Here is a 115,343-nt window from a genome sequence, read left to right as displayed (position 1 = left end):
GGTCGTGCACGGCGGCCCGGCCGGTTTCTCCACCACCCGCAAGCCGGTGGTGATCAACCAGGACACGACCGGTGTGCCCGGCACGGCCGAGCACGCGGACGGCATGGGCTCCGGCCTGTCCGTCGGCGACACCAACGGCGACGGCTACCTCGACGTGGCGACCGGGCTCCCCGGCGAGGACCTGGACGGCGTCACCGACGCGGGCGCCGTGCTCGTGCTGCGCGGCAGCGCGAACGGCCTGACCGGAAGCGGCTCCAAGGTGTTCACCCAGAACACCAGCGGTGTTCCCGGCACGGCCGAGAAGGGCGACAAGTTCGGCGCGGAGACCACCCTCGTCGACGCCGACGGCGACAAGAAGGACGGTCTGGTCGTCGGCGCGCCCGCGGAGAACGCCGGCAACGGCTCCGTGTGGGTCTTCTCCGCCACCTCCAGCGGCATCACCGCGAGCGGCTCCTCCTCGTTCGGCCCGACCACGATGGGCCTGCCCGCGGCCGGGGCCCGGTTCGGCAGCGCGCTGGCGGACTGACGGTGACGACGTCCTCGTACCGGCCGATCACGCCCGCCACGTCCCGTACGGCCGTTCCCCCACGCAGACGACAGGAGACAGCACCCTTGAACAGGCGCACCGGAACCTGGCGCACGAGCCTCGCCGTCGTCCTGGCGGTGACCGCAGCGGCCGTCGTGCCCGCGACCCACGCGGCCGCTGACACCCCGTCGGCCACGGGGAAGCTCCAGGACGACTTCAACGGTGACGGGTACTCCGACCTCGCCGTCGCGGCGCCCGAGGCGACCGTGGACGGCAAGGCGCGGGCGGGTTACGTGGCCGTGGTGTACGGGTCGGCGAGCGGGCTGAGGACCGCCTCCCGGCAGGTGGTCAGCCAGAACACCCCCGGCGTCACCGACTCCGCCGAGACCGACGACCGGTTCGGCAGCGCGGTCAGCGCCGCCGACCTCGACCAGGACGGGTACGCGGACCTGATCGTCGGCGTCACCGGGGAGGACTCGGTCGAAGGGGGTGCCGAGACCGGCCTCGTACAGGTCCTGTGGGGCGGGGCGAACGGGCTGTCCGGCGGGGCGCCGCTCGCGTACGGGCGCGGCACCTACGACCGGCTCAGCTCCCGGGGGCAGTTGAGCGTCGGCGACGTGAACGGTGACGGGGCGCCGGACCTGGTCGTGGTGGAGAGCTACGTCAAGCTCCGGGTCGTCCGCGGCCCCTTCGGCCGGGACGGTTCCGCCAAGGGCGGCGAGCAGCTCGTCCTCGACGACTCCGACCCCCGCTTCCTGGACCTGGACACCGGTGACGTCAACGGTGACGGCGTCGACGACGTCGTCGCCACCATGAACGACGGCGACGAGTACGACTTCCGCCGCGTCACCTACTGGCGGGGCACGCCGGACGGGCTCGCGGAGAAGGTCGTGCTCCGGGACGGCCGGGGCTGGCGGATCGAGGGCGGCGAGTCCCTCGACCTGGGTGACGTGAACGGCGACGGCATCGCGGACGTCGTGGTCGGGCGCCCCGTGGACGGCTACGACAGCGACGTCGACACCCCGATCCCCATGGGCGGCCGTGTCGCCTTCGTTCCGGGTACCGCGGGCGGCCCCGACGGCACCAGGGCGATGTACGTCAACCAGGACAGCGCCGGCGTTCCGGGCATCGCCGAGCGCATGGACGGCTTCGGGGCGGACGTCTCGGTCGCCGATGTCAACGGTGACGGGTACGCCGATGTGTCGACGGGCGTCCCGGGCGAGGACTTCGACGGGGTGAGCGGTGCCGGTGGGGTCGTCGTGCTGCGCGGCGGCGCGGGCGGGCTGACCGGCGCCGGCGCCACCGGGGTCAACCAGAACACCGCCGGCGTTCCGGGCGTGGCGGAGACCGGCGACGACTTCGGCCGCGCCACCCACCTCGTGGACGCCGACCACGACGGCCGCGCGGAACTCGTCGTCGGCGCACCGGGGGAGAACGCCAACGCCGGGTCGGTGTGGGTGTTCAAGCCGACATCGTCCGGGATCACCCCGACCGGCTCGTTCACCTTCGGTGCCGGGACCCTCGGCACGGTCGCGGCCGGCGCGAAGCTGGGCCAGGGCTTCAATTACTGACCCGGCCGGGGTTCAATCACTGACCGACCGACAGACCCGTTGTGGCAAGGGCGCGTTCTCGTGCCGCAGCGGGTCTTCTGTTGTCTCCCTGTTTGTCATGCACGCGAAGTATGCCGTTCAGCGGGCGGTCCGCCCACAAGCATGAGCATCCGAAGTGCCCAAGAGGCCAGCGAAGCAAGGGAGTTCGACGATGACCGGAGAGACCGGGTCCATGTCCCCCGACCGACGCCGCTTTCTGACCGCCGGAGCAGCGCTGCTCGGCGCGGCGGCCTCGGCCCAGCTGTGGTTGCCGGCCACCGCGCGAGCCGCCGAAACGCCGCTGCCCGACGGGGTGTTCAGCCTCGGTGTGGCCTCCGGTGACCCCCTGCCCGACGGTGTCGTGCTGTGGACGCGCCTCGCGCCGGACCCGCTGAACGGCGGCGGCATGCCCGACGCCGTCGTTCCGGTCGAGTGGGAGATCTGCGAGGACGAGCGGTTCAGAAAACCGGCCCGCCGGGGCGTCGCCGAGGCCCGGCCCGAGCTGGGGCACAGCGTCCATGTGGACGTACGACGGCTGCGCCCGGGCCGCACCTACTGGTACCGATTCCGCGCCGGCGGCCAGATCTCGCCCGTCGGCCGCACCCGCACCGCACCCCACGCGTACAGCTCGGGCGGACGGCTGCGGATGGCGCTGGCCTCCTGCCAGAACTGGCAGCACGGCTACTTCACTCCGTACGCCGACATGCTGGCCCAGGATCCCGACTTCGTCCTGTTCGTCGGCGACTACATATACGAGTCCCGGCCGTCGGCGACGGCCCTGCGCCGGCACGAGGGCAACGACGAGCCCTACACGCTGGTCCAGTACCGCAACCGGTACGCCCAGTACCGCACCGACCCCGACCTCGCCGCCATGCACGCGAACGCGCCGTGGGTGGTCACCTTCGACGACCACGAGGTAGACAACGACTTCGCCGGCGACATCCCGCAGGACCCGGACAAGCAGCCGCACGACGCCTTCGTGGCCCGCCTCACCGCGGCCTACCAGGCGTTCTACGAGCACATGCCGGTCAGGGCGAGCGCCGTCCCGAACGGCCCGCACATCCAGATGTACCGCCGTCTGGAGTTCGGCCGCCTCGCCCGGCTCAGTGTGCTGGACACCCGGCAGTACCGCAGCGACCAGGCCACCAGCCAGGAAGGCGCCCAGGACCCCTCACTCACCATGCTGGGCGCCGAGCAGAAGCGGTGGCTGCTGAACGGGCTGCGGTACTCACCGGCCCGCTGGAACTTGATCGGCTCGCAGATCATGATGGGCGAGACCGACCTCAAGGTCGGCGAGGGCAAGCTCTGGTACTACGACGCCTGGGACGGCTACCAGGTCGAGCGCAACGCCTTGATGCGGGAGCTGAAGGACGTCCGCAACCCGGTCGTGCTCACCGGCGACCGCCACCTGACGATGATCAGCGACCTCAAGGAGGACTACGCGGACCCCGACTCCGACGTCGTGGGTGCCGAGTTCGTGGGCACGTCCGTCTCCAGCAACGGCGACCAGGACCAGGACGCCTTCCACCGGGAGTGGGACCCGCGCGTCCCGGACAACCCGCACTGGAAGCTGCTCGACGCCCACCGCGGCTACCACCTCTTCGACATCCGGCGCGACGGCATCGACGCGCAGGTCAGGATCGTGGACACGGTCCGGCAGCCGACGGCGACGCCGAGCACGCGGGCCCGGCTCCGGGTGGAGGCGGGGCGGCCGGGCGTCGAAGTCGTGTAACTCACGTCACACCTGACGAGGGGCCCGGGACTCATGTGCGTCCCGGGCCCCTCGCGATGGCACGAATCCCTCGGTCCCTCGCCGATACAGAAATGCTGCGGAATCTTGATAAGGAATTCCGCGCCGATGAACTGCCCCGCGGAGCGCTATTCACAGCTGTCCGGAGCGACGCTGTGACGGATATGAAGAACACGTGCATCCCCGGTCCCGGTGACGTGAAGATCGGCGCCCCGTGACGGGCCGGCGGGGCCGGCGCGGGGATCACGCGGAGACGGCGGGGCGAATACGCGGGACGTGGCGTGAATTGTGGGCCGACATGCACCTTTTGTCCTGCCTGTGCGGCGCGCCGCCGCCGTCAAGTCGCGTACGGTTCACCAGACGTCGAGGAAGGAACTCGTGCGGGTGCTCGGCCGTCGTCGTCCCGGGCGGCCACGGCTTCGGTGAACCTGTGCCGTTACTCACAGCAATTCGCCGAGACCTTCACAGGACCTCTCGACAATGACCATGCGTACAAGGTGAATGACGGGTTGCGCGCACATATGCAGCCGGGGTCGCTCACCTTGCACTGCGGTAACCACAAGTGGGACCATTTCCAAGTTCCCAGTCGCCACAAGGTAGGTCACCTGTGTCCCAGCACATAGCCAAGCCCCGTACCACCGCAGTGATCCTGGCCGGCGGTACCGGTCAGCGCGTGGGTCTGTCGATCCCCAAGCAGCTGCTGAAGATCGCCGGCAAGGCAGTCATCGAGCACACCCTGACCACCTTCGAGAAGGCCGACTCGATCGACGACATCATCGTGCTGATGGCCCCGGGTTACGTGCCGGACGTCGAGAAGATCGTCGCCAAGGCCGGGTTCACGAAGGTCAAGAAGATCATCGAGGGTGGCTCGACCCGGAACGAGACCACCGAGCGCGCCATCGAGGCGCTCGGCGAGGGCCTGGCCGAGGGCGAGGACCTGAACGTCCTGTTCCACGACGCCGTCCGCCCGCTGCTGTCGCAGCGCGTCATCGACGACTGCGTCGTGGCCCTGGAGCGCTACCAGGCCGTCGACGTCGCCATCCCGTCCGCGGACACCATCATCGTCACCCGCACCCACGGCGAGGACGGCGAGTTCATCACCGAGATCCCGGACCGCTCCCGCCTGCGCCGCGGCCAGACCCCGCAGGCCTTCAAGCTGTCCACGATCAAGCGGGCCTACGAGGTCGCCGCCGGTGACCCCAACTTCCAGGCCACCGACGACTGCTCCGTCGTGCTCAAGTACCTGCCGGACGTGCCGATCCACGTCGTCGCGGGTGACGAGTACAACATGAAGGTCACGCAGCCCGTCGACGTCTTCATCGCCGACAAGCTCTTCCAGCTCGCCTCCACGGCCGCCCCGGAGCAGAAGGGCGAGGAGGTCTACCGCGAGCTGCTGACCGGCAAGACCGTCGTCGTCTTCGGCGGCTCGTACGGCATCGGCAAGGACATCGCCGAACTCGCCGAGTCCTACGGCGCCAAGGTCTACGCCCTGGGCCGCTCCACCACCGGCACGCACGTGGAGAACCCGGAGGAGGTCGACGACGCCCTGTCCAAGGCGTACGCCGAGACCGGCCGTATCGACTACGTCGTGAACACCGCCGGCGTCCTGCGCATAGGCAAGCTCGCCGAGACCGACAACGCCACCATCGAGGAGGCGCTGAAGGTCAACTACCTCGCCCCGGTGCAGATCGCGCGCTCCTCGTACAAGTACCTGTCGGAGACCAAGGGCCAGCTGCTGCTGTACACCTCCAGCAGCTACACCCGCGGCCGCGCCGAGTACAGCCTGTACTCCTCCACCAAGGCCGCCATGGTGAACCTCACCCAGGCCCTGTCCGACGAGTGGGCCGGCGACGGCGTCCGCGTGAACTGCATCAACCCGGAGCGCACCGCCACCCCGATGCGCACCAAGGCCTTCGGTCAGGAGCCCGCGGGGAGCCTGCTCTCCTCCGAGGCCGTCGCCCGCACCTCCCTCGACGTGCTGCTGTCCGAGCTGACCGGCCATGTCATCGACGTCCGCCAGCAGGACCCGACTGCCGCCGCGGGCAAGGCGTCCGGCTTCGAGCAGGCGCTGGCCAGTGTTCTGGACCGCCAGGACGGCATGGCATAATCAGCAGTTAATAGCCTTATGGAATTCAGGCCTCTGCGATTCTTCGTACACGAAGAATTCACAGGGGCCTGAGTCCTTCCCCCTTCAGACCGGCCCCTCCCCTGAGCAGGTTCTTCGTGATATCCACTGCTATTCGCGTCGCCCGGGTGGGCAGCGCGGCCGAGCTGGCCGCGGCGGCCTTCATGGTGCTGGGTTTCCCGGCACTCATGCTGGCCGCGCTCGTCCCGAGCGTTCCCGCCTTCGCCGCCGCGGCCGCCGTGACGTACCTGGCGGACCACTATCTGCACCGCAAGGGCAGCTATCTGGTCAATCGCCTGAGCAAGGTCCGGGCCGGTCTGTCGATCCGCTTCCTGATCCGGCAGTTGCTGCTGATCCTGCTGCTGGCCCGGCTCGGTCTCGCGGACAATCTGATCTATTACGGCGCCATCGCCTGCTTCATCGCCTTCTACGGCCTTCAGGCCCCGCACGGCGCGCTGGTCACCCTGATCCGCAACCGCCGCCGTATGCCGGTCGCCACCCGCAATGTCGACCTCGCCTCGCGCATCCGCATCCCGGACGCCCCGCCGCGCAAGCTGCTGCACCGCTCCGCCGAGAAGATGCTGCACCTCGACCTGGCGGCCGTCGCCGGCATCCTGGTCTCGGCGGTCCTGGAGTCGGCCGTCGTCGGCTTCATCGGCATCGGTGTCACGGTGGGCCTGGGCTGCCTGTACGTGGTCGCGCTCGTCCCGTACGTCCGCGGCCGGAAGATCCCGCCGAACGCGGAGAAGGTCCTGGCCGCCGTCGACGACTGGCTGGCCGAGTACCGGCCCGAGACGGTGCTGTACTTCTCCGGCTCCAAGGACTCCGCGTACCAGGTCAACATGTGGCTGGAGACGATGGAGCAGCTGGACTCCAAGCCACTGATCATCCTGCGTGAGCGCGTCATCCTGAACAGCCTGGCGCCCACCACGGTCCCCGTCATCTGCGTGCCCGGAGGGGTGCACCTGATGAACCTGGACCTGTCCACCGTGCGCGTCGCGCTGTACGCGGCGAACGTCGGCAAGAACATCCACCTGCTGCGCGTCCCCACCATGAAGCACGTCTTCATCGGCCACGGCGACAGCGACAAGCTGGCCAGTGTCAATCCGTACAGCAAGGTCTACGACGAGGTGTGGACCGCCGGGCGCGCGGGCCGCGACCGCTACGCCATAGCCGACGTCGGCGTCCGCGACGACGACATCGTCGAGGTCGGCCGCCCGCAGCTGGCGCCCATCCGGACCTGGCAGGGCGTGCCCGAGGGCCGTGTCCCGACCGTGCTGTACGCGCCCACCTGGGAGGGCTGGGACGGCAACCCCGGCAACACCTCGATCGTGCTCGCCGGCGAGAACATCGTGAAGAAGCTGGTGCAGGCCGACCCGCCGGTCCGTGTCCTGTACAAGCCGCACCCCTTCACCGGCACCGTCAGCGCCGAGGCCAAGGCCGCCAACCAGCGGATCGCCGCCTTGGTCCAGCAGGCCGCCGCCGAGCGCGCCGACGACCCGCGCTTCACCGCCGACGCCGCCGCGCAGGCCGCCGCCAAGGCCGACCTGACCCGCATCGAGGCCCGCCTCGCCGAACTGTCCGGCAAGGGCAGGGGCGGCAAGGGCAGCGGTGGCGACGAGGCCGAGGCCACCCGCGACGGCCTGGTCGACGTCGCCAGGCACGAGGAGATCGCCCGGCTGCGCGCCGAGTGGAACGACGCGTACTGGCGTTCCTTCGGCAGCCACGAGCACCGCGTCATCACGGGCGCCGAACCGCGTCTGTACGACTGCTTCAACGTCTCCGACGCGATGGTCTCCGACATATCCAGCGTGGTCTCCGACTTCATCGCCAGCGGCAAGCCGTACGCCGTCACCGACTCCGCCGAGGTCGGCGTGGAGGAGTTCAAGCGGCAGAACACGGCCGTGCGCGCCGCGACGATCCTGTCCAACAGCGCGACCGAGCTGGGCGAACTGCTGGACGCCGTGCGCAATCCGGCGGCGGACCCGCTGGCCGAGGACCGCAAGGACCTCAAGCGGTACCTGCTCGGCCCGGACGAGCCCACCTCCATCGCCCAGTTCAACACCGCGGTGGCGAACCTCGCGATCAAGGCCGAGACGCGCAATGTCGGTCAGGAGTCACGAGCGGCGGCCGGAGCCGCCGAGGCGGTGCCGGCAAGCGTTCCCGGGCAGCGGGTGGCCGCTGCGGGCGACGATGTGACGGCCTGATTCCGCGCAGCCGGCCAAGCGGCCCCCGAGGAGTGATCCTCGGGGGCCGCTTCGTTTCGTGCCGGCCTTTGAGGGTTCCCGGACAGCAAGAGTCCATGTCGGGCCGATATGTGGCCTGAGTCACTAAATCGGGGGTGTGAGGCAACCGCTTGCGACGTCGAGTCGTCTAGCAGGTAGCGAATGAGGCGATACGGGGGGAATATCCCATTGACTAGGGGGAAAAGTGACCGTCACGCAGCCTGATGTGACTGTGATCATCGGTGCGTACGAAGCGATGCCCTACCTGATCGAGTGCCTGGCGTCAGTCGAGGCACAGACCATCGATCCGGAGCGCATCGAGGTCATCGCCGTCGACGACGGCTCCACGGACGGCACGGGCGAGTGCCTGGAGCAGTTCGCGGACCGCGCGCCGATGCCGGTGACCGTCATTCGACAGGAGAACTCCGGCGGCCCCAGCGGCCCGCGCAACGTCGGCCTGGGCAAGGCGGCCGGCCGCTATGTCTTCTTCCTCGACGCCGACGACCGGCTCGGCCCCGAGGCCCTGGAGCGCATGGTCGCGATGGCCGACAAGAACGGCACCGACGTCGTGCTGGGGCGGGTCGAGGGCGTCAACCGCACCGCGCCCAAGTCGATGTGGGGCAAGACGCTGGACCGTACCGACGTCTTCTCGTCCAACATCAAGTTCACCCTGAGCGCGCAGAAGCTGTTCCGTCGCGAGTTGCTGACGCGGCACCACATGCGCTTCGACGAGTCCCTGTGGACCGGCGAGGACGCGCTGTTCACGATGGAGGCGTATCTGCGGGCCGACGGCGTCTCCGTGATCGCCGACTACACCTGCTACTACCTGGTGGGCCGTGACGACGGCAAGCACGTGACGAAGAGCGGCGGTTACGCCCTGCGCTTCGACTCCGCGCGCGCCCTGATGAACCTGATAGCCGAGCACATACCCGCCGGTGACCGACGCGACCTGCTCATGATCCGCCCCTTCCTGGTCACCCTGCTCCCGCAGTTCGGACCCAAGTACGCCAAGGACAGCGAGAAGGTCAGGCGGCACAAGTTCGAACTGGCCAAGCCCCTCATGGACGCCTACTGGACGCCGGGCATCGCCCGCCGCCTCAAGGTGGAAGAACGCCTGCGGCTGCACCTGGTCGCCGAACAGCGTCCCGAACTCCTGTTGCCGGTCGTGGAGTTCGTCAAGTCCAAGAAGCAGCCGGCGGCCCTCCTGGAGAAGAAGGGCCGCCGTGTCTACCTCGCCTACCCGCACTTCAGGGATGCCTCCGCGGGCATACCGGACTCCGTGTACCTCGCCGAACCGCGCGAGGCCCGCGCCTTCCCCGGGTACCGGCAAGGCGGCGCCGACTCGTTCCTGCGGCGGGCGGTCCGCAAGGCCCGACGGATGCTGCGCCCGGGCGGTACTACGCCGGGCGGGCGGGCTGCTGCGGCGTGACGGAGCGGCGCTGGTCCGGGATCTCGGGCGGAAGCTCCGCGGCCAGCCGCTCCTCCATCCGCGTCCGGTGCTCCTGCGCCGCCGCACACAGCGCCTGAACGGCCTCGTTGAAGCGCACCTGTGACGTCGGCTCGTCCGGACCCAGCAGGTGCCGCTTCAGCTCCGCCCGGGCCTCGACGAGTTCGTCCTTCTCCGGGTGCCGCACCGCGTCGAGGAGCTCAGGCACCCCGGCCGCGTCGGGCGTCAGCACGGTCGCGGCGCGCACCGTCGGGAAAGCCTTGCGGAACACGTCCTCCGCGAGGCCGCTGGTGTTCGCCACCGCGTACGGCTTCCCGCTGGCCAGGAAGTCGCTGATGACGCTCGACACATCACTGACGAGCAGATCGGCGACGTTGAAGCAGGCGTACAGCGAGGGCCGGGCGGCCGTGACGACCTGGTGCTCCCACTGCGGCAGCGAGGTCCAGTACGCCTGTTCCCAGGCCTCGGTCGCGCGCGTGACCGCCTCGGCACGCCCCGGCTCCGGCGCACCCTGCAGCAGCATCCGCTCCACCTGGTCGGCGCCGGCCCGGACGTCGGTCGTGGTGAGCCGGTCCAACTCCTTGGTGTGGAGAGCGAGTTCGCCGGTGTCCTGCGGCCGCTCGCCGGTCCGCTCCCGGTTCGCCGCCCTGATCAGCTCACGGATGCGCAGATCCGCCGCCCCTGCCCGCGGATCCACCGACCCCGTCAGCGGATGCGGCTTGTACAGCAGCCGGACAGCGGGGTCCGCGAGCAGCGCCCGTACGAGGTTCTCGCCGGCCTCGATCACCGACGTGTTGCCCGGGTTGCCGTCCCAGCCCTCCCAGGTCGGCGCGTACAGGACCGTCGTGTACGTACCGCTCGGCGGGCCCTCGTAGGGCCGTACGGCATCCAGCTGCGGGCGGCCGATCTCCACCACGTCCTTGTCCTCGACACCCACCTCGGCCGTCGCGTACCGCTCCCGTGCCGCGGGACCGGCCACCCACACCTCGTCGTAGGCCTTGGCGTACGGGTTGCAGGACGACAGCTTGTCGCTCTCCCCGTGGTTGACGAACGTGTGCTTGAGCGTGGGGATGCGCAGCACCTGGGAGGTCTTGCCCGAGTTCGACGGGTGGATCAGGACCTGGAGCGAGGACTGCTCCAGGCGCATCAGCGTGGAGACCTTCGGCAGACACAGGATCGGGACGTCGGTCGGCGCGATCTTCGGCACCATGAACCGTTCGCGCAGCACGATCAGCGGACGGCCGTCCAGTTTGGCGAGCGGCTCCAGCCACATGTTCGCCTGGTACGCCGAGGAGGCGCCGCCGGAGAAGTACAGGCCGACCGTCGGCCGGTACTGAGCCAGCCAGGCGTCCAGCCAGTTCAGCGCCTCCTGCTCGCCCGCCGGACGCCGGCCCGGCAGCAGCCGTACGAGAAGGTCGTACAGCCCGACCAGAGCGATTCCGAGGGAGAGCGCGATACCGAGGGCCGCGCAGCGCGGGTCGTCGGTGGCCGCCGTGATCAGCAGGCCCGCCGTGGCCGGGAGGCCGAAGACCAGCAGCCGGTCGCCGGGGCGGCGCAGCAACTGGGGCGGGGCGGGGGAGAGGCGCAGCGCGGAGGCGTCGATGTTGCGGGTGACCACCGGTAGCGTGCGGGTGCGGCGGACCACGACGGAGAGCGCCTGGATCGCGCAGTGCAGGGCGTAGAAGGCGAGGAGGCCCGCGACCAGCGGGGCGTACAGCGTCTCGCGCTGCTGTTCGCCGAGCCGCAGCAGACCCACCACCAGCAGCAGGTCCCGCAGCACGTGCCGCACGGTGATGTCCGCGTGCGACTTGGCGAAGACCGACAGCATGCCGCGCTGCCAGCGGTACAGCACGCCCTCCATGGCCAGCGACACGAGCGTCGCGGCCAGCAGCAGCGGGACGTGGGGGCGCAGCGCCGCCACGGCCTGGGCGCCGAAGGCCGCGACCAGAAGAGCCGTGACGAGCGCTCTCGCCGGGATACGGGACAAGGGTGTGGGCAACGGGGTCACTCCAAGGTCGGCGCGGGACGTCGTGCGTCCGGGTTAACGCGCGCCCACCTACAGACGACACGCGCGTGTACGGCGGCCTTGGAGTGCCCCGGGTGGTGAGCAGGTTCCTAGCGTCCCGACTGCAACGCCCGCCGGATCGGGGCGCCCACCACGCGACGCGCCCTGCGGTAGACGGACGTGGTCGGGAGCGTCCCGCCCGGACCTGCGGCGCGGGCCAGTTCGCGTCTCAACCGGTCGTTGTCCGCTGCGAGTTCGCCGACCCGGCTCTGCAGCCAGCCGAACCGGCTGGCGAGCGAGGCGAGATCGGCGTCGTTCCAGGGGCGGATGCCCGCCGGGAAGGACAGCGACCGCATCCGCTCCTCGAAGGCGGCGCCGCCGTCGCCGTGCGTGAACGTGTTCTCCAGACCGTTGCGGTCCAGGAACGCCGTGAACCGCTCGAACCGCTCCTGGTGGCCGCTCATCAGGGCGCCGAAGTCGGCCTCCGCGTACAACTGCGCCGGGTCGAGGTCCGCGGGCAGCTTGTCGATCCGGCGGTGCGGGATGTCGAAGTAGCGGCACAGCTCCAGCGTGCGCGAGTCGCCGCACAGCACGGTCGCGGGTGTCCCGGCGAGCAGCGCGGCGATGTTGCCGTGGATGCGGGAGCCGAAGGAGAAGTCGAAGGCGCGCAGGTCGTCGATCCAGGTGACCGGGTCGATGTAGACGCGCACCTTGTCCTCGCGGTACATCGGGTGGTCGGGGTGCGTCGGCATGGCGGTGACCAGGCCGTTCGGGTCGGACAGGTCCCGCCAGTGCAACTGCCGTGCGTCGCTGATGTTCTGACCGATGAAGCGCAGGTTGGGGTAACGGGCGTGGGCGCGGGTGATGACCCGCTGCAGGCCCTGCGACCTGACCGCCTTGTGCGAGCCGTTGACGGCGATCCGGGCGTCGGGACCGAGGGCGGGCTCCCGTCGGGTGACGGTGAGGTCCTTGCCGTGCAGGAACAGTGACGGGCAGCCGATGACCTCGACGTCCCGGAAGCCCAGGTTCTTGAGGTACTGCTCGGTGAACTCGCCCCGGACGCCGATCGATGCGCTGCGGTCGAGGACCGCGGAGACGAACTCGCGCACCGCCGGCTCGATGCCCGCCAGCCGTGCCGCGTCGTAGCCGAGCCCGGCCTGGGCGCCGACACCCACCACGACCACGGGGATCCGCAGCCTGGTGATGAGTCGCGTCAGCCGCTTCAGCTGTGCCTCGAACGAGGGACGGAACGCGTTGGCGAGCGGGACGACGAAGGCGTCGTACTCCTCGTTGATCCGGGCGGCCGCGGAGACGTCGGTGCGTATGCCGTTCGAGACGACCTCGGTGCGCGGGGTCTGCAGGATCTTGTGGGTGGCGTCGCTGAAGATCAGGTTGCCGGAGTTGGTGGCGATGACGTCCCGGTGCAGGGCCTCCTCGACGGAAACCACGTCGTACGGACTCTTGCCCGAGCGGAGGAGGAGGCGCTTGCCGCGGTGAAGTTGGTGAGCATCGTGTGACACGGCGTTCAACGTAGGTTCGCCGTGCCGTTGTTTCCTATAGGCAACCGACGCAACCTTTTTGCCGTACGCAAACCGTGAGCAAAGCGTTACCGCTCGTCTGTCCGCGGGCTGGAATCCCCGCGCGCGCCGCGATCCGCTTCGCGTAGATTGCCGAGCAGGGAACCGGACGCATGCGAGGGGAAACAGCACAGGTGGCAGGGGTAAGGCAGGGTGTGCGCGAGGCCCGCAGGATCGTCGTCAAGGTGGGCTCCTCGTCGCTGACCACGGCGTCGGGCGGTCTGGACGCCGACCGCGTCGACGCGCTCGTCGACGTCCTCGCCAAGAGCCGCAGCGGCGGGGAGCGGGAGATCGTTTTGGTCTCCTCCGGCGCCATCGCCGCCGGACTCGCCCCGCTGGGGCTGCGCCGGCGCCCCAAGGACCTGGCCCGCCAGCAGGCCGCCGCCAGCGTCGGCCAGGGCCTCCTCGTCGCCCGCTACACCGCCTCCTTCGCCCGCTACGGCGTACGGGTCGGCCAGGTGCTGCTGACCAGCGACGACATGAGCCGCCGCGCCCACCACCGCAACGCCTCGCGGACCCTCGACAAGCTGCTCGCCATGGGCGCCTTCCCGATCGTCAACGAGAACGACACGGTGGCCACGGACGAGATCCGCTTCGGCGACAACGACCGCCTCGCCGCCCTGGTGGCCCACCTCGTCCGCGCCGACCTGCTGGTGCTGCTGTCCGACGTGGACGGCGTCTACGACGGCGACCCCAGCAAGCCCGGCACGTCGCGGATAGCCGAGGTACGCGGGCCGGAGGACCTCGCGCACGTCGAGATCGGCAGCGCGGGCAAGGCCGGGGTCGGCACCGGTGGCATGGTCACCAAGGTCGAGGCGGCCCGGATCGCGGCGGCGGCCGGTATCCCGGTGGTCCTGACCAGCGCGGTCCACGCGGCCGAGGGTCTGGCCGGCGGTGACACCGGCACCTACTTCCACGCCACCGGCAAGCGCTCCGCCGACCGGCTGCTGTGGCTCCAGCACGCGTCCACCCCGCAGGGCTCGCTGACCCTGGACGACGGCGCGGTCCGGGCGGTCGTGGAGCACCGCAAGTCGCTGCTGCCCGCCGGGATCGCCGCGGTGGAGGGCGAGTTCAGCGCGGGCGACCCGGTCGAGTTGCGCGACGGCGCCGGACGCGCGGTCGCCCGCGGCCTCGTGGCCTTCGACGCCAAGGAGATCCCGCAGCTGCTCGGGCGGTCGACACGGGAGCTCGCACGGGAGCTGGGAGCGGAGTACGAGCGGGAGGTCGTGCACCGCGACGACCTGGTGATCCTGGAGTCCTGAGCGTTCCGCGGGCCGGGCCCGGCCCGCGGAACCCGGCCGAAAACGGGGGGAACGCCCTGCTATGGAAGTCGCCCTGAGGTGGACGTTCCGCAAAATCGCCCCGCGACTGCTTGCGGCCTGCTCAACTTTTCTCTCAGGGACACATTCCGCACGACCACCGAGTCGGTCACTGCGTAAAGGAGGCCGTCGTGAGACGAGTGCGCCCTGGGACGGCGTCCCGCAGTGCCGGTGGGGCCTCGCCCCGTGCGGCGGGTGAGGAGCGCGCCTTGTCGAGCGTCACGGCCGGAGGCCGGTACGAGGAGCCCAAGGACCTGCCCCGCCTGTGGCACGTCACCCTCAGCGTCTCCGGCCGGGAGGCACCCCTGAAGGAGGTGCGGCGCGCCCTCGAACAACTCGCGCACGACCACCCCTTTCTGCTGACCAGCAGATACGCGGGCGACCACGCCGAGATCCGCTACTGGGAAGAGGCCCGCGACCTGCACGACGCGGCCGCCGTGGCCCTGCGCCTGTGGGGCGAGCACCGGCAGACCGCGGGGCTGCCGCCCTGGGAGATCGTCGGCCTGGAGGTCATCGACCGCGAGACCTACCACCAGCGGATCGCGGAAGGCTACGGTCCGCTGCCGGCGACCCCGGTGGGCGTCCACCCGTTTTGACGGCCTTGGGCGCCTTGAGCAGCCTGTGGAGCTTGTCTCGGGGTTCGGGACGAGCGAGGAGCGGGCTCAACAAGCGCACTACCCTTCTTTTCATGACCTCGCTTTCGCCGTACGACGCCATGACCCCGGTCACCCAGGCCGCCTACCGCGCCAAGGCCGCCGCCGCCGACCTCGCCCCGCTGCCGCGGGCCGAGAAGGACGACGCGCTGCTCGCCATCGCGGACGCCCTGGAGGTCCGTACGAGTGAGATCGTCGAGGCCAACGCCAAGGACATCGCCAAGGCCCGCGAGGCCGGTACCAGCGAGGCCATCATCGACCGGCTGACGCTGACGCCGGAGCGGGTGCGGGCCATCGCCTCCGACGTGCGGGACGTCGTCGCGCTGCCCGACCCGGTCGGCGAGGTCGTCCGTGGGTCCACCCTCCCCAACGGCATCGACCTGCGCCAGGTCCGCGTTCCGCTGGGCGTCGTCGGGATCATCTACGAGGCCCGTCCGAACGTCACCGTGGACGCCGCCGCCCTCTGCCTGAAGTCCGGCAACGCCGTGCTGCTGCGCGGCTCGGCCTCGGCGTACGAGTCGAACAGCGCCCTCGTCCGGGTGATCCGCGACGCCGTGGGCGGCGCCGGCCTGCCCGCCGACGCCGTGCAGCTGGTGCCCGGGGAGAGCCGCGAGAGCGTGCGGGAGCTGATGCGCGCCCGCGGCCTGGTCGACGTGCTGATCCCGCGCGGCGGTGCCTCGCTGATCCAGACGGTCGTCTCGGAGTCGATCGTCCCGGTGATCGAGACGGGCACCGGCAACTGCCATGTCTACGTCGACGCCCACGCCGATCTCGACACGGCGATCGAGATCCTGATCAACTCCAAGGCCCATCGCGTCAGCGTCTGCAACGCCGCCGAGACGCTGCTGGTCCACCAGGACATCGCCCCCGAGTTCCTGCCGCGCGCCCTGGACGCCCTCGCGGAGGCCGGGGTGACCGTGCACGCCGACGAGCGGGTGCTGGCGTACGCCAAGGACTCCAAGGCGACCGTCGTCGAGGCCACCGCGGAGGACTGGGAGACCGAGTACCTGTCGTACGACATCGCCGCCGCGATGGTGGACTCGCTGGACAAGGCCGTGGAGCACATCCGCCTGTGGACCTCCGGTCACACCGAGGCCATCGTGACGACCTCGCAGCAGGCCGCCCGCCGCTTCACCCAACTGGTCGACTCCACCACGGTCGCGGTGAACGCCTCCACGCGCTTCACGGACGGCGGCCAGTTCGGCTTCGGCGCGGAGATCGGCATCTCCACGCAGAAGCTGCACGCACGCGGTCCGATGGGGCTGCCGGAACTGACGAGCACGAAGTACATCGTCACGGGCGACGGTCACGTACGGCGCTGAGGCCCGGGCGGACCGAGGATGACCCCTCGGCGGCCGCGGTCCCGCCGTACGGGGGGCGCGTCGGCGGGCTCGGCGGTGCAGGGCGCACGCCCAGGGCATATGCGTCCGACACGCGCCCCCGGTCCGCGTCCGTGCCGCACCCGAGGTGTCTCACAAGGCGGATGAATTTCTCTACCGTCTGCCCAAATTGACCCCCCAGGTCTACTCTGGAGCCGTGCCGGAGGACGTGGGGGGCACGCCGTTTCCTGACGGCTGGGAGCCCGACGACGACCACGACCGCGGGGTGTCGGACGAAGAGTTCGCCTCCGTGGTCTTCGACGAGGCCTTCGTACGGGCGGCCGTGGTGCACGAGCCGACCGCCGTCGAGCGCCTCCTGGCCGCCGCCCAGGCGAGAGCCGAGGCCTCCGAGGCGGAGGCGCGCCGGGCCCACGGCCGCAGCGAGCGGTACGACGACGGGTACGGCTCCGAGGGCCGCACCGGTTTCGGCCATGATCCGGAACTCGACGACCTGGACGACACCGACATCCTCGACGACCACTACGGTGCCTCGGGGGCGTACGGCAAGCAGGTCCGCTGGCACCGTCCCGTCGCCTGGGTGCTCGCCCTGGTGATGGGGATCGGCATGGTCGCGCTGGCTTTCGCGGCGGTCTACCGCGGAGCCTCCTCCAGCAGCCGGGACCAGATCACGCCGCCCGCGTCCACCGGGCTGGAGCAGGGCAGCGGAGCGACCCCCTCGGCCTCCGCCGAATACTCCCAGTCGGCCGTCCCGGCGACCCCGCGCACGCCCTGACCGGGAGGTCGACGGAGGGTCCCGGCATGGCTGACAGCGGTTCGACCGACCTGGTGAGGACCTGTCAGAAGTTGTCGTGTACCAGGGCGTTTACCCGAGCTTCCGGCGACCTACCCTGAAGATATGGGAGGGCCCGCAGACCCACCTGAGGGGACACCCGAGGGCGGCCCGGCAGGTGGAGAGGACGAATACCGATCCGTCGTCTTCGACGAGTCGTTCGTCCGCGCTGCCCGCCTCCAGGAGTTCTCCGCGCAGGAGCGCCTGGCCGACCACGCGCCCGCCGTGCGCAGCCGTCCACCACTGCGCCGGGGCCTGTCCCGGCAGGCGCTGGTCCTCGTCCTGTTGATCGCCGTGGCCTTCGGTACGGCGATCTACATGGGTGTACGGCACCCCTACCAGGGCCCGGCGAACTCCGGGCCGCCCGCCGAGCCCCTGCGGATGACCGTCATCCCGCTCGCCCCGCAGGGCAAGGTCCCCGGGGCGAGCGACACCGGCCGGCTGTACGCGAACAGTCCCGCCGCGCAGTTCCGGATCGGCGCGGAGGGCATCCCGCTGCCGGCCGCACGGCGCACCGCGCACTTCTCGGACAGCCAGGTGACGAACGCGCTGAGCATCGCGAAGGACTACATCGTGCGGTCCGCGCTGTATCCCGAGGTGCTCATGGGGAAGCAGGTCCGTCCGGTGCGGGTGCTGCTCGTACCCGACCAGCTCGATCAGTTCGACCAGAGCTTCGGCCACCCGGCCGCGGACGGACGGCATGCCCCGACCGGGTGGCTGGTGCGCTTCGACCCCGCCCAGGCCGAGCTCGCCGACCGGAAGATCCGCGTCCAGGGAACGCTGGCGGCCGCCGAGAGCGACTCGTCCACGCTTGAGGTCACCGCCGACCACACCTTCGTCTACGCCTTGCGGGCGGCCGGCACGGAGAAGGCCGGCGAGGCGGCGAAGACCTCCGAGGCGTCGCTGTTCACCGTCCGGCGCGAACTGCACTTCCGCTTCGACCGTGACGACCTGCGATTGCACCAGGCGCAGCTGGTGGTGTCCTACGTACAGGCCGGCCCGCTGTCCTGCGCGGACGACCCGACCAACCGGCTGCGCCCGCTGCTCGCGGGGCAGACGGCCAGGACGGGCGGTCCGGCGGGGACGGACCCCTACGCGACGGGCGGAGCGACGGCGCTGTGCGGGACGCTGGCCGAGGGGGCCCAGCCGAAGGTGTGAGCCGGGCCGTGCCCCCGCACGCGCGCCACCGTCAGCTGTCGCCCCCGCGCTCGCCGGGAGCGCCGTCGTCGCGGCGAGGCTCGTCCCGCGGAGGCGCGCTCGTGAAACCCCCGAAGCCGCGCCGCACCCGGTCGCCCAGGTCGCCGGCGCCACCGGCGATGTCCGTGACCAGCTTCATCAGCGGGTCCTTGGACGACTTCACGTGAGTGGCGTAGTGCGAGGCCGACTCGCGGAAGGAGTCCGTCACCGAGGTGTCCTTGTCCTCCGAGCGGCGCGGGTAGTGGCCGTCCATGATCCGCTGGAAATCACGGGACTCCGACCACTTCTTCAGTTCGGCCGCACGGACCGTGGTGAAGGGGTGCGAGCGGGGCAGGACGTTGAGGATCTTCAGTACCGAGTCGCGCAGGTCGCCGCCCGCCTCGTACTCCTCCGCCTGCTTCAGGAACGCGTCCACGTTCATCTGGTGCAGGTGGTGGCCGCCCGCGAGCTTCATCAGACCGCGCATCGAGGACTGGAGGTCCTGGCCGACCAGCAGGCCGGCCCGGTCGGCCGACAGCTCCGACTTGCGGAACCACTCCCGCAGCGCCGTCACGATCGCCATGATCGCGATGTTGCCCAGCGGGATCCAGGCGACCCGGACCGCCAGGCTCGTCAGGAACAGCAGGATCGTGCGGTACACCGAGTGGCCGGACAGGGCGTGGCCCACCTCGTGGCCGACCACCGCCCGCATCTCCTCCTCGTCGAGCAGCTCCACCAGACCGGTCGTGACCACGATGATCGGCTCGTCCAGGCCGATGCACATCGCGTTCGGCACCGGGTCCTGGTTCACGTACATCGGCGGGACCTTCTCCAGGTCCAGGATGTAGCAGGCGTCCCGGAGCATGTCGTTGAGGTGCGCGAACTGCTGGTCCGACACCCGCACCGAGTCGGACAGGAACAGCAGCCTGAGGCTGCGCTCGGGCAGCAGGCCGCTCAGCGCCTTGAAGACCGTGTCGAAGCCGCTGAGCTTGCGCAGCGCCACCAGGGCCGAGCGGTCCGCCGGGTGTTCGTACGCCCGCGAGGAGATCCCCGGGAAACGCCTGCGCTGCCTGCTCGGAACGTGCTCGTGGCCTTCGGACATGTCTTCCCCCATGTGCGTGAGTGTGGCCCTTTGCGGACCCTTGTGCGGCCCTTTGCGCCCCCGAAGCAGAGCCCAGCCTAGGCGGAGTTACCGTGGACGGGCACTACAGCGAAGGAGTTCCGCGCCATGGAGCACAACCCCGCAGCCGCCTGGCTCACCGAGGCCGCGAGCGCGGCCGAGCAGCAGGGGGCCGGGATTCTGCTCCGGGTCGTGCTGATCGTGATGGTCGTGGGCTGTGTGCTGACCGCGTGGTTCCTGCTGCGGGGCTACAGGCGGAAGGACGAATGAGTCCGGGGGAAGGTTCCCCGCGGGCCGGTGGGGGTGCTCCGACGGTGGAGTCGGCGTGATCGCCCTCATGGCGCCCGCTTACCATGAGCCGACATCTTTATCCCGCCCACACCCGATAGGTCACGCCGAAGATGAGCTTCCACAGCGCAGCTGCCCAGTTGGTCACCCTCGCCGCCGAGGGCGAGGAGCACGGTGGCAACCACAACAGCATCAGCCCGTGGCTCACCGGGGGTGGCGCCTTCGTCATCCTCATGCTCCTGCTGTGGATCACCACCCGCTTCAACCGCGACCGCTGAGTCCCGACCAGCCCTTTCCCGGCCCGCCCCGACAGCGGCGGCCGGAGCCTTCGGACGGGGCCGGTAGGGTCTGCACGCATGGGAGAGCAGGACATGCCTACCGGCCCCGGAAACGGCCCGACGAACCCCGGCAAGCGCCGCCTCGGCGTCATGGGCGGAACGTTCGACCCGATCCACCACGGCCACCTCGTCGCGGCCAGTGAGGTCGCCGCGCAGTTCCACCTCGACGAGGTCGTGTTCGTGCCGACCGGCCAGCCGTGGCAGAAGAGCCACCGGCACGTCTCCCCGGCCGAGGACCGCTATCTGATGACGGTCATCGCCACCGCCGAGAACCCGCAGTTCTCCGTCAGCCGCATCGACATCGACCGCGGCGGCCCGACCTACACCGTGGACACGCTGCGCGACCTGCGCGCGCTCAATCCGGACACGGACCTCTTCTTCATCACCGGCGCCGACGCCCTCGGCCAGATCCTGACCTGGCGGGACTCGGAGGAGCTCTTCTCCCTCGCGCACTTCATCGGCGTCACCCGGCCCGGCCACCATCTCGACGACGCCGGGCTCCCGGAGGGCGGCGTCTCGCTGGTCGAGGTGCCCGCACTGGCCATCTCGTCCACCGATTGCCGCGCGAGAGTCGCAAAGGGAGACCCCATCTGGTATCTGGTGCCGGACGGAGTCGTGCGCTACATCGACAAGCGCGAGCTGTACCGCGGCGAATGAGGCGAGTGAGCCGAGAGGGGCGACGGTGAACGACCGATACGACGCGGGGTACGGGGCCGACCAGTACGAACTCGTCGGCTACGACGAGTACGGGCAGCCGGTGTACCGGCAGGTGCCGCAGCGGCAGACGCCCCAGCAGCAGTACGACCCCTACCCACAGCAGGGCTACGGCTACGACCCGTACGCGACCGGCGGGCAGCAGCAGCCGTACGACCCCTACGGATCCGGTGACACCGGTCCGCAGCCGCCCACACCCGCCTACGACGCGTACGGCACCACGCACCAGCAGCAGGGTGGCTCCCACTCGTCGCCGTACGACCCGTACGGCCGTACCGCGACCAGCGGACAGCAGCACCGCGTCGCCGAGCAGACCGCCTACATCCCGCAGCAGGCCGGACCGGTCGAGGAACCGCAGAGCCAGGACCGGGGCGGAGCGGAGTACCACACCGAGCAGTTCTCCTTCGTCGAGGAGCCCGACCAGGACTCCGAGGACGTCATCGACTGGCTGAAGTTCACCGAGAACCGCACCGAGCGCCGTGAGGAGGCCAGGCGGCGGGCACGCGCGCGTGTGATCGCCCTCGTGGTCGTCCTCTCGCTCGCCGCGGTCGGCGGCGTCGGCTACCTCTGGTACGCGGGGAAGCTGCCCGGCCTGTCCTCGTCGGACGACAGGACGGGCACCGGCACACCCGTGAGCGCCCAGAAGCGGGACGTGATCGTCGTCCACCTGCACAACACCGGCAAGGGCGGCACCTCCACCGCGCTGCTCGTCGACAACACCACCACCAAGCAGGGCACCACCGTGCTGCTGCCCAACTCGCTCGCCCTGACCGGCGACGACGGCAACACGACCACCCTCGCCAAGTCGGTCGACGACGACGGCTCCTCCGGGACCCGCGACGCCATCGACACCGTCCTCGGCACCGAGATCCAGGGCACCTGGCGCCTGGACACCCCCTACCTGCAGAACCTCGTCGACCTCGTCGGCAACATCGAGGTCGACACCGACACCGACGTGCCCGACCCGGACGCCAAGTCCAAGGGCGCCGCACCCCTCGTCCGCAAGGGCGAGGCCCAGACCCTCAGCGGCAAGACGGCCGTCGCCTACGCCACGTACCAGCGCCCGGGCGAGGCGCAGAACGCCCAGCTGAAGCGGTTCGGGCAGGTCATGCAGGCCGTGCTGCGCAAGATGACCTCGGACACCCAGGGCGCGACCGTCACCGTGCAGACGCTCGGCATGATCATCGAGCCGCCGCTGACCGACAAGGACCTCGGCGCCTTCCTCGCCAGGCTCGCCGACCTCGCCAAGGGCGGCGACTACAGGACGACCGTGCTGCCCGTCCAGACCGACGGCACGCTGAGCGCCCGGGCGAGCGCCGCAGTCGTCAAGGACGTGCTCGGCGGCACCGCCAAGAGCCCCGACAAGGACGCGGCCGTGCGCGTGTCCGTCCGCAACGCCAGCGGTGTGAGGGACAACACCGACAAGGCCCGGGTGGTGCTGCTCAACGGCGGCTTCACCTTCCTGGAGGGCGGCTCCGCCGCCACCGCGGCCACCTCCCGGGTCGTCTACACCGACGCCGCCGACAAGGAGAACGCCACCGAGGTCGCCAAGACCCTGGGCCTGTCCGCCGGCGCCGTCACCAAGGGCGAGGTGTCCGGGAACGCGGACGTCACGGTGGTCCTGGGCCGGGACTACACACCCTCGTCCTCGTAGGCGCGAGACCCGGGGCACCCCACGTGAGCCGATAATCACGTGGGGTGCTGTCGGCGGTCCGTGAGACCCTTGGGGTCTATCGAAGCCAAGTCTCCGCCGACCGAAAGCCTTGTAGTGACCGCAACCGACCGTTCCCTCCAGCTCGTCACCACCGCCGCCCAGGCGGCCGCCGACAAGCTCGCGCACGACATCATCGCCTACGACGTCAGCGACGTGCTGTCGATCACGGACGCCTTCCTGCTGGCCTCCGCACCCAACGACCGCCAGGTCAAGTCGATCGTCGACGAGATCGAGGAGCGGCTCCTGAAGGAGCTCGGCGCCAAGCCGGTGCGCCGCGAGGGTGACCGCGAGGCCCGCTGGGTGCTGCTCGACTACGTCGACATCGTCGTGCACGTCCAGCACAGTGAGGAGCGCGTCTTCTACGCCCTGGAGCGGCTGTGGAAGGACTGCCCCGAGCTGGAGCTGCCCGACGACGCCAAGGCCACCCGCGGCAAGGCAGAGGAGCACGCCAAGCTGCAGGCCGCCGAGGAGGAGGCCGAGCTGGGCGGTGAGTGGCGGTGACCTCCCTCAGCGAGACGGCCAAGCCCGGCCGGGGCCGCCGCGTCATCCTCTGGCGGCACGGCCAGACCTCCTGGAACGTCGAGCGCCGCTTCCAGGGCACGACCGACGTCGCCCTCACGGAGACGGGCCTCGCCCAGGCCCGCCGCGCGGCCCGGCTGCTCGCGGGCCTCAGGCCCGACGCGATCATCGCCTCCGACCTCCAGCGGGCCGCCCACACGGCCGCCGAGCTCGCCACCCTCACGGGCCTCGACGTGACCCACGACGAGAGCCTGCGCGAGACCTACGCGGGCGTCTGGCAGGGCCTGACGCACGAGGAGATCATCGCGCAGTACGGCGAGGAGTACGCCGCCTGGAAGCGCGGTGAGCCGGTGCGCCGCGGTGGCGGCGAGCTGGAGACCGAGGTCGCCGACCGCGCCGCGCCCGTCGTGCTCCGGCACGCCGAGAAGCTGCCCGACGACGGCACGCTCGTCGTCGTCAGCCACGGCGGCACCATCCGCACGACCATCGGCCGTCTCATCGGCCTGGAGGCCCGGTACTGGGAGAGCCTCGGCGGGCTGTCCAACTGCTGCTGGTCCGTCCTGGGCGAGGGAGCCCGCGGCTGGCGCCTGCTGGAGCACAACGCCGGCACCCTGCCGGAGCCGGTGCTCGGCGACGACGACTGACGCCGGGTCCCGGTCGGGGCGACCCGGGACCCGGATTTCACTTTCTGGCAGGTCGCAGGCTAAAGTTCTTCTTGTTCGCCCCGCCGGGGAGGGAACGCAAGGGGCTATAGCTCAGTTGGTAGAGCGCCTGCATGGCATGCAGGAGGTCAGGAGTTCAATTCTCCTTAGCTCCACAGCGAGACAACAAGATCCCGCCGATCACAGTGATCGGCGGGATCTTCTGGTATCCACGGCGGACGCCCGGATCAACGGCCGGGACCGTACCTCCGGTTCGCGCGCGGCACGGCTCCGCGGCGAACTGTTCCGGTTCGGCTTGAGTCACTTGGCCCCGCCAGGCGTATACCTCTCATGAGGCGCTTCGGGGTGCGAGTCGCGCGGTCCGTACGGTCGCGCAGGCCGCTGTGTCCGGACTGGTACTGAGGCGTCGCTGACCGTATTGGTCCGGCCGTGGCAGAATCAAACGGCCGGAAGGGGGCGCGACCCGACGGGAGGGAGTGGTGATGCCTGCGAGCATCCTCGGGGAGGTCGGTCACCTCTTCGACGCAGCGTTGACACGGGATACGATCACCCGGCTCAGCTGCCCTTCCTGCGGCTCCGTCCACATCGCCCAGCTCCTTGGCGACAACGGCGGGATTTCCTACGTGTGCACGGCCTGCGGCCACAGCTGGAGCTGATCGATGGGTGCACACAGGCGAAAGTGCGACTGGTGCGGCAGCGGAACGCCGATCGTCCGCGACATGGAACCGGTGAACCCCGACTACCAGTACTGGTGCGAGGAATGCGCGCGGGCGCTGATCATAAAAGGCGACCCGATCGAGACCTACCGTGAACTCGAGGGTGAACCGATCTACGGCCGCCTCCTCGAAGAGCACTGCACGCTCAAGCGCTTCTATTCCTTCGTCACGGCCTGAGCGCGGCACTGGAGGGCGGCAGGCGGCAACTGGACGCCGTTTCGACGCCGTTCACGCTGCCTCGGACCAGGCGTGCGAGCACCCGGGAACGCGGGCCGGCCGGCGGGACGGAGGCCGACGTCAGCGCCGCGGTGGGGCGGGTCGCAATGGATTTGGTGCTGGGGCCGTCGCCCGGTAATGTTGGCGTCGCCGCCGGGGAAACCGGGCGGACCAAAGCAAGGGGCTATAGCTCAGTTGGTAGAGCGCCTGCATGGCATGCAGGAGGTCAGGAGTTCAATTCTCCTTAGCTCCACAGCAAGATCCCGCCGGATCGGACAGATCCCGCGGGATCTTTCGTTTGCCGGGATCGCGGTCCTGAGGGGCCGTCTCCTCAAGGCGCCTGCCTCCAGGGACGTTGTCAGCAGGGGGCGTTGAAAAGGGGCCGCCCGATCCCGGACGGCCCCTTCACGCGCGCGTGCTCAGTTGCCGCGTCCCAGGGCGCGCCTGCCGCGGCCCTGCGAGAGGACCGGAAGGTTGTTGCGGGACGAGTCCTGTCCGCGCGTGTCCTCCTCGATGCGCAGTGCCAGAGCGGGGCAACGGCGCACCGCGCGCAGGGCCTTGGCCTCCGCGTAGCGCGGCACCTTCGCCTGGGCGACCGTCGGGAACCCGTCGGCGCCCAGCTGGAAGACCTCCGGGAGGATGTCGGCGCACAGGCCGTGGCCGCGGCACAGTGTCCAGTCGACGTAGATCTTCTGGCGGCTGGGGCCGTTCTCCTCCGACTCCCCGCCCGGGATGCCCGTAGGCGCCTTGCCGCCCTCGAAGAGCGGCAGAACGCCCTCCACGGGGCGTCCGCAGCCGTTGCCGAGGACGTGGGCCGCGAGGTCGTCGGTGAACGCCTTGATGGTCGACTCCAGGAACATCGCGGAGCCGTCCGGGTGCGAGCAGGCGCCGCGCCGCTTGACGTTCTTCGCGACCTGCTTGAGCGCCTCCAGAGCGGCGGGACCGCCGCCGTTGAGGATGTCCTCCATGCCGCGCGCGGCGGCCGGCAGACCGAGGTAGCAGGGGCCGCACTGGCCCGCGCTCTCCTCGGCCAGCCACTGCGCCACCCGCAGCGACTCGCCCAGCGGGCAGGTCTCCTGAGTGATCGGCAGGATCGCGCCGGCGCCCAGGGCGCCGCCCACGGCGTCCAGCGAGTTGCGCGAGACGATCGCCTCGTTGACCGTCGCTGCGTCGATCCACTTGCCGTGGTAGCCGCCGGTCAGCACGCCCTGCGGGACGGGTGGGGCCCCGGCCAGCTGGAGGACGTAGCGCAGCGGCACGCCGGTGGGGACCTCGATGACCATGGGGCGCGCGACCGCGCCGGACACCGTGAGCATGACGGTGCCCGGCTCGTCGTACAGGCCGGTGTTGCCGTAGCGCTCCGGGCCGATGCGGGCGGCGATGGCCAGCTGGGCGAAGGTCTCGGCGTTGGACAGCAGCGTGGGTGCGCCGCCGACGCCGTTCTGCGAGGCGCTGACCTTGCGGCCGGGCGGGATCGCCGGGCCGCCGTCGATGGAGCGGATCAGGGAGGCGGCGGCGCCGGTGACCATGCGGACGGGATTGCGCTGCACCCACGCGCGTAGAGCGGAGCGCCGGCTGTTGCTGAGCCCGCGTTCGGCGAGGGCGGCCTCCATCGAGCGCTGGGTCGATTCCCGGGTGACCCCCACCACGAGCGTGCGGGCACCCAGGGCCTCGGCGCACAGCAGGGCGCCGTCCAGGATGAGATGCGGGGCACGGTTGATCATCACCGTGTCCTTGCGGCAGGCCGGCTCGTCCTCGCTGCCGTTGACCACGACGACCGGCCGGACGCCGCGCTTGATCGCGGACTCGGCGACCGAGCGCAGCTTCTTGTGGAAGGGGAATCCCGCGCCGCCGCGGCCCTTCAGGTTGATGTTCTCGGCGAGCTTGGCCAACTGCTCGCCGCCCATCGGTTCGAGCGGCCCGTGCACCTTCAGATGCATGGGCAGGTCGAGTCGCTCCACAAGGTCGAAGCCCGACGTGAGCTGGGGAAGGCCGACCACGCGGACTTCGGGTACGTCGGGCAGGGCCTCGTTCACTTAAAGCCTCCGGAAGGCGTGTTCCAAGGTTCGCCCGAACCCGGTGCGTCGAAGTCGTAGGAGGCACCGGGCAGTGTTTCAGTGGCGGGACCGCTGTTGTTGTACGTGTCGTTCTGGTTGTACGTACCGAAGACGGCGTTCGTCTCAGCGGTGTCGTACACATCACTTGAGCCGTAGCCCGAGGCGCCCGGATTGCCATAGACCGGGATGCTGTATCCCGTGTCGTTGAGCGGGTCGTAGGACGACGGGGGTGCCTCGCCGACGGGCGGTGGCGACGGGATGGGCCAGTTGCCGGACGTGCTGCCGCCGCTGTCGACGCGCGGGATCGCCTCGGTCGGCTGCATGTCCAGGGGGAGGCTCGTGCCGGAGGTCTGGTCGGAGCCGTAGGACTGCCGGGCGCGGGAGGGGCCGGAGACCGCCCGGTAGGCGGCCGCGAAACCGGAAGCGGACTCCTGCGCGGGGGACGCGGGAGCCTGGTACAGGGGGTCCGTCGAGGGCCTCGCCGGGGGCTCGGAGTCCATCCGCTCGGCCCGCCTGGACCGCCTCCCCCCGCCCTCGTAGCCCGGCAGCCCGGACTCGGCGGACCGGGCCCTGCTCGCGTCCAGCTCCTCGCGGCCCGCGGGCTCTCCGTTGCCGATGAGCCGGGTGATCCGGTCGGCGACCTTGCGCTTGAACGGGCGCGGCGCCGCGCGCAGGGCGAGGGCGGCCGCGACGCCGACGACGCACAGCTCGTAGCAGACCATGAAGAACGTCTTCGCCGGCCGGCCGGCGAACAGCCCGTGGATCAGCGCCGCGCACCAGGCGGGGTAGGCCAGCATGTGCATCGCCCGCCAGCGGGCGGCCACCGGCGCGGGGGAGGCGAAGCGGTTGCGCAGCGCTCCGGTGATGCCGACGAAGATCATGAGCATTCCGGCCAGGGTGCCGAGGCCGATCAGGAACGCGGTGCCGGCGAACTGGTCGCCGCCCGAGACGAGGAGCCCGAAGGGGATGATCGCGGCGATCCAGCTGGTGTGCTCCAGCGCCAGCTTCGTGATGATGTGCACCAGGAGGAAGGCGATCGAGGCGACCGCGGTCACCCGGTGGATGGCCTGCGCGATGATCCGCTGCCGGGTGTTGAGGATCATCCGGTCCTGGGCGACGAGTCCCCAGATCACCGAGCAGGTGAGGCAGACGAGCGACAGGACGCCGGCGCCGAAGTTGAGGAACTCCAGGAACGCGTCGTCCATGGTGCCGTCATCCGGGTCGAACGGTTCCGTCGTCACGACGCGCCTCCCGTCGACACAGAGGCGGGTATGGACGGCAGCGCTGCGGCTACCGCCGTCCCTGAAATCGACAGGCAGGGCCTGGGCGGCGAGCTGCTGTGAGGACGAGGGTTCATGGGGGCAACTCCGAACGGTTCGGGAAAGCGGTCCCGCTGCCGCACTCTAAGTGGCTCCATACCGACGGGTACGGCGTTTGAGTCATTGCGTTGTCGTCTACGGGTCGAGCGGGTCACTCGATGTCCCTTAGTGGCTGTTACGCCAGGTAATAGTTGAACTTAGTTCAGCTTTTCGGTCTCTTCACAACTCTCAGGTACGGAAAAGGGGGCGCCGTTGTTCACGTGCTCCCTCCTCAAGCGCCCTCGCGCCCCGGCCGGACGATCGTCGCGGCCCGCTCCGGCGCTGCGGTACCCTGACGCCATGCGTGCCGTACGCCTTCTGCTTAGCGAGCCGCGCTGATCAGTCCCGACCACCGGGCGAATCGGATGGTCGGAATCGGCGCGGCGTCCCCTCCTGTGCGAGGGGATTTTTCGTTTCTCAGGAATCGCAGCCGCTGGCAGAGACGATCGATGGAGCTTTGAGGATCATGAGCGAGACGAACCCCGCTGCCACCGCCGAGGTGGTCGCGCCGCACCGCTACACGGCCGCCATGGCAGCCGACATCGAGGCACGCTGGCAGGACTTCTGGGACGCCGACGGCACCTACGCGGCGCCGAACCCTGAGGGTGACCTGGCGGGCGAGCCGGAGCGGGTCGCCAAGCCCAAGAAGTTCATCATGGACATGTTCCCGTACCCCTCCGGTGCGGGCCTGCACGTCGGTCACCCCCTGGGCTACATCGCCACCGACGTCTTCGCGCGCTACCAGCGCATGACCGGCCACAACGTCCTGCACACCCTGGGCTTCGACGCCTTCGGCCTGCCCGCCGAGCAGTACGCCGTGCAGACCGGGACGCACCCCCGCATCTCCACCGAGGCCAACATCGTCAACATGCGGGCCCAGCTGCGGCGGCTGGGTCTGGGCCACGACAAGCGCCGGTCGTTCGCCACGATCGACCCGGACTACTACAAGTGGACCCAGTGGATCTTCCTGCAGATCTTCAACTCCTGGTACGACGACGAGGCGAAGAAGGCCCGGCCGATCTCGGAGCTGGTGGCGCAGTTCGAGTCGGGCGAGCGAGCCGTGCCCGGCGTCGACGGCGGCACGCGCGCGTGGAGCGAGCTGAGCGCCACCGAGCGCGCCGACGTCCTGGGCGAGTACCGCCTGGCCTACGCCTCCGACGCGCCGGTCAACTGGTGCCCCGGTCTGGGCACCGTGCTGGCCAACGAGGAGGTCACCGCCGAGGGCCGCTCCGAGCGCGGCAACTACCCGGTCTTCAAGGCCAAGCTGCGCCAGTGGAACATGCGCATCACCGCCTACGCCGACCGGCTGCTGGAGGACCTGGAGGAGCTGGACTGGCCCGAGGCGATCAAGCTGCAGCAGCGCAACTGGATCGGCCGCTCCGAGGGCGCCCGCGTCGATTTCCCGATCGACGGTGAGCGCATCACCGTCTTCACCACCCGCCCGGACACCCTGTTCGGCGCGAGCTACATGGTGCTGGCCCCCGAGCATCCGCTGGTGGAGAAGTTCACCCCGGACGCCTGGCCCGAGGGCACCCACGACGTGTGGACCGGCGGCCACGCGACCCCCGCCGAGGCCGTCGCCGCCTACCGCGCGCAGGCCGCCTCCAAGTCGGACGTCGAGCGCCAGGCCGAGGCCAAGGACAAGACCGGCGTCTTCATCGGCGTGTACGCGACCAACCCGGTCAACGGCGAGCGGATCCCGGTCTTCATCGCCGACTACGTCCTGATGGGCTACGGCACCGGCGCGATCATGGCCGTCCCGGCGGGCGACCAGCGCGACTTCGAGTTCGCGCGCGCCTTCGAACTGCCGATCCCCTGCATCGTCGAGCCGACCGACGGCCGGGGCACGGACACCTCGACGTGGGAGGACGCCTTCGCGTCGTACGAGGCGAAGATCGTCAACTCCGCCAACGACGACATCTCCCTGGACGGCCTGGGCATCGCCGAGGCCAAGGCGCGCATCACCGAGTGGCTGGAGTCCAAGGGCATCGGTGAGGGCACGGTCAACTTCCGGCTGCGTGACTGGCTGTTCAGCCGCCAGCGCTACTGGGGCGAGCCCTTCCCGATCGTCTACGACGAGGAGGGCATCGCCCACGCGCTGCCCGAGTCGATGCTGCCGCTGGAGCTGCCCGAGGTCGAGGACTACAGCCCGCGCACCTTCGACCCGGACGACGCCGACACCCAGCCCGAGACGCCGCTGTCGCGCAACGAGGAGTGGGTCAACGTCACGCTGGACCTGGGCGACGGCCGTGGTCCGCGCGCGTACCGGCGTGAGACCAACACCATGCCCAACTGGGCCGGTTCCTGCTGGTACGAGCTGCGTTACCTGGACCCGCACAACAGCGAGCAGCTGGTCGACCCGGAGATCGAGCAGTACTGGATGGGTCCGCGCGAGGGCCGGCCGCACGGCGGTGTCGACCTGTACGTCGGCGGCGCCGAGCACGCCGTGCTGCACCTGCTGTACGCGCGCTTCTGGTCCAAGGTCCTGTTCGACCTGGGTCACGTCTCGTCCGCCGAGCCGTTCCACAAGCTGTTCAACCAGGGCATGATCCAGGCCTACGTCTACCGCGACAGCCGTGGCATCGCGGTGCCCGCCGCCGAGGTGGAGGAGCGCGACGGCGCGTACTACTACCAGGGCGAGAAGGTCTCCCGCCTGCTGGGCAAGATGGGCAAGTCCCTGAAGAACGCGGTCACCCCGGACGAGATCTGCGCCGAGTACGGAGCGGACACGCTGCGTCTGTACGAGATGGCGATGGGGCCGCTGGACGTGTCCCGTCCGTGGGACACGCGCGCGGTGGTCGGCCAGTTCCGGCTGCTGCAGCGGCTGTGGCGCAACGTCGTCGACGAGACGACCGGCGAGGTCACCGTCGTGGACGCGGAGCCCGACGAGGGCACGCTGCGGGCCCTGCACAAGGCCATCGACGGGGTGCGCGGCGACCTGGAGGGCCTGCGGTTCAACACCGCCATCGCCAAGGTCACCGAGCTGAACAATCACCTGACCAAGGCGGGTGGCGCCGTGCCGCGCTCCGTCGCCGAGGCCCTGGTGCTGATGGTCGCGCCGCTGGCCCCGCACATCGCCGAGGAGCTGTGGCGCAAGCTGGGCCACGAGGACTCCGTGGTGCACCAGGACTTCCCGGTGGCCGACCCGGCGTACGTGGTCGACGAGACCGTGACCTGTGTCGTGCAGATCAAGGGCAAGGTCAAGGCCCGCCTGGAGGTCTCGCCGGCCATCTCCGAGGAGGAGCTGGAGAAGGTCGCGCTGTCCGACGAGAAGGTCGTGGCGGCGCTGGACGGGGCCGGGATCCGGAAGGTGATCGTGCGGGCGCCGAAGCTGGTGAACATCGTTCCGGCGTAGGTCTTCGGCGGTTCGGCGGTTCGGCGGTTCGGCGGGGAGATCGGCCCGGTCGGGGCCGCCGTGAGGGCGGTCGCCGGCCCGGAGGGCCCTCGGGCTCGGCGTGAGGTCGGCTCCAGGTGATCTCGGCTCGGGGTGATCCCCTACGGGCAGGTTCGGGGTTCTGAAGGAACTCAGGGCCTGCCCGTTGCGTTTACCGTTGAAGAGTGTGACGCGATGTGTGTCGCGACCGGCCGGAGGAGGAGTTCGTGGAAGCAGCGATCGCAGTCGTGGCCCTGCTCTTCGTACTCTTCGTGGTGCTCGGCGCGTACGCCACGGTGAAGGTGGTCGGTGCCGCGAAGCGCCGCGTGGACGAGACCATCACGCATGCCCGGCGCACGGTCGAGCATCACACCTTGCGGGCGAAGTCCTTCGCGCAGCCGGGCCCGCTCGGCGAGCTCGCCCAGCTGCGGTTGAAGCTGCGCACGTCGATGCGGGCCACTCAGGAGGCGCTGCAGGCGGGCGTGAGCGAGGACGAGTCCCTCAAGGAGTCCCTCGGCCTCTTCGAACGCCTCAGCGCGCACGGGCACGAACTGGACTCCGAGCTGCGGCGCCTGGAGTCCGAGCCGGACCGCACGACGCTCACCGAGCGCCTGCCCGGGCTGCGTGAACGCACCGAGCGCATCGTCGAGTCGGCGGACTCGCTGCGCTGGGCGGCCCGCGACCGTGCCCGCCGCTTCGCCGACGACGACCTGGACACCCTCAGCGCGCAGATCGACGTGGAGACCGGCGCTCTGCGGCACTGGCAGCCCACGGAGCCCTCGGAGCGGGCGGCGCAGCCCTCGTCGTCGACACCGTCGGCGTCGGAACGTTCGTCCTCGGCGCCGCCGCCATGGCCCAAGGCACCGGCATCCGAAGTCGACTCGACGGACGAGCAGACCTGGCCCGACAGCTCTCGGACCCAGCGGTCCGAGGATCCTGCGCGGCCCGCCATCGCTCCTTCCGGGCCCCGCCCGACATACCCGTGGCAGAAGAAGACCCGCCCGGAGAGCACGACTTGACCCCGGGCGCCCGCGCGTCGACGGGGTCAAGGCATTGCATGCAGAGCGGGGTCGGGCTGCCGCCCGGGCGCTACGCCAGGTAACCTCCAGCTCATGTCCCGCCATGTCGCGATCGTCACCGATTCAACGGCCTACCTGCCGCCGCGGACGATGGAGCGTCACGGCATCACCGCGGTACCCCTGACGGTGGTCCTGGGCGACAAGGCCCTGGACGAGGGCACCGAGATCTCCACCCGTTCCCTCGCCCAGGCATTGCAGAAGCGACGCCCCGTCACCACCTCACGCCCCAGCCCCGAGGTCTTCGCGGAGCACTACCGCAAGGTCGCCGAGTCCGGAGCCGCCGGCATCGTCTCGCTGCACCTGTCCGCCGAGCTGTCCGGCACCTACGACGCGGCGGTCGTCGCGGCGCGCGAGGCGCCCGTGCCGGTCCGGGTGGTGGACACCGGCATGGTCGCGATGGCCCTCGGGTTCTGCGCCCTCGCCGCGGCCGAGGCGGCGGAGACGGGCGGTACGGTGGACGACGCCGTCACGGCCGCGGAGAAGAGAGCCGGGGCCACGGCCGCCTATTTCTACGTCGACACCCTCGACTATCTGCGCCGCGGGGGCCGTATCGGGGCCGCGCAGGCCCTGCTGGGCTCCGCGCTCGCGGTGAAGCCGCTGTTGCAGCTGGAGGGCGGCCGGATCGGCCCTCTGGAGAAGGTACGGACGGCGTCCAAGGCGATCGCCCGTCTGGAGGAGATCGCGGCCGACCGGGCGGGCAGCGCGCAGGTCGACATCGCGGTACACCATCTCGCGGCTCCCGACCGGGCGTCGGCGCTCGCGGAACGGCTGCGGGCTCGGGTGCCTGGGCTCGCCGAGCTGCATGTGAGTGAGGTGGGGGCGGTGATCGGGGCGCACACGGGCCCCGGATTGCTGGGAGTCGTGGTCTCACCTCGGTGACGCACCCGGTGGGTTGGGGGCGTGGTGAAAGCTTGTCACTCGTGTGAGTGGCGGCGATATCCACAACTGAGTGGTGATCCACGGGAATTGAGCAAGATCATCGCGGCTCTCGCGGTGTGCCCGATCCTCGTCGCATGGCACTTCGATCACGCACACGCATCATCACGGCGACCAGCGGGCCGGGGCGCGGCCCTCGGTCCGACGTCCGCGCCCGCCACCCACGACGCGCGCGGGTTCGGGGGCGGGCCCAGCAGCGCCGTGCGCCGGCGGAGGAGCTGAGGCGCAGGGCGGAGGTGCTCTTCGCCGAACGGCCCGGGGAATGGGAGGAGTCGGGAGCCGGGCCCCCGGAAGCCGACGCGATGGGCAGGGCCGGTGACGACAGCGGATCCGGTGCCGACCCCGACAGGGCCGATGGCAGGTCCGGTGAGGTGGCCGCCCCGACGTGGCGGACTCGGTTCGGGCCGGCTTGGCGGGAGCGCATGCCCTTGTGGTTGCAGGCGCGGTGCGGGCTGGAACGGCGGAGCCTGGTCGCGCTCACCGTGGTGCTCGTGCTCGGCGCCGGGTTCGCCGTGCAGCACTTCTGGGCCGGCCGGACGCAGCCCGTGCGGGCGCCCGAGGTGGTGCGGGCGGCAGCCTCGTACGGGCAGGGCGATCCAGGTGAGGAACCCATGGCGGACGCCTCGGCGGCCGGTCCGTCAGAGGCCGGGGGCACGGCCGCCCCGGAGATCGTGGTGGACGTCGGCGGCAAGGTGCGCGAGCCGGGGATCCATCGGCTGCCGGCAGGGTCCCGTGTCGTCGACGCCCTTCGCGCGGCCGGCGGTGTGCGCCCCGGCACGAAGACCGACGGCCTGAACCGGGCCCGGTTCCTGGTGGACGGCGAGCAGGTGATCGTGGGCGGTCCGGCTGCCGCTGCCGGAGCAGCGCCGGGCCCGGGAGGCGCGGCCGTCCCCGGTGCGGCGCCCGCCGGGCCGGTCTCCCTCAACACAGCCACCGCCGACCAGCTCGACACCCTCCCGGGCGTCGGCCCGGTGCTGGCCCAGCACATCATCGACCACCGCACCCGGAACGGCGGCTTCCGCTCGGTGGACGAACTGCGCGAGGTCAACGGCATCGGCGACCGCCGCTTCGCCGATCTGCGCAACCTGGTACGGCCATGAGGCCCCCGTCCGGCACGGCCCCGACGGACTCGGAACCCGGTACGGCCGAAGGGCTCGACACCCGCCCACCCGACCTCACGCCGGCCCCCGCCGCCGTGCACGCCTCGTCGGGCGGACGGCTCGGCGTCTCCCACCCCCGCCAGGAAGGACCGGCGGACCTCCGGCTCGTACCGCCCGCCCTCGCCGCCTGGGCAACGGCGGCGCTGACACTGGACGCCCCACCGCTGTGGGTTGTCGGTACGGCGGTCGCGGGCCTGGCCGTGGCCGGCGTACTTCTCCTGTCACCGCGAGGCGCGGGACGTGACGGCCGACCTGGCGGGCGCGTGCACGTCAGCCGGTGGCGCCCCGCGGCCGCCGCCGTGCTGCTCTGCGTCGCCGCGGCCGCCGTCTCCGCCGGACTGCACGGGGCCGACCTGCGGCGTGGCCCTGTGCCGGGGCTGGCGCAGGAGTACGCCACCGTGACCGCCGAGGTCGAGGTCACCGCCGATCCCCGCCTCACCCGGCCCCGGGTCACGGGAAATCACAGGGCACCGACCTCCGTCCTGATCCACGCGGACGCCCGACGCGTCGAGCGGACGGACGGCACGGCCGTGGAGACACGAGCACCTGTGCTGATGATCGTCGACGGGGGACCGGGTGTCCTCGACGGCGGTGACGGTGGACCGAAGACCTACGGCACCGAGAAGGAACCCACCGCCTCGGACGGTGACGACCCGCCGCGCTCCTCGGGCGACCGGCGTTCGCCCTGGCTGCGACTGCTGCCGTCCACGCGGCTGCGCGTGACCGCCCGGCTGGCGCCCGCGTCGGCGGACGGGGACCGGATCGCGGCGGTGTTGCGGGTGCGCGGCGCGTCGGCACCGCGCGTCGTGGGGGAGCCGTCGGCGGCACAGCGGCTGGCGGGGCGGTTGCGGGCCGGGCTGCGGGAGGCGACCGACGGGCTTCCCGCGGACGCGCGGGCGCTGCTGCCGGGCCTGGTCGTGGGCGACACCTCACGGATCACCCCGGAGCTGGACGAGGCGTTCAAGGAGACCGATCTCGCGCACACGCTGGCCGTCTCCGGAAGCAACCTCACGATCATCCTGGCCCTGCTCATCGGCCCGCCCGGCCTGGCCCAACTGGTCGAGCGCCGCGGTCTCGCACCCCGCCTGGGCATCTCCCTTCGCTCGACGGCGCTGCTCGGCGGAGCGCTCACCCTGGCGTTCGTCGTGGTGTGCCGGCCGGACCCGAGCGTTCTGCGGGCTGCGGCCTGCGGAGCCGTCGCGCTGCTCGCGCTGGCGACCGGACGCCGCAGATCACTGATCCCGGCACTGGCGACGGCCGTACTGCTCCTGGTGCTGTACGACCCATGGCTCGCCCGCAGCTACGGCTTCCTGCTCTCCGTCCTGGCGACGGGCGCCCTGCTCACGCTCGCTCCCCGTTGGAGCGCGGCGCTGCGCGGGCGAGGGGTGCCGCCGAGAGCAGCCGAGGCGCTGGCGGCCGCGGCTGCCGCGCAGGCGCTGTGCGCGCCGGTCGTCGCCGTGCTGTCGGCCCGGGTGAGCCTGGTGGCGGTGCCGTGCAATCTGCTCGCCGAGTTCGCGATCGCACCGGCCACCGTGCTCGGTTTCGCGGCACTGGCGGCCGCGCCCTTCGCGATGCCGTTGGCGAAGGCCCTGGCGTGGTGCGCCAGTTGGCCGACCGGCTGGATCGCGGACGTGGCCCGGACCGGCGCCGCACTGCCCGGGGCAGGCGTGGACTGGCCCGGCAACTGGTCCGGGGCGGCGCTGCTCGCCCTCGCCACGCTGGTCGTCCTGGCCACCGGCCGCCGACTGCTGCGGCATCCCTGGTGGTGCGGGGTCTGCGGGGCGGTGCTTTTGCTGGTGGTCGTGCAGCCACCGCCGTTGACCAGGGTGGTGACGGGGTGGCCGCCGCCCGGGTGGCGGTTCGCGATGTGTGACGTGGGACAGGGCGATGCGACGGTACTCGCGGCGGGTGAGGGGACGGGCGTCGTCGTGGACGCCGGCCCGGATCCGACGCTGGTCGACCGGTGTCTGCGCACGCTCGGCATCACCAGGATTCCGCTTGTCGTGCTGACCCACTTCCACGCCGACCATGTCGCGGGCCTGCCCGGTGTGCTGTGGGGACGTGAGGTGGGCGCGATCGAGACGACGGGGCACGAGGAGCCCGTGGACCAGGTGGGGTTCGTCCGCAGGGAGGCGGCCGCCCGGGGGGTTCCCGTCACACGGGCGGCCGCCGGGGAGGAGCGACGCGCCGGAGCGCTGAGCTGGCAGGTGCTCTGGCCGCCCGCGCACCCGGCGATGGCCCCGGAGGGTCCGAACGACGCCAGTGTCACCTTGCTCGTCCGTTCGGCCGGCCTGCGGCTCCTGCTGCTCGGGGATCTGGAACCTCCGGCTCAGCGGGCGTTGTCGAGATCACCGGCGGGGGCCCTGCTGGGCGGAGTGGATGTGCTCAAGGTCGCCCATCACGGCTCGGCGTACCAGGACCCGGAGCTGATACGCAGGGCGGCGCCGCGGCTGGCGTTGATCAGCTGCGGTGAGGACAACCCGTACGGCCATCCCGCTCCCAGCACCGTCGCGGCGCTACGGGAGCAGGGGGCGCTGGTGCTGCGGACGGACGAGGACGGGGCCCTGGCGGTGGCCGGTAGGGGCGGGGCGCTGCGGGTGGCGGGAGACTGAGGGCATGGACTCCGTAGAGGCTGATGCCTATCTCCGTCGCCTGGGTGTCGAGTACCCGGCGTGGCCCACCGTGGACGTGCTGCGCGAGCTGCATCTGCGCCATCTGCAGACCGTGCCCTTCGAGAACCTGGCCATCCACCTCGGCGAGGAGATCGTCCTGGAGGAGAAGCGGCTGCTGGACAAGGTGGTGGGGGCGGCGAGAGGCGGGTTCTGCTACGAACTCAACGGGGCGTTCGGGACGTTGCTCACCGCGCTGGGCTTCGATGTGACGCTGCTCGCGGCGCGGGTGCACGGGAAGGAGGGGCGGCTCGGGATTCCGTACGACCACATGGCGCTGAAGGTGCGGACGGTGGACGGCGGGACATGGCTGGCGGACGTCGGGTTCGGGGCGCACAGCCACTATCCGCTGGCGTTCGAGGCGCGGGGCGAGCAGGAGGACCCGGCGGGCGTGTTCCGGATCGTCGAAGCCGGGCCGGACGCCGCCGGCGCGCGCGGCGGGTACGACCTGGCGGAGGCCGCGGATCTGGAGGTCGTCATGTCCGGCCGACCGGAGTACCGACTGGAGCGGCGGCCTCGGGTGCTCGGCGACTTCGCGGCCGGGGCGTGGTGGCACAGCACCTCGCCGAGCTCGCACTTCACTCAGTCGCTGGTGTGCTCACGGGTGACGCAGGACGGCGGGCGGATCACGCTCAGCGGGCGCACGTTCAAGACGACGGCGGCCGACGGGGCGCGTGCGGAGCGGGAGTTGGACACCGACGAGGAGGTGCTGGAGGTGTACCGGGAGCGGTTCGGGATCGAGCTGGACCGGGTGCCGACGGTGCGAAGGCCCGGTCGGGGCGACTGACTCGGGGGAGTGGGAACGGCGGGCGGCTGCCGACGGCAGGAGCCCGGCGAGGGTGGGTTCCCGCGGTGCCCGAGAATTGCTCCGTGAGCGATGTGAGACATGTGCTGGTGCTACCTGATCGTGACGCGGCGCAGGAGGTCGCGGAAGCGCTCGGGGAGCGGTTCGGGGTCGATGAGGAGCCGCGGCTGGTGCGGGACGCGTTGGCCGGGGAGGACGACGCGGAGGACGCGCAGTGGCTGGTCGTGCTGCGGGACGAGGCCGGACGGCTCGACCCGGGTGAGCTCGACGAGTTCGCGGGCGAGTGGGACGGGTGGCGGGAGGAGCCGTAGCCATAGCCCGCCCCCACCCGACCACCACCCCCACAACGTCCCGAGCGACCCCCCTTGTCAGTGGCCCGTGCCATCCTTGTCGCGATGGCCAGTAAGACTGCTGATGACGATCCCCTTGCCCCCGTGACCCTTGCCGTGGGTCAGGAGGAGCTGTTGCTCGACCGTGCCGTGCGGGAGGTGGTGCTCGCGGCGAGGGCCGCCGATGCCGATACGGACGTGCGGGAGCTGACCCCGGACCAGCTGCAGCCCGGCACGCTGGCCGAGTTGACCAGTCCCTCCCTGTTCGCGGAGCGCAAGGTCGTGGTCGTGCGCAACGCCCAGGACCTGGCGGCCGACACGATCAAGGACGTGACGGCGTATCTCGCCTCCCCGGCCGAGGAGATCACGCTGGTGCTGCTGCACGCCGGTGGGGTCAAGGGCAAGAAGCTGCTCGACGCCGCGCGCAAGGCGGGCGCCCGGGAGGTGGCCTGCCCGAAGATGACCAAGCCGGCGGACCGGCTGGCGTTCGTGCGCGGCGAGTTCCGGACGGCAGGGCGGTCGGCGACGCCCGAGGCCTGCCAGGCGTTGGTCGACTCCATCGGCAGCGATCTGCGGGAGCTGGCGTCGGCCGTCAGTCAGCTGGTCGCCGATGTCGAGGGGACGATCGACGAGGCGGTCGTCGGCCGGTACTACACCGGCCGAGCCGAGGCGTCGAGCTTCACCGTCGCCGACCGGGCGGTCGAGGGGCGGGCCGCGGAGGCGCTGGAGGCGCTGCGCTGGTCGCTGTCGACCGGGGTGGCGCCCGTCATGATCACCAGCGCCCTCGCGCAGGGGGTGCGGGCCATCGGAAAGCTGTCCTCGGCGCGCGGCGGCCGTCCCGCCGATCTCGCGCGGGAGCTGGGCATGCCGCCGTGGAAGATCGACCGCGTGCGGCAGCAGATGCGGGGGTGGACGCCGGACGGGGTGGCGGTCGCGCTGCGGGCGGTCGCCGAGGCCGACGCCGGTGTGAAGGGCGGTGGGGACGACCCCGAGTACGCCCTGGAGAAGGCGGTCGTGGTGATCGCGCGGGCCGCTCGTTCCAGGGGGCGCGGCTAGATCAAGGGCCTCTCGGTTGGATCATGCCGACGTCGGGGGGCCGGCACGCGCAGCTGCCGCGTCGTCTCGGTTGCCGACTCCCCCACGGTTGCCGACTCCCCTGCTCTCGACTGCGCTCGACCCGGGGGCGACCCCCATAGCGCCGGCGGCCCTCCCGCGTCTTGCGGCTGCACCCGCCAGACCACGCTCGGGTGGGCTGAGAGGCGCGGTTTCTCTCAGCCGACCTGATCCAAACGACAGACCCTGGGGCGGGGGAGGAGAATCGGGCGTATCAGCCGTATATCGCCGGACTGGGAAAGGTGGCGACCGTCATGGCTGAACACCCGCATGCGGCTCTCGTCCGCAAGGGCTACGAAGCCTTCCAGCGCGGAGACATGGAGACCCTGCGCGGCATGATGACCGGGGACTGCGCCCACCATGTGCCCGGCTCCCACCCGCTCTCGGGGGACTACAAGGGGTTCGACTCGATCGTCGAGGGGTACTACGCGCGGTTGTCCTCGGAGACGGGCGGCTCGTTCCAGGTCGAGCTGCGCGACATTTTCGTCGACGGCCGTGGACACGCGATGTCCGTGCACCGCTTCACCGCCGACCGGGGCGACAAGCACATCGACGACAACGGCGGCATCGTCTTCCGGATCGTCGGGGACAAGATCACCGACCTCGACGAGTGCGTCGCGGACCTCGACAAGGGCAACGACTTCTGGTCGTGACCGTCGTCCCGACACTCAAGGACAGGACCGGCGACAGGACCGACGCACCGGCGCCCGCCCGGGAAGCCGGGAATATGCCGAAGGCCCCGGCACCCGCTCTGGGGAAGAGCGGGGCACCGGGGCCTTCGGTTCACGATGCTGAGCCCGTACCCGCGTGGCGAACGCAGGCCGCGTACAGGCTCGGGGTGCCGGACGGGAGCGGATGAGAGAGGGCCCGCTCGATTCCCTCCGGCGGTCAAATCAAGTGTCAGCCCTTGAGCGCAGCGACCTTGGAAGCAAGCGCCGACTTCTTGTTGGCGGCCTGGTTCTTGTGGATGACGCCCTTGGAGACGGCCTTGTCGAGCTGACGCGCGGCAGCGCGCTGGTACTCGGTGGCCTTCTCGACGTCACCCGCGGCAGCGGCCTCACGGGCCTTGCGGATCGCGGTCTTCAGGGAGGACTTGACGGCCTTGTTGCGCAGCCGAGCCTTCTCGTTGGTCTTGATCCGCTTGATCTGGGACTTGATGTTCGCCACGAATGAGCCTTTTCAGGTTCAGGCACGGGCCAGGAGCCTCACGAGGAGACCGGGTCCCGTACCAGGTGATTTCTTGAGGATGTGCCTCGCGCTGAGAGGGCATGAGACACAGCCACCCAGAGTACCAGTGGCCCGGCCGACGGCCCAAAACGGTCGCCGGTCGCCGCCCATGGGACCATGGAACCTACGTATCGATCCGACCCGAGGCATAAGGCGCCTCAAGAGACAGGACCCTGCGTGCCCGCGACCCCTAACAATGTGCCCGAGCCGAGCCGTACCGACCCGGCTCTGATCCGCAATTTCTGCATCATCGCGCACATCGACCACGGCAAGTCCACGCTCGCCGACCGGATGCTCCAGCTGACCGGTGTGGTCGAGCAGCGGCAGATGCGTGCTCAGTACCTCGACCGGATGGACATCGAGCGTGAGCGCGGCATCACGATCAAGTCCCAGGCGGTGCGTCTGCCGTGGGCTCCGACCCACGACAAGAACAACACGCACATCCTCAACATGATCGACACCCCGGGGCACGTCGACTTCACGTACGAGGTCTCGCGGTCGCTCGCCGCCTGCGAGGGGACCATCCTCCTCGTCGACGCCGCCCAGGGCATCGAGGCCCAGACCCTCGCCAACCTCTACCTGGCGATGGAGAACGACCTCACGATCATCCCGGTGCTCAACAAGATCGACCTGCCGGCCGCGCAGCCCGAGAAGTTCGCCGAGGAACTCGCCAACCTGGTCGGCTGCGACCCGAGCGACGTGCTCAAGGTCTCCGCCAAGACCGGCCTGGGCGTCGAGGCGCTGCTCGACAAGGTCGTGGCCGAGATCCCCGGGCCGGTCGGCGTCAAGGACGCCCCCGCCCGCGCGATGATCTTCGACTCGGTCTACGACTCCTACCGCGGTGTCGTGACGTACGTCCGTGTCATCGACGGTCAGCTCAACAAGCGCGAGCGCATCAAGATGATGTCGACGGGCGCCACGCACGAGCTGCTGGAGATCGGGACGAACTCGCCCGAGATGCTGGCGGCCGACGGCCTCGGCGTCGGCGAGGTGGGCTATCTGATCACCGGCGTGAAGGACGTCCGCCAGTCGAAGGTCGGTGACACCGTCACCAGCCAGCACAAGGGCGCCACCGAGCCGCTCGGCGGGTACAAGGACCCCAAGCCGATGGTGTTCTCCGGGCTCTATCCACTGGACGGCTCCGACTACCCCGAGCTGCGCGAGGCCCTGGACAAGCTCCAGCTCAACGACGCCGCGCTGGTCTACGAGCCGGAGACCTCCGCCGCGCTGGGCTTCGGCTTCCGTGTCGGCTTCCTCGGCCTGCTGCACCTGGACGTGATCCGCGAGCGGCTGGAGCGCGAGTTCGGTCTCGACCTGATCGCCACCGCGCCGAACGTGGTCTACCGGGTCGTGATGGAGGACGGCAGCGAGCACACCGTCACCAACCCGAGCGAGTTCCCCGAGGGCAAGATCAACGAGGTGTACGAGCCCGTCGTACGCGCCACGATCCTCGCGCCGACCGAGTTCATCGGCTCCATCATGGAGCTGTGCCAGACCCGGCGAGGCACCCTCCTCGGCATGGACTACCTGTCCGAGGACCGGGTGGAGATCCGCTACACCCTGCCGCTCGCGGAGATCGTCTTCGACTTCTTCGACCAGCTGAAGTCCAAGACCCGCGGGTACGCCTCCCTCGACTACGAGCCCACCGGCGAGCAGACCTCCAGCCTGGTCAAGGTCGACATCCTGCTGCACGGCGACAAGGTGGACGCCTTCTCGGCGATCACCCACAAGGACCAGGCGTACGCGTACGGCGTACGGCTCGTCGCCAAGCTCAAGGAGCTGATCCCGCGGCAGGCGTTCGAGGTGCCGGTGCAGGCCGCCATCGGCTCCCGGGTGATCGCCCGCGAGACCATCCGCGCCATCCGCAAGGACGTCCTCGCCAAGTGCTACGGCGGTGACATCTCCCGTAAGCGCAAGCTGCTGGAGAAGCAGAAGGAAGGCAAGAAGCGGATGAAGATGGTGGGTTCCGTGGAGGTTCCGCAGGAGGCCTTCATCGCCGTACTGAGCAGTGATGACAGCGCGGGATCGGCCAAGGGCAAGAAGTAACCGCAGGTAACGCCGGGTGACCCGGCTCAACGCCGTCACTGGGGTCCGTCGTGCGAGATCACGGCGGGCCCCTGGTGCATGTGAGGTGATTCCGTGGAGAAGTGACAGGCCGCAGGACCTTACGTCGAGGGCTGCCGACCTTTACTCTGATCCCTGCTCGATAGTTACTCGCGAGTTAAACAACGCGAGTGAACCAGCCGCACAGTGGAACCAGCCGCACAGCCGCGGGCCCCGGAGGATGTCGTGAGCGACACACAGACACTGATCGAGAACCGTCCGCCGACCGTGGCGGCCCTCTTCCTGGAGCGTGTGGCGGCCACACCGGACGCCGAGGCATACAGGTATCCCGTGCCGTCGGCATCGGGGCAGGGCCCGGACGACTGGAAGTCGCTGAGCTGGGGACAGACCGCCGAACGGGTCTTCGCCATCGCGGCCGGGCTCATCGAGCTGGGCGTCCAGCCCGAGCAGCGGGTGGCCCTCGCCTCCTCCACCCGGGTCGAGTGGATCCTCGCCGACCTGGGCATCATGTGCGCCGGCGCCGCGACGACCACCGTCTATCCGCAGACCAACGCCGACGAGTCGGCGTTCATCCTCGCCGACTCCGAGAGCCGGGTGCTCATCGCCGAGGACGCCGCCCAGCTGGACAAGGCGCGGGAGAAGCGCGCCGAGCTGCCGCATCTGACGCATGTCGTCGTCATCGACCCCGCCGGCGTCGAGACCGCCGACTGGATCCTCACCCTCGACGAGCTGGAGAAGCGCGGCGCGGCCCGGCTGGAGAAGGACGCAGACCTGGTCAAGGAGCGGGTCGGCGCCATCACCAAGGACCAGCTGGCCACCCTGATCTACACCTCCGGCACCACCGGCCGCCCCAAGGGTGTTCGGCTCCCGCACGACAACTGGTCGTACATGGCGAAGGCGATCGCCTCGACGGGCCTGGTCGGCGCGGACGACGTGCAGTACCTGTGGCTGCCGCTCGCGCACGTCTTCGGCAAGGTCCTCACCTCCGGCCAGATCGAGGTCGGCCACGTCACCGCCGTCGACGGCCGCGTCGACAAGATCATCGAGAATCTGCCGGTCGTGCAGCCGACGTACATGGCGGCCGTGCCCCGCATCTTCGAGAAGGTCTACAACGGGGTCGCCGCCAAGGCCCGCGCGGCCGGAGGCGCCAAGTACAAGATCTTCCAGTGGGCCGCCGAGGTCGCCCGCGAGTACGCCAAGGTCACCCAGGACAACTTCCGCCGCACCGGCACCCACTCGGCGCCCTTCGGTCTCGCCGCCAAGCACAAGGTCGCCGACACGCTCGTCTACGCCAAGATCCGCGAGGCGTTCGGCGGCAACCTGCGCGCCTGCGTGTCGGGCAGCGCCGCCCTCTCCCCGGAGATCGGCTACTTCTTCGCCGGCGCCGGCATCCACATCCTGGAGGGCTACGGCCTCACCGAGTCCTCGGCCGCGTCCTTCGTGAACCCCGGCGAGGCCTACCGCACCGGCACGGTCGGCAAGCCGCTGCCCGGCACGGAGGTGCGGATCGCGGAGGACGGGGAGATCCTGCTGCGCGGTCCCGGGATCATGGAGGGCTACCACGGGCTGCCGGAGAAGACGGCGGAGGTCCTGGAGTCGGACGGCTGGTTCCACACCGGTGACATCGGCGAGCTGTCGGCCGACGGGTACCTGCGCATCACCGACCGCAAGAAGGACCTCATCAAGACGTCGGGCGGCAAGTACATCGCGCCCGCCGAGGTCGAGGGACAGTTCAAGGCGGTGTGCCCGTACGTGTCCAACATCCTGGTGCACGGGGCCGACCGGAACTTCTGCACGGCGCTGATCGCGCTGGACGAGGTCGCGATCACGGCGTGGGCCGAGGAGAACGGGCTCTCCGGGAAGTCGTACGCGGAGATCGTCGCAGCCCCGGCCACCGTCGAGATGGTGGACGGTTACGTCAAGAAGCTCAACGAGGGGCTTCAGAAGTGGCAGACCATCAAGAAGTTCCGCCTTCTGCCGCGTGATCTCGACGTGGAGCACGGGGAGATCACGCCGAGCCTGAAGCTGAAGCGGCCGGTCGTGGAGCGGGAGTACAAGGACCTGATCGAGGAGATGTACGCGGGTACGCGGGAGGCGTAGCGCGGCGGGGAGACTGGGCGCGGCCACCGCGGGTCGCGCCCACGCGGCGGAGCCGCACCATCGACGCGGACCCGCCGCCTCGCGAGGCCGGCGTGATCCGAACGACGGGCCCCAGGTCAGGGCACGCGCCCCGCGCTCGCCAGTTGCCGCAGTTCACGGACCTGGTCGCGGAGCCTGGTGACGTCGGGTGGGTTGTTCCCGTCGAGTTCCTTCTCCAGTGCGGTCAGGCGTATGAGGAACTCGGCGCTCTGCGGCGGTCGCTGGGCCAGCAGGCGGGCCAGCTGCTGGTTCTTGCGGTGCAGGTCGAGGAAGACGCTGACCTTCGCGCGCAGCACCCACGGGTCGAACGGCTTGGTCAGGTAGTCCGCCGCACCCGTCGCATAGCCGCGGAACGCGTAGCCGGGGTCGTCCTCCGCACCGGTCAGGAAGATGATCGGGACGTCCTTGGTCTGGTCGAGCCGTTTGATGTTCGCGGCGGTCTCGAAGCCGTCCATGCCCGGCATGCGCACGTCGAGCAGGACCAGGGCGAAGCGTCGGCGCAGCAGGGCCTTCATCGCCTCCTCGCCCGAACGCGCGCGTACGAGCGGCTCGTTGAGGGACCCCAGTACGGCCTCCAGCGCGATCAGGTTGTCCTCCATGTCGTCGACCAGGAGGATCCCAGCAGGCTCGTCGGTCGTTGCCTCAGCGCTCATGGTGAAGTGGCCTCATTCGGTGATCGTCGGCGGGACCGCTTCCTCCCCGGAAGCGCTCGGTCCCGGTACCACGGGTTCTTCCGGCTCCGGGGCGCCCTCCCCCCGCGCCGCGCCCTCGGGGTCCAGGAGGTCGCAGACGACGGTCAGCAGCTGATCCACGTTCACCGGTTTGGGTACGTAGTCGTTGGCGCCCCGCGCGATGGACTTCTCCCGGTCACCCGGCATGGCCTTCGCGGTCAGGGCGACGATGGGCAGGTCGACCCAGCGAGGGGTGCGACGGATGGCGGAGATCGTCTCGTACCCGTCCATCTCCGGCATCATGATGTCCATCAGCACCAGCTGGACGTCCGGGTTGCGCTCCAGTGTCTCGATGCCCTCGCGTCCGTTCTCCGCGTACAGCACGGGCATGCCGACCCGGCCCAGCACATGGGTGAGCGCGAAGACGTTGCGGATGTCGTCGTCCACGATCAGCACCCGCCGGCCCGGAAGCACCAGGCCGGGCCGGCCGGTCTGCCACGCCTCCAGCTTGGTCGGCGCCGGCCAGGAGTCGTCCGTGTCGTGGGCGTTCTGGAGGGACTCGGCCGGCAGCTGCTCCGGCACCGGCAGCGAACGGTCCTCGGGCGCCAGGCCGGTCGCGGCGTGCCCAGGGCTCGCCACCGGGACGTACAGCGTGAACGTGGAGCCCTCGCCGGGCTCGCTCTCGGCGACGATACGGCCGCCCAGCAGACCGGCGATCTCCCGGCTGATGGACAGGCCCAGTCCCGTGCCGCCGTACTTGCGGTTGGTCGTCCCGTCGGCCTGCTGGAACGCCTCGAAGATCACCGGGAGCTTCCCCGGGGCGATACCGATACCGGTGTCGGACACCGCGAACGCGATCACGTCGTCGCTCTCCCGGACGAAGCGGTGCTCGGGGTCCTTCACCCGGGTCACACACAGCTCGACCTTCCCCGACGCCGTGAACTTGATCGCGTTGGACAGGAGGTTGCGCAGGATCTGCTGGAGGCGCTGCTCGTCCGAGTACATCTCGCGGGGCACGTCCTCGCCGACCGACACCTCGAAGGCGAGCCCCCGGTCGATGGTGAGCGGGCGGAACGTGGCGTGGACGTAGTCGAGCAGCTTGATGAGCGGGAGCTTCTTGGGGCGTACGTCCATCCGGCCCGCCTCGATCTTCGACAGGTCCAGGATGTCGTTGATCAGCTGGAGCAGGTCGGATCCCGAGCGGTGGATCGTCGTCGCGAACTGGACCTCCTGGTCGGTGAGATGGCCGTCCGGATTGTCCGACAGCAGCCTCGCGAGGATCAGCAGGGAGTTCAGGGGCGTGCGCAGCTCGTGCGACATGTTCGCCAGGAACTCCGACTTGTACTGCGAGCTGGTCGCCAGCAGCGCCGCCTTCTCCTCCAGTTCGGCATTGGAGCGCTGCAGCTCCGCCTGCTGCATCTGCAGTTCGTCGGAGCGCTCCTGGAGCTGCCGGGCGAGGCGCTGGGACTCACCGAGCAAGGACTCCGTACGGGAGTTGGCGATGATGGTGTTGATCGCGACGGCGATGGTGTTCACGAACTGGTCGAAGAACGCCAGGTGCACGTCGGAGAATCGGGAGAAGGACGCCAGCTCGATCACGCCGAGCAGCTTGTCCTCGAACAGGATCGGGATGATGACGACGCTGGTGGGTGCCGCCTCCCCCAGCCCGCTGTTGATCTTGATGTAGTCCGGCGGGGCCTCCTCGACGAGGATCCGCTTCTTCTCGCGGGCCGCCTGCCGGACCAGCCCGTGCACCGGGAGACCGCCGGTCTCGGTGGTCGTGCCCTGGGCCGATCCGTACCCGGCGATGAACGCGAGCCCCTTCGTGGGAACGGTCGTCCGCAAGGACGCGCTCTCCTCGTCCGGGTCGGCCAGGAAGAACGCGCCGTACTGGGCGTTCACCAGCGGCGTCAGCTCGCGCAGCAGCAGGTCGGCGACTTCCATCAGGTCACGGTGGCCCTGCATCAGGGCGGCCAGGCGGGTCAGGTTGGACTCCAGCCAGTCCTTGGCGCGGGTCGTCTCGCGCAGGTTGGCCACCATCAGGTTGATGTTGTCCTTCAGCTCGGCGACCTCGCCCCGCGCCTCCACCGTGATCGAGCGGGACATGTCGCCCTGGGCCACCGCGGAGGCCACCTCGGCGATCGCGCGGACCTGGGTGGTCAGGTTCGACGCGAGTTCGTTCACGTTCGTCGTCAGGCGCTTCCAGGTGCCGTACACGCCCTCCACCCGGGCCTGGCCGCCGAGCTGGCCCTCGGAGCCCACCTCACGGGCCACGCGGGTGACCTCGGAGGAGAAGGAGGACAGGGTGTCGACCATCGTGTTGATGGCGGTCTTCAGCTCCAGGATCTCGCCCCGGGCGTCGACGTCGATCTTCTTGGAGAGGTCGCCGTTGGCGACGGCCGTGGTGACCTGGGCGATGTTGCGGACCTGGGAGGTCAGGTTGTCCGCCATGTAGTTGACGTTGTCGGTCAGGTCCCGCCACACGCCGGAGACACCCAGGACCTGGGCACGGCCGCCCAGTCTGCCGTCGGTGCCGACCTCGCGGGCCACCCTCGTCACCTCGTCGGCGAAGGCGCGCAACTGCTCCACCATCGTGTTGACGGTGTCCTTGAGTTCCAGGATCTCGCCGCGGGCGTCGACGGTGATCTTCTTGGAGAGGTCGCCGTTGGCGACGGCGGTGGTGACCTGGGCGATGTTGCGGACCTGGGAGGTCAGGTTCAGCGCCATGAAGTTCACGTTGTCGGTGAGGTCCTTCCAGACGCCGGAGACGCCCCGGACCTGGGCCTGGCCGCCGAGATTGCCCTCGGTGCCGACCTCGCGGGCGACGCGGGTGACCTCGTCGGCGAAGGCGGAGAGCTGGTCGACCATCGTGTTGATGGTCGACTTCAGCTCCAGGATCTCGCCCTTCGCCTCCACCGTGATCTTCTTGCCGAGGTCGCCCTGGGCCACGGCCGTGGACACCAGGGCGATGTTGCGGACCTGCGAAGTGAGGTTGTCCGCCATGAAGTTGACGTTGTCGGTGAGGTCCTTCCAGACGCCGGAGACGCCCCGGACCTGGGCCCGCCCGCCGAGATTGCCCTCGGTGCCGACCTCGCGGGCGACGCGGGTGACCTCGTCGGCGAAGGCGGAGAGCTGGTCGACCATCGTGTTGATGGTCGACTTGAGTTCGAGGATCTCGCCCTGGGCGTCGACGGTGATCTTCTGGCTCAGGTCGCCGTTGGCGACGGCCGTCGTCACCTGGGCGATGTTGCGGACCTGGGAGGTCAGGTTCGACGCCATGAAGTTGACGTTGTCGGTGAGGTCCTTCCAGACGCCGGAGACGCCCCGCACCTGGGCCCGCCCGCCCAACTGCCCTTCCGTGCCGACCTCGCGGGCGACGCGGGTGACCTCGTCGGCGAAGGCGGAGAGCTGGTCGACCATCGTGTTGACGGTCAGCTTCAGTTCGAGCAGCTCACCGGTCGCCTCCACGGTGACCGTGCGGGTCAGGTCACCGCGGGCCACCGCCGTGGTCACGAGCGCGATGTCGCGCACCTGGGCGGTCAGCCGGGACGCCATCGTGTTGACCGCCTCGGTCACGTCCCGCCAGCTGCCGGACAGCCCCTGCACCTTGGCCCGGCCGCCGAGGCGGCCCTCGGTGCCGACCTCGCGGGCCACCCGGGTGACCTCGCCGGTGAACAGGGAGAGCTGGTCGACCATCTTGTTCACGGCCCGGCCCAGACGCCGCAGGTCGCCGCGTAACTGGCGGCTGCCGTCGTGCAGGTCGACGCGCTGGGTGAGGTCGCCGCCGGCCACCGCGTCCAGCACCCGTGTGGCGTTGGCCGCCGGGGCCACCAGGGCGTCGAGCACCTGGTTGACGTCGTTGACCCGGGTCGTCCAGTCACCGGGCCCCGGGCTCGTCGAGAGCCGCTCGTCGAGCCGGCCGTACCGCACCAACTCCCGTTTGACCCGCTGCATCTCACGGTTGAAGTGCGTGCTGCGGTCCATGATCTGGTTGAAGACCGCCGTCAGTTCGGCCACCACTCCCTCGCCGGTCTCCGGGAGACGGCGGAAGTCGCCGTCGCGGGCCGCGGTCATCGCGGCGAGCAGCGGGCGTAGTTCGGATGCTCGAATCTGACCGTCTTTATGACCGTCTTCGAGTACACGCGTAGCACGGATCTCACTCATGGCGGCCCACTTCGGTAACTCGGTGCTTATGGGCGTGGCCAGTCTGTCACTCTGTCGGCGTCGACCGAGGCGTATTCGTCCGAACCGTTCGGGGAGCTGTTGATGGGGGCCATTCCGGTGCAACGGGAGACCGTCACCCGTGCCTCTGACACGCCTGCGCACGAGGACTCACGCCCGTGCGAGGAGGGCGCGCACCCCGGCGCGGACCACCTCGCACCCCCGCAGCCCGAGACCCGCACCACCCTCCCCGGCAGTCCTCTCTCCCCGGGATCCGCCCGCTCCCTGGTGCGCGCCGCCCTCAGCGAGTGGGCCGAATCCGGCCTTCCCGGCACCGAACGTCTCACCCCCCGACTCGTCGAGGACGCCGTCGTGGCGGTGAGCGAGCTGGTCACCAACGCCGTCGTGCACGCCGGAACCGAGGTCGAGCTCACCTGTCGGCTGGAGGAGGACACCGGTGCCCTCCTCGTCGAGGTCCTGGACCACCACCCCTCGCGCGCCCCCCGCAACGGCGAGCCCGAGGCGCCGTACGAAACGCCCGAGTACGGCCGCGGCCTGCGGCTGGTGTCCCGGCTGGCCGAGTCCTGGGGCGTCACCTACCGCACCGGCGCCAAGACCGTCTGGGCACGGATTCCCGCCGAGGAGCCCGAGACGGCGCGGGACGACATGGAGGCGTACGCCGAGGAACGCGCGCTGGAGCGCGGGCTGCGCGTCGCCGAGATCCTCGCGCCCGAGCCGCCCCCGGAGCCCAGCGCCCCGCCGCTGACCGATTCCCTCGATCGGGGGGAGTCGTACGGCCGCGAGGCCCCCCGGCACAGCCGGCCCGCCGACCACCGCTTCCCGCACCCCGGACACGCCTGGCACCCCGAGGGTCCGCACCGCGCCGAGCGGGAACGGGAATGGCTCAACCGCGGTGCCCTGTCCTTCCTCGCCGAGGCATCCGACCTGCTCGCCGGACAGCTCGACGAGAACCTCGTCGCCGCCCTCGCCGGCCAGCTGATCGTGCCGCGGCTGGCGGACTGGTGCGCGGTGTGGCTGGAGGACGAGGTCGCCGGCCGCTGGGGCTACCCCCGGCCCGGCGACGCCGGTGCCGACGGCGGACGGCCGGCGGACGGCATCGCGGGGGCCGGGCCCAGGCTCGCCCGGGTCTGGCACTGCTCCGAGAACCTCACCGAGGACCTCCGCCGCGCCCTGGAGAAGGAGCCACCGCACCCGGCCGACACCCACCGGGCCGGCCCCGTGCCGCATCCCTGGCCGGGCGAGGCGCTCGGCCGGCACGGGACGAGCGGCACTGCGCTCGCGTACCGCCTCATCGCCGGCGGCCGCCCGCTGGGCACCCTGGTCATCGGCCGGGCCGGTCTCGCGCGCTTCCCCGACGAGATCACCGGGCTCGTCGAGGACCTCAGCCGCCGGGTGGCCCTCGCCATCGGCGCGGCCCGCCAGTACGCCCGGCAGGCCACCATCAGCCGGGTCCTGCAACGCGGACTCCTGCCCGGTGCCGTCGCGAAGATCCCCGGTGTGGCCAGCGCCCTGGTGTACGAGCCGTGCGACATGGGCGGGCCGAGCGGCGACTTCTACGACCTGTTCCCGGCCGGCGACGGCCGCTGGTGCTTCGCCATCGGGGACGTCCAGGGCAAGGGCCCCGAGGCGGCCGTGGTGATCGGCATCGCGCGCCCCTGGCTTCGCCTGCTCGCCCGCGAGGGCTACCGCGTCGCCGACGTCCTCGACCGCCTCAACCAGCTCCTCCTCGACGACGCCACCGAGGCCGCCGACGCCGCCGCCCGTGCCCTCGTCGGCCCGGTCGCCCCCGACGACGGCCCGCAGACCCGCTTCCTGTCCCTCCTCTACGGCGAACTCACCCCCTTCGACGGCGGCATCCGCTGCACCCTCGCCTCCGCAGGGCACCCGCTGCCACTGGTGCTCGGCGAGGGCGGCGAGGTCCACACGGCAGCGCACCCGCAGACGCTCCTCGGGGTCGTCGAGGATGTGACGTACACCAGCGAGACTTTCGAGCTGCGCTCCGGCGACACCCTGCTGTGCGTGACCGACGGGGTGACGGAGCGGCGCAGCGGCTCCCGCCAGTTCGACGACGGCGACGGGCTCGCGACCGCGCTGGCCGGGTGCGCGGGGCTGAACGCGGAGCTGATCGCGGAACGCATCCGCAGGCTGGTGCACGAGTTCGGCGGCCGTCCGCCCGAGGACGATCTGGCGCTGCTGGTACTGCAGGCCGAGTAACCGGCGGGGTACGGGAGAATGGAACGCATGCCCTCCGCACTCCCCGACGGCGAACCCGTCCCCGACGACGGCGCGCTCCCCGCGTCCGCGCTCGCCGGCGCCGCCGACCGCCCCCTCGGTTTCTACCTGCACGTCCCGTACTGCGCGACCCGCTGCGGCTACTGCGACTTCAACACCTACACGGCGACCGAGCTGCGCGGCACGGGCGGCGTGCTCGCCTCCCGCGACAACTACGCCGACACCCTGATCGACGAGGTCCGCCTGGCCCGCAAGGTCCTCGGCGACGACCCGCGCGAGGCCCGCACGGTCTTCGTCGGCGGCGGTACGCCCACACTGCTGGCCGCCGACGATCTCGTACGGATGCTGGGGGCGATCCGCGACGAGTTCGGGCTGGCGCCGGACGCGGAGATCACGACGGAGGCGAACCCGGAGTCGGTCGGCCCGGCCTACCTGGCCACCCTCCGCGAGGGCGGCTTCAACCGGATCTCCTTCGGCATGCAGAGCGCGAAACAGCATGTGCTGAAGGTCCTGGACCGCACGCACACGCCGGGCCGCCCGGAGGCGTGCGTGGCGGAGGCGCGGGCCGCGGGGTTCGAGCACGTGAACCTGGACCTGATCTACGGCACACCCGGGGAGACGGACGACGACTGGCGGGCATCGCTGGAGGCGGCGCTGGGTGCGGGGCCGGACCACATCAGCGCGTACGCCCTGATCGTCGAGGAGGGCACGCAGCTGGCCCGCCGTATCCGCCGGGGCGAGGTCCCGATGACGGACGACGACGTACACGCGGACCGGTACCTGATCGCGGAGTCGGTGCTGTCGGAGGCCGGTTTCGACTGGTACGAGGTGTCGAACTGGGCGACCTCGCAGGCCGGGCGCTGCCTGCACAACGAGCTGTACTGGCGGGGCGCCGACTGGTGGGGCGCGGGTCCGGGGGCCCACTCGCACGTCGGCGGGGTGCGCTGGTGGAACGTCAAGCATCCGGGCGCGTACGCGGCGGCGCTGGCGGCGGGGCGGTCGCCGGGGGCCGGGCGTGAGCTGCTGTCGCAGGAGGACCGGCGGGTGGAGCGGATCCTGCTGGAGCTGCGGCTTCGGGAGGGGGTGCCGCTGGAGCTGCTGCGGGAGACGGGGCTGGCGGCTGCTCGGCGGGCGCTGGGGGAGGGCCTGCTGCAGGAGGTGCCGTACGCGGAGGGGCGGGCGGTGCTGACGTTGCGCGGGCGGTTGCTGGCGGATGCGGTGGTCAGGGATCTGGTGGACTGATCACTCCGGCGAGTGAACAAGGTGGAGGTCGTCTCCAAGACGTAGCGTGGACCGTGACTATGTGGTCAAGCGCTCCATCTACGCGGCAGCCAAGGTGCCCTCCTACTTGATCATCGACCCTGTCATGGGCCAGTGCGTACTACTCACTGAGCCGACGGGCGAGGGAGAGGACGCGGACTACCGGTGCCAGCGGATTACCAAATTCGGCGACATCACGCCGCTGGAACCCATCGACGTCGAACTGGACACCAGCGAATTCGAGACCTACGAGAAGGTCAGGCCCCACCGCTACCCGTGACAAAGTCGATCAGCTCCTCCACCCGCCCCAACAACTCCGGCTCAAGGTCCTTGTAGGACCCCACCCGCGCCAGAATCGCCTGCCACACCGCCCCGGTGTTCTCCGACGGCCACCCCAGCGCCCGGCACACCCCCGTCTTCCAGTCCTGTCCGCGCGGCACCTTCGGCCACCCCGGGATCCCGAGGGACGACGGCTTCACCGCCTCCCAGATGTCGATGTACGGGTGGCCGACGACCAGCGCGTGCTCACTCGTCACCGCCTCCGCGATGCGCCACTCCTTCGAGCCCGGCACCAGGTGGTCCACCAGCACCCCCAGCCGCGCATCCGGACCCGGTGCGAAATCGGCCACGATCGACGGGAGGTCGTCGACGCCCTCCAGGTACTCCACCACCACGCCCTCGATGCGCAGGTCGTCGCCCCAGACCTTCTCGACCAGCTCGGCGTCGTGCCGGCCCTCCACGTAGATACGCCCGGCGCGGGCCACGCGCGCGCGTGCGCCGGGGACGGCGACCGAACCGGATGCCGTACGGGTGGGACGTACCGGAGCAGCGCCCGACGGCCGGACGAGGGTCACCACCCTGCCCTCCAGCAGGAACCCGCGCGGTTCCAGCGGGAACACCCGGTGCTTGCCGAAGCGGTCCTCCAGCGTCACGGTGCCGGCCTCGCAGCGGATCACCGCGCCGCAGAAACCGGTGCCGGGCTCCTCGACCACCAGGCCCGGTTCCGCGGGGACCTCGGGGACGGGCTTCGGCTTCTTCCAGGGCGGGGTCAGGTCGGCGGAGTACTGGCGCATTCGAGTGACGATAGGAGAATCCCGGCCGCCATGGAGCGCGGATCAGTGCGACACGCCGAAACGGGCTGCGAGGGCGTCGCGCTGGCGTCGTACGTAGTCCGCGTCCACCACCGCTCCGTGACCGGGTACGTACAGCGCGTCCTCGCCGCCCAGCTCCAGGAGCCGGTCCAGTGCCGCCGGCCAGTGGGACGGTACGGCGTCGGGGCCCGCCTGGGGCTCGCCCGACTCCTCCACCAGGTCGCCGCAGAAGACCACCTCCCGATCCCCGGGGGACCGGCCCGGCACCAGCACGACCAGGTCATGGGCGGTGTGGGCCGGGCCCACGTTCGCCAGGAGCACCTGGTGACCGTCGTCGAGGTCGAGCGTCCACTCGCCGCTGACCTGATGGCGCGGGTGCACCAGGGCGTCCACCGCCTCCTCCGCCGACGCCGGGTCCAGGCCGTTGCCCACCGCGTCCGCGCGCAGCTCCTCGCGCGCGTGCCGCTGCGCGAAGACCGTGTCCATGCCCACGGCGCCGAAGATCTCCGTCCCCGCGAACGCCGCCGCCCCGAAGACGTGATCGAAGTGGGGATGGGTCAGCGCGAGATGAGTCACACGGTGACCCGCGAGCCACTGCGCCTGCGTACGCAACCGCGCGCCCTCCCCGAGGCTTGACCCGGCGTCGATCACCAGCGCCGTGTTGCGCCCCACGACCAGCCCGGCCGTGCAGTCCCACACCGGGAGCCGGCACCGGCCCACCCCGGCGGCCAGTCGCTCCCACCCCAGCTCTTCCCAAGTCACCGTCATACGGCGACGCTAGCGGGGACACCACCGTCAGGCACGGTGGTGCCGGACCGGCCTTGCCCGGGGCGTACCCCACGGCCGTACACTGGGCCGGGGACGGCTGGCACTCGCCCGCGCAGAGTGCCAGGCGAAACGTCAAGGGAACGAGTTCTGGAGGTGTGCGCGAGATGCTGAGTGAACGCAGGCTCCAGGTGCTGCGCGCCATCGTCCAGGACTACGTCGGGACGGAGGAGCCGGTCGGCTCCAAGGCGCTCACCGAGCGGCACAACCTCGGCGTCTCCCCGGCGACGGTCCGCAACGACATGGCGGCCCTGGAGGACGAGGGCTACATCGCCCAGCCGCACACCAGCGCCGGGCGGATCCCCACCGACAAGGGCTACCGGCTGTTCGTCGACAAGCTCGCCGGCGTCAAGCCGATGAGCCCGCCGGAGCGACGCGCCATCCAGAACTTCCTGGAGGGCGCCGTCGACCTCGACGACGTCGTGGCGCGCACGGTACGGCTGCTCGCGCAGCTCACCCGGCAGGTCGCCGTCGTGCAGTACCCCTCGCTGACCCGGTCGACCGTGCGGCACGTCGAGCTGCTCTCGCTCGCGCCCGCACGGGTGATGCTGGTGCTGATCACGGACACCGGACGGGTCGAGCAGCGGGTGGTCGACTGTCCGGCGCCCTTCGGCGAGGCCTCGCTCGCGGATCTACGCGCGCGGCTGAACAGCAGGGTCGCGGGGCGGCGCTTCACCGATGTGCCGCAGCTCGTCGAGGACCTCCCCGAGGGCTTCGACGTGGAGGACCGCGGCACCGTCTCGACCGTGCTCTCCACCCTGCTGGAGACGCTCGTCGAGGAGAACGAGGAGCGGTTGATGATCGGCGGCACCGCCAATCTCACCCGCTTCGGACATGACTTTCCCCTCACCATCCGGCCGGTGCTCGAAGCGCTGGAGGAGCAGGTCGTGCTCCTCAAGTTGCTGGGCGAGGCCAAGGATTCGGGCATGACCGTGCGCATCGGTCACGAGAACGCCCACGAGGGACTCAACTCCACGTCCGTGGTCTCGGTCGGCTACGGTTCGGGCGGCGAGGCAGTCGCCAAGCTCGGCGTGGTCGGACCGACCCGCATGGATTACCCGGGAACGATGGGAGCGGTACGCGCAGTGGCACGTTACGTCGGACAGATCCTGGCGGAGTCGTAAGTGGCCACGGACTACTACGCCGTTCTCGGCGTGCGTCGCGACGCGTCGCAGGAAGAGATCAAGAAGGCCTTCCGGCGGCTCGCTCGCGAGCTGCACCCGGACGTCAACCCGGATCCGAAGACCCAGGAGCGGTTCAAGGAGATCAACGCCGCTTACGAGGTGCTGTCGGACCCGCAGAAGAAGCAGGTCTACGACCTCGGCGGCGACCCGCTGTCCCAGGCGGGCGGCGCGGGCGCGGGTGGCTTCGGGGCCGGTGGCTTCGGGAACTTCTCGGACATCATGGACGCCTTCTTCGGCACGGCGTCCCAGCGCGGCCCGCGCTCGCGCACCCGGCGCGGCCAGGACGCGATGATCCGGCTGGAGGTGGAGCTCGACGAGGCGGCCTTCGGCACCACGAAGGACATCCAGGTCGACACGGCCGTCGTCTGCAACACCTGCAACGGTGAGGGCGCGGCGCCCGGCACCTCCGCCCAGACCTGCGACATGTGCCGCGGCCGCGGTGAGGTCTCCCAGGTCACCCGGTCCTTCCTGGGCCAGGTCATGACGTCCCGGCCCTGCCCCCAGTGCCAGGGCTTCGGCACCGTGGTCCCGACGCCCTGCCCGGAGTGCGCGGGCGACGGACGCGTACGGTCCCGCCGCACCCTCACGGTCAAGATCCCGGCCGGCGTCGACAACGGCACGCGGATCCAGCTCGCCGGTGAGGGCGAGGTCGGGCCCGGTGGCGGTCCCGCCGGTGACCTGTACGTCGAGATCCACGAGCTGCCGCACGCGATGTTCCAGCGGCGCGGCGACGACCTGCACTGCACGGTGACGATCCCGATGACCGCGGCGGCCCTCGGCACGAAGGTGCCGCTGGAGACGCTGGACGGGCTGGAGGAGGTCGACATCCGGCCCGGTACGCAGTCGGGTCAGTCGATCCCGCTGCACGGGCGCGGCGTCACGCATCTGCGCGGCGGCGGCCGAGGGGACCTCATCGTGCACGTCGAGGTCCAGACCCCGACCAAGCTGGACCCCGAGCAGGAGCGCCTCCTGCGCGAACTGGCCAAGCTGCGCGGCGAGGAGCGGCCCCAGGGGCAGTTCCAGCCGGGGCAGCAGGGGTTGTTCTCGCGGTTGAAGGACGCGTTCAACGGGCGCTGAGGCGGTCGGGTCGCGCTGCTGGGGGTCCGGGAGTCGTCCCCCGGGTGGGCATGGTCAGCCGGGGGAGCGGGGGTTGTTCTCGGTTGAAGGACGCCTTCACGGGCGCTGGCTCCAAGGGCCGCGGGCCGGGGATTCACCGGCCCGTGCCAAGGGGAAGGGTCGATTCGGACTTGCCAGAGGGACGTGACAACATGCCGTCATGTCCTCCGCGCTGACCGATCTCTTCCCCCTCCCGATCGTGCAGGCCCCCATGGCGGGCGGCGTCTCCGTGCCGCATCTCGCCCAGGCCGTGTCCGAGGCCGGCGGGCTGGGGTTCCTCGCCGCCGGGTACAAGACCGCCGACGGGATGTACCAGGAGATCAAGCAGCTGCGGGGCCTGATGACCAAGCCCTTCGGGGTCAACCTCTTCATGCCGCAGCCCGAGCACCCCGGCGCGAGCACCGGCGGCACCGGAGCGGCCGGCGCCGCGCCCGCTTCCGCGGCGGCCGTGGACGTCTACACCCACCAGCTGGCCGGCGAGGCCGCCTGGTACGAGACCGAGCTGGGCGACCCGGACAGCGGACGCGACGACGGGTACGACGCCAAGCTCGCCGTGCTGCTCGACAACCCGGTGCCGGTCGTCTCCTTCCACTTCGGGGTGCCCAGCCGCGAGGTCCTGGAGTCGCTCCGCCGCGCCGGAACCTTCACCCTGGTCACCGCCACCACGCCGGACGAGGCCCTCGCCGTGCAGCAGGCCGGCGCGGACGCCGTGATCGCCCAGGGCATCGAGGCCGGCGGGCACCAGGGCACCCATCGCGACAACCCCGAGACCGACGGCACCGGCATCGGGCTGCTCTCGCTCATCGCGCAGATCCGGGAGACCGTGAACCTGCCCATAGTCGCCGCCGGCGGCATCATGCGCGGCAGCCAGATCGCCGCCGCCCTCGCGGCCGGGGCGAGCGCCGCCCAGCTCGGCACCGCCTTCCTCGCCACCCCCGAGTCCGGCGCCAACCCCCTGCACAAGCAGGCGCTGACCAATCCCCTGTTCGTACGGACCGAGTTGACGCGTGCCTTCTCCGGGCGCCCCGCCCGCGGCCTCGTCAACCGCTTCATGCGCGAACACGGGCCGTACGCCCCCGCCGCCTACCCCGAGGTCCACCACCTGACCTCGCCCCTGCGCAAGAAGGCCGCCGCGTCCGGGGACCCGCAGGGCATGGCGCTGTGGGCCGGACAGGGGCACCGGATGGCGCGCGAACTGCCCGCGGGGCAGCTGGTGGAGGTGCTGGCCGCCGAACTGGACGCCGCGGCGACAGCGTTGTCCTCCCGCCCGGCAGGGGGTGCGAGGCGATGACGGCTCCCGTATTCCTCGTCGAGCACTTCGACGCGGGTGACGCCGGGCGGTACGTCCTCGACGGCCCCGAGGGACGGCACGCCGTCTCCGTCAAGCGGCTCAGGCCCGGGGAGACCGTCGTCCTCACGGACGGCGAAGGCCGCTCGGCCGAGTGCGAGGTCGTCGGCACGGAGGGCAAGGACCGGCTCATCGTCCACATGAGCCCGGTGGCCGAGGAACCCCCGGAGTCCCCCCGCATCACCGTCGTCCAGGCCCTGCCCAAGGGCGACCGCGGCGAACTGGCCGTCGAGACCATGACCGAGACCGGTGTGGACGCGATCGTGCCCTGGGCGGCCGCCCGGTGCATCACGCAGTGGAAGGGCGAGCGCGGGGCGAAGGCCCTCGGCAAGTGGCGGGCCACCGCCCGCGAGGCCGGCAAGCAGTCCCGCCGCGTACGGTTCCCCGAGGTCGCGGACGCGGCCACCACCAAGCAGGTCGCGGCGCTCCTCGCCCGAGCCGACTTCGCCGCCGTCCTGCACGAGGAGCGCGACTACGGCAGCGAGCCGCTGGCGACGGCCGAACTCCCCGCCGAGGGTGAGATCGTGCTCGTCGTCGGACCCGAAGGCGGCGTCAGCCCCGAGGAGTTGGCCCTCTTCGAGGAGGCGGGCGCGAAGGCGTACCGTCTCGGCCGCACCGTGCTGCGCACCTCCACCGCCGGAACGGCGGCGACGGCTCTGCTTCTCGGCCGCACCGGCCGCTGGTCCTGACACGGCCGCGCTCCGAGGGCCGACCGGGAGCGCCGACAGTGGCCGTATGCGCTCTACCGCGCCGGCCGGGACAGTGGCAGGCTGCCCTCCATGGGGGCGTTCAGGAGGGTTTGGGGTCGAGCGGACCGCACGGGTCGTGCGCGCGGCGTGCGCGCGGCGGGCGTGGCGGGGCTCGCCGTGGTCGCCGCCGGCGCGATGGTGGCCTGCGATCCGGGCGGGCTGAGCAGTGCGACCGTGGCGTTCACGACCGACCAGACCGTGACCGAGGAACTGAAGCGGCAGAAGGCCGACGTGCAGTGGCTCAACTGCACGGGCTCGTACGACGACGGCGGCAGGTCCTCCGCGCCGACGGCGAGTGAGAACACCGTGGTCGAGGTCGACTGCGAGGGTGAGACCAAGGACGGCAAGGACATCACCGTCACCGGCCGGATCACTCGGGCCGTCAGCGGCGCCTGTGTGCGCGGGGACCTCGTCGCCAAGATCGACGGCAAGGAGTGGTTCCACGTCAACGGGCTGGGCAACTGCAACGCCAAGCCCTCGCCGGTCGCCCCGGGCGGCGGACAGCAGCCCGGTCCCACGGTCACGGTGACGGTCACCAGGACCGTCTACTGCAAGCAGCATCCGAACTGCTGGCCGGAGGGCAAGTGAGCGCATCGCCGCGGGAGTTGGTCAAGTGATCCGAAGGCCTGTCCCCGGACGCCGCCCCTGCTTATGGTGATCGGGTGACTCAGTCCGCGACGTCTGGATCGTCTTCGTATCTCCGGTACCCGCACCTGCACGGCGACCTGGTCGCCTTCACCGCCGAGGACGACGTGTGGCTCGCCCCGCTCGGCGGCGGCCGTGCCTGGCGGGTCAGCGCCGACAACGTGCCGGTGAGCCTGCCGCGCATATCGCCCGACGGCACGACCGTCGCCTGGACCTCCAGCCGCGACGGCGCCCCCGAGGTGCACATCGCGCCGGTCGACGGCGGGCCCTCCAAGCGCCTCACCCACTGGGGCGGCGGGCAGACCAGGGTGCGCGGCTGGACCCCCGACGGCCAGGTCCTCGCGATCAGCGCCCACGGCCAGGCGGGCAGCCGTCGCACCTGGGCGCACACCGTCCCGCTCGACGGCGGCCCCGCGACCGTCCTGCCGTACGGTCCCGTCGCCGACGTCGTGCACGGCCCGCACCTCGTGCTCGCCTCCGCGCCCATGGGGCTGGAAGCGGCACGGTGGAAGCGCTACCGGGGCGGCACGGCGGGCAAGCTGTGGATCGACCTGACGGGGGAGGGGGACTTCACACGGCTGCACGAGGAGCTGGACGGGAACATCGAGTACCCCGTGTGGGTGGGGGAGCGGATCGCCTTCCTCTCCGACCACGAGGGGGTGGGGGCGGTGTACTCGTCCCTCGCCGACGGGTCGGACCTGCGGCGGCACAGCCCCGTCGACGGCTTCTACGCCCGGCACACCGCGAGCGACGGCACCCGGGTCGTGTTCGTCCGCGCCGGTGAACTCTGGATCCTCGACGACCTCGACGGGGCCGAGCCGCGCAGGCTCGACATCCGGCTCGGCGGGCAGCGCACCGACCGGCAGCCGTACCCGGTGAACGCCGCCCGCTGGTTCGGGTCGGCCGCCCCGGACCACACGGCGCGCGGCAGTGCCGTGGCCGTACGCGGTGCCGTGCACTGGGTCACCCACCGCTCCGGGCCCACCCGTGCGCTCGCCGCCCGGCCCGGGGTACGGGCCCGCCGGCCGCGCACCTTCCGGGCGGATGGCGAGGACTGGGTGGTGTGGGTGACGGACGCGGAGGGCGACGACGCACTGGAGTTCGCGCCCGCGACCGGACTCGCGCCCGGCGCCACCCCGCGCAGACTGGCCGCCGGGCAGCTCGGACGGGTGCTGGAGCTCGCCATGGCGCCCGACGGCAGCCGTGCCGCGGTCGCCGCGCACGACGGACGGGTGCTGCTCGTCGAGCGGGAGAGCGGCGAGGTGCGCGAGGTCGACCGCAGCGCCGACGGTGATGTGTCCGGGCTGGTCTTCTCGCCCGACTCCGCCTGGCTCGCCTGGTCGCACCCCGGCCCGCGCCCGCTGTGCCAGCTCAAGCTCGCCAACACCACCGACCTGTCGGTGTCCGAGGCGACCCCGCTGCGCTTCCAGGACTACGCGCCCGCGTTCACCCAGGACGGCAAGCACCTGGTGTTCCTGTCGACGCGGGCCTTCGACCCGGTCTACGACGAGCACGTCTTCGACCTCGCCTTCGTGGTCGGCTCCCGTCCGCACCTGATCACGCTCGCCGCGACCACGCCGTCCCCGTTCGGACCGCAGCGGCACGGCCGCCCCTTCGACGCGCCCGACAAGGACGAGACGCCCGACAGCGAGGGCACCCCGACCACCCGCATCGACCTCGACGGGCTGGCCGACCGGATCGTGCCGTTCCCGGTCGAGGCGGCCCGCTACACCAACCTGCGGGCCGCGAAGGACGGCGTGCTGTGGCTGCGGCACCCCGTGCGGGGCGCCCTCGGCGCCACCCGGGCCACGCCCGACGACCCCGAGCCCAAGACCGAGCTGGAGCGCTACGACCTCGGCCGGCGCCGCATCGAGCATCTCGCCGACGACGCCGACCACTTCGAGGTCAGCGGCGACGGCAAACGGGTGCTGCTGTGGACCGACGGCAGGCTGAAGGTCGTCCCCAGCGACCGGCGGGCCTCCGGTGACGACGACAGCGACTCGAACGTCACCGTGGACCTGACGCGAGTACGGCAGACGGTGGACCCGTCGGCGGAGTGGCGGCAGATGTTCGAGGAGACCGGCCGCATCATGCGCGACCACTTCTGGCATCCGGACATGAACGGCGTCGACTGGACGGGCGTACTCGACCGCTACCGCCCGCTCGTGGACCGGGTGGCCACGCACGACGACATGATGGACCTGCTGTGGGAGGTCCAGGGCGAACTGGGCACCTCGCACGCCTACGTGGCCCCGCGCGGCGGATACGGCGGCGGCCCGCGGCAGGGCCTGCTCGGCGCCGACATCTCCCGTCATGAGGACGGCAGTTGGCGGATCGACCGCATCCTGCCGTCCGAGACCTCCGACCCGGACGCACGGGCGCCGCTGGCCGCACCGGGTGTCGCCGTGCGCGCCGGGGACGCGATCGTGGCGGTGGCCGGGGTGCCGGTGGACCCGGTGACCGGCCCCGGGCCGCTGCTCGTCGGCACGGCGGGCAAGGCGGTGGAGCTGACGATCTCACCGTCGGGCGGCGGGGACGTACGGCACGCGGTCGTCGTACCGGTCGCCGACGAGCAGCCGCTGCGCTACCACGCGTGGGTGGCGGACCGCCGGGCGTACGTCCACGAGAGGTCCGCCGGCCGGCTCGGCTATCTGCACGTGCCGGACATGCAGGCGCCCGGCTGGGCCCAGATCCACCGTGACCTGCGGATCGAGGTGGCACGGGACGGCCTCGTCGTGGATGTGCGCGAGAACGGCGGCGGCCACACCTCCCAGCTGGTCGTGGAGAAGCTGGCCCGCCGGATCGTGGGCTGGGAGCTCCCTCGCGGGATGCGCCCGTACAGCTACCCGATGGACGCCCCCCGCGGCCCCGTGGTGGCCGTGGCGAACGAGTTCTCCGGCTCCGACGGGGACATCGTGAACGCGGCGATCAAGGCGCTGGGCCTGGGGCCGGTGGTCGGCACCCGCACCTGGGGCGGCGTGATCGGCGTCGACAGCCGCTACCACCTGGTCGACGGAACCCTGATCACCCAGCCGAAGTACGCCATCTGGCTGGAGGGCCAGGGCTGGGACGTGGAGAACCACGGAGTCGACCCGGACGTGGAGGTGGTGCAGCGCCCGCAGGACTGGATGGCCGGGAGGGACGCCCAGCTCGACGAGGCGATCCGCATCGCGCTGGAGGCCCTGGAGGAACGGCCGGCCAAGACTCCGCCCGCTCTGCCGACCTCGTGACGACGATACGATGCCCACAATGAAGCGCCGCGCGACCCACGGAGGGACCATGGCAGGGGAGCCGCAGGACGACTGTCTGTTCTGCAAGATCGTCGAGGGACACGTCCCCGCGACGATCGTGCGGGAGACGGAGACGACCGTCGCGTTCCGGGACATCAACCCGCAGGCGCCCACCCACGTCCTGATCATTCCCAAGGCGCACTACGCGGACGCCGCGGCCCTCGCCGCCGCCGAGCCGGCCCTGGCCGCCGACGTCCTGTGCGAGGCCCAGGCCGTCGCCGACGAGGAAAAGCTGGAGAGCTACCGCATCGTCTTCAACACCGGTACCGGCGCCGGCCAGACCGTCTTCCACACCCACGCCCACATCCTCGGCGGCCGTGGCCTCGAGTGGCCCCCCGGATAGGCGGAAGCCGCCGTGTCCGTACGTGAACTGGTCGTCCTCGGCACCGCGAGCCAGGTCCCGACCCGGCACCGCAATCACAACGGCTACCTGCTGCGGTGGGACGGGGAGGGCATCCTCTTCGACCCCGGCGAGGGCACCCAGCGCCAGATGCTGCGGGCCGGGGTGGCCGCGCACGACCTGAACCGGATCTGTGTCACCCATTTCCACGGTGACCACTCGCTGGGGCTCGCCGGGGTCATCCAGCGGATCAACCTCGACAAGGTCCCGCACCCCGTCACCGCCCACTACCCGCTCTCCGGGCAGCGTTTCTTCGACCGGCTGCGCTACGCCACCGCCTACCGCGAGACCGTCGCCCTCACCCAGGCGCCGGTCGACGCCGACGGCGTGCTCGTCGACACCGGCGGTTACACGCTCGCGGCCGTCCGGCTGTCCCACCCGGTCGAGTCGTACGGCTACCGCCTCGTGGAGCCCGACGGGCGCCGCATGCTGCCCGAACGGCTCGCCGCGCACGGCATCGAGGGCCCGGACATCGGGCGTCTCCAGCGCGAAGGGGCCCTGGGCGGGGTCTCGCTCGACGACGTGAGCGAGATCCGGCGCGGGCAGCGGTTCGCGTTCGTGATGGACACCCGGCTGTGCGACGGGGTGTACACCCTCGCCGACGGCTGCGACATGCTCGTCATCGAGTCGACCTTCCTCGACGAGGACGCCCCACTCGCCGCGGAGCACGGTCACCTGACGGCCGGTCAGGCAGCCCGCGTCGCTCTCGACAGCGGTGTACGGCATCTCGTGCTCACCCACTTCAGCCAGCGCTACACCGAACCGGACGAGTTCGAGCGGCAGGCGCGGGACGCCGGTTTCGACGGGGAGTTGACGGTCGCTCACGACCTGCTGCGGGTGCCGCTACCGAAACGTCGGTGACACCGCCGTACGATGCTTTGATGTCCGTCCCCAAAGCAGAACTGCACCTCCACATCGAAGGCACCCTCGAACCCGAGCTCGCCTTCGAACTGGCCGACCGCAACGGCGTCGAGCTGCCGTACGCCGACACCGAAGAGCTGCGCAAGGCCTATCAGTTCCAGGACCTCCAGTCCTTCCTGAACCTGTACTACGAGCTCATGGCCGTCCTGCGCACCGAGCAGGACTTCGCGGACCTCACGCACGCCTACCTCGCCCGCGCCGCCGCCCAGGGCGTACGGCACGCGGAGATCTTCTTCGACCCGCAGGCGCACACCAAGCGAGGGCTGGAGCTGGGCACGGTCGTCGAGGGGCTGTGGCGGGCGCTGGGCAGCAGTGAGGCCGACCACGGGATCTCCACCCGGCTCATCATGTGCTTCCTGCGCGACGACTCCGCCGAGTCCGCCATGGAGACGCTGCGGGCGGCCGAGCCCTACCTCGACCGGATCACCGGCGTCGGCCTCGACTCCGCCGAGGTCGGCCACCCGCCGGCGAAGTTCCGCGAGGTCTACGAGGCCGCCGCCGCCCTCGGCCTGCGACGTGTCGCGCACGCCGGCGAGGAGGGTCCGCCTGCCTACATCACCGAGGCCCTCGACGTCCTCGGGGTGGAGCGCGTCGACCACGGGCTGCGGTGCGTGGAGGACCCGGCGCTGGTCGAGCGGTTGGTGCGGGAGCGGGTGCCGCTGACCCTGTGCCCGCTGTCGAACGTCCGGCTGCGCACCGTCGACACCCTCGCCGACCACCCGCTGCCCGCGATGCTCGACGCCGGGCTGATGTGCACGGTCAACTCCGACGACCCGGCCTACTTCGGCGGGTACGCCGGCGACAACTTCGACGCCGTACGCCGCACCCTGGGCCTGAGCGACGAACGGCTGCGCGAGCTCGCCCGCAACTCCTTCCTCGCCTCCTTCCTGGAGGACGACGAGGAGCTGCGCGCGCGGTATCTGGCCGAGGTGGCGGCCTACGAGTTCAGCTAGGGTCTGTCGTTTGGATCATGCCGGCGTCGCGGGGCCTGACACGCGCATCTGCCGCGTTGTCGTCGGTTGCCGACGCTCCGCGTCGGCGCCCTCCTCCGCCTTGCAGCTGCACGCACCAGACCCCGCTCGGGTGGGCTGAGAGGCGTGGTTTCTCTCAGCCGACCTGATCCAAACGACAGACCCTAGCCGTTCAGCTGGCGGGAGTGAGGCGGCCGGGCGCCGCCGGGGTGGCGGCGGCGGTGTCCAGCGGGATCTCGACGATCTCGACGGCCTCCACGCCCTCCGCGACCTCGACGGTCGCCGGGCCCATGCGGCCCAGCGCCACCGCCGTCATCGGCACGGCGACGACCAGCAACCCGGCCGCCAGGACCGCGCCCATGACCGGGAACCCGGCCTGCGCCGACAGCACGCTCCCGGTCAGCGGGCCGGCCGCCGTGCCCAGCGCCGACGCCGAGCCGACGAGCACCGCCCAGCGGCCGCGCGGGTCGAGGGAGGCGGCGAGCCCGATGACGTACGACAGGACGATCGGGTAGAGCGCGTTCCAGGCGATCTCGCCGGTCGCGAAGGTCGTCAGATCGGTGGCGGAGGCGCTCAGCGCGATGCAGGCCGCGATGAGGACCGTGCCCGCGCCGACCGGCAGTGCGCGACCCAGGCGCGGGCCGAGCGCGCCCGCCCCCGTGACGCCGAGCAGCCCGGCGCCGAGCGCCACGGCGAACACCACGCCGACCGTGGCCTCCGTCAGATGGGCCTGCGTCAGGCCGATCCGGCCGCTGACGCCCCAGAGGGAGTTCTGGGCGAGGGACCAGAACAGCATGCAGGCGGCGAGGGTCGTACCGGGCCGGCGGTGGGGGAGGCGAGAGCTGTCCCAGCCCTGCCGCGAAGGGGTGGTGGCAGTGGCGAGCCGGGCCGTCGACGGCCATACGGCGAGCGCGGTGAGGGCGATCGCGGCGAGCGGGAGGCCGTGACCGGGGCCGAGGTGGGGGACCGTCAGATACACGGCACCGGCGAGGGCCGAGACGCTGAGCAGGCCGAGCGCGGTGGTCCGGTGGGGGTCCGGCTGGGCGGCGATCCGAGTGGCGGCGACCGCGGTGGCCGTACCGGATCCGAAGCCGCCGACGAGCACGCCCAGCACGACGGCCGGCACGGGCTGCGCGAGTGCCGCGATGCCGTAGCCGAGGAACGCGAGGACGAGCCCGGTCCGGGCCAGCCGCCGTGCCCCGAGACGTTCGACCCGCGAGGCCAGCAGGAAGCCGGCCGACGCCGAACTCAGCAGCAGTGCGCTGCCGGTGGCGCCCGCCTGGGTGGGGGAGAGCGGAAGCCCGGAGTCGAGCCTGCCGACGACCGTCGGCAGCAGATAGGGGGCGAGGTACCCGGCCGTGAAAAGGGCGACGAGGGGCCAGGCGGTGGTGCGGGGGGCGAACACGGGCGTTCCCAGGGCATGCGAAAGGAGCGGCACAGAAAAGGGGGAGAGGCGCAGGCCGTCGACGGACAGGAACGCGCGGGCAATTTGTATCAAGCGGGGGGAGGCGCGCAGAAGTTCGAGCGATGTGATCTATGGCACGTTCTGTTTGGGGTGTGGAAAGAGGGGTAGAAGAGCCGCCCTCATCTGCGCCGATGCGCCGAACCGCCCCCGCCGGGGGCCGTCGCCTCGCTCTTCGCCCTGATCTCCCGCAGCACCGCGGTGATCCGCTCCTCGCGCCGCGCCGCGCCGACAGCCGGGCCAACGGTACCGAGGCGGGCGTGGCATTGACGGTCGCGGTTCGCGTATCTAATCTCCATTCTCATACGTGGATGACATCCGCTCAGGGAGATGGTGAGGGTGAGCGACCTGGTGCCCGGATACGCCGTCTCCCCGGTGAAGGCGGCGGCCCGGCTGCGCGGCCGCCCCGTCGGCCCCGTCCGCGCCCCGCTCACCGACCCGTCGGCCGCCGACCCGGCCGAGATCAGGGCCCTGCTCACCGTCGGTCCGGACCTCGTGGGAGCCACCCTGTGAACCTCACCATCGCGGACGTACGCCTGACCCCGATCCTCGTCGCCGACCCGCCGCTGCTGAACACCCAGGGCGTCCACCAGCCGTACACACCCCGACTGATCGTGGAGGTCGTGACGGCCGACGGGACCACGGGCGTCGGGGAGACGTACGGGGACACCCAGTACCTGGAGCTGGCCCGGCCGTTGGCCTCGCGACTCGTCGGACGCCGGGCCGCCGACCTCAACGGCCTGTTCCCGCTCGCGGACGAGGTGGCCGTCGACCGGTCCCGGGTCACCGGACAGGTCGACGTCGGCGGGCTGCGAGGCGTCCAGACCGCCGACAAGCTGCGGCTGTCCGTCGTCTCCGGCTTCGAGGTCGCCTGCCTCGACGCCCTCGGCAAGGTGCTCGGACTGCCCGTGCACGCGCTGCTCGGCGGCAAGGTGCGGGACGCGGTCGAGTACAGCGCCTACCTGTTCTACAAGTGGGCCGGCCATCCCGAGGGTGTGCGCGCCGAGAGGGACGACTGGGGCGCCGCCGTCGACCCGGCCGGGATCGTCGAGCAGGCACGGAGGTTCAAGGAGCGGTACGGGTTCACCTCCTTCAAGCTCAAGGGCGGGGTCTTCCCGCCCGACGAGGAGATCGCGGCCGTACGGGCGCTCGCGGACGCCTTCCCCGGCCACCCGCTGCGGCTCGACCCCAACGGTGCCTGGTCCGTGCAGACCTCGCTGACGGTGGCCCGGGAGCTCGGGGACGTCCTGGAGTACCTGGAGGACCCGACCCTGGGAACGGCCGGCATGGCGGAGGTGGCCGCGCGGACGGGGGTGCCGCTGGCGACCAACATGTGCGTGACGACGTTCGCGGAGATCAGGGAGGCGTTCACCCGGGACGCCGTGCAGGTCGTCCTCTCCGACCACCACTACTGGGGCGGGCTGCGCAACACCCTGCACCTGGCGGCGATCTGCCGCACCTTCGGCGTCGGGGTGTCGATGCACTCCAACACCCACCTGGGCGTCTCCCTGGCCGCGATGACCCACGTGGCCTCGACCGTGCCGGACCTCCACCACGCCTGCGACACCCACTACCCCTGGCAGACCGAGGACGTCCTCACCGAACGCCTCACCTTCGACGGCGGCCGGGTCGCCGTACCGGACGCTCCCGGGCTCGGCGTCGAACTGGACCGGGAACGGCTGGCGGAGCTGCACCAGCGGTGGCTCGATGACGACGGCTCGCTGCGGGACCGCGACGACGCGGCCGCCATGCGGGTCGCCGAGCCCGGCTGGGTCACGCCTTCCGTGCCTCGCTGGTAGCGGCCCGGCGCACCGCTTCGAGCAGGGGCCCGGCGGGAACGCGGCGGTGTCACCGGTGCGCGCAGGCGGCGCGGTGGCGGTGTCCCCGCTGGTGCGGTGGCGTTGTCGGTGGCGTGGTGCACACTGGCCAGATCAGCACCACGTCAGGGAGCGCACCGTGACCACGCCCACCGCGCCCACCGGGAAGGGACGCTCGCCCCAGGGGTCGTCCATGACAGCGGGGCCCCACCGCCGGGCCCAGGTCGACCCCCTCGCCGGACTGCGCACAGCCGCCGACCCGCCCTGGGACGTGTACCTCACCGGGACCGTCTTCCTCGACATCATCTTCACCGGCCTCGACTCGGCCCCCGTGCGCGGCACCGAGTCCTGGGCGCGTGGCATGGGGTCGAGCCCCGGCGGCGTGGCGAACATGGCGACGGCCCTGGCCCGCCTCGGCCTCAGGACGTCGCTCGCGGCGGCCTTCGGCGACGACCACTACGGCGAGTACTGCTGGGACGCCCTGGAGCACGGCGAGGGCATCGACCTGTCGTCGTCGCGCACGGTGCCCGGATGGCACTCCCCGGTCACCGTCTCCATGGCCTACGAGGGGGAGCGCACGATGGTGTCCCACGGCCACGAACCGCCCCCGGAGGAGCCGGCGCCGGACTGCCCGCCGCACGCACGGGCCGCCGTGGCCTCGCTGGTGCCGGGCACCCGCGCCCCGTGGATCGCGCAGGCCGCGAGCAAGGGCACCCGGATCTTCGCCGACGTCGGCTGGGACGACACGGGCGCCTGGGACCTGGCGGGGCTGGCCGACCTGGAGCACTGCGAGGCGTTCCTGCCGAACGCGCAGGAGGCGATGCGGTACACGGGAGCCGACAACCCCCGCGCGGCCGCCCACGCCCTGACCGCCCATGTCCCGGTCGCGGTGGTCACCCTCGGCGCGGAGGGCGCCTACGCGGTGGACGGCCGGACCGGCGAGACGGCCGTGGTCCCCGCGATCGCCGTGGAGGCCCTGGACCCGACCGGCGCCGGTGACGTGTTCGTGGCCGGCTTCGTCGCCGGCACCCTCGCCGACTGGCCCCTGGCCGACCGGCTCGCCTTCGCCGGACTCACGGCGGCCCTCTCCGTCCAGGAGTTCGGGGGCTCCCTCTCCGCTCCGGGCTGGGCCGAGATCGGCGCCTGGTGGCGCAAGGTCCGGTCCCTCGACCGGCAGCATCCCGAAGCCCTGCGCCGGTACGCCTTCCTGGCCGACGTGGTGCCGCGGGAGGAGGCGGCGAGACCGTGGCCGCTGCGGCGGGCGGTGCCGACGATCGGGTTCCGCAGGCCCGCCTGAGAGCCGCCCCGCAGGCGCCCGGTCGGACGCTCGGCATACGTCAGCCGTCGGCAGGCGTCAGCACCACGAAGTCCGCCTTCGACGGGTCGAGGCAGACGGCCAGCCGCCCCACGCCCTCCGCGTCCTGCGGTCCCATCTGCACACTGCCGCCGTTGCCGGTGACCTCGGCGACGGTGGCGTCGCAGTCGGTGACGTTGAAGACCGGGTGCCAGTACGGCCGCCCGTTCGTCAGCTCCAACTGCTCCTTCGGCAGCTGCATCAGGCCGCCCTGCATACGCTCCTCGGGCAGCCCGGCGGGCGTGATCAGCGTGTACGTCCCGCCGCCGCCCGGCAGCTCCATGTCGCTGAACTGCCAGCCGAACAGAGGGCCGTAGAAGTCCTTCGCGCCCGCGGCGTCGCTCGTCATCAGCTCCGTCCACGACAGCGAGCCCGCCTCGTCCGCCAGCTCGATGCCCGCGTCCTTGCCCGGCTGCCAGACGGCGAACTGGCCGCCCAGCGGATCGCTGAACTGCGCCATCCGGCCCCAGTCGTCCAGATCCATCGGTGCCACCCGCACGGTGCCGCCCGCGCGCTCCACGGCCTGGGTCGTGGCGTCCGCGTCGGTGACCCGGTAGTAGATCATCCACGCCGAGCGCGCGCCCTCCTCGGTGAGCTTGCCGAGCCCGGCGACCGTCTTGCCGTCCTTCTTGAACATCCCGCCCTCGAAGCCCTCGGCGTCGCCCATCGACTCGTACTCCCAGCCGAGGACCGAGCCGTAGAAGGACGCGGCGGCCGGGACGTCGGGCGCACCGAGGTCGAGCCAGCAGGGGGCGCCGGGAGTGGGCTCAGTGGTGATCATGACGATGCCCTTTCGCAGACCGTACGACCTCAGCCTGACACCCGGCACCGCCGCTCGCCCGTCGTGTGCGCCCGGGGCGACGGGCGGGCCCGCGCTGGTTACCATCCGGCCATGAGCGACGACCCGAGCGCGGCCCGGCTGGCCGCCGCGGCGCACGAGTGGGCGGCGGCGATGGTCTCCGACGACCCCGTACGCATCGGCGATTTCATGGCCGACGACTGGGTCATCGTCTCCGAGTCCGGCATCTCCACCAGGGAGCAGTTCCTCGCGCTCGTCGAGTCCGGCGACCTGAGCCACTCGGCGTTCCAGCTCGTGGGCGAGCCAAGGATCCGGGTCCACGGCGACGCCGCGGTGGTGACGGCTCGGGTGACGAACACCGCCCACTACCGGGGCGAGCGCTTCGACGCCGACGAATGGACGACCGACGTGTTCGTACGGCGGGAGGACCGCTGGCTGTGCGTGCTGAGCCACATCACGGCGGCGGCCGGGACCTGAACGCCGCGCCGCCGCCGACTCCCGGGCCTCAGCCCGCAGTCACCGTGGCGCGCACCGCCCCGTCCGGCCCCGCCACCAGCACCGGCGTCCCCGGCCCGCCGAGGTCGCGCACCGCCGCACGGTCCTGCTCCGAGGCGCCCTCCGCCTCCGTCACGACCGCCGCCGCCTCCAGCGACGTCGCCCCCGAGGCCACCGCCATCGCCACCGCCGTCTGCAGCGCGCTCAGCTTCAGGGAGTCCAGGGCGACGGTCCCGGCGACATACGTACGGCCGGTGTCGTCCCGCACGGCAGCGCCCTCGGGCACGCCGTTGCGGGCCCGCGCGGAACGGGCCAGGGTGACGATCTTGCGGTCCTCGGGGTCGAGCGCGCTGTTGTCGGTCATGACCTTGAGCATACGTAGCGCCGCGCGCCCTAACCGGCCACGGGGTACATCGCCCCGCGCCGCCCCTCCGGCGACGCCAGCCACTGAAGCTTCGCCGCCGTGTTCGCCTCGTCCAGCGGCGTGTGCAGGACGATCGACAGATCGGGCCGCACCGGCATCTGCATCACGCTCGACTCCAGGCACAGCAGCCCGACCAGCGGATGGTCCAGCTCCTTGCGGATCTGCCCGGCGTCCTCGATGTCCCGCCGCTCCCACAGCTGCGTGAACTCCGGGCTGGCCGCCCGTGCCTCGGCCAGTACGGCCTGGAACCCCTCGTCGTCGGGGGAGGCCGAGCACAGCGCGCGGAACTGCGCCACCACCGTACGGGCGTTCTCCTCCCAGCTCCTCGACCGCGACCGGTACATCGGATCCGTGAAGAAGTCGATCAGGCAGTTCCACCGCCTGCCGGACCGGACGCCGAGCACGGTCATCGCCGCGTCGTTGTACAGCACGCCGTTGTAGTACCGGTCCATGATGTGCGCCGGATACGGCATCCACGCGTCGATCAGCCGCCGCAGCCCGTCGCACATGTCCCGTTTCTCCGGCGCCACTTCGCGCGCCGGCGGATTCAACCCCGCCAGCAGGTACAGATGCCGGCGCTCGGCGTTGCTCAACCGCAGCACCCGGGCCACCGAGTCCAGCACCTGCGGCGACACGGAGATCTCCCGCCCCTGCTCCAGCCACTGGTACCAGGAGGCGCCCACCCCGGCGAGCACGGCGACCTCCTCGCGCCGCAACCCCGGCGTACGGCGCCGCGCCCCGCCGTCCGGCAGACCCGCCTCGGCCGGTGTCACCCGGGCCCGCCTGCTCATCAGGAACTCACGCAGCTCGTGACGGCGTCGACTCTTCAGCGTGCCCTGTGACACGTACAAATCCCCCCGGTTCTCAGACTGGTGCTGCCACCACCAGGACAACTGCCCGCTCCCCACGGCTATTCCGGGCGCAGCAGTCTCTTGGCCATGGCGATCGACACCGACCTCACCCGGCCCCCGTCCCCACCGCTCGACACCCCCCGGATGTCGACGCGCGACAAGCTCGTCCTGTTCGTTCTGTGCGCCGCCCAGTTCATGGTCGCGCTCGACTTCTCCGTCCTGAACGTCGCCCTCCCCGCCCTCGGCGCCGACCTCGGCATGAGCCCGTCCGCGCTGCAGTGGGCGGTCACGGCGTTCGCGCTGCCGTCCGGCGGCTTCCTGCTCCTCTTCGGCCGCATCGGCGACCTCTACGGCCGCCGCAAGCTGTTCCTGACCGGCCTCGCCCTGTTCGCCGCGGCCTCCGCGCTCGCGACGTTCGCCTGGGACCCGGCGTCCTTCCTCGCGGGACGCGCCCTGCAGGGGCTCGGCGCGGCGGTCATCGTCCCGACCGGCATGTCCCTGCTGACCACCACCTTCCCCGAGGGACCCGCCCGGGACCGCGCCCTCGGCATCTCCGGCACGCTGATGTCCCTCGGCTTCACCATCGGCGTCGTCGCCGGCGGCGTTCTGACCGACGCCCTCGGCTGGCGCTCCACCATGGGCCTGCTCGCGCTCTTCGCGCTGGTCGTGCTGCCGCTCGCCCCCGGCCTGCTGCCCGAGTCCCGCACCCCCGACCGCCCGCACCTCGACGTACCCGGCGCGATCACCGTCACCGGCGGTCTGCTGTCCCTGATCTACGCCCTGACGACAGCCGCCGACCACGGCTTCGGCCGCACCGACGTCCTCGCCACCCTGATCGCGGGCCTCGCGCTCCTCACCGCCTTCGCGGTCGTAGAGTCCCGCGCCCAGACACCCCTGGTCTCCCTGCCCATGCTGCGCCGCCGCACGGTGGCCTGGGGCAACCTGGGCGGTCTGGTCACCTTCTCGATGATGTCGACGGTGGTCTTCGTCCTCACCCTGTACCTCCAGGAGGTCCTGCACCTGTCCGCCTGGGAGACGGGCCTGGTCTTCGGGGCGCAGGGCGTGATGTCGGTGATCGCCGGCTCGCTCACCCCGCGCTTCGTCAGCCGTCTCGGCGCCCGCCGCACCCTGGTGGTCTCGCTCACCGGGCAGGGCGTCTTCACCGCCGCCCTGCTGCTGCTCGGCGCACACACCTGGTCCGTCTGGCTCGCCACGGCCGCCGTCTCGGTGGCGAGCATGTTCCACCTCGGCGCGATCATCTCCTACGGCCTGACGGTCACCTCGGGCGTCCCCGACGAGGAGCAGGGCCTGGCCACCGGTCTGGTCACCTCGACCCAGCAGGTCGGCATCACGATCGGCATCCCGCTGCTGGGCGTCCTCGCGACGACCTCCGGCGACCTGCTGTCGGGCACCCGCACGGTGATGGCGCTGAACACCGCGATCGTCCTGGCCGCCGCGGCGCTGACCGCCCTCGGCCTGCGCACCCGCCGGACAGCCGGCTCAGGGACGGTCGAGTCGGAGCCGGTCGGCTCGCGGTAGCCCGGCCACGACAAGGTCGTACGAGTCCTCGACGAGCTCCCGGACCAGCCGGTCCGGGAGCTCGCCGTCCACGGTGACGGTGTTCCAGTGCCGCTTGTTCATGTGGTAGCCGGGCACGATCAGACCGGGGTACTCGCCGCGCAGCCGGACCGCGTCCTCCGGGTCGCACTTGAGGTTGACGGTGAGGGGACGGGCGTCCATCCAGCTGAGGGCGAACATCTTGCCCTGGACCTTGAATACCGAGATGTCCGGGTTGAAGGGAAAGTCCTCGATCGCCGCGTCGAAGGACAGACAGAAGGCGCGCAACTCCTCGGGGCTCACTCCGCCTTCGCCTCCTGCTCCTGCGGTGCCGGCACCGGGGCCACCGGCTCCACCAGCACGGTCACGATCTTGTTGCGGCGGCCGGCCGCCGCCTCCGCCGTCAGCCGCAGCTCGCGGCCGTCCGGCAGCCCGACCACGGACGACGCCCCGGCGATCGGTACCCGGCCCAGCGCCTTCGCCAGCAGCCCGCCGACCGTCTCCACGTCCTCGTCGTCGTACTCGTCGAGGCCGTACAGCTCGCCGAGGTCGGTGATGTCCAGGCGGGCGGTGACCCGGTAGCGGTCCTCACCCAGCTCCTCCACCGGCGGCAGCTCACGGTCGTACTCGTCGGTGATCTCGCCGACGATCTCCTCCAGGATGTCCTCGATGGTGACGATGCCGGCGGTGCCGCCGTACTCGTCGATGACGACGGCGACGTGGTAGCGCTCCTTCTGCATCTCGCGCAGCAGGTCACCGGCGTTCTTGGTGTCGGGCACGAAGAACGCGGGCCGCATCGCCGTCGACACCAGCTCGCTCTCCGCGTCCCGGCTGATGTGCGTCTTGCGGGCCAGGTCCTTCAGATACACGATCCCCACCACGTCGTCCTCGCTCTCCCCGACCACCGGGATACGCGAGAACCCGGAACGCAGGGCGAGGGTGAGGGCCTGGCGGATGGTCTTGTACCGCTCGATGACGACGAGGTCGGTGCGCGGCACCATCACCTCGCGCACCAGCGTGTCGCCCAGCTCGAAGACCGAGTGCACCATGCGGCGCTCCTCGTCCTCGATCAGCGACTCCTTCTCGGCGAGGTCGACCAGCGCCCGCAGCTCCGCCTCCGAGGCGAACGGGCCGCGGCGGAAGCCCTTGCCGGGAGTCAGGGCGTTGCCGATGAGGATCAGCAGATACGGGATCGGGCCCATGATCCGCGCCAGCGGCAGCAGCACGTACGCCGCAGCCGTCGCCGTGTTCAGCGGATGCTGACGGCCGATGGTGCGCGGGGAGACGCCCACCGCGACGTACGACACCAGCACCATGACCGCGATCGCGACCAGCAGGGCCTCGGTCGTGCTCGGGAACTCCTGCAGACAGGCGTAGGTGACGAGCGCGGCGGCGGCCATCTCGCAGGCCACGCGCACCAGCAGCGCCACGTTCAGATAGCGCGTCGGATCGGCGGCGACCAGCGCGAGCTTCTCGCTGCCGCGCCGGCCGCCGCGTACGGCCTCCTCGGCGCGGAAGCTGGAGACGCGTGCCAGGCCCGCCTCCGCACAGGCGGCGAGCCAGGCCACGACCACCAGGGCGATCGCGCCGGCGACGAGGGGGAGGCTCATGACACGGTCGGTGCCGGGGAGGGGCCGGTCAGCCCCTTCTCCGTGCGCCAGCCGTCCACGATGGCGGCCTGCAGGCCGAACATCTCGGCCTTCTCGTCCGGTTCCTCGTGGTCGTACCCGAGCAGGTGCAGCACACCATGGACGGTGAGCAGCTGGAGCTCCTCGTCCATGGAGTGCTGCGTGGGCGCTTCGGCGCCCTGCTTGGCGGCGACCTCGGGGCACAGCACGATGTCCCCGAGGAGCCCCTGCGGGGGCTCGTCGTCGTCCTTGGACGGCGGGCGCAGCTCGTCCATCGGGAAGGACATGACATCGGTCGGGCCGGGCAGGTCCATCCACTGGATGTGCAGCTGCTCCATGGCGTCGGCGTCCACGACGATCACCGAGAGCTCGGAGAGCGGGTGGATGCGCATCCGCGCGAGCGCGTAGCGGGCGATGTCGAGGATCGCCTGCTCATCGACCTCGGTGCCGGACTCGTTGTTGACGTCGATCGACATGGTCGTGCGTGTTCTCTACTTCCCCTTGTGCCCGGCCTTGCCGCCGCGGCCCTTGTGCGAGCCGTTCTGGGTGCCGTGCTTGGTGTCGTACTTCTCGTACGCGTCGACGATACGGCCGACCAGCTTGTGCCGGACGACATCGTGCGAGGACAGCCGCGAGAAGTGGACGTCCTCGACGCCGTCCAGGATGTCCTGCACCTGCCGCAGGCCCGACCTGGTGCCGTCCGGGAGGTCGACCTGGGTGACGTCACCGGTGATGACTATCTTCGAGTCGAACCCGAGACGGGTCAGGAACATCTTCATCTGCTCGGGGCTGGTGTTCTGGGCCTCGTCGAGAATGATGAAGGCGTCATTGAGCGTACGGCCGCGCATGTACGCCAGCGGCGCGACCTCGATGGTCCCGGCGGCCATGAGCCTCGGGATGGAGTCGGGGTCGAGCATGTCGTGCAGCGCGTCGTACAGCGGCCGCAGGTACGGGTCGATCTTCTCGTACAGCGTTCCCGGCAGGAAGCCCAGCCGCTCGCCGGCCTCGACCGCCGGGCGGGTCAGGATGATGCGGTTGACCTGCTTGGACTGCAGGGCCTGCACCGCCTTGGCCATGGCGAGGTAGGTCTTGCCGGTACCGGCGGGGCCGATGCCGAAGACGATCGTGTGCTTGTCGATCGCGTCGACGTAGCGCTTCTGGTTGAGCGTCTTGGGACGGATCGTGCGGCCGCGCGAGGAGAGGATGTTCTGGGTGAGGACCTCGGCCGGGGTCTCCTCCGGCCCCTCCCCGTTCTCACTCGCTCTGAGCATGGCGATCGAGCGTTCCACTGCGTCCTCCGTCATCGGCTGTCCGGTGCGGAGCACCAGCATCATCTCGTCGAACAGGCGCTGGATGAGTGCGACTTCAGCGGCGTCGCCGACCGCGCTGATCTCGTTGCCCCGGACGTGGATGTCGGCCGCCGGGAAGGCGTTCTCGATCACGCGCAGCAGGGAGTCGCCGGACCCCAGCACGGTCACCATGGGGTGCTGGGCGGGGACGGTGAACTGTGCTCTCGCCTGCCCCTGCGCGGGTGTGTGAGCTGTGGGTGTCTGAGTCATGGGCCGGCTCTGTGGCCTTGCTCGTCCTCCTCGAAACGACTCCTGCGCCCCATGGGCCGCCTGGCGATTTCCAGGGTACGCCGGGGGAGTGACAACGCCGTAGGGCTTTTCCGCTCCCCGGGGGCACCCCGTCCGGGGGCGGGGCGAGGAGAACCTCAGAAGCCCAGCTTGCGCAGCTGCCGGGGATCGCGCTGCCAGTCCTTGGCCACCTTCACATGCAGGTCCAGGAACACCGGCGTGCCCAGCAGCGCCTCGATCTGCTTGCGGGACTTGATGCCGACATCCTTCAGGCGCTTGCCCTTGGGGCCGATGATGATGCCCTTCTGGCTGGGACGCTCGATGTAGACGAAGGCGTGGATGTCGAGGAGGGGCTTGTCGGCGGGGCGGTCCTCGCGCGGGAGCATCTCCTCCACCACGACGGCGATGGAGTGGGGGAGCTCGTCCCGGACCCCTTCGAGCGCGGCCTCGCGGATGAGCTCGGCGATCATGACCTGCTCGGGCTCGTCGGTCAGCTCGCCGTCGGGGTAGAGGGCGGGGCCCTCCGGCAACAGCGGGACGATCAGGTCGGCCAGCAGGCCCACCTGCTTGTCACCGACCGCCGACACCGGCACGATCTCCGCCCACTCGAACCCCAGCTCCTTGCCGAGCTGGTCGATCGCGACGAGCTGCTCCGCGAGCCGCTTGCTGTCCACGAGGTCGGTCTTCGTGACGATCGCGATCTTCGGCGTCTTCTTGATCGACGCGAGTTCCTTCGCGATGAAGCGGTCACCGGGGCCGAGCTTCTCGTTCGCCGGCAGGCAGAAGCCGATCACGTCGACCTCGGCCCAGGTCGTGCGGACGACGTCGTTGAGCCGCTCGCCGAGCAGCGTGCGCGGCTTGTGCAGGCCGGGGGTGTCCACCAGGATCAGCTGGGCGTCGGGCCGGTGCACGATGCCCCGCACCGTGTGCCGCGTCGTCTGCGGCTGGTTCGCGGTGATCGCCACCTTCTTGCCGACCAGAGCATTCGTGAGCGTGGACTTGCCCGCGTTGGGACGGCCCACGAAGCAGGCGAAGCCGGCGCGGTGGAGGGCCTCGGACGGCTCGGATGACTTGCTGCGAACGCTCATGGCGCCCATTCTCCCTGATCCACGGAGCCCGGTCGTACACGCGATCAAGGTGAGGGGCCCGCGGGCGGGGAGCGGGAGCGCACCGGCCCGGACCTTACGGTGCACGCCCGGAGCGCCTACGATCACGGGGTCCTGGGGCACGGCGCCCCGGTCACCTCGTCCCTCTCCTCCTCCGTCCTCGCCGCCCAGAAGGTCAAGAAGCAGGCATGAAGCTGATCACCGCGATCGTCAAGCCCTACCGGCTCGACGAGGTCAAGACCGCCCTCCAGGCACTCGGCGTGCACGGTCTGACCGTGACCGAGGCGAGCGGCTACGGCCGGCAGCGCGGCCACACCGAGGTGTACCGCGGCGCCGAGTACCAGGTCGACCTGGTGCCGAAGGTGCGGATCGAGGTCGTCGTCGAGGACGCGGCGGCGGACGGCGTCATCGACGCGATCGTGAAGGCGGCCCGGACGGGCAAGATCGGTGACGGCAAGGTCTGGGCGCTGCCCGTCGAGACGGTCGTACGCGTGCGGACGGGCGAGCGCGGGCCGGACGCGCTGTAGAACGCGCCCGGCCCGGCCGGATCAGTCGAACACGAACGGGCCCGGCGACTGCGGCCCGGTCGCCGTGCAGGTGATGGTGATGCCGAAGACGGTCATCTTCAGCGAGCCGCCGAAGGCCTCCAGACTGTCGCCGGAGGCCACGGTGCCGCTGAGCGGGCCGACCCGGACAGGGGCGCCGGCGGCCATCGCCGGGTTCTTCGTGCCGGTGAAGGCGACGGTGCCGCCGCCCGCCTTCACCAGGGTGAGCGTCGAGGAGATCGAGTCCTCGCCGAGCCCGATCGGCGCGGTGATCGCGGAGGAGTCGACGGTCATGGTGGCGGCGGTGCCGTTCTGCGTCGCGGTGAGCGTGGCCTCACCGCCGCCGAAGCCGCCGCAGTCGGCGGTGATCGTGGCGGTGCCGGGCGCGACGGCGAGGGCCGCGGGCGCGAAGGCCAGTCCGGCGGCCGCGAGGGCGCCGGTCACCAGCGCCGCACCTGCTCCGATACGCGTTCGTCTCATGGGATCCGCTCCCTTTCGAGGTGGGGGCATTCCGTGTGGGGGTGGGGAACTGCTCGGCAGGTGGATGCGGACACACTGCGAGGGGAGAGCTGAATCTGACGGCCCGTCGGGAACCGTCGTCGTTCCCATTGATGCGCGTGGGGCGAGAGTCGGCAAGGGTTGTTTCCGGCCTCAACCACCAGCGGGTCCTGGCCTCAGTCCACGCCTCTGATCCGTCCGACCAGCACCGCCCCCGCCATCCCGACCGCCGCCGCCACCAGGTACAGCACCTCGTAGCCGCCCAGGTGGGTGACGATCGGCGCGGCCAGGGCGGGGGCCGCGACCTGGGGCAGGGCGTTGGCGACATTGATCACACCGAGGTCCTTGCCCCGGTCCGCGGCCCGCGGCAGGACGTCGGTCATCAGGGCGAAGTCGACCGACATGAAGACCCCGAGGCCGACGCCCAGCAGGCCCGCCACCACGATCGCGGCCGGCCAGGTCTGCCATACGGCGAGCAGGGCGGTTGCCGCCGCCATCAGCACCCCGGCCCACCGCACGAACGGCTTGCGGCGGCCCACCCGGTCCGACCACACACCGCCCACGACGACCGTGGCCAGCAGCGTCACGCTGTTCACCGCGGTCAGGATCAGCACGCCCTGCTCGGGATCGTCGTGATGGAGGCGGTCCCGCAGGTAGTACAGCAGGTAGAGGATGACCAGCGCGTTGCTGAGGTTGATCAGGAAGCGGGTCAGCCACGCCCAGCCGAAGTCGGGGTGGCGGCGCGGGCTGAGCCAGAAACCGCGGGCGAAGGACCGCCAGGACCACGCCGGCCGGTCCGCGACCGCGAGCCTGAGATCCCCGGACCGCAGCACGTACGGCAGCACACCCGCCAGTGTGAACACCGCGCACGCCGCGTAGCCCGCCGCGATCCCGCCCGCCGCCGTCGCCAGCCCCGTACCGGCGACCGCTCCGAGGATCTGCGCCGCCCCCAACCAGCCGCCCACCGTGCCCCGTTGCAGCCGCGGCACCCGGTCCGGCACCGCCGCCGTCACCGCCGCGAAGGCCGCGTTCAGGGTCAGCTGGACCAGGCACCAGCCGACCGCCATGGACCACAGCGCGCCCGCGCCGGCGAGCAGCAGCAGCGACAGCGCGCCGCCCGCCGCACCGGCCACGATCCAGGGCGTACGGCGGCCCCAGCGGGCCGTGGTGCGGTCCGACAGCGCGCCGAAGAACGGGTTCGCCGCCAGCGACACCACCGCGCCCGCACCGGTCACCCACGCCAGCAGCGTCTCCTTCGACATGCCCGTGCCGGGCGCGAAGTCCTCCGCCTGCCGGGCCAGCAGGATCTGCAGCGGGCCGTACCAGCCCACCCAGATCGCCACGTTGGCCAGTCCCAGCGACGCCGTCCAGCCCCGGCCGACCCGCTCCATGGGATCGGCCAGGGCGTCCACCGTCATCCCTGGGCCCGCAGCACGTCCCGCAGCCAGCCGTAGGACGCCTTCGGGGTCCTGGCGAGGGTCCGGTAGTCCACGTGCACCAGTCCGAACCGCCGCGCGTACCCCTCGGCCCACTCGAAGTTGTCGAGCAGCGACCAGACGAAGTAGCCGCGTACGTCCACGCCCTGCGCCATGGCCCGGTGCAGGGCGCGGATGTGGCCGTCCAGGTAGGCGATCCGCTGCTGGTCGTCGATGCCCTCGTACGAGCAGCCGTTCTCGGTGATGACGACGGGCGGCAGCCGGTCGCCGTACCGCTCACGGAAACCGGTGAGCAGTTCCGTCAGGGCCTCGGGGACCACCGGCCAGCCGAAGTCCGTCGTCGGCACGCCCTCGATCTCGCGCACCGAGAAGGGCAGTTCGGCGGGCATGGACACCCCGCCGAACTCGATCTCGGTGCCCTGCGGGGCGCCCACGCGGGTCGGCGCGTAGTAGTTGACGCCGTAGAAGTCGAGCGGCTCCGCGATGATCTCCAGGTCCGACCCGACGTCCCCCGGCATCAGCTCACCGATGCCGTCCGGGTACCGGCCCAGCAGCAGCGGGTCGGCGAACAGCCGGTTGAGCAGCAGGTCGTAGAAGTCCGCGGCCTCGACGTCCGCCTGTTCCGGCGACGCGGGCCAGGTCGGCCCGTGCGAGTTGGCGATGCCGATGTCCCTCGCGCCGGCCGCGCGCAGGGCCCGCACGGCGAGACCGTGGGCCAGCAGCTGGTGGTGGGCGACCGGGAGGGCGTCGAAGAGCAGCTTCCGGCCCGGCGCGTGGGTGCCCAGGGCGTGGCCCAGCAGCGTGTGCTCGGCGGGTTCGTTGAGGGTGATCCACTTGCTGACGCGGTCGCCCAGGCGCTCGGCGACCACGGACACGTACTCCGCGAAACGGGCGGCCGTGTCCCGGTCGAGCCAGTCCAGCGAGACCGGCAGGTCCCAGTGGAAGAGCGTCGGCACCGGCCGGACGCCCGCCGCGCACAGCTCGTCGACCAGACGGTCGTAGAAGTCGAGGCCCTTCGGGGAGTTCACCCGCGGCCACGAGATCGAGAAGCGGTACGCGCCCACGCCCAGGCCGGCCAGGAGGGCCACGTCCTCGGGGTAGCGGTGGTAGTGGTCGCAGGCCACCGCGGCCGTGGAGCCGTCCTTCACCCGTCCCGGCTCGGCCGTGAAGGCGTCCCAGTGGGACCTCTCGCGCTCGTCCGCCGCTCCCTCGATCTGGTGGGCCGAGGTCGAGACGCCCCACAGGAAGCCGGCCGGGAACTGGGGTATCGGGTCAGTCGCCATGCGCCGGATCATCCGTACCGGCGGTAACGGAAGTCAACGCCCCGGCGTCAACTGCCCGTTACGCACCTTCCTTAAGGACCCGGGAGATCAGCCTGCGCTGCTCGTCGGTGAGCCGGGGATCGGAGCAGTACACCGTCCGGCCGTCCACGGTGATCTGGTAGCTGAAGCCGTCCGGCACCCCGATGGGGGGCGTGCCCCGGCCGGCGGCGACCGCGCGCTCGGCCAGGGCGTGCCACTCCTGGGCGTCGGGCCGCCCCGAGGTGTCCACCTCGGCATGCCGCTCGATGCCCGCGAACCCGCCCGTGCGCCTTACCTGAATACGCATGGGTCCCTGTCTAGTACGGGCTCACAGGATCCGCACCCCGACCTGTTCCCATGCCTTCTGCACGGCCTGGAGCTCGTCGCTGCCGTCGCCGAAGCGCTCCCGCGCGGCCTTGACGGTGAGCCCGGCGAAGTCCGGGAACAGCGCCCGCTCGGACAGCTCGCCGCAGGTCAGGACGTCGTACCAGATCTGTCCTGCCTTCTCCCAGGCGTGCCCGCCGAGCGCGGTGGCGGCGAGGTAGAAGGCGTGGTTGGGGATGCCGGAGTTGATGTGGACGCCGCCGTTGTCGCGGCCGGTGCGGACGTAGTCGTCCATGGTCGCGGGCTGCGGGTCCTTGCCGAGGACGTCGTCGTCGTACGCGCTGCCCGGCTCCTTCATGGAGCGCAGGGCCCTGCCGGAGACGCCCGGGGCGAGGAGTCCGGCGCCGATCAGCCAGTCGGCCTCGGCGGCGGTCTGGCCGAGCGTGTACTGCTTGATGAGCGAGCCGAAGACGTCGGACATCGACTCGTTGAGTGCGCCCGGCTGGCCGTAGTAGGTCAGGTTCGCCGTGTACTGGGTGACGCCGTGGGCCAGCTCGTGGCCGATGACGTCGATGGGGATGGTGAAGTCGAGGAAGATCTCGCCGTCGCCGTCGCCGAACACCATCTGCTCGCCGTTCCAGAAGGCGTTGCCGTAGCTCTCGTCGTAGTGGACGGTGGCGTCCAGAGGCAGGCCGTCGCCGTCGATCGAGTGCCGCCCGTACGCCTTGAGGAACAGGTCGAAGGTGGCGCCGAGGCCGGAGTGGGCGCGGTTGACGGTGGCGTCCCGGCCGGGCTCGTCGCCCTCGCCGCGGACCTTGGTGCCGGGCAGGGCGGTGCCGTGCCCGGCGTCGAAGATCGTGCGCAGCGGCTGGTCGGACGGTGCCTTCTCGGCCGGGGCGGCCGCGAGGGCGAACTCGGTCGTGACGCGGCGCCTGCCGCGCAGCTCGCTGTCGCGCATCAGGGTCCGGCGAGCCGGGCCGGAGAGTGCGGGGTCGTCGTTGCGTGCCAGTTTGTCGAGGACGTGCGGCGGAACGACGGTGCAGAAGACGGGCTCGAAGCCCCCGTGGGTCGTCATGTCCCGCACCATCGCACTGCGTCATGGGCGTGTCACTAGTCGCAACCATGATTGGTGAAATATGCGGACAGGGAGCCGCACGCTCCGTGACGAAGTGGTATGGCGCACTTTTTGTCCCATTCGTCCTTCGGGTCCCGCATACTGATACGACGCCCCGCACGGAGAGCGGCTCGGCTAGCATGCTTCGCATCATGCGTTTCGGGCTGCTTCTTCTTAGCTGCCGCGGCGAGGGCCTGTAGTCCAGGTCGACTCCCTCCCCGCGGAGCTTGGCGTTGCGTCGTCGGCCGTCCTTTCCGGACACCCTGAGGAGCCCGAAGCATCATGGCGAACCGCCAGCAGCCCAGCCCCATGCCGATCCACAAGTACGGCCGCTACGAGCAGGTCGACATCCCGGACCGCACCTGGCCGGACAACCGGATCACCGTCGCCCCCCGCTGGCTCTCCACCGACCTGCGTGACGGCAACCAGGCCCTGATCGACCCCATGTCGCCCGAGCGCAAGCGCCGGATGTTCGACCAGCTGGTCAAGATGGGCTACAAGGAGATCGAGGTCGGCTTCCCGGCCTCGGGCCAGACGGACTTCGACTTCGTGCGCTCCATCATCGAGGAGCCGGGGGCCATCCCCGACGACGTCACCATCTCCGTACTGACCCAGGCCCGTGAGGACCTGATCGAGCGCACGGTGGAGTCCCTGAAGGGCGCCAGGCGCGCCACCGTCCACCTGTACAACGCCACCGCCCCCGTCTTCCGGCGGGTGGTGTTCCGCGGCTCCAAGGACGACATCAAGCAGATCGCCGTCGACGGCACCCGTCTGGTGATGGAGTACGCCGAGAAGCTGCTGGGTCCGGAGACGGAATTCGGCTACCAGTACTCGCCCGAGATCTTCACCGACACCGAGCTGGACTTCGCGCTGGAGGTCTGTGAGGCGGTCATGGACGTCTGGCAGCCCGGTCCGGGCCGCGAGATCATCCTCAACCTGCCCGCCACCGTGGAGCGCTCGACACCCTCCACGCACGCGGACCGCTTCGAGTGGATGTGCCGCAACCTCTCCCGCCGCGAGTACGTCTGCGTCTCCATCCACCCGCACAACGACCGCGGTACGGCCGTCGCCGCCGCCGAGCTGGCGCTGATGGCCGGCGCCGACCGCGTCGAGGGCTGCCTGTTCGGGCAGGGGGAGCGCACCGGCAACGTCGACCTGGTCACCCTGGGCATGAACCTGTTCTCGCAGGGCGTCGACCCGCAGATCGACTTCTCCGACATCGACGAGATCCGTCGCACGTGGGAGTACTGCAACCAGATGGAGGTCCACCCGCGCCACCCGTACGTGGGCGACCTGGTCTACACGTCCTTCTCCGGCTCCCACCAGGACGCCATCAAGAAGGGCTTCGACGCGATGGAGGCCGACGCCGCCGCCAAGGGCGTCACCGTCGACGACATCGAGTGGGCGGTGCCCTACCTGCCGATCGACCCCAAGGACGTCGGACGCTCCTACGAGGCGGTCATCCGGGTCAACTCGCAGTCCGGCAAGGGCGGTATCGCCTACGTCCTGAAGAACGACCACAAGCTGGAGCTGCCGCGCCGGATGCAGATCGAGTTCTCGAAGATCATCCAGGCGAAGACGGACGCCGAGGGCGGCGAGGTCACCGGCGGCGACATCTGGGCGGTCTTCCAGGACGAGTACCTGCCCAACCCGGACAACCCCTGGGGTCGCATCCAGGTCAAGAACAACCAGTCGACCACCGACACCGACGGCGTGGACACGCTGAAGGTGGAGGCCACGGTCGACGGCGAGGACACCGTCCTGACCGGTTCGGGCAACGGTCCGATCTCGGCCTTCTTCGACGCCCTGCAGTCCATCGGCATCGACGTACGCCTGCTGGACTACCAGGAGCACACGCTGGCCGAGGGCGCGTCCGCGCAGGCCGCGTCGTACATCGAGTGCGCCATCGACGGCAAGGTCCTGTGGGGCATCGGCATCGACGCCAACACCACGCGCGCCTCGCTGAAGGCGGTCGTCTCGGCGGTCAACCGGGCGGCTCGCTAGTCAGCCCGGCCGGTGGTTCGAGCCCCGTTCGCCGTACCTCGGGCGGGCGGGGCTCCGTCATGATTCGGCCATTGACCTGTGCAGGTCACGGAAAGGTCTCGTCCGGGGTACTGACTCCACGTCCGTGATGTGGCTAACATCACGCAAGCGCTGCGATGTTGCCGCGTGGTTACGGAGGTGCGACGTGCTGCCAGGACGGGGACGAGACGGCCGTGCCGCCAGGGCTGCGCGCATCCTGGGCACGCGCACCGCGTGGTCGCCCATCGGTGACGGCGAGTTCTTCTGCCCCGGATGCGGGGGCGACCGCAACTACCAGCGGCTGACCGGGCACCGCCGCTTCACCGTGCTCGGCGTGCCCCTGCTGCCGCGCGGCGAGACCGCCCCCGTCGTGGAGTGCGCGGCCTGCCGCCGTCACTTCGGCACCGACGTCCTCGACCACCCGACCACCACCCGCTTCTCCGCGATGCTCCGCGACGCCGTCCACACGGTGGCCCTCGCGGTGCTGGCGGCGGGCGGCACCTGCGCCCGGCCGTCCCTGGAGACCGCGGCGGCCACCGTACGCGCGGCCGGCTTCGACGACTGCACGCAGGAGCAGCTGGGCGCCCTGGTCGAGGCACTGGCCGCGGACACCGGGCGGGTCTTCTCCGAGCCCTGCGGGGCCGGTCTGGCCATAGAGCTCCACGAGGCACTCGACCCGCTCGCCCCCCATCTCGCCCCGCCCGGCCGGGAGTCGATTCTGCTCCAGGGCGCCCGGATCGCCCTGGCCGACGGCCCGTACACACCCGCCGAGCGGGACGTCCTCGCGACGGTCGGGGCCGCCCTCACCATCCGCGCCGAGGACGTGACACGACTGCTGGCCGCGGCGGCACGGACCCCGTCGTAGACAGGGACCCGAGCGGTCAGCGGTACGCCGCGAGCACGAGTACGGCCGTGCCGACGAGCACCTGCAGACCGGCGCTGACGGCGGCGCGCAGCAGGTACAGCGGCCCGGCGGACAGCACGACGAGGCCACCGGCGATGCCGACCGGGAGCCAGTGGAGCGCGAGGGTCACCTCGGAGTTGTCCGCCCCCGGATCGAACGGCTTCCAGTCACCGCTGACGTCGACGCCCAGCAGGACGGCCACCACGACCCCGATGACGTCGAGGACGAGCAGCCCGGCCGCCAGGGCGATGTCCCCGGCGACGGGCAGCCACCGGCGTCCGGTGCGCGGGGGCGGCACGTCGGCGCCGCGGAAGCGGGGCAGGCCGGAGGGGGTGGTCATGCGGCCAGCATCACGGAAAAGCAGGTCCAGCGCCTGAGTACGGATACTCAGGACCCGCGCAGCCCCGCAGTACTCCCCGGGGAGTAACCGCGCCCCTCCGCCGCCCCCGGCAGTAGCCCCCGACTCACCCCCGGGTCCGACGAACCGCGGCCGGGGTGCCGGGAGTCTGGAGACGACCCAGACACCCGACCCGGAGGGAGGCCCGCCACATGGGGGCCGCAAGGACAAGCACACGGCGACGACGTGCCGTGCCCTGGCTCGTGCTCGGGCTGTGGATCGCCGTGCTGGCGATCGCGTCGCCGTTCGCGTCGAAGCTGGCGGACGTCCAGCGCGACCGTGCCATCGACTACCTGCCGGCGAGCGCCGACTCCACCCAGGTCGCCAGGGTCCAGGAACGGTTGCCCGGCGGCGAGGCGACCGAGATGATCGTCGTCTATCACCGGGACGGCGGCCTGACCGCGGCCGACAAGGCGACCGCCGCCGAGCAGATCGACCGGATCGCGGGCGCGCACGACCTCACCGGCGAACCGCGCGGCATCCCGTCCGAGGACGGCACCACCCTGATGTACCCGCTCGCCAGCACCGAGCCGGGCCAGGACGAGGAAGCCCGCGACGCACTCGTCAAGGACGTGCGGGACATCGCCCGGGGCGGCGACGGGCTCGGCGTCGAGGTCGGCGGTGAGGCGGCGCTCGCCACCGACGCGAGCGAGGTCTACAACTCGCTCGGCGGGCCGCTGCTCTACACCACCGCCGCGGTCGTCGCGCTGCTGCTGATCCTCATCTACCGCAGCCCCTTCCTGTGGCTGGTGCCGCTCGCCGTCGCGGGCATCGCCGACTACCTGTCGATGGGCGTCGCCTACGGCCTCAACCAGGGGTTCGGGACGGCCGTGTCCGGCCAGAGCTCCGGCATCATGACGATCCTCGTGTTCGGTGCGGGAACGGACTACGCGCTGCTGCTCGTCTCCCGCTACCGCGAGGAGCTGCGGCGCATCGAGCGGCCGTACGACGCCATGGCCGCCGCGCTCAAGGGCTGCGGGCCCGCCGTGCTCGCCTCCTCCGGCACCGTCGCCGCAGGACTGCTGTGCCTGCTCGCCGCCGACCTGAACTCCAGCCGGGGCATGGGCCCGCTCGGCACCGTCGGCGTGCTGTGCGCGCTCGCCGCCATGCTGACGCTGCTGCCCGCGATCCTCGTGCTGCTCGGCCGACGGGTCTTCTGGCCGCTCGTACCGCGGTACGGCAGTACGCCCAAGGCCCGTAAGTCCCTGTTCACCGCGATGGGCAGCTCCGCCGGACGCCGGCCCCTCACCGTCCTCGCGGGCGGTGCCGCCCTGCTCGGCGCGCTGGCGCTCGGCGCCCTGAACCTGCCCGGCAACCTCAAGCAGGAGGACTCCTTCACCAGCACGCCCGACGCGGTCGCCGCCATGCAGACGCTCGCCGCGGCCTACCCCGAGCGCGGCACCCAGCCCCTCACCGTCATCACACCGCAGGACCGGGCCGAGGAGACGCTCGCGTCGATCAACGGCACCCGCGGTGTCGACAGCGCGCGGGAAGGACGTACCGGGAACGGCTGGAGCGAGATCTCCGTCCTGGCCACCGCACCGCCCCAGTCCGCCGGGGAGACCGCCACCATCGAGGCCCTGCGCGGCAAGCTCGACGGCTCCTACGTCGGCGGACCCAGCGCCGAGCAGATCGACCTGAAGGACACCAACGCCCGGGACCGCCTGGTCGTCGTACCGATCGTGCTGCTGTCCGTGCTGCTGATCCTGGTCGCCCTGCTGCGCTCGCTCGTCGCGCCGCTGATCCTGGTCGCGGCCGTGGTCGCGGTGTGGGGCGCGGCGCTCGGCATCGGCGGGCTCGTCTTCGGGCCGCTGTTCGGCTTCGACGGCACCGACCCGGGGCTGGGCCTGCTGTCCTTCGTGTTCCTGGTGGCGCTCGGCGTCGACTACGGCATCTTCCTGATGCACCGGATGCGCGAGGAGTGCCTGAACGGCGCCGAACCCGCGTCGGCCGCGCTCACCGCCCTGCGCACGACGGGCGGGGTCATCGCCTCCGCCGGGCTCGTCCTCGCCGCCACCTTCGCGGTGCTCACCAGCATGCCGATGGTCGCCCTCGTCGGGCTGGGCTTCGTCATCGCGGTCGGGGTGCTGCTGGACACCTTCCTGGTCCGCACCTACCTGGTCACCAGCGCGAGCGTGGCGCTCGGACGCATGGTGTGGTGGCCGGGCGCGCTGTCCCGGGCGCCGCGGTCCCCGCAGCGACGGGAACGCCAGCCGGAGCCCGTGTGAGCCGGCCCCGCACCGCAAAGGCGCCCCTGCCCTCCCGGAGGGGCGCCCGCGTGGCGCAGGATGAGCCGGTGCAGCAGACGACGGCGAGCGGCCGGCCCCGTACGGGCGAGCGGGTCATGGCAGCGATCAACCGCGACCCCCTGACCGCCCCGCACCGCACCCGCAACGACGCGCTGCTGGCCCTGATGTGGGCCGCCCTCGCCGCGGTCCTGGCCCTGGCCGGCGACCAGGAGACGCGGCCCGACGCGCTCGGCTGGACCCTGCTGTTCGCCGCGCACGTGCCCCTCGTGTGGCGGCGCCGCCGTCCGGTGCTCGTCCTGCTCGTGGTGATGGTCTGCATCACGCCGTACCACGCGCTGCAGAACAACCACGCCGCGCCCATCCTCGCGACCATGGTGGTGCTGTACACCGTCGCGGCCACCGGCACGGTACGCCGCACGCTGCTCGTCGGTGCCGCCGTCCTCGGCGTGACACTGCTCCTCAACGCCCTCACCAACCCCGACGGGACGATGGAGCTCCTGCGGATCTCCGGCTGGGTCGTGGCGTTCCTGTTCTGCGGCATCGACGTCCGCTACTACCGCCAGTACGTCACCGCCATCGTCGAACGCGCCGAACGCGCCGAACGCACCCGCGAGGAGGAGGCCCGCCGCCGGGTCACCGAGGAACGCCTGCGCATCGCCCGGGACCTGCACGACCTGCTCGCCCACAGCATCACCCTCATCGGCGTGCAGACCTCGGTCGCCGCGCACGTGCTCGCGGCCGACCCGGAGCGGCTGGACCGCGAGACGGTCGCCAAGGCGCTCGACGACATCGCCGAGACCTGCCGCACGGCCCGCGGAGAACTCCGCACGACGCTGGACGTGCTGCGCGAACAGGGCGCGGCGGGCGAGACGCGCGGCCCCCTGCCCGGACTGGACGGGGTGCACGACCTGGTGGGGGCGGCCCGGCTGGCCGGTGCCCGGGTGCGGACGGCGGTACGGGTGCGCCGGGCGCCGCCGCCCGCCGTGGGCGCCGCCGCGTACCGGATCGTGCAGGAGGCGCTGACGAACGTCGTACGGCACGCCGGCCCCGAACCCGCCGTACGCGTCGAGCTGTACGAAGAACGGGGCGCCCTGCGCGTCTCGGTCACCGACGACGGCACCTGCCCCTCCGCCCCCGGCGACCGCAGCCCCGGCTACGGTCTGGTCGGCATGCGGGAGCGGGCGCGCAGCGTGGGTGGCACACTCGACGCCGGACCGCGCGACGAGGGGGGTTTCGAGGTGTGCGCCGTACTGCCCACCGGGACGGACCGGGAGGGGAACCGATGATCCGCGTGCTGCTCGCGGACGACCAGACGCTCGTACGCGAGGCGTTCGCCATGCTCGTCGAGTCCGCCGAGGACATGGAGGTCGTCGGCCAGGCCGGAACCGGCCGCCAGGCCGCCGAACTGGCCCGGGGCGCCCGCGCCGACCTCGTCGTGATGGACATCCGCATGCCCGACCTCGACGGCATCGAGGCGACCCGTCTGATCGCGGCCGACGAGGACCTCGCCGGGGTGCGGGTGCTGGTCCTCACCACCTACGACACCGACGAGAACATCGTGGAGGCGCTGCGCGCCGGCGCCTCCGGATTCCTGGTCAAGGACACCCGCCCGGCCGAACTCCTCGACGCCATCCGCACGGTGGCGGCCGGTGAGGCGCTGCTGTCGCCGGGGCCGACGGCACGGCTGATCGAGCGGTTCCTGCGCAGCCCGTCCGCGCCCTCGACGAGCGGGCCCGACTGCCTGTCCGAGCGTGAGCGCGAGGTGCTGACGCTGGTCGCGCGAGGGCTCAACAACACGGAGATCGCGGAGGCGCTGGGGCTGAGCCCGCTCACCGCCAAGACCCACGTCAGCCGGATCATGGGCAAGCTGGGGGCGCGGGACCGGGCACAGCTGGTCATCGTGGCGTACGAGTCGGGGATGGTGACACCGAGGACGCCGTGACGCTCCGGGGCACCGCCCCGCCCCGGGACCTACAGCAGGCCCGCCCCGGCGAGGAACTTCCCGACCCTCTCCACCTCGTCCGCCGACAGCGGCACCTGCGGCTCCGCCGTGACCGGGCAGTCGATGACGCCCCGCAGATGCAGCGCCGCCTTGAACGCCCCCAGCGCCGACGAGCTGCCCCCCATCCGCCCGGTGTCCCCGACGCGCACCATGCCGAACAGGGCGCACAGGCGCTCCTGTTCCAGGCGTGCCCGCTCCCGGTCACCGGCGCGGCACAGCTCGTCGAGACGGACGTAGCCGTGCGGGTCGACGTTGGCGAGGCCCGGTACCGCACCGTCGGCGCCCATCGCCAGGGCCGCGTCGACGAGGAGTTCCGAGCCGGTCAGCGCGCTGAATCCCCGGACGTCGCTGCGGCCGCGGGCGCCGGCGACGAGCTCCCGGAACCCGGCCAGGTCGCCGCTGGAGTCCTTCAGCCCGGCCAGGACACCCTCGGCGGCGAGGTCCAGGACCACGTCGGCGGGGAGCTTGGTGTGGACGGAGGCCGGGATGTCGTAGGCGATGACCGGGACGGGGCAGGCGGCCGCGAGCAGACGGTAGTGGCGGGCGATCTCGGCGGGGTGGGTGCGGGCGTAGAAGGGGGCCGTCGCCACCACCGCGTCCGCGCCCGCCCCCGTGACCTGCCGTACGTGGTCCAGGACCCTCGGCGTCGTCATGTCGATCACGCCCGCCAGCACCGGGAGCCGGCCGCCCGCGTGCCCCACCACCGCCTCCACCACCAGCCGGCGCTGCCGGTCCGTCAAAAAGGCCGCCTCCGAGCTGGAGCCCAGCACGAACAGGCCGTGCACACCGGCGTCCGTCAGATGGTCGACCAGCCTGAGCAGGGACGGGACGTCCACCTCGCGGTCCGGTGTCAGGGGCGTGCAGAGGGGCGGGACGACACCGGTGAGCGGGGTGGGCAACGTCATCAAGGCTCCTTGGAAAGGCGGATTCGGTGCGCGAGGTCGCGGGTGGCCTCGCCCTCCTGCACCGGATGGTGACACCTGTAACGATGCCCCGGGCGCGACGCGGCCGAAAACTCCGGCATCGCCTCGGCGCACACCTCGTCCGCCTTCCAGCACCGCGTCCGGAAGGGACAGCCGCTCGGCGGGCGCGTCGCCGACGGCACCGGGCCCGCCAGCGGGATCGGGTCGACCGGGTCCAGCAGGCCGGGGGTCGCGGAGAACAGGGCACGGGTGTACGGGTGCCGGGAGGCGCCGGTCACCTCGGCCGCGGGTGCCTCCTCGACGATCCGGCCGAGGTACATCGTGATCACGCGGTCGCTCATCCTGCGGACCGTCTGGATGTCGTGGGAGACGAAGACCAGAGCCAGGCCCAGCCGCTCCTTCAGGTCCAGAAGGAGGTTCAGGATCTGGGCGCGGACCGACACGTCCAGCGCGCTCGTCGGCTCGTCCGCGACCACCAGGGCGGGGTCCAGGGCCAACGCCCGCGCGATGGCGACCCGTTGACGCTGGCCGCCGGACAGCTGACCGGGCAGGACGTCGGTGAGGGCGCGCGGGAGACCCACCAGGGACATCAACTCCCGCACCCGGGCGTCGCGTTGTGCCTTCGGGCCGCGGTCGTGCACGTCCAGCGGGTCGCGCAGTATCTGCCGGACCGTCAGGCGGCGGTTCAGCGCCGTCGACGGGTCCTGGAAGATCATGCCCGTGCCGGCGCCCACCGCCGTCCGGCGCTCGGCCGCGGTCATGGCCCACAGGTCCCGGCCCCGCAACGCCACCGTCCCCGACGTCGGCCGCTCCACCCCCACCAGCACCTTCGCCAGGGTCGACTTGCCGCACCCCGACTCACCGACGACCCCCACCGTCTCGCCGGGGGCGATGACGAGATCGGCACCGGTCAGGGCGTACACCTTGTCCTTGGTGAACAGCCCGCCGCTGCGCGCCCTGTGCACGACGTGCGCGTCGGACAACTCCGCCAGCGCGTTCACCGGACGACCCCGCTGTGCGAACCCGTCGGCGCCAGTACGACCGCCGGGTGGTGGCACGCCGCCGTGTGCGTCGGCGAACCCACCGGATCCGGAGCCGTGGTCCGGCACACCTCGCTCGCCAGCGGACACCGGTCGGCGAAACGGCAGCCTTCGGGGAAGTCGGCGGGGGAGGGGACGACGCCCTTGATCTGGGTCATCCGCTCCTCGGCGGACTCCAGCGAGAGCACACTGCCCAGCAGGCCCCGCGTGTAGTGGTGCGCCGGTGCCTCCACCACGTCTGCGGTCACGCCGGTCTCCACGATCTGGCCGCCGTACATCACGACCACCCGGTCGGTCACGTCCGCGATCAGCGCGAGGTCGTGCGAGACCAGGATCAGGGCGAAACCCAGCTCCTCCCGCAGCCTCAACAGCAGTTCCATGACCTGCGCCTGCACGGTGACGTCGAGCGCGGTCGTCGGCTCGTCGGCGACGATCAGCTTCGGGTCGCGGGAGAGGGCCATGGCGATCAGAACGCGCTGGCGCTGGCCGCCGGAGAGTTCGTGCGGGTAGCTGCGCAGGGTGCGTTCCGGGTCCAGGCCGACCATCGTCAGCAGGTCGTGGGGGGTACGGCGGCCTCCGCGGCGTACGAGCTGCCCCAGTTGGGCGCGGATCGTCATCGCGGGGTTCAGGGACGACAGGGCGTCCTGGTAGATCATCGCCATCTCGTGGCCCAGCAGCCTGCGGCGCACCCGCATCGGCTCGCCCACCAACTGCCGCTGCTCGAAACGGACCTGGCCGCGCACCCGGGCACCCTTCGGTTCCAGTCCCATCACCGCGAGCGCGGTGAGCGACTTCCCGCAGCCCGACTCCCCGACGAGGCCCAGCACCTCACCCGGCCGCACCTCGAAGCTGATGCCGTCGACGATGTCCACACCGGCATGACGCCCCGCGAAGCCGATCGCCAGGTTCTCCACCGCCAGCACCGGCTGTCGCCCCTGGGGCAGTGGCCGCGCCCGGGACCGCAGCCGCGCCGCGGCCGCCGCCAGGCCCGGCAGCCGCAGCACCTCACCGCTGCCCGGCTCCGGTGCTTCGAGGCGGTCCTCGGCGTCCCGTACGTCGACCTCGCGCGCCGACGGTGCCGCCCACGCGTCCGACACGCCCTCGGAGAGGATGTTCAGCGACAGGACGGTCACCAGCATCAGCAACCCGGGGAAGACGGTGGCCCACCAGCCCCCGGTCAGCACCATGTTCTTGCCGTCCGCGATGACACTGCCCCAGGACGGGTCCGGTGGCCGCACGCCCGCGCCGATGAAGGACAGCGACGCCTCGAAGACGATGGCCTCCGCCACCTGGACCGTGCAGAACACCAGTACGGGAGCGGCGCAGTTGACGGCGACGTGCTTGACGACGATGTGCGGGGTGCGGGCGCCGATGACCCGTTCCGCCGTCACGTAGTCCTCGCCGTACTGGTCGAGGACGTTCGCCCGGACCACCCGTGCCACCGGTGGTGTGAACAGGAACGCGATCGCGCAGATCAGGACCGTGATCCCGCCGCCGAACACCGCCACGAGCACGGCGGCCAGCGCGATGCCGGGGAACGCCATCACCACGTCCAGGCAGCGCATCAGCGTCTCGTCGACGGCCTTGCGGGAGGTCGCCGCCACGGCCCCGAGCAGGGCGCCGACGACCAGCGCGAGCCCGGTCGCGCCCAGCCCGATCGCCAGCGACCAGCGGGCGCCGTACATCAGCCGGCTGAGGATGTCACGGCCGAGGCTGTCCTGGCCCATCCAGTGCCCGGCGGACGGATGTCCCGTGCCGTCCACCGGTGGCTGCTGGTCGAGCGGGTCGTGCGGGGCGAGCACGGGGGCGAGCAGCGCCATCAGGACCACGACGGCCAGGAAGCAGACGGCGGTCTTCGACAGCGGCGGCAGCCGGCGCCAGCCGCGCAGCCGGATGCCGGGCCGGGACAGCGCCTCGGCCAGACGCTTGTGGCGGAACGTCACGTCGCCTCCCGCAGGCGCGGGTTGACCAGCAGATACAGGATGTCGATGACGAGGTTGACGACGACGAACCCGGTGGCCGTCGTGAGCACGACGCCCTGGACCACCGCCGGGTCACCGTTCTTCACGGCGTCGATCATCAGCTTCCCCATCCCGGGCAGCGAGAAGATCGTCTCGATGACGACCGCGCCGCCGAGGAGATAGCCGACGCGCAGGCCGAGCACGGTCAGCGGGTTGATGAGGGCGTTGCGGAGCACGTTCCGGCCGACGACCACCCGCGGCGGCAGCCCGCTGCCGATCGCCGTGCGGACGTAGTCCTTGTCCAGTTCCTCCACCACCGCCGTCCGCACGATCCGCGTCAGCTGCGCCGCCACCGGCAGCGACAGCGCGAAGGCAGGGAGGGTCATGGTCCTCAGCCAGCCGGTGAAGGAGTCCGCCGGGTTGATGTATCCGCCGGTCGGGAACCAGCCGAGGTCGACGGCCAGGTACTGGATCATCAGCAGCGCCAGCCAGAAACCGGGGGCGGCGACGCCCGTCAGGGAGACGACACGGATGATCTGGTCGGGCAGGCGGTCGCGGTACATGGCCGCCGTCACGCCGCCGAGCAGCGACAGCACGACCGCGATACCGAGGCCCAGGAAGGTCAGCTGGAGGGTGAGCGGCAGTGCGGTCATGACTTGGTCGACGACCGGCGCCCGGGTCAGGGCGCTCGTGCCCAGGTCGCCGTGGAGCAGATCGCCGATGAAGGCGACGTAGCGGACGGGGAGGGGATCCAGCAGGCCGTTCTCCTCGCGGAAGTCGTGCAGTTGCCGGGCGGTGGGGTTGGCGCCCTGGAAGAACGCGGACGCCGGGTCGACGTCCGAGAACCGCATGACCAGGAACACGAACAGCACGATGCCGAGCATCAGCGGAACGAGCAGGGCGACGCGGCGGGCCAGGATCCTGACGACGGTGACCACTCAGGCACTCCCAGGGCCCCTAGGCCCACTTGGCCTGGAGGAGGTTGATGCCGGGGTACGGCTGTGCCCTTATCCCGGTGAGCAGCTCGGGGTTCCAGGCCGTCATCAGCTCGTTGTGGACGACCGGGTAGAGCACCGCCTGCTCGGCGACGACGTCGATGTAGTCCTGGATCATCGTCTTCTTCTTCTCGGGGTCCGGCTCCCGGGTGGCCCGGTCCATGTCCTTGAAGAGCGCCCTGGCCACGGAGTCGTCGGCCCAGCGCGTGTACTGCATCCACAGGTTCTCGGGGCCGTAGTTGTAGTGCATGATCAGGTCGGCGTCGAGGCCGAACTGGTTGGGGTTCGAGGCGGCGGCGACGACCTGGTAGTCCTGCTTCTGGTCCATCTTGGTGAAGACGGCCGTGGTCTCCTGCGGAGCGAGGGTGGTCTTCACACCGATCGCGTCCCAGGAGGACTTGATGGTCGGCAGGCAGTCCACGATCCAGCTCACGTTGACGGCGAGGATCTCGATCTCCAGCCCGCTGACCCCGGCCGCCTTCAGCAGGGCCTTCGCCTTGTCGGGGTCGTGGTCGTAGACGGTCTTCGCGCGCCGGTAGCCGGGATTGGCCTCGTCGAGGAAGGACGACGACGGCTTTCCGTGCCCCTTCAGCGCCACCTCGATCATCTTCTCGGTGTCGACGGCGTAGTGCAGCGCCTGTCGGACGCGTACGTCGTCGAAGGGCTTGTGCCTGGTGTTGAACATCAGGAAGAGGTTGTTCATCCCGGCGCCGCCCGCGACCGTGAGCCCGCCGCTCTCCAACTGCCGGATATTGGCGTAGGGAATGTTGTCGGAGATCTGCGCGCCGGCGCCGGCACCCGAGATCCTGGCCACGCGCGATGCCGCGTCCACGATCGTCAGCCAGTTCATCTTCTTGAAGGCGGGCTTGCGCGGGCCGTTGTAGCCGGCGAACGCTTCGAAGGTGGTGTTGGACTTCGGGTGGTGCGCGGTCTGCCGGTACGGCCCCGAGCCGATCGCCTTGCCCTTGATGGCCTCCTCCCAGGCGCCCGGCCGGGAGAAGACGTGCTTCGGCATGATCTTGGCGAGGGTGAGCCGCGAGATCCCGTCGGGGAAGGGGAACTTGAGCACCAGCTCGACGTTCCGCGCGTCGATCCTGCGGACTTCCTTCAGCCAGCTCGCGAAGAAGCCCTTGGCGAGGGTCTGCGTCTTCGGGTCGAGGATCCGGTCGAAGACGAAGACCACGTCGTCGGCCGTGACGGGCTTGCCGTCATGGAACGTCGCGCCCGCGCGCAGGGTGAATTTCCAGGACGTCGCGTCCGGGTCGGCCGGGACCCGGGTGGCCAGGGCCGGGTACGGCTCCCGGGAGATCGGGTCGGTGTCGAGCAGGCCCTCGTAGATGTGGTTGTTGGCGGCCATGCAGAAGGCGGACGCCGTCTGGGTGGGATCCCAGCTGCCGTCGTTGCCGTAGCCGATCACCGCGGTGAGCGTCCGGTCCCGGCCACCGCCCCCGCCGGTCTCGTTGGTGGACTCGGGGCCCGACGAGCAGGCCGACAGCGACGCGGAGACGGCGCCGGCCGCGCCCAGCGCGCCGGTGTACTTCAGGAACGACCGGCGGTGCAGCGCCGGCACGTCGTGGGTCACGTCGCGCACGGTTCCTCCAGCAGTGGGTGGTGCTCCGGCGAGGAGCGGGATGCGGAGATACGACGTCCTACGTCCTGGCGGTCAGCGTGACCATAGGTGGGGTGGTGGGTACGGTCAAGGGATCTCGCACGAATGGCGCATCCGTCACAGGTCGGACCAATGGCGCTGTGGCATGGCCTGAGTTGACCCCTCGTCAGGACCGCATCCGGCAGACATGGGATGTGGGACGTCGGGTGCGCGTACCATGCGCCGCATGCCCGGGCAGCCCAGGAACAGCCGTACGTCCGAGGAGTCCAGGAACAGCCGGATCCAGCGCCAGGTCATGCAACTGATCATCGACCGCAGGCTCCGGGCCGGCGCCCTCCTGCCCACCGAGGCCGAGCTCATGGAGGACCTCGGCGTCAGCCGCAACAGCGTCCGCGAGGCGCTCAAGGCACTCCAGGCCCTGGACATCGTGGAGATCCGGCACGGCTACGGCACCTATGTCGGCCAGGCCTCGCTCACCCCCCTCGTCGACGGACTGACCTTCCGCACCCTCGCCCGGCACGACCACGACGACTCGGCTGCGCTGGCCGAGATCCTGCAGGTCCGCGAGGTGCTGGAGGAGGGGCTGATCCGACGGGTGGCGGCGACGGTCACCGAAGCGGAGCTGGACCGGCTGGAGGCGGTGGTGGCGAGGATGGAGGCCGCGGGACGGGCCGGGCGGGCCTTTCCCGAACTGGACCGCGAGTTCCACGAGCTGCTCTACGTCTGTCTGGGCAACGCCCTCGTCCCGCAGTTGCTCGCCGCCTTCTGGGCGGTGTTCCGTCGCGTCCGCGGCGCCCGGGGCGGACCGGGCGATCCCTCACCCGACCTCACCGCCCGCCGGCACCGGGACATCGTCACGGCCCTGCGCGCCCGGGACGCGGAAGGGGCACAGCGTGCGATGGCGATCCACTTCCGGGGGATCGGCAACCACCGGGGCCGCTGCCCGGAGGCGGCCGTCCTCGCATCGCCCGCGGAGGCAGGCTCGTGCGGCCCCGCGCCCACCGGTGACCGGCCGATCAGGAATCGAGAAGCGCCGCCCTCCGGCCGCGGCTAGCGTGACGGGCATGGACATCTCGATTCACGCCAGCTTCCTTCCGCACGACGACCCCGACGCGTCCCTCGCCTTCTATCGCGACGCCCTCGGCTTCGAGGTCCGTACCGATGTCGGGCAGGGCAAGATGCGCTGGATCACGGTGGGCCCTGCCGGTCAGCCCGAGACGTCGATCCTGCTGGCGCCGCCCGCCGCCGACCCCGGGATCACCGACGACGAGCGCCGCACCATCGCCGAGATGATGGCCAAGGGCACCTACGGCTGGATCCTGCTCGCCACCGCCGACGTCGACGACACCTTCGAGAAGGTGCAGGCCAGTGGCGCCGAGGTCGTCCAGGAGCCGATCGACCAGCCCTACGGCATCCGCGACTGCGCCTTCCGCGACCCCGCCGGCAACCTCATCCGCATCCAGCAGCGCAGCTGAGCCGTCCCGCGGCCCCGAGCCACCGCACGTCCCGCCGACCGACCGGCACCACCAAAGACGCAGAGGGAGAGAGCACACGATGAGCAGGGCCACGAGGACGGACACGCAGGCGCCCGCACCGCACGTCGCCGACAGCCATGAGCTGATCCGCGTGCACGGCGCACGCGAGAACAACCTCAAGGACGTCAGCATCGAGATCCCCAAGCGCCGGCTGACGGTGTTCACCGGCGTCTCCGGCTCGGGCAAGAGCTCACTGGTGTTCGACACGATCGCCGCCGAGTCGCAGCGGCTGATCAACGAGACCTACAGCGCCTTCCTGCAAGGGTTCATGCCGAACCTCGCGCGCCCCGAGGTCGACGTCCTCGACGGCCTGACCACCGCCATCACCGTCGACCAGCAGCGCATGGGCGGCGACCCCCGCTCCACGGTCGGCACCGCCACCGACGCCAACGCGATGCTGCGCATCCTCTTCAGCAGGCTCGGCGAACCGCACATCGGCCCGCCCAGCGCGTACTCCTTCAACACCGCCTCGGTGAAGGCGAGCGGCGCGATCACCGTGCAGCGGGGTGACAGGACCAAGGCCGAGAAGGCTACGTTCGAGCGCACCGGCGGCATGTGCACCCGCTGCGAAGGCCGCGGCAAGGTCTCCGACATCGACCTCACCCAGCTCTACGACGACTCCAAGTCGATCGCCGAGGGCGCGTTCACCATCCCCGGCTGGAAGTCGGACAACGTGTGGACGGTGGGCATCTACGCCGAGTCAGGCTTCCTCGACCCGAACAAGCCGATCCGCCGGTTCACCAAGAAGGAGATGCACGACTTCCTGTACCGGGAGCCGACCAAGGTGAAGGTCAAGGGCGTCAACCTCACCTACGAGGGCCTCATCCCCAAGATCCAGAAGTCGTTCCTGTCCAAGGACAAGGAGGCGATGCAGCCCCACATCCGGGCGTTCGTGGAGCGGGCGGTCACCTTCACCACCTGCCCCGAGTGCGACGGCACCCGGCTCAGCGAGGGCGCCCGGTCCTCCAAGATCGGCGAGATCTCCATAGCCGACGCGTGCGCCATGGAGATCCGCGACCTCGCCGAGTGGGTCCGCGGGCTCGACGAGCCCTCGGTCGCGCCGCTGCTCACCGCGCTCCAGCACACCCTCGACTCGTTCACGGAGATCGGCCTCGGCTACCTCTCGCTCGACCGGTCCGCGGGCACCCTGTCCGGCGGCGAGGCGCAGCGCGTCAAGATGATCCGCCACCTCGGCTCCTCGCTCACCGACGTCACGTACGTCTTCGACGAGCCCACCATCGGTCTGCACCCGCACGACATCCAGCGGATGAACGACCTGCTGCTGCGGCTGCGCGACAAGGGCAACACCGTCCTCGTGGTGGAGCACAAGCCGGAGACCATCGCGGTCGCCGACCACGTCGTGGACCTCGGCCCCGGTGCCGGCACCGCGGGCGGCACCGTCTGCTTCGAGGGCACCGTCGAGGGGCTGCGCGCGAGCGACACCGTCACCGGCCGCCACCTCGACGACCGCGCCAAGCTCAGGGAGACGGTGCGCAAGCCCACCGGCGCGCTGGAGATCCGCGGCGCGACGGCGAACAACCTCCAGGGCGTCGACGTCGACATCCCGCTCGGCGTGCTCTGCGTCGTCACCGGTGTCGCGGGCTCCGGCAAGAGCTCGCTCATCCACGGCTCCATCCCGGCCCCCGAGGGCGTGATCTCGGTGGACCAGACGCCGATCCGCGGCTCGCGCCGCAGCAACCCGGCGACGTACACCGGCCTGGCCGACCCGATCCGCAAGGCCTTCGCCAAGGCCAACGGCGTCAAGGCCGCGCTGTTCAGCGCCAACTCCGAGGGCGCCTGCCCGACCTGCAACGGCGCCGGGGTCATCTACGTCGACCTCGGCATGATGGCCGGCGTCGACACCCCCTGCGAGGACTGCGAGGGCAAGCGGTTCCAGGCTTCGGTGCTGGAGTACCACCTCGGCGGCCGGGACATCAGCGAGGTACTGGCGATGTCGGTGGCCGAGGCCGAGGAGTTCTTCCGCGAGGGCGAGTCGCGCATACCCGCCGCGCACCGGATCGTCGAGCGGATGGCGGACGTCGGGCTCGGCTACCTCACCCTCGGCCAGCCGCTCACCACGCTCTCCGGCGGCGAGCGGCAGCGGCTGAAGCTGGCCACGCACATGGGGGACAAGGGCGGCGTCTACGTCCTCGACGAGCCCACCACCGGCCTCCACCTCGCCGACGTCGAGCAGCTGCTCGGCCTGCTCGACCGGCTCGTCGACTCCGGCAAGTCGGTCATCGTGATCGAGCACCACCAGGCGGTCATGGCCCACGCGGACTGGATCATCGACCTCGGACCCGGCGCCGGCCACGACGGCGGCCGGATCGTGTTCGAGGGCACCCCCGCCGAACTGGTCGCCCAGCGCTCGACCCTCACCGGCGAGCACCTCGCGGCCTACGTCGGCGGCTGACCCCGATGTGCCTGACCTCGTCACCGGTGAGGTCCTTCCTCTCGTCCCGCTCCCGGCAGACCCGGGAGTGGACGAGGTGGGAGCCGGCCCGGGAAGATACGGGAGTGAGCCCCAGCCACCCGATGCCCGAGGAGCAGCGCCTGCGGACCCTCGCCGCGCTGCGCCGGGTCCGCGACCGGATGGACCGGGAGTACGCGCGGCCGCTGGACGTCGAGGCGCTCGCGCGCGGCGTCCACATGTCGGCCGGGCACCTCAGCCGGGAGTTCCGCGCCGCCTACGGCGAGTCGCCGTACGGCTACCTGATGACCCGGCGCATCGAGCGCGCGATGGCGCTGCTGCGCCGCGGCGATCTCAGTGTCACCGACGTGTGCTTCGAGGTCGGCTGCTCGTCGCTGGGCACCTTCAGCACCCGTTTCACCGAGCTCGTCGGCATGTCGCCGAGCGCCTACCGCAAGCAGTCGCGGGAAGGCGACGCCACCGGGGGCATCCCCTCGTGTCTGGAGAAGCAGGTGACCCGGCCGCTCAGGAACCGGCCGGGCGCACCGCGGCCCTCGTGACGGGTCGGGGGCGCCGTCCCCTGTGCGGCGCCCCCGCCCGACGGACATGACGAGGGGAAGCTACGGCAGCGTCCGCTGGTAGTACTTGTCCTCGTCGGAGTCGTAGACCTGCTTGCCGTCGGCGTCGTAGCCCTTGATGTGCGGTGCCTCGGTGACCTGCTCGTTCAGCACGCCGGACGCCACGAACGAGCCGTGGTCGAGGGCGGCCTCGCTGCTGGAGTCGCCGTAGGAGACCGTCACCCGGGCGACCGACGGCTCGACCGTGCCGACGACGCCCCAGCGGAACGGCAGTTTCCAGTCGCCGCGGTCGAGGATCGACTGCTGGTAGAGCCGGCTGCCGTTGGGGTCGACGAAGACCGGGCCCTCGTCGGGAAGGACGGCGGTGTCGTCGCCGAAGCCGGTCATGCCCTGGGCCTGGCCGTCCACGACGGTGCACATCAGATAGCTCCGCTCCGGTTTCTCCCGCACCGCGACGACGTACATGCCGTCGCCGGGAGCGTTGGAGTCGCCGGTGCTGCGCATGGCCAGCAGGACCCGGTACCCGTCCGACGTGCCCAGCTCGCTCGGCGGGCCGCTGCTCGCCCCCTCGAAGGCCAGGCAGCTCTCCAGCCCGTCCGCCGCCTGCTCGAAGGTGAACCCGTCCAGCAGCTGCCCCGCCGTGGCCGGCCGCGCGGGCCCGCCCGCCGTCGGCGACGGGGACCGCGCGGCACCGACCGCGGGCGTCGGGCTCGTCGCCGCGGACCCGGCCGTGTTCCCGCCGCCCAGCGCGTACGCCCCGACCGGCATCGCCGCCAGCGTCACCAGCGCCGCCCCGGCCGCCGCCACCCGGCGCCGCCGTTCGGCCACGCCCCGGCGCCGGATCGCCGGATACGGGTCCGGCGGCGGACGGAACGTGTGGGCCTGCTCGGTCAGCAACTCCCGCAACTGCTCCTCGAACTCCTCCTCACCGCGCGCTCCTCGCCGCTGCTCTTCCGCGTTCACCTGCTGCCTCCCTGTCCCGCCGGAGTCATCCGGGCGAGCCCCGGATACGTACGCAACTTCGCCAGCCCCTTCGAGGCCTGGCTCTTGACCGTGCCGACGGAGCAGCCGAGCACCTCGGCGACCTCCGTCTCGGACAGGTCCTCCCAGTAGCGCATCACCACCACTGCCCTTTGCCGGGGCGGGAGTCGGGCCAGGGCGCCGAACAGCGCGCTGCGCTCGTCCACCTCCGTGTAGCCCTGGTCGCGTCCCACGACCTCCGGCGGGACGGCGGTCAGCGCCTCGGTGACCCGGCGCTTACGGAACCGGTCGCTGTTGCAGCTGACCAGCATCCGCCGGACGTACGCCTCCGGGTTGTCCGCGCGCATCACCCGCCGCCACGAGCGGTACGCCTTCGCCAGCGCCGTCTGCGTCAGGTCCTCGGCGTGGTGCGCGTCACCCGTGAGGAGATACGCGGTCCGCACCAGGTGCGACCACCGCGCCCTGACGAACTCCTGGAACTGGGCCTCTTGTTCGGCCTGCATCAAGCACCCTCCCTCGCCCCACAGACCACCGATGCCACGGATTCGGTTGCCCGCCCCGCCCGGCTCGGTTCGAATGGGCCCATGGGGAGCGAGAAACACTGGAACGAGACCGACGCCGGCGTCCTCAGACTGCCGTCCGGACGCCTGCTGCGCGGCCGGGGCCTGCGCCACCCCCTGGACCCGGCGGCACCCGCCCCGACCTACGCCCTCTACCTCCTGGGCAAGCAGCCGCCCGAGGTGCCCTGGGAGTCCCACTGGCTGCGCTGGCCCGACTTCCGCCTCCCGGCCGACCGCGCGGCCGCCCGCACCGCCTTCACCGAAGTCTGGGAGCGGGCCGCCGGCGAACGCGTCGAGGTCGCCTGCGGCGGTGGCCGCGGCCGTACCGGCACGGCACTGGCCTGCCTGGCGGTCCTGGACGGCGTACCGGCCGAGGAGGCCGTGGACTTCGTACGCCGCACCTACGACCGGCACGCGGTGGAGACGCCGTGGCAGCGACGGTACGTGCGGCGCTTCGGCTGAGGTCGTGGTCGGCCGGCCGGGTCGTCGTACGGCTGCCCGGGGGCGGCGGTGTGCGCCGGTGGGGCGTGACGGCCGACGGGCACGGACCGGGCCGCGGGGAGACCATGGCTGAGGAGGTGCGCGCATGGACTGGACCCTTGAGGTGATCGTCGTGCCGGTCACCGACGTCGACCTCGCCAAGGACTTCTACACCGACCGGTGCGGATTCCGCGCGGACATCGACGCGCCGTTCTACGCGGGCGTCGGCCGCTTCGTCCAGCTCACCCCGCCCGGCTCCCGCTGCTCCATCGTGCTGGAGTCCGGGATGCCGGCACCCCCGGGGCAGCGCCGGACGGCCCCCGGCTCGCTGCGGGGCCTCCAACTCTGTGTCATGGACATCGACACGGCACGGGCGGGGCTGCTGGGACGAGGGGTCGAGGTGACCCCCGTCATGCACATGGACGCGTCCGGGTGGACCCCGGGCCGGGGCGAGGAGAGCTGGAACTCCTACTTCTTCTTCCAGGACCCCGACGGCAACGGCTGGACGGTCCAGGAGGCCCCGGCCCCCCTCGTGGAACGCTGACCTAGGAGCAGTACGTGTCCTCGCCCGGCCGCTTCCCGGTCGCCAGGAAGCGGGAGACGGCGGCGTCGCCGCAGGCGTTGCCGTTGGCGAGGTAGGCGCCGTGGCCGGTGGAGTTCACGGTGACCATGACGGCCCGCCTGCCGAGGTCCTCGCGCAGCTTCAGGGCGCCGCTCAACGGGGTGGCGACGTCCCGCTCGTTCTGGATCAGCAGGACGTTCGACGGGCCGCGGTCGGTGACCCGCACCGGCGCCTCCTTCGGCTGCCACGGCCACGCCGCGCACACCATGGCGTTCCGCGGCATCCCCGCGGTCAGCGGAAACCTGGCCCGGCTCTCGGCGACGCCCTTGCGGTACACGGCGGCCGACCTGGGCCAGGCGGCGTCGTTGCAGATGGTCGCGGCGCCGACCGCGGCGCCGTTCTGCAGCACCGGCTCCGGCGGGGCCGTCGGCGCGGGCGGCACCGTGCCCTTGCGCGCGGCCAGCATCAGCTCGGCCAGGACCGGGTAGTCCTCGGGGTCGTAGAAGCTGTCCAGCATGGTCTGGCGCAGTGCGTTCCCGTTCAGCTCCGCCGGGTTGGCGCCGGGCCAGGGGATCGGCTCGCGGTCCAGGCGGGCGGCGAGGCGAAGGAAGAGCGGGCGCACCTCGGCGGCGGTGTCGGCGAGCCGGTACGGGTTGCCCGGCGCGGAGGCCCACGCGGCGAACTCGGGGAAGTTGTCCTCGACGCCCGCCTCGAACGCCTGCAGCCAGGCCCGCTCCGCCCGCACCGGGTCGGCGTGGTCGTTGCTGTCCAGCACGATGCGGTCGGTGCGGTGCGGGAACAGCTCCAGGTACGCGGCGCCGACGTACGTGCCGTACGAGTCGCCCCACGCCGACAGCCGGCGTTCGCCGAGCGCGGCCCGGATGCGGTCGATGTCACGGGCGTTGTTCTTCGTGCTGATGTGCCGCATCAGCTCTCCGCCGTTGCGCGCGCATGCTTCGGACACACGCCGCGCGTAGGCCATGTTCTCGGTGACGGAACCGCCGGGGGCGGGCCACGGGCGGGACTTGGTGAGGGAGAGGTCGGTCCGGTCCAGGTCGCAGCTCACCGGCGCGGAGGGCGCGTTGCCGCGCGGTGCGAACCCGACCAGGTCGTAGGCGTCCCGTACCTCCTCGGGCAGACCGCGCGCCTTGTCCGAGAGGTCGTGGAGGCTCGCTCCTCCGGGCCCGCCCGCGATGACCAGCAGTACGCCCCGGCGTGCCGACGGGTCCTCGCTGCGGATTCGGGAGACGGCGACGCCGATCGCCGGGCCGCCGGGGTCGCTGTAGTCCATCGGTACGGAGACGGTGGCGCACTCCTGCCGCGGATCGAGCCCTTCGCCCTCGCACGCGGTCCACTTCAGCGGCGCGGGCGTGCCGGTGGCGGACGCGGTGAGCGGGGTGACGAGTCCGAAGACGACTGCGGAGGCGGCCGCGATCAGGGCGGCACTCTTCGTGATCTGCTTCATGCCTGCAGCCTGTCCGAGCTTGACGAGGCGTCACATCCCGGTAACTCCCTTGTTCTTACGGGGGTTTACCGGGTGGGGTCTGCGGGGTGGGGTTTACCCCAGGCCCAGTTCCAGCGTCATGATCAGCCGATCCTCACCGGGACCCAGGTAATCTCGGTGCACTCCGCCCTCGGCCGCGAACCCCAGGGACCGGTACAGCATGATCGCCGCCGCGTTCGTCGGCTCCACGGTGAGCCGCACCTCGCGCACCCGCTCCCGGCGCAACCGCCCCAGCACCTCCAGCATCAGCCGCCTGCCGAGTCCCCGGCCCCGCTGGTCGGCGCTGACGGCCAGGCTCAGGACCCAGCACACATAGCCGTCCGACCGGGTGACGAAGAGGACATAGCCGTGCAGGCACTCCCCGTCGTCGAGGACGAGGACGCGGTCACCGTGCACGTCCAGGTGCTGGCGCAGCACGAAGTAGGGGTACGGATCGTCCGGGAACACCTCCCTGTCCACCCGCAGCAGTTCGTTCAGGTCGGCTTCGGTGGCCCCTCGCATGTCCAGCGGCCGGTCGGCGCGGTCGGCGAAGAACGCCTGGTCGGTGCGGTTACCCGGAAAAGGGAAACGTTCCTCCGGTAGCGCCATCGTCCGCCCCCTGTGTGATGGAATGGAGTCACTCGTGCGGGTGAGTGCCCGTTGTCTGCCCGTTTCAGGTGCTCAGTAGCGGTCCGCCCATCTTGAGCAGCGCGGTTCCGCCTGTTCAAGACCGCATGATGCCTATGCCCCAACGCGCTCCCGATGCGCCTCCTTTTGGTACCGTTGGTGGAATGACCCAGAGATCGTCGGGGGGCGTCCAGTTGAAGAATGCCGATGTGCCATGGGACGCGGCATTCGACTCGATCGCCTACCTTGATCACAACTACCGCGACTTACAGGCGGAGGACGCGGAGATCCTGCACATCATCCGGGATCATTTCGGCGATCATTTCCGGAAGCAGGGTGTCGGGCCGGTTTCCGGGATCGACGTGGGCGCGGGCGTGAACCTGTATCCCGCACTGGCCATGCTGCCCTGGTGCGACGAGATCACCCTCCTGGACCGTTCCGCCTCGAACGTGGAGTACCTCGCGAGCCAGGTCGACTCCTACGAGGAGAACTGGGACAAGTTCTGGGCCGCCCTGTGCCGCAAGGAGGCCTACGGCTCCCTGGACATGGACCCGCGTGAGCGCTTCCGCAAGGTCGTCAGGGTCGAGAAGGGCGACATCTTCGATCTCGTCCGGCACGAGGGACGGTGGTCCGTGGGGACCATGTTCTTCGTCGCCGAGTCGATGACCGCGTCCCTGCGCGAGTTCATGCTCGGCGTCGAACGTTTCATGCGGGCGCTGGCTCCCGGCGCTCCCTTCGCCGCCGCCTTCATGGCACATTCGAAGGGATATCACGCGGGCGAGCATTTCTTCCCGGCGTGTGACGTGGGAGAATACGAGGTGCGTGCGAGCCTTGAGGCTTTCGCGGGCGACCTCAAGGTTCAGCGGCTCGAATCCAAGGCCCAGGTGCGCGACGGATATTCGGGAATGATCGTCGCCTATGGCTGGCGACGTTATTCGGACGGGATCATTCCGTTCGACTGACCGCTCCTGGTCCACTGGTACGACTCGCCGGTATCGATTTCAACGGTCCGGATCCAATGGTTTCGCGCCAACGGTCCGGATCCCATGGTCTCGATTCACGGTCTCGATTCACCGGCCTCCACGGGCCGGTGAATCTTCACAACAGAAGAGGGCCATTCCTCAAGTGATGGCAGTGCGGTCTGTGTGAGGGGCATGGGATGCAGATCAAGCCACGCCAGCATCTGCTGGACATCTGGCAGGCGGTCGCCCGCCACTCTTTCGACGGGGGAGAGTGGGAGTGGGGCGAGTGGGGCAAGGAGAGCAGTGTCGCCGACGCGGAGCGGCTGCTGTGCCTGCTCTACCCCGCCACCGAGATCCCCGCGTTCCGTCTGGACGACCCGGACACGACACAGGACGACGTCCAGCAGGTCCTGAGGAGAGCCGGCGGGCGGCTGGAGGTTCCCGCCAACCTCGTCACGACCGCGGCCGACTTCATGCGGACGCACACCGGGGAGGACAAGCGGCCCACCTTCGCGGGGGGTTACTACTTCGGATCCGCGGACAAGACCAAGGAGCTCACCGAGGAACAACGCCAACTCGGCGTGGTCGACTCGTTCTCCATGTCGATCACCCTGTGCCTCGCCACACTCGGCTTCCTCAAGATCTACGAGACCAGGACCCGGCGCAGCGACATCAAGGAGACGATCTCCGACCTGCGCCAGGCCACCAGCAACCGCCTCACCGCCGCCATGGTGAGCCTGCTGCGCTCCTTCACGGTCAACGTCTTCGACACCGACTCCTCCCAGGGCCGTACCCTCTGCGAACTCCTCGGTCAGGGGCGGTTGTCGCAGCGGCAGGTGCTGAGCAAGTTCCAGAACCGTTTCCGCTCGCTGCGCGCGGCGCTGAACGAGAGCGTCTTCCTCGGCATCGACGTCCAGGAAGGTCTGAAGGACGAGAACCAGCTCTTCGAGTGCGGCTGGGCGTGGACCATGGTCAAGGACGCCCCCGAGGTCGAGACCAGCGAACCCATCGGCTCGCAGCCCGAGGGCGTCGCCAACGCGGTCCCGTACCTGTACTTCACCGTGGTCGCCCTCGACGGTATCCAGGACCTCTTCTCCGACCGCACCCTCACCCTCGGACTGCTCAACACCGAGCAGCAGAAGCTCGCCGAGGCGCTCCGCCTGCGGTGGGAGCTGACCCAGCAGTACTGGTCCCGTATCGCCCGCTTCGACGAGGACCGCTGGCCCCTGGAGGACATTCCCTGGCGTACGACGGGACAGAAGCTGGAGTCCGAGTACTTCTCCCTCTCCGTCGCCGCCATCCTCGTCCACGACCTGATGCGGCGCCGGGCCACCGACGACGACCTGACCCGCACCGTCGGCGTCATGGAGCGCCTCGCCGAACGCGGCCGCATCACCAGCCGCATGACCCGTGACGACCCCATGGTGCAGGCGCTGCACAACGTCGGTGTCGCCCTGCCGCTCCAGGGCAGCGAGCGGCTCGGCCCGCCCATGACCTGGGCCATGACCGACTTCTCGGCACAGCTGCTGAAGCGGACCGTCCAGCTGTGCACGCTCTCGCGCAGCCTCGCCTCGCACGACCGGCTGCTCAGACTCGCCGAGGACATCTTCGACCACATGTGGCAGCGCCGTATCCGCGACGGCGAGGGCGTCGGACTGTGGGACAACATCCACGCGGCCTATCCCCAGGCGGAGATCCTCAAGCGGCGGGTGCCGGTGTCCTGGAGCATCACCGAGCGGGTCACCGAGGTCATGGTGCAGGCGTACGAGATGTACCGGCAGCCACCGATCCGCAGCATCGAACTCACCGAACTCTCCCGGGCGTTGCTCAGCGAGTCGGCCCACCTGCTCGGCAACGAGCAGATGGAACCCGCGCCCAAGGACGACGGCAGGCACGGGATGCAGCTCAGGAACATCGAGGTCAAACTGCGCCGGGCGCGCGGCCTCGTGGACGAACAGCCGGGTACGGCATACGCGTTGGCGCTCGACGTGCTGGGACAGCTCGACTCGCTCGCCCGGGCCCGCGAAGCCGCGGACCGGGGAGTGTGAACCGTGCTGATCTTCGCCGCCTCCGACAAGGGAGGCACGGGCCGCTCCGTGACCAGCGCCAATCTCGCCTACCACCGTGCCCTCGCCGGGGACGACGTGTGCTACCTCGACTTCGACTTCGGCTCGCCCACCGCGGCGGCCGTCTTCGACGTGGGTGACGCCCGTCGGGCCACCGAGGACCGCGGACTGCACGCCTACCTCATAGGGGAGGTCAGCGAACCGGCCCGGATCGACGTCTGGGCCGAGACCGAGCACCAGGTGCTGCGCTTCCCGCCGCCCGGCTGCGGCCGCCTGGTGCTGATGCCCGGTGACGTCAGCGGCGGCGAGTTCGCCATCAGCGACGACAACCTGCGCCGGTGCGTCGACCTGCTGACCACCCTCTACTACGAGTTCGACCTGGTCGTCGTCGACCTCAGCGCCGGACGCTCCTACGCCGTCGACATGGTCCTGGAGGCCACCGCACAGCCCGAGATGAGCGAGGTCACGGCCCGCTGGCTGGTCTACCACCGCTGGACCCGCCAGCATGTGGCGGCCGCCGCGAGCCTGGTCTTCGGCAAGCGCGGCATCGTCGCCGGCGGCGTCGACCGCGGCCACGACGAGGAGGCGCTGCGCGCAGCCATCCGCTTCGTACGGGCCGCCGTCCCCGACCCCGAGTCGCCGCTGTGGTCCCAGGTCTCGCCCACCCAGTCGGCGTGGATGCGCAAGACCGACGGCGACCTCAAGCAGCTCGCCTCCACCCACGGCATCGGCTACAGCCTGGTGCTCGGCTCCGTGCCGCTGGAGCCGGTCCTGCAGTGGCGGGAGCAGCTCATCACCGACGAGGACGTGCTCGACAGCCAGATCGCCAACCAGGAGACCTGGCAGGCGCTGAGCCAACTCGCCGCACGTCTGACCGACGACAAGTTCTGGGAGCAGGCGTGAGCGATGCCGTGTTCCAGGAGACCACCGCCGAGCCGCGCACCCAGTCCGTCCCGCTGTCCCACCTCTCCCTGGAGCTGGGCCACCTCTACATGGAGGACTTCGAGGCGGGGCCCAAGCGGCTGGGCGAGCACTTCGCCGAGGTGCGGGTCTGGGCGGACGCGGTACGCGCCTCCGCCGCCCGCCGCAGCAAGCGGCCGCGCATCAGCACCTGCTTCCTCGTCGACGACTACTTCACCCGCTTCTCCACCCCGGACGAGCTGATCCCGATGGTGATCGGGGAGGCGGAGAAGGCGGGCCTGGTCATCGACTACCTGGCCCGTGAGTCGGCGTGCGCGGTCGCCGACCGCGTCGAGCTCGCGGAAGCCGTCATGCACCGCCTCGTCGAGTCGCCGCCGCCGGGCAGCTACGGCTCCCGCCCGCACGTCAGCCAGACCGGCTGGCTCGCCAACGGCCAGCGCACGCCCACCGGGTCCCGCAGCGCCCTGGGCGCGGTCAAGGGCTGGGAACCGCCCCAGGAGACCGCGGCCCGCAACCACTCGGTGTTCATGGACGTCGAGCTGTGGTCCGAGAAGGACGGCAAACGCCTGTGGTCCTGCCCCTTCCTCGCCGCCGTCTGGCAACTGGCCCGGCTGGGTCTGTTGCGGCACCTTGGGGAGCCCGTGCTGGTGCCGCAGGAGTGGGAGGGCGCGGACTTCCCGCACGACTGGGACCGGCTGCCGCCGCTGATCCGGCTCACCGACACCAAGGCGCCCTTCAGCGCCTACCGCACCTGCACCCTCATGCCGAACCGGTTCCTCGCCGTCGAGGACGCCGTACGGCTCATCCTCGACCAGACGGACGTCGACACCGAGGCGCTGAAACAGGTCGACAAGCGCTCCCGCGACGAGGGGATACCGGTACCGGCGGCGGTCGCGCAGCGCGCCACCTACGTCTTCTACGAGGAGCCCGGCGACTCCTCCGAGAGCGAGGAGTCCTGAGATGACGGCGGCCCCCGGACAGCCCGCGCGCTCGGTCCTCGCCTGCGGTGAGGTGCGCACCTGTCTGCTGCCGTCCTTCCAGGCACTGGACCGCAGGGCCGCCGCCCAGCTGCTCAGGCTGCGCGCGGACGAACACGTCCGGGTCTCCGAACGGCCCACCATGTACGCCCTGTCCCCCGAGGTGCTCACCGGGGTGGACTGCCGGCTGCCCACCGCCAACGGCAGCAAGGTCCGGGCCGTCGGTACGGTGGCCGCCCGCGCGGCGCTGACCGAGGGCCGCCTGCTGCAGTCGACGGCGTACTTCAGCGCCCCGTCGGCCGGACCCGACCTGCGGCGCCCCTGGGGCCAGTACCTCGTACGGCCGGGCCTGGTGGAGCCCTTCGGCAAGCTGCCCCAGCAGGCCACCGCGGAGGGAGTGCTGCGCGGCGCCGGGAAGGGCGAACTCGACCTCGGGATGATCGCCGAGGGCCTGCTGGCACAGCTCCGCCGGCACGCGTTCCTGGACCGCCGGGTCCCGTTCAAGTCCAGCCCCACGCGGCTGCGCTGGGTCGCGCGACGCGAGCCCGAGCGGGAGCGTGCCGCCCTGGTGAACTTCACGGTGGCCGAGGGCGGGCTGCGGACGATGGAGCTACGGCTCCCGGCGGGTGTCCCGGCCGCCTCGGTGGCGGGCCTGTGCGAGGATCTCGCCCTGCACGACTGGCTTTTGACAACAGTTCAGCACATGCTGGACAACAGCCGTCTCGGCGCGGCGGACGGGCCGTCGGTCGTCGAGGTGCTCCATCCGGTCGTGGTTCATCTGCTGCATCTGTGGATGCCGCGGGCGCACGTGGACCCCGCGCTGGGCCACCTGTGGGACGTACTGGAAGAGAAGCCGGGGTTCTCCCGCCAGTGGGAGAACCTGAGCCGGCGCATCAGAGATCGACTGGCCCTCCAGGCCGTAGCGACGCCGCACCAGACGCTCAGTGACGCGCGCTGAGGAGCGGTACAACCAGAAACCGACGGGGGATGAGACATGAGCGGAGCGCCATTAGGGGCCGGTGGCAACGGGAGGACCGCGCCCCGGGTTCAGCACCCACAGAGGTCGAAGGTCCTGCTCAGGGTGTTGGTCGCGGGTGTGGCCGGTGCCGTGACCTTCCTGCTGAGCGGTCTGCTGAACCAGGAGGACGACAACCTCTGGGAATGGACGATGTCCATCGTCCTCGGCTGCGCGGTGCTGATCGTGCAGTACCTGGTGGACTTCGGGGAGCGGTTCGAGAAGGTCGACCAGGGCTTCGCCGAGATCCTCGCCGCGACCGAGCTGTTCAGCCAGGTGGACGGTTCGGTGCTGCGGTCCGAGGAGGTGACGCGCCTGGTCCTCGGGTACACGAAGGTCCGTGAACAGGGCGGCGACATCATGCAGGCCTTCGCGGAGAAGGAGCTGGGCCGCCTCGCCAAGATGATGGAGGGCCTCGGCAGCGGCAGCGCGGACTGCCCCGGCGAGAACCACGAGTGGCTGATCGACATCACCGACTGCGTCAAGATGACCCTGGACGCCACCAGCACCTCGGTGGACCGGGAGTTCTGGACCAGCGGGCCCGCCGAGCGGTACCTCGCGGCGCAGGAGAAGGCGATCAAGAAGCGGGGCGTGGAGATCCGCCGCCTGTTCATCGTGCGGACCGAGGACGAGGTCACGCCGGAGCTCAGGGCGCTGTGCGACGACCATCGGCGACGGGGCATCGACGCGCGGATCGCGGTGCGGTCGCTGATGGAGTCCAACCCCAGGGTGAGCGACTTCATCGTCTTCGACGGCGAACTCTGCCACGAGACCAAGCCGGACCAGGAGAACAACCCGGACAGCACGCTGCTGAACGCCGAACCGGACCATATCGAGGACCACGTCAGCCAGTTCAACGACCTGTGGGCGGAGGCGGAGCGTCAGCAGACGGCTCCGCGGGTCACCTCATAGACGTGACGAAGCTGTCCCAGGCGTGAGCGGGGAAGAGGAGTACGGGGCTGTCCGGGGCGAGTTTGGTGTCTCGGACAGGGACGGTGCCGGGGACTCCGTCGGCTACCTCGATGCAGTCCTCCCCGCCGGCGCCGCCGCTGTAGGTGCTCTTATGCCACCGGGCGTTGCTCAGGTCGTACTCTCGCATCGTCTGTAGTCCTCCGCTGCCGACTCGATCAGGGCCAGGGAGTCCTCCCGCGACAGTGCGGTGGCCCTGAGGAGATCGTAATGCGCTCGGGTTCGCTTCACCACGGCAGGATTGTCCAGCAAAGTCCCCGAAAACACGCCTTCTGTATAGACAGTTGGTGGGGCATCCTCGAACTCCATGAGCTTCATCATCTTGCCCATCTGCGCGTGCGCCCCAGCCGAGAACGGCAGCACCTGAACCAGCACCGTGCGCTCCCGCACCAGCGCGGCGACGTGATCGAGTTGGCGGGCCATGACCGCCGTGCTGTCCACCGGGACGCGGAGGGAAGTCTCGTGGAGCACCGCCCAATACACGGGCCGTGCAGCGTCCTTGAGGGTCCGAGCCCGGTCCATGCGGCCTCTGACCAACTCCTCGATGTACTCGTCGGTGGCGAACGGATTGTTGGCCAGAAACACCGCCCGCGCGTACTCCGGCGTCTGTAGGAGGCCGGGCACCACCATCGGCGCGTACTCGCTGATCTCAGTTGCTAGCCGTTCCAACTCCACCACGTGCGCGAAGTGCTCCGTATACGGCTGCTCCTTGATGAGCTTTCGCCAAAGGCGCTCGAAAATACCGTCGGTTTGCAGAGCCTCATCAATCCGCTGGGCTACATCGA

General features: G+C 71.0%; 98 protein-coding genes, 2 tRNA genes and 3 pseudogenes (1 of these 103 running past the window's edge). 67 read left to right on the top strand and 36 right to left on the bottom strand.

What is annotated here, in order from left to right:
* From ACWCPI_RS18645 to ACWCPI_RS18620, 6 genes are all read left to right on the top strand, one after another.
* On the top strand, positions 1 to 526 hold the 3' end of the coding sequence (locus ACWCPI_RS18645) for an FG-GAP-like repeat-containing protein (protein WP_451039142.1). 1,049 nt of this gene lie to the left of the window's left edge; only the last 526 of its 1,575 coding nucleotides appear in the window; the start codon falls outside the window, past its left edge; it ends in the stop codon at positions 524 to 526.
* 86 nt (positions 527 to 612) lie between these two features.
* Complete coding sequence (locus ACWCPI_RS18640) at positions 613 to 2,097, top strand: FG-GAP-like repeat-containing protein (RefSeq protein ID WP_451039141.1); 1,485 nt, start codon at positions 613 to 615, stop codon at positions 2,095 to 2,097.
* 190 nt (positions 2,098 to 2,287) lie between these two features.
* Positions 2,288 to 3,847: an alkaline phosphatase D family protein gene (locus ACWCPI_RS18635; RefSeq protein WP_451039140.1), complete on the top strand. Its 1,560-nt coding sequence runs from the start codon at positions 2,288 to 2,290 to the stop codon at positions 3,845 to 3,847.
* 625 nt (positions 3,848 to 4,472) lie between these two features.
* Entirely contained in the window at positions 4,473 to 5,972 is a 1,500-nt protein-coding gene (locus ACWCPI_RS18630; protein WP_388799216.1) for a D-ribitol-5-phosphate cytidylyltransferase, read from the top strand.
* Between the two features lie 146 nt (positions 5,973 to 6,118).
* Positions 6,119 to 8,197 carry a hypothetical protein gene (locus ACWCPI_RS18625; RefSeq protein WP_451039307.1) on the top strand — a complete coding sequence of 693 codons (2,079 nt, stop codon included), beginning with the start codon at positions 6,119 to 6,121 and terminating at the stop codon, positions 8,195 to 8,197.
* Positions 8,198 to 8,420: 223 nt separating this feature from the next.
* Positions 8,421 to 9,644 carry a glycosyltransferase family 2 protein gene (locus ACWCPI_RS18620; protein ID WP_451039139.1) on the top strand — a complete coding sequence of 408 codons (1,224 nt, stop codon included), beginning with the start codon at positions 8,421 to 8,423 and terminating at the stop codon, positions 9,642 to 9,644.
* Here ACWCPI_RS18620 and ACWCPI_RS18615 read toward each other — a convergent pair.
* A complete protein-coding gene (locus tag ACWCPI_RS18615; RefSeq protein WP_451039138.1) occupies positions 9,613 to 11,661 on the bottom strand; it encodes a hypothetical protein in 2,049 nt (682 codons plus the stop codon). The two genes, ACWCPI_RS18620 and ACWCPI_RS18615, sit on opposite strands and share 32 nt — an antisense overlap.
* A 116-nt stretch (positions 11,662 to 11,777) precedes the next feature.
* Positions 11,778 to 13,187 (bottom strand): polysaccharide pyruvyl transferase family protein, encoded by a 1,410-nt coding sequence (locus tag ACWCPI_RS18610; RefSeq protein WP_451039137.1) that lies wholly within the window; start codon positions 13,185 to 13,187, stop codon positions 11,778 to 11,780.
* 170 nt (positions 13,188 to 13,357) lie between these two features.
* On the opposite strand from ACWCPI_RS18610, the gene proB reads away from it, so the two are divergent.
* The 5 genes from proB to ACWCPI_RS18585 all read left to right on the top strand — a co-directional run bounded on the left by proB (position 13,358) and on the right by ACWCPI_RS18585 (position 18,543).
* Positions 13,358 to 14,506 carry a glutamate 5-kinase gene (gene proB / locus ACWCPI_RS18605; RefSeq protein ID WP_451039136.1) on the top strand — a complete coding sequence of 383 codons (1,149 nt, stop codon included), beginning with the start codon at positions 13,358 to 13,360 and terminating at the stop codon, positions 14,504 to 14,506.
* Positions 14,507 to 14,703: 197 nt separating this feature from the next.
* The gene (locus tag ACWCPI_RS18600; RefSeq protein WP_451039306.1) at positions 14,704 to 15,159 is read left to right on the top strand and encodes a hypothetical protein; all 456 of its coding nucleotides are present in this window, start codon (positions 14,704 to 14,706) and stop codon (positions 15,157 to 15,159) included.
* 92 nt (positions 15,160 to 15,251) lie between these two features.
* Positions 15,252 to 16,538: a glutamate-5-semialdehyde dehydrogenase gene (locus tag ACWCPI_RS18595; protein WP_451039135.1), complete on the top strand. Its 1,287-nt coding sequence runs from the start codon at positions 15,252 to 15,254 to the stop codon at positions 16,536 to 16,538.
* A gap of 214 nt (positions 16,539 to 16,752) precedes the next feature.
* Positions 16,753 to 17,328 carry an SCO2584 family spore wall biosynthesis protein gene (locus ACWCPI_RS18590; protein WP_451039134.1) on the top strand — a complete coding sequence of 192 codons (576 nt, stop codon included), beginning with the start codon at positions 16,753 to 16,755 and terminating at the stop codon, positions 17,326 to 17,328.
* Positions 17,329 to 17,451: 123 nt separating this feature from the next.
* Positions 17,452 to 18,543 (top strand): SCO2583 family membrane protein, encoded by a 1,092-nt coding sequence (locus ACWCPI_RS18585; protein ID WP_451039133.1) that lies wholly within the window; start codon positions 17,452 to 17,454, stop codon positions 18,541 to 18,543.
* Between the two features lie 31 nt (positions 18,544 to 18,574).
* Here the strand turns inward: ACWCPI_RS18585 and ACWCPI_RS18580 are convergent, their stop codons facing one another.
* A complete protein-coding gene (locus tag ACWCPI_RS18580; RefSeq protein ID WP_451039132.1) occupies positions 18,575 to 19,675 on the bottom strand; it encodes a M48 family metallopeptidase in 1,101 nt (366 codons plus the stop codon).
* Between the two features lie 114 nt (positions 19,676 to 19,789).
* On the opposite strand from ACWCPI_RS18580, the gene ACWCPI_RS18575 reads away from it, so the two are divergent.
* From ACWCPI_RS18575 to ACWCPI_RS18535, 9 genes are all read left to right on the top strand, one after another.
* Positions 19,790 to 19,951: a hypothetical protein gene (locus tag ACWCPI_RS18575; RefSeq protein WP_451039131.1), complete on the top strand. Its 162-nt coding sequence runs from the start codon at positions 19,790 to 19,792 to the stop codon at positions 19,949 to 19,951.
* Positions 19,952 to 20,082: 131 nt separating this feature from the next.
* Positions 20,083 to 20,247, top strand: a complete 165-nt coding sequence (locus ACWCPI_RS18570) for a hypothetical protein (RefSeq protein ID WP_388799187.1) — start codon at positions 20,083 to 20,085, stop codon at positions 20,245 to 20,247.
* A gap of 78 nt (positions 20,248 to 20,325) precedes the next feature.
* Positions 20,326 to 20,964, top strand: coding sequence for a nicotinate-nucleotide adenylyltransferase (gene nadD, locus ACWCPI_RS18565; RefSeq protein WP_451039130.1), 639 nt, complete (start codon positions 20,326 to 20,328; stop codon positions 20,962 to 20,964).
* A gap of 25 nt (positions 20,965 to 20,989) precedes the next feature.
* On the top strand, positions 20,990 to 22,675 hold the full coding sequence (locus ACWCPI_RS18560) for an LCP family protein (RefSeq protein ID WP_451039129.1): 1,686 nt from the start codon (positions 20,990 to 20,992) through the stop codon (positions 22,673 to 22,675).
* 114 nt (positions 22,676 to 22,789) lie between these two features.
* Positions 22,790 to 23,236 (top strand): ribosome silencing factor, encoded by a 447-nt coding sequence (gene rsfS / locus ACWCPI_RS18555; protein ID WP_388799178.1) that lies wholly within the window; start codon positions 22,790 to 22,792, stop codon positions 23,234 to 23,236.
* Complete coding sequence (locus ACWCPI_RS18550) at positions 23,227 to 23,898, top strand: histidine phosphatase family protein (RefSeq protein WP_451039128.1); 672 nt, start codon at positions 23,227 to 23,229, stop codon at positions 23,896 to 23,898. The genes rsfS and ACWCPI_RS18550 overlap by 10 nt, the downstream gene beginning before the upstream one ends.
* Before the next feature lie 100 nt (positions 23,899 to 23,998).
* Positions 23,999 to 24,071 (top strand) — tRNA-Ala (locus tag ACWCPI_RS18545).
* Between the two features lie 504 nt (positions 24,072 to 24,575).
* Positions 24,576 to 24,809: a hypothetical protein gene (locus ACWCPI_RS18540; RefSeq protein WP_003976229.1), complete on the top strand. Its 234-nt coding sequence runs from the start codon at positions 24,576 to 24,578 to the stop codon at positions 24,807 to 24,809.
* Between the two features lie 219 nt (positions 24,810 to 25,028).
* Positions 25,029 to 25,101, top strand: a tRNA-Ala gene (locus ACWCPI_RS18535).
* A gap of 166 nt (positions 25,102 to 25,267) precedes the next feature.
* On the opposite strand, the gene ACWCPI_RS18530 is transcribed toward ACWCPI_RS18535, so the two are convergent.
* Both ACWCPI_RS18530 and ACWCPI_RS18525 read right to left on the bottom strand, forming a co-directional pair.
* On the bottom strand, positions 25,268 to 26,884 hold the full coding sequence (locus ACWCPI_RS18530) for an NADH-ubiquinone oxidoreductase-F iron-sulfur binding region domain-containing protein (protein WP_451039127.1): 1,617 nt from the start codon (positions 26,882 to 26,884) through the stop codon (positions 25,268 to 25,270).
* A complete protein-coding gene (locus ACWCPI_RS18525; protein WP_451039305.1) occupies positions 26,881 to 28,110 on the bottom strand; it encodes a cytochrome b/b6 domain-containing protein in 1,230 nt (409 codons plus the stop codon). Before ACWCPI_RS18525 ends, ACWCPI_RS18530 begins: the two co-directional genes overlap by 4 nt.
* A 619-nt stretch (positions 28,111 to 28,729) precedes the next feature.
* On the opposite strand from ACWCPI_RS18525, the gene leuS reads away from it, so the two are divergent.
* The 9 genes from leuS (at position 28,730) to ACWCPI_RS18480 (ending at position 40,380) form a co-directional block, all read left to right on the top strand.
* Complete coding sequence (gene leuS, locus ACWCPI_RS18520) at positions 28,730 to 31,618, top strand: leucine--tRNA ligase (RefSeq protein WP_451039126.1); 2,889 nt, start codon at positions 28,730 to 28,732, stop codon at positions 31,616 to 31,618.
* Positions 31,619 to 31,863: 245 nt separating this feature from the next.
* Positions 31,864 to 32,655 carry a hypothetical protein gene (locus ACWCPI_RS18515; RefSeq protein ID WP_451039125.1) on the top strand — a complete coding sequence of 264 codons (792 nt, stop codon included), beginning with the start codon at positions 31,864 to 31,866 and terminating at the stop codon, positions 32,653 to 32,655.
* A 93-nt stretch (positions 32,656 to 32,748) separates the two neighbouring features.
* Entirely contained in the window at positions 32,749 to 33,594 is an 846-nt protein-coding gene (locus tag ACWCPI_RS18510; protein ID WP_451039124.1) for a DegV family protein, read from the top strand.
* Between the two features lie 134 nt (positions 33,595 to 33,728).
* Positions 33,729 to 34,751: a helix-hairpin-helix domain-containing protein gene (locus ACWCPI_RS18505; RefSeq protein ID WP_451039123.1), complete on the top strand. Its 1,023-nt coding sequence runs from the start codon at positions 33,729 to 33,731 to the stop codon at positions 34,749 to 34,751.
* On the top strand, positions 34,748 to 37,423 hold the full coding sequence (locus tag ACWCPI_RS18500; protein ID WP_451039122.1) for a ComEC/Rec2 family competence protein: 2,676 nt from the start codon (positions 34,748 to 34,750) through the stop codon (positions 37,421 to 37,423). The genes ACWCPI_RS18505 and ACWCPI_RS18500 overlap by 4 nt, the downstream gene beginning before the upstream one ends.
* A gap of 4 nt (positions 37,424 to 37,427) precedes the next feature.
* Positions 37,428 to 38,267, top strand: a complete 840-nt coding sequence (locus ACWCPI_RS18495) for an arylamine N-acetyltransferase family protein (protein WP_451039121.1) — start codon at positions 37,428 to 37,430, stop codon at positions 38,265 to 38,267.
* Between the two features lie 83 nt (positions 38,268 to 38,350).
* The gene (locus ACWCPI_RS18490; protein ID WP_451039120.1) at positions 38,351 to 38,596 is read left to right on the top strand and encodes a hypothetical protein; all 246 of its coding nucleotides are present in this window, start codon (positions 38,351 to 38,353) and stop codon (positions 38,594 to 38,596) included.
* 84 nt (positions 38,597 to 38,680) lie between these two features.
* Positions 38,681 to 39,670, top strand: a complete 990-nt coding sequence (gene holA, locus ACWCPI_RS18485; RefSeq protein WP_451039119.1) for a DNA polymerase III subunit delta — start codon at positions 38,681 to 38,683, stop codon at positions 39,668 to 39,670.
* 311 nt (positions 39,671 to 39,981) lie between these two features.
* On the top strand, positions 39,982 to 40,380 hold the full coding sequence (locus ACWCPI_RS18480) for a nuclear transport factor 2 family protein (RefSeq protein WP_451039118.1): 399 nt from the start codon (positions 39,982 to 39,984) through the stop codon (positions 40,378 to 40,380).
* A gap of 247 nt (positions 40,381 to 40,627) precedes the next feature.
* Here the strand turns inward: ACWCPI_RS18480 and rpsT are convergent, their stop codons facing one another.
* A complete protein-coding gene (gene rpsT / locus ACWCPI_RS18475; RefSeq protein ID WP_009188551.1) occupies positions 40,628 to 40,894 on the bottom strand; it encodes a 30S ribosomal protein S20 in 267 nt (88 codons plus the stop codon).
* A gap of 237 nt (positions 40,895 to 41,131) precedes the next feature.
* Between rpsT and lepA the strand changes: the two genes are divergently transcribed.
* Together lepA and ACWCPI_RS18465 are read left to right on the top strand one after the other, a co-directional pair.
* Complete coding sequence (gene lepA, locus ACWCPI_RS18470) at positions 41,132 to 43,000, top strand: translation elongation factor 4 (protein ID WP_451039117.1); 1,869 nt, start codon at positions 41,132 to 41,134, stop codon at positions 42,998 to 43,000.
* A 243-nt stretch (positions 43,001 to 43,243) separates the two neighbouring features.
* Entirely contained in the window at positions 43,244 to 45,118 is a 1,875-nt protein-coding gene (locus ACWCPI_RS18465; protein ID WP_451039116.1) for an AMP-dependent synthetase/ligase, read from the top strand.
* A gap of 116 nt (positions 45,119 to 45,234) precedes the next feature.
* Here ACWCPI_RS18465 and ACWCPI_RS18460 read toward each other — a convergent pair whose 3' ends face one another.
* Together ACWCPI_RS18460 and ACWCPI_RS18455 are read right to left on the bottom strand one after the other, a co-directional pair.
* Positions 45,235 to 45,810: a response regulator gene (locus ACWCPI_RS18460; RefSeq protein WP_451039115.1), complete on the bottom strand. Its 576-nt coding sequence runs from the start codon at positions 45,808 to 45,810 to the stop codon at positions 45,235 to 45,237.
* Positions 45,811 to 45,822: 12 nt separating this feature from the next.
* Complete coding sequence (locus ACWCPI_RS18455; protein ID WP_451039114.1) at positions 45,823 to 49,992, bottom strand: HAMP domain-containing protein; 4,170 nt, start codon at positions 49,990 to 49,992, stop codon at positions 45,823 to 45,825.
* 102 nt (positions 49,993 to 50,094) lie between these two features.
* Here ACWCPI_RS18455 and ACWCPI_RS18450 point away from each other — a divergent pair, with 102 nt between their 5' ends.
* From ACWCPI_RS18450 to ACWCPI_RS18440, 3 genes and pseudogenes are all read left to right on the top strand, one after another.
* Complete coding sequence (locus ACWCPI_RS18450) at positions 50,095 to 52,224, top strand: SpoIIE family protein phosphatase (protein ID WP_451039113.1); 2,130 nt, start codon at positions 50,095 to 50,097, stop codon at positions 52,222 to 52,224.
* Between the two features lie 27 nt (positions 52,225 to 52,251).
* Positions 52,252 to 53,484: a radical SAM family heme chaperone HemW gene (hemW, locus tag ACWCPI_RS18445; RefSeq protein ID WP_451039112.1), complete on the top strand. Its 1,233-nt coding sequence runs from the start codon at positions 52,252 to 52,254 to the stop codon at positions 53,482 to 53,484.
* A 21-nt stretch (positions 53,485 to 53,505) separates the two neighbouring features.
* A pseudogene (locus ACWCPI_RS18440) lies at positions 53,506 to 53,782 on the top strand (Uma2 family endonuclease); the annotation flags it as partial.
* On the opposite strand, the gene ACWCPI_RS18435 reads toward ACWCPI_RS18440, so the two are convergent.
* Positions 53,760 to 54,575 (bottom strand): DUF3097 domain-containing protein, encoded by an 816-nt coding sequence (locus tag ACWCPI_RS18435; protein ID WP_451039111.1) that lies wholly within the window; start codon positions 54,573 to 54,575, stop codon positions 53,760 to 53,762. The pseudogene ACWCPI_RS18440 and the gene ACWCPI_RS18435 overlap by 23 nt on opposite strands.
* A 42-nt stretch (positions 54,576 to 54,617) precedes the next feature.
* Positions 54,618 to 55,361, bottom strand: a complete 744-nt coding sequence (locus ACWCPI_RS18430) for an MBL fold metallo-hydrolase (RefSeq protein ID WP_451039110.1) — start codon at positions 55,359 to 55,361, stop codon at positions 54,618 to 54,620.
* Positions 55,362 to 55,525: 164 nt separating this feature from the next.
* On the opposite strand from ACWCPI_RS18430, the gene hrcA reads away from it, so the two are divergent.
* The 9 genes from hrcA (at position 55,526) to ACWCPI_RS18385 (ending at position 66,024) form a co-directional block, all read left to right on the top strand.
* Positions 55,526 to 56,542 carry a heat-inducible transcriptional repressor HrcA gene (gene hrcA / locus ACWCPI_RS18425; protein ID WP_388799117.1) on the top strand — a complete coding sequence of 339 codons (1,017 nt, stop codon included), beginning with the start codon at positions 55,526 to 55,528 and terminating at the stop codon, positions 56,540 to 56,542.
* Positions 56,543 to 57,679: a molecular chaperone DnaJ gene (gene dnaJ, locus ACWCPI_RS18420; protein ID WP_388799114.1), complete on the top strand. Its 1,137-nt coding sequence runs from the start codon at positions 56,543 to 56,545 to the stop codon at positions 57,677 to 57,679.
* Positions 57,680 to 57,878: 199 nt separating this feature from the next.
* Positions 57,879 to 59,009 carry a nitronate monooxygenase gene (locus ACWCPI_RS18415; RefSeq protein WP_451039109.1) on the top strand — a complete coding sequence of 377 codons (1,131 nt, stop codon included), beginning with the start codon at positions 57,879 to 57,881 and terminating at the stop codon, positions 59,007 to 59,009.
* Entirely contained in the window at positions 59,006 to 59,755 is a 750-nt protein-coding gene (locus ACWCPI_RS18410) for a 16S rRNA (uracil(1498)-N(3))-methyltransferase (RefSeq protein WP_451039108.1), read from the top strand. Before ACWCPI_RS18415 ends, ACWCPI_RS18410 begins: the two co-directional genes overlap by 4 nt.
* Positions 59,756 to 59,845: 90 nt before the next feature.
* A complete protein-coding gene (locus ACWCPI_RS18405) occupies positions 59,846 to 60,403 on the top strand; it encodes a hypothetical protein (RefSeq protein WP_451039107.1) in 558 nt (185 codons plus the stop codon).
* 74 nt (positions 60,404 to 60,477) lie between these two features.
* Positions 60,478 to 63,690, top strand: coding sequence for a S41 family peptidase (locus ACWCPI_RS18400; RefSeq protein WP_451039106.1), 3,213 nt, complete (start codon positions 60,478 to 60,480; stop codon positions 63,688 to 63,690).
* A gap of 49 nt (positions 63,691 to 63,739) precedes the next feature.
* Positions 63,740 to 64,093: an HIT domain-containing protein gene (locus tag ACWCPI_RS18395; RefSeq protein WP_451039105.1), complete on the top strand. Its 354-nt coding sequence runs from the start codon at positions 63,740 to 63,742 to the stop codon at positions 64,091 to 64,093.
* Positions 64,094 to 64,105: 12 nt separating this feature from the next.
* Positions 64,106 to 65,011: a ribonuclease Z gene (locus ACWCPI_RS18390; RefSeq protein WP_451039104.1), complete on the top strand. Its 906-nt coding sequence runs from the start codon at positions 64,106 to 64,108 to the stop codon at positions 65,009 to 65,011.
* A gap of 20 nt (positions 65,012 to 65,031) precedes the next feature.
* Positions 65,032 to 66,024, top strand: a complete 993-nt coding sequence (locus ACWCPI_RS18385) for an adenosine deaminase (RefSeq protein WP_451039103.1) — start codon at positions 65,032 to 65,034, stop codon at positions 66,022 to 66,024.
* 190 nt (positions 66,025 to 66,214) lie between these two features.
* Here ACWCPI_RS18385 and ACWCPI_RS18380 read toward each other — a convergent pair whose 3' ends face one another.
* Positions 66,215 to 67,447 (bottom strand): MFS transporter, encoded by a 1,233-nt coding sequence (locus ACWCPI_RS18380; protein WP_451039102.1) that lies wholly within the window; start codon positions 67,445 to 67,447, stop codon positions 66,215 to 66,217.
* A gap of 399 nt (positions 67,448 to 67,846) precedes the next feature.
* Here ACWCPI_RS18380 and ACWCPI_RS18375 point away from each other — a divergent pair.
* From ACWCPI_RS18375 to ACWCPI_RS18365, 3 genes and pseudogenes are all read left to right on the top strand, one after another.
* Positions 67,847 to 68,017 (top strand): annotated as a pseudogene (locus ACWCPI_RS18375) (5-dehydro-4-deoxyglucarate dehydratase); the annotation flags it as partial.
* On the top strand, positions 68,014 to 69,303 hold the full coding sequence (locus ACWCPI_RS18370) for a glucarate dehydratase family protein (RefSeq protein WP_451039101.1): 1,290 nt from the start codon (positions 68,014 to 68,016) through the stop codon (positions 69,301 to 69,303). The pseudogene ACWCPI_RS18375 and the gene ACWCPI_RS18370, both read left to right, overlap by 4 nt.
* A 211-nt stretch (positions 69,304 to 69,514) precedes the next feature.
* Complete coding sequence (locus tag ACWCPI_RS18365; RefSeq protein ID WP_451039304.1) at positions 69,515 to 70,618, top strand: carbohydrate kinase family protein; 1,104 nt, start codon at positions 69,515 to 69,517, stop codon at positions 70,616 to 70,618.
* 40 nt (positions 70,619 to 70,658) lie between these two features.
* On the opposite strand, the gene ACWCPI_RS18360 is transcribed toward ACWCPI_RS18365, so the two are convergent.
* Positions 70,659 to 71,456, bottom strand: a complete 798-nt coding sequence (locus tag ACWCPI_RS18360; RefSeq protein ID WP_451039100.1) for a VOC family protein — start codon at positions 71,454 to 71,456, stop codon at positions 70,659 to 70,661.
* 111 nt (positions 71,457 to 71,567) lie between these two features.
* Here ACWCPI_RS18360 and ACWCPI_RS18355 point away from each other — a divergent pair, with 111 nt between their 5' ends.
* On the top strand, positions 71,568 to 71,951 hold the full coding sequence (locus ACWCPI_RS18355) for a nuclear transport factor 2 family protein (protein ID WP_451039099.1): 384 nt from the start codon (positions 71,568 to 71,570) through the stop codon (positions 71,949 to 71,951).
* 28 nt (positions 71,952 to 71,979) lie between these two features.
* On the opposite strand, the gene ACWCPI_RS18350 is transcribed toward ACWCPI_RS18355, so the two are convergent.
* Both ACWCPI_RS18350 and ACWCPI_RS18345 read right to left on the bottom strand, forming a co-directional pair.
* Entirely contained in the window at positions 71,980 to 72,333 is a 354-nt protein-coding gene (locus ACWCPI_RS18350) for a cytidine deaminase (protein ID WP_451039098.1), read from the bottom strand.
* A 29-nt stretch (positions 72,334 to 72,362) separates the two neighbouring features.
* Positions 72,363 to 73,184, bottom strand: coding sequence for a helix-turn-helix transcriptional regulator (locus tag ACWCPI_RS18345; protein ID WP_451039303.1), 822 nt, complete (start codon positions 73,182 to 73,184; stop codon positions 72,363 to 72,365).
* A gap of 147 nt (positions 73,185 to 73,331) precedes the next feature.
* Here ACWCPI_RS18345 and ACWCPI_RS18340 point away from each other — a divergent pair, with 147 nt between their 5' ends.
* Positions 73,332 to 74,783 (top strand): MFS transporter, encoded by a 1,452-nt coding sequence (locus ACWCPI_RS18340; RefSeq protein WP_451039097.1) that lies wholly within the window; start codon positions 73,332 to 73,334, stop codon positions 74,781 to 74,783.
* Here ACWCPI_RS18340 and ACWCPI_RS18335 read toward each other — a convergent pair.
* The 5 genes from ACWCPI_RS18335 to era form a co-directional block, all read right to left on the bottom strand.
* Entirely contained in the window at positions 74,745 to 75,104 is a 360-nt protein-coding gene (locus ACWCPI_RS18335) for an MmcQ/YjbR family DNA-binding protein (protein WP_451039096.1), read from the bottom strand. The genes ACWCPI_RS18340 and ACWCPI_RS18335 overlap by 39 nt on opposite strands.
* Positions 75,101 to 76,411, bottom strand: coding sequence for a hemolysin family protein (locus ACWCPI_RS18330; RefSeq protein ID WP_451039095.1), 1,311 nt, complete (start codon positions 76,409 to 76,411; stop codon positions 75,101 to 75,103). Before ACWCPI_RS18330 ends, ACWCPI_RS18335 begins: the two co-directional genes overlap by 4 nt.
* A complete protein-coding gene (ybeY, locus tag ACWCPI_RS18325; protein ID WP_004001382.1) occupies positions 76,408 to 76,905 on the bottom strand; it encodes an rRNA maturation RNase YbeY in 498 nt (165 codons plus the stop codon). Before ybeY ends, ACWCPI_RS18330 begins: the two co-directional genes overlap by 4 nt.
* Before the next feature lie 15 nt (positions 76,906 to 76,920).
* Positions 76,921 to 77,988, bottom strand: a complete 1,068-nt coding sequence (locus tag ACWCPI_RS18320) for a PhoH family protein (RefSeq protein ID WP_451039094.1) — start codon at positions 77,986 to 77,988, stop codon at positions 76,921 to 76,923.
* A 155-nt stretch (positions 77,989 to 78,143) separates the two neighbouring features.
* Positions 78,144 to 79,103 carry a GTPase Era gene (gene era / locus ACWCPI_RS18315; RefSeq protein WP_451039093.1) on the bottom strand — a complete coding sequence of 320 codons (960 nt, stop codon included), beginning with the start codon at positions 79,101 to 79,103 and terminating at the stop codon, positions 78,144 to 78,146.
* Positions 79,104 to 79,154: 51 nt separating this feature from the next.
* On the opposite strand from era, the pseudogene ACWCPI_RS18310 reads away from it, so the two are divergent.
* Together ACWCPI_RS18310 and ACWCPI_RS18305 are read left to right on the top strand one after the other, a co-directional pair.
* Positions 79,155 to 79,304 (top strand): annotated as a pseudogene (locus tag ACWCPI_RS18310) (ammonium transporter); the annotation flags it as partial.
* The gene (locus tag ACWCPI_RS18305) at positions 79,301 to 79,639 is read left to right on the top strand and encodes a P-II family nitrogen regulator (protein WP_388799063.1); all 339 of its coding nucleotides are present in this window, start codon (positions 79,301 to 79,303) and stop codon (positions 79,637 to 79,639) included. The pseudogene ACWCPI_RS18310 and the gene ACWCPI_RS18305, both read left to right, overlap by 4 nt.
* Positions 79,640 to 79,660: 21 nt before the next feature.
* On the opposite strand, the gene ACWCPI_RS18300 is transcribed toward ACWCPI_RS18305, so the two are convergent.
* From ACWCPI_RS18300 to ACWCPI_RS18280, 5 genes are all read right to left on the bottom strand, one after another.
* Positions 79,661 to 80,137, bottom strand: a complete 477-nt coding sequence (locus ACWCPI_RS18300) for a hypothetical protein (protein WP_451039092.1) — start codon at positions 80,135 to 80,137, stop codon at positions 79,661 to 79,663.
* Positions 80,138 to 80,331: 194 nt separating this feature from the next.
* On the bottom strand, positions 80,332 to 81,573 hold the full coding sequence (locus tag ACWCPI_RS18295; RefSeq protein WP_451039091.1) for an MFS transporter: 1,242 nt from the start codon (positions 81,571 to 81,573) through the stop codon (positions 80,332 to 80,334).
* Entirely contained in the window at positions 81,570 to 82,886 is a 1,317-nt protein-coding gene (locus tag ACWCPI_RS18290; RefSeq protein ID WP_451039090.1) for a GH1 family beta-glucosidase, read from the bottom strand. The genes ACWCPI_RS18295 and ACWCPI_RS18290 overlap by 4 nt, the downstream gene beginning before the upstream one ends.
* A gap of 46 nt (positions 82,887 to 82,932) precedes the next feature.
* Complete coding sequence (locus tag ACWCPI_RS18285; RefSeq protein ID WP_451039089.1) at positions 82,933 to 83,199, bottom strand: protealysin inhibitor emfourin; 267 nt, start codon at positions 83,197 to 83,199, stop codon at positions 82,933 to 82,935.
* Between the two features lie 21 nt (positions 83,200 to 83,220).
* Positions 83,221 to 84,291 carry a M4 family metallopeptidase gene (locus ACWCPI_RS18280; protein ID WP_451039088.1) on the bottom strand — a complete coding sequence of 357 codons (1,071 nt, stop codon included), beginning with the start codon at positions 84,289 to 84,291 and terminating at the stop codon, positions 83,221 to 83,223.
* A 321-nt stretch (positions 84,292 to 84,612) separates the two neighbouring features.
* On the opposite strand from ACWCPI_RS18280, the gene leuA reads away from it, so the two are divergent.
* Positions 84,613 to 86,334: a 2-isopropylmalate synthase gene (leuA, locus tag ACWCPI_RS18275; RefSeq protein WP_451039087.1), complete on the top strand. Its 1,722-nt coding sequence runs from the start codon at positions 84,613 to 84,615 to the stop codon at positions 86,332 to 86,334.
* A gap of 184 nt (positions 86,335 to 86,518) precedes the next feature.
* Entirely contained in the window at positions 86,519 to 87,217 is a 699-nt protein-coding gene (locus ACWCPI_RS18270) for a TerB family tellurite resistance protein (protein ID WP_451039086.1), read from the top strand.
* 16 nt (positions 87,218 to 87,233) lie between these two features.
* Here the strand turns inward: ACWCPI_RS18270 and ACWCPI_RS18265 are convergent, their stop codons facing one another.
* Positions 87,234 to 87,596, bottom strand: a complete 363-nt coding sequence (locus ACWCPI_RS18265; RefSeq protein ID WP_451039085.1) for a DUF6234 family protein — start codon at positions 87,594 to 87,596, stop codon at positions 87,234 to 87,236.
* A gap of 209 nt (positions 87,597 to 87,805) precedes the next feature.
* On the opposite strand from ACWCPI_RS18265, the gene ACWCPI_RS18260 reads away from it, so the two are divergent.
* The 3 genes from ACWCPI_RS18260 to ACWCPI_RS18250 all read left to right on the top strand — a co-directional run bounded on the left by ACWCPI_RS18260 (position 87,806) and on the right by ACWCPI_RS18250 (position 91,844).
* Positions 87,806 to 89,881: an MMPL family transporter gene (locus tag ACWCPI_RS18260; RefSeq protein WP_451039084.1), complete on the top strand. Its 2,076-nt coding sequence runs from the start codon at positions 87,806 to 87,808 to the stop codon at positions 89,879 to 89,881.
* Positions 89,882 to 89,997: 116 nt separating this feature from the next.
* Complete coding sequence (locus ACWCPI_RS18255) at positions 89,998 to 91,188, top strand: sensor histidine kinase (protein WP_451039302.1); 1,191 nt, start codon at positions 89,998 to 90,000, stop codon at positions 91,186 to 91,188.
* Positions 91,185 to 91,844, top strand: a complete 660-nt coding sequence (locus tag ACWCPI_RS18250; protein WP_451039083.1) for a response regulator — start codon at positions 91,185 to 91,187, stop codon at positions 91,842 to 91,844. Before ACWCPI_RS18255 ends, ACWCPI_RS18250 begins: the two co-directional genes overlap by 4 nt.
* A gap of 29 nt (positions 91,845 to 91,873) precedes the next feature.
* Here the strand turns inward: ACWCPI_RS18250 and ACWCPI_RS18245 are convergent, their stop codons facing one another.
* The 5 genes from ACWCPI_RS18245 to ACWCPI_RS18225 are packed head-to-tail and all read right to left on the bottom strand — an operon-like array spanning position 91,874 to position 98,414.
* The gene (locus ACWCPI_RS18245) at positions 91,874 to 92,809 is read right to left on the bottom strand and encodes a dihydrodipicolinate synthase family protein (RefSeq protein WP_451039082.1); all 936 of its coding nucleotides are present in this window, start codon (positions 92,807 to 92,809) and stop codon (positions 91,874 to 91,876) included.
* Positions 92,809 to 93,828 carry an oligopeptide/dipeptide ABC transporter ATP-binding protein gene (locus ACWCPI_RS18240; RefSeq protein ID WP_451039081.1) on the bottom strand — a complete coding sequence of 340 codons (1,020 nt, stop codon included), beginning with the start codon at positions 93,826 to 93,828 and terminating at the stop codon, positions 92,809 to 92,811. The genes ACWCPI_RS18245 and ACWCPI_RS18240 overlap by 1 nt, the downstream gene beginning before the upstream one ends.
* Entirely contained in the window at positions 93,825 to 95,810 is a 1,986-nt protein-coding gene (locus ACWCPI_RS18235; RefSeq protein WP_451039080.1) for a dipeptide/oligopeptide/nickel ABC transporter permease/ATP-binding protein, read from the bottom strand. The genes ACWCPI_RS18240 and ACWCPI_RS18235 overlap by 4 nt, the downstream gene beginning before the upstream one ends.
* A complete protein-coding gene (locus tag ACWCPI_RS18230; RefSeq protein WP_451039079.1) occupies positions 95,807 to 96,766 on the bottom strand; it encodes an ABC transporter permease in 960 nt (319 codons plus the stop codon). Before ACWCPI_RS18230 ends, ACWCPI_RS18235 begins: the two co-directional genes overlap by 4 nt.
* A gap of 19 nt (positions 96,767 to 96,785) precedes the next feature.
* Positions 96,786 to 98,414 (bottom strand): ABC transporter substrate-binding protein, encoded by a 1,629-nt coding sequence (locus ACWCPI_RS18225; RefSeq protein ID WP_451039078.1) that lies wholly within the window; start codon positions 98,412 to 98,414, stop codon positions 96,786 to 96,788.
* 244 nt (positions 98,415 to 98,658) lie between these two features.
* Between ACWCPI_RS18225 and ACWCPI_RS18220 the strand changes: the two genes are divergently transcribed.
* From ACWCPI_RS18220 to ACWCPI_RS18205, 4 genes are all read left to right on the top strand, one after another.
* Positions 98,659 to 99,486 (top strand): FadR/GntR family transcriptional regulator, encoded by an 828-nt coding sequence (locus ACWCPI_RS18220; RefSeq protein ID WP_451039077.1) that lies wholly within the window; start codon positions 98,659 to 98,661, stop codon positions 99,484 to 99,486.
* A 10-nt stretch (positions 99,487 to 99,496) separates the two neighbouring features.
* Positions 99,497 to 99,907 carry a VOC family protein gene (locus ACWCPI_RS18215; RefSeq protein WP_451039076.1) on the top strand — a complete coding sequence of 137 codons (411 nt, stop codon included), beginning with the start codon at positions 99,497 to 99,499 and terminating at the stop codon, positions 99,905 to 99,907.
* A gap of 79 nt (positions 99,908 to 99,986) precedes the next feature.
* Positions 99,987 to 102,380 (top strand): ATP-binding cassette domain-containing protein, encoded by a 2,394-nt coding sequence (locus tag ACWCPI_RS18210; protein WP_451039075.1) that lies wholly within the window; start codon positions 99,987 to 99,989, stop codon positions 102,378 to 102,380.
* Between the two features lie 122 nt (positions 102,381 to 102,502).
* Entirely contained in the window at positions 102,503 to 102,937 is a 435-nt protein-coding gene (locus tag ACWCPI_RS18205) for a helix-turn-helix transcriptional regulator (protein ID WP_451039301.1), read from the top strand.
* A 60-nt stretch (positions 102,938 to 102,997) separates the two neighbouring features.
* Here ACWCPI_RS18205 and ACWCPI_RS18200 read toward each other — a convergent pair whose 3' ends face one another.
* On the bottom strand, positions 102,998 to 103,918 hold the full coding sequence (locus ACWCPI_RS18200) for a hypothetical protein (RefSeq protein WP_451039074.1): 921 nt from the start codon (positions 103,916 to 103,918) through the stop codon (positions 102,998 to 103,000).
* On the bottom strand, positions 103,915 to 104,439 hold the full coding sequence (locus ACWCPI_RS18195; RefSeq protein ID WP_451039073.1) for a SigE family RNA polymerase sigma factor: 525 nt from the start codon (positions 104,437 to 104,439) through the stop codon (positions 103,915 to 103,917). Before ACWCPI_RS18195 ends, ACWCPI_RS18200 begins: the two co-directional genes overlap by 4 nt.
* Positions 104,440 to 104,520: 81 nt before the next feature.
* Between ACWCPI_RS18195 and ACWCPI_RS18190 the strand changes: the two genes are divergently transcribed.
* Together ACWCPI_RS18190 and ACWCPI_RS18185 are read left to right on the top strand one after the other, a co-directional pair.
* Positions 104,521 to 104,958, top strand: coding sequence for a protein-tyrosine phosphatase family protein (locus ACWCPI_RS18190; RefSeq protein WP_451039072.1), 438 nt, complete (start codon positions 104,521 to 104,523; stop codon positions 104,956 to 104,958).
* 124 nt (positions 104,959 to 105,082) lie between these two features.
* Positions 105,083 to 105,520, top strand: a complete 438-nt coding sequence (locus ACWCPI_RS18185) for a VOC family protein (protein WP_451039071.1) — start codon at positions 105,083 to 105,085, stop codon at positions 105,518 to 105,520.
* 1 nt (position 105,521) lies between these two features.
* Here the strand turns inward: ACWCPI_RS18185 and ACWCPI_RS18180 are convergent, their stop codons facing one another.
* Positions 105,522 to 107,003 (bottom strand): alpha/beta hydrolase, encoded by a 1,482-nt coding sequence (locus tag ACWCPI_RS18180; RefSeq protein WP_451039070.1) that lies wholly within the window; start codon positions 107,001 to 107,003, stop codon positions 105,522 to 105,524.
* Positions 107,004 to 107,096: 93 nt separating this feature from the next.
* Positions 107,097 to 107,630 (bottom strand): GNAT family N-acetyltransferase, encoded by a 534-nt coding sequence (locus ACWCPI_RS18175; protein ID WP_451039069.1) that lies wholly within the window; start codon positions 107,628 to 107,630, stop codon positions 107,097 to 107,099.
* A gap of 182 nt (positions 107,631 to 107,812) precedes the next feature.
* Here ACWCPI_RS18175 and ACWCPI_RS18170 point away from each other — a divergent pair, with 182 nt between their 5' ends.
* The 6 genes from ACWCPI_RS18170 (at position 107,813) to ACWCPI_RS18145 (ending at position 114,501) form a co-directional block, all read left to right on the top strand.
* On the top strand, positions 107,813 to 108,610 hold the full coding sequence (locus tag ACWCPI_RS18170) for an SCO2525 family SAM-dependent methyltransferase (RefSeq protein ID WP_451039068.1): 798 nt from the start codon (positions 107,813 to 107,815) through the stop codon (positions 108,608 to 108,610).
* Positions 108,611 to 108,807: 197 nt separating this feature from the next.
* Positions 108,808 to 110,658 carry an SCO2524 family protein gene (locus tag ACWCPI_RS18165; RefSeq protein WP_451039067.1) on the top strand — a complete coding sequence of 617 codons (1,851 nt, stop codon included), beginning with the start codon at positions 108,808 to 108,810 and terminating at the stop codon, positions 110,656 to 110,658.
* A gap of 3 nt (positions 110,659 to 110,661) precedes the next feature.
* Positions 110,662 to 111,579 carry an SCO2523 family variant P-loop protein gene (locus ACWCPI_RS18160; RefSeq protein WP_451039066.1) on the top strand — a complete coding sequence of 306 codons (918 nt, stop codon included), beginning with the start codon at positions 110,662 to 110,664 and terminating at the stop codon, positions 111,577 to 111,579.
* Positions 111,576 to 112,556: an SCO2522 family protein gene (locus ACWCPI_RS18155; protein WP_451039065.1), complete on the top strand. Its 981-nt coding sequence runs from the start codon at positions 111,576 to 111,578 to the stop codon at positions 112,554 to 112,556. Before ACWCPI_RS18160 ends, ACWCPI_RS18155 begins: the two co-directional genes overlap by 4 nt.
* 1 nt (position 112,557) lies before the next feature.
* On the top strand, positions 112,558 to 113,532 hold the full coding sequence (locus ACWCPI_RS18150; protein ID WP_451039064.1) for an SCO2521 family protein: 975 nt from the start codon (positions 112,558 to 112,560) through the stop codon (positions 113,530 to 113,532).
* Positions 113,533 to 113,655: 123 nt separating this feature from the next.
* Positions 113,656 to 114,501, top strand: coding sequence for a DUF6879 family protein (locus ACWCPI_RS18145; protein WP_451039063.1), 846 nt, complete (start codon positions 113,656 to 113,658; stop codon positions 114,499 to 114,501).
* Here the strand turns inward: ACWCPI_RS18145 and ACWCPI_RS18140 are convergent.
* Positions 114,491 to 114,688 (bottom strand): DUF397 domain-containing protein, encoded by a 198-nt coding sequence (locus ACWCPI_RS18140; RefSeq protein ID WP_451039062.1) that lies wholly within the window; start codon positions 114,686 to 114,688, stop codon positions 114,491 to 114,493. The two genes, ACWCPI_RS18145 and ACWCPI_RS18140, sit on opposite strands and share 11 nt — an antisense overlap.
* Positions 114,670 to 115,343 (bottom strand): DUF5753 domain-containing protein (locus ACWCPI_RS18135; protein WP_451039061.1); only part of this gene is annotated, 674 nt, incomplete at its 5' end. The genes ACWCPI_RS18135 and ACWCPI_RS18140, both read right to left, overlap by 19 nt.

It is taken from the genome of Streptomyces sp. NPDC001920 (genome assembly GCF_053594495.1).
The sequence above is the reverse complement of the archived record's forward strand: the minus strand, read 5'-3'. Positions and strand labels throughout refer to the sequence as shown.

Bases quoted from the DNA above. Each gene is read 5' to 3' on its own strand.
- ACWCPI_RS18140 (WP_451039062.1), bottom strand. From the start codon at position 114,688: ATGCGAGAGTACGACCTGAGCAACGCCCGGTGGCATAAGAGCACCTAC.
- ACWCPI_RS18280 (WP_451039088.1), bottom strand. From the start codon at position 84,291: ATGACGACCCACGGGGGCTTCGAGCCCGTCTTCTGCACCGTCGTTCCG.
- ACWCPI_RS18395 (WP_451039105.1), top strand. From the start codon at position 63,740: ATGGCAGGGGAGCCGCAGGACGACTGTCTGTTCTGCAAGATCGTCGAG.
- ACWCPI_RS18220 (WP_451039077.1), top strand. From the start codon at position 98,659: ATGCCCGGGCAGCCCAGGAACAGCCGTACGTCCGAGGAGTCCAGGAAC.
- ACWCPI_RS18340 (WP_451039097.1), top strand. From the start codon at position 73,332: ATGGCGATCGACACCGACCTCACCCGGCCCCCGTCCCCACCGCTCGAC.
- leuA (WP_451039087.1), top strand. From the start codon at position 84,613: ATGGCGAACCGCCAGCAGCCCAGCCCCATGCCGATCCACAAGTACGGC.
- ACWCPI_RS18245 (WP_451039082.1), bottom strand. From the start codon at position 92,809: ATGACGTTGCCCACCCCGCTCACCGGTGTCGTCCCGCCCCTCTGCACG.
- ACWCPI_RS18500 (WP_451039122.1), top strand. From the start codon at position 34,748: ATGAGGCCCCCGTCCGGCACGGCCCCGACGGACTCGGAACCCGGTACG.
- proB (WP_451039136.1), top strand. From the start codon at position 13,358: ATGCGAGGGGAAACAGCACAGGTGGCAGGGGTAAGGCAGGGTGTGCGC.
- ACWCPI_RS18480 (WP_451039118.1), top strand. From the start codon at position 39,982: ATGGCTGAACACCCGCATGCGGCTCTCGTCCGCAAGGGCTACGAAGCC.
- holA (WP_451039119.1), top strand. From the start codon at position 38,681: ATGGCCAGTAAGACTGCTGATGACGATCCCCTTGCCCCCGTGACCCTT.
- hrcA (WP_388799117.1), top strand. From the start codon at position 55,526: ATGCTGAGTGAACGCAGGCTCCAGGTGCTGCGCGCCATCGTCCAGGAC.
- ACWCPI_RS18460 (WP_451039115.1), bottom strand. From the start codon at position 45,810: ATGAGCGCTGAGGCAACGACCGACGAGCCTGCTGGGATCCTCCTGGTC.
- ACWCPI_RS18165 (WP_451039067.1), top strand. From the start codon at position 108,808: ATGCAGATCAAGCCACGCCAGCATCTGCTGGACATCTGGCAGGCGGTC.
- ACWCPI_RS18525 (WP_451039305.1), bottom strand. From the start codon at position 28,110: ATGGACGACGCGTTCCTGGAGTTCCTCAACTTCGGCGCCGGCGTCCTG.
- ACWCPI_RS18385 (WP_451039103.1), top strand. From the start codon at position 65,032: ATGTCCGTCCCCAAAGCAGAACTGCACCTCCACATCGAAGGCACCCTC.
- ACWCPI_RS18430 (WP_451039110.1), bottom strand. From the start codon at position 55,361: ATGACGGTGACTTGGGAAGAGCTGGGGTGGGAGCGACTGGCCGCCGGG.
- ACWCPI_RS18350 (WP_451039098.1), bottom strand. From the start codon at position 72,333: ATGACCGACAACAGCGCGCTCGACCCCGAGGACCGCAAGATCGTCACC.
- ACWCPI_RS18405 (WP_451039107.1), top strand. From the start codon at position 59,846: ATGGGGGCGTTCAGGAGGGTTTGGGGTCGAGCGGACCGCACGGGTCGT.
- ACWCPI_RS18570 (WP_388799187.1), top strand. From the start codon at position 20,083: ATGAGCTTCCACAGCGCAGCTGCCCAGTTGGTCACCCTCGCCGCCGAG.
- ACWCPI_RS18195 (WP_451039073.1), bottom strand. From the start codon at position 104,439: ATGCAGGCCGAACAAGAGGCCCAGTTCCAGGAGTTCGTCAGGGCGCGG.
- ACWCPI_RS18580 (WP_451039132.1), bottom strand. From the start codon at position 19,675: ATGGGGGAAGACATGTCCGAAGGCCACGAGCACGTTCCGAGCAGGCAG.
- ACWCPI_RS18585 (WP_451039133.1), top strand. From the start codon at position 17,452: ATGGGAGGGCCCGCAGACCCACCTGAGGGGACACCCGAGGGCGGCCCG.
- hemW (WP_451039112.1), top strand. From the start codon at position 52,252: ATGCCCTCCGCACTCCCCGACGGCGAACCCGTCCCCGACGACGGCGCG.
- leuS (WP_451039126.1), top strand. From the start codon at position 28,730: ATGAGCGAGACGAACCCCGCTGCCACCGCCGAGGTGGTCGCGCCGCAC.
- ACWCPI_RS18330 (WP_451039095.1), bottom strand. From the start codon at position 76,411: ATGAGCCTCCCCCTCGTCGCCGGCGCGATCGCCCTGGTGGTCGTGGCC.
- ACWCPI_RS18435 (WP_451039111.1), bottom strand. From the start codon at position 54,575: ATGCGCCAGTACTCCGCCGACCTGACCCCGCCCTGGAAGAAGCCGAAG.
- ACWCPI_RS18150 (WP_451039064.1), top strand. From the start codon at position 112,558: ATGACGGCGGCCCCCGGACAGCCCGCGCGCTCGGTCCTCGCCTGCGGT.
- ACWCPI_RS18210 (WP_451039075.1), top strand. From the start codon at position 99,987: ATGAGCAGGGCCACGAGGACGGACACGCAGGCGCCCGCACCGCACGTC.
- ACWCPI_RS18345 (WP_451039303.1), bottom strand. From the start codon at position 73,184: ATGAGCAGGCGGGCCCGGGTGACACCGGCCGAGGCGGGTCTGCCGGAC.
- ACWCPI_RS18505 (WP_451039123.1), top strand. From the start codon at position 33,729: ATGGCACTTCGATCACGCACACGCATCATCACGGCGACCAGCGGGCCG.
- ACWCPI_RS18285 (WP_451039089.1), bottom strand. From the start codon at position 83,199: ATGCGTATTCAGGTAAGGCGCACGGGCGGGTTCGCGGGCATCGAGCGG.
- ACWCPI_RS18410 (WP_451039108.1), top strand. From the start codon at position 59,006: ATGACGGCTCCCGTATTCCTCGTCGAGCACTTCGACGCGGGTGACGCC.
- ACWCPI_RS18365 (WP_451039304.1), top strand. From the start codon at position 69,515: ATGACAGCGGGGCCCCACCGCCGGGCCCAGGTCGACCCCCTCGCCGGA.
- ACWCPI_RS18360 (WP_451039100.1), bottom strand. From the start codon at position 71,456: ATGATCACCACTGAGCCCACTCCCGGCGCCCCCTGCTGGCTCGACCTC.
- ACWCPI_RS18595 (WP_451039135.1), top strand. From the start codon at position 15,252: ATGACCTCGCTTTCGCCGTACGACGCCATGACCCCGGTCACCCAGGCC.
- ACWCPI_RS18355 (WP_451039099.1), top strand. From the start codon at position 71,568: ATGAGCGACGACCCGAGCGCGGCCCGGCTGGCCGCCGCGGCGCACGAG.
- ACWCPI_RS18635 (WP_451039140.1), top strand. From the start codon at position 2,288: ATGACCGGAGAGACCGGGTCCATGTCCCCCGACCGACGCCGCTTTCTG.
- ACWCPI_RS18495 (WP_451039121.1), top strand. From the start codon at position 37,428: ATGGACTCCGTAGAGGCTGATGCCTATCTCCGTCGCCTGGGTGTCGAG.
- ACWCPI_RS18450 (WP_451039113.1), top strand. From the start codon at position 50,095: ATGGGGGCCATTCCGGTGCAACGGGAGACCGTCACCCGTGCCTCTGAC.
- ACWCPI_RS18260 (WP_451039084.1), top strand. From the start codon at position 87,806: ATGGGGGCCGCAAGGACAAGCACACGGCGACGACGTGCCGTGCCCTGG.
- ACWCPI_RS18510 (WP_451039124.1), top strand. From the start codon at position 32,749: ATGTCCCGCCATGTCGCGATCGTCACCGATTCAACGGCCTACCTGCCG.
- ACWCPI_RS18295 (WP_451039091.1), bottom strand. From the start codon at position 81,573: ATGACGGTGGACGCCCTGGCCGATCCCATGGAGCGGGTCGGCCGGGGC.
- ACWCPI_RS18290 (WP_451039090.1), bottom strand. From the start codon at position 82,886: ATGATCCGGCGCATGGCGACTGACCCGATACCCCAGTTCCCGGCCGGC.
- ACWCPI_RS18185 (WP_451039071.1), top strand. From the start codon at position 105,083: ATGGACTGGACCCTTGAGGTGATCGTCGTGCCGGTCACCGACGTCGAC.
- ACWCPI_RS18415 (WP_451039109.1), top strand. From the start codon at position 57,879: ATGTCCTCCGCGCTGACCGATCTCTTCCCCCTCCCGATCGTGCAGGCC.
- ACWCPI_RS18180 (WP_451039070.1), bottom strand. From the start codon at position 107,003: ATGAAGCAGATCACGAAGAGTGCCGCCCTGATCGCGGCCGCCTCCGCA.
- ACWCPI_RS18320 (WP_451039094.1), bottom strand. From the start codon at position 77,988: ATGACTCAGACACCCACAGCTCACACACCCGCGCAGGGGCAGGCGAGA.
- ACWCPI_RS18255 (WP_451039302.1), top strand. From the start codon at position 89,998: ATGGCAGCGATCAACCGCGACCCCCTGACCGCCCCGCACCGCACCCGC.
- ACWCPI_RS18175 (WP_451039069.1), bottom strand. From the start codon at position 107,630: ATGGCGCTACCGGAGGAACGTTTCCCTTTTCCGGGTAACCGCACCGAC.
- ACWCPI_RS18265 (WP_451039085.1), bottom strand. From the start codon at position 87,596: ATGACCACCCCCTCCGGCCTGCCCCGCTTCCGCGGCGCCGACGTGCCG.
- ACWCPI_RS18305 (WP_388799063.1), top strand. From the start codon at position 79,301: ATGAAGCTGATCACCGCGATCGTCAAGCCCTACCGGCTCGACGAGGTC.
- ACWCPI_RS18455 (WP_451039114.1), bottom strand. From the start codon at position 49,992: ATGAGTGAGATCCGTGCTACGCGTGTACTCGAAGACGGTCATAAAGAC.
- ACWCPI_RS18250 (WP_451039083.1), top strand. From the start codon at position 91,185: ATGATCCGCGTGCTGCTCGCGGACGACCAGACGCTCGTACGCGAGGCG.
- ACWCPI_RS18190 (WP_451039072.1), top strand. From the start codon at position 104,521: ATGGGGAGCGAGAAACACTGGAACGAGACCGACGCCGGCGTCCTCAGA.
- ybeY (WP_004001382.1), bottom strand. From the start codon at position 76,905: ATGTCGATCGACGTCAACAACGAGTCCGGCACCGAGGTCGATGAGCAG.
- ACWCPI_RS18540 (WP_003976229.1), top strand. From the start codon at position 24,576: ATGGGTGCACACAGGCGAAAGTGCGACTGGTGCGGCAGCGGAACGCCG.
- ACWCPI_RS18575 (WP_451039131.1), top strand. From the start codon at position 19,790: ATGGAGCACAACCCCGCAGCCGCCTGGCTCACCGAGGCCGCGAGCGCG.
- ACWCPI_RS18215 (WP_451039076.1), top strand. From the start codon at position 99,497: ATGGACATCTCGATTCACGCCAGCTTCCTTCCGCACGACGACCCCGAC.
- nadD (WP_451039130.1), top strand. From the start codon at position 20,326: ATGGGAGAGCAGGACATGCCTACCGGCCCCGGAAACGGCCCGACGAAC.
- ACWCPI_RS18300 (WP_451039092.1), bottom strand. From the start codon at position 80,137: ATGAGACGAACGCGTATCGGAGCAGGTGCGGCGCTGGTGACCGGCGCC.
- era (WP_451039093.1), bottom strand. From the start codon at position 79,103: ATGGGCGCCATGAGCGTTCGCAGCAAGTCATCCGAGCCGTCCGAGGCC.
- ACWCPI_RS18170 (WP_451039068.1), top strand. From the start codon at position 107,813: ATGACCCAGAGATCGTCGGGGGGCGTCCAGTTGAAGAATGCCGATGTG.
- ACWCPI_RS18205 (WP_451039301.1), top strand. From the start codon at position 102,503: ATGCCCGAGGAGCAGCGCCTGCGGACCCTCGCCGCGCTGCGCCGGGTC.